This window comes from Saccharibacter sp. EH611, from assembly GCF_009834765.1.
GTDB lineage: Bacteria > Pseudomonadota > Alphaproteobacteria > Acetobacterales > Acetobacteraceae > Saccharibacter.
The window spans coordinates 1-92,464 of sequence record NZ_WVHP01000018.1 but is presented as its reverse complement, the minus strand read 5'-3'; the positions used below and the strand labels follow the sequence as shown (position 1 = coordinate 92,464).

At 50.8% G+C, this 92,464-nt stretch carries 110 protein-coding genes and 2 tRNA genes; 45 read left to right on the top strand and 67 right to left on the bottom strand.

Translation table 11 applies throughout. The features are described 5' to 3' along the window. Positions 1-1,202, bottom strand: a 1,202-nt coding sequence (locus tag GS535_RS05215) for an anti-CBASS protein Acb1 family protein (protein WP_160799169.1), incomplete at its 3' end; no start/stop codon positions are given. Positions 1,203-1,240: 38 nt separating this feature from the next. Between GS535_RS05215 and GS535_RS11135 the strand changes: the two genes are divergently transcribed. Next, entirely contained in the window at positions 1,241-1,441 is a 201-nt protein-coding gene (locus GS535_RS11135) for a hypothetical protein (RefSeq protein WP_160792579.1), read from the top strand. A gap of 381 nt (positions 1,442-1,822) precedes the next feature. Next, positions 1,823-2,083, top strand: a complete 261-nt coding sequence (locus tag GS535_RS05210; RefSeq protein ID WP_160792580.1) for a transcriptional regulator — start codon at positions 1,823-1,825, stop codon at positions 2,081-2,083. Here the strand turns inward: GS535_RS05210 and GS535_RS05205 are convergent. The 16 genes from GS535_RS05205 to GS535_RS05130 all read right to left on the bottom strand — a co-directional run bounded on the left by GS535_RS05205 (position 2,080) and on the right by GS535_RS05130 (position 9,485). Next, on the bottom strand, positions 2,080-3,336 hold the full coding sequence (locus GS535_RS05205) for a PBSX family phage terminase large subunit (protein WP_160792581.1): 1,257 nt from the start codon (positions 3,334-3,336) through the stop codon (positions 2,080-2,082). The genes GS535_RS05210 and GS535_RS05205 overlap by 4 nt on opposite strands. Next, a complete protein-coding gene (locus GS535_RS05200) occupies positions 3,314-3,628 on the bottom strand; it encodes a hypothetical protein (protein WP_160792582.1) in 315 nt (104 codons plus the stop codon). The genes GS535_RS05205 and GS535_RS05200 overlap by 23 nt, the downstream gene beginning before the upstream one ends. A 32-nt stretch (positions 3,629-3,660) precedes the next feature. After that, positions 3,661-4,023, bottom strand: coding sequence for a hypothetical protein (locus tag GS535_RS05195; protein ID WP_160792583.1), 363 nt, complete (start codon positions 4,021-4,023; stop codon positions 3,661-3,663). A 77-nt stretch (positions 4,024-4,100) separates the two neighbouring features. Beyond that, the gene (locus GS535_RS05190) at positions 4,101-4,652 is read right to left on the bottom strand and encodes a hypothetical protein (RefSeq protein WP_160792584.1); all 552 of its coding nucleotides are present in this window, start codon (positions 4,650-4,652) and stop codon (positions 4,101-4,103) included. Beyond that, positions 4,649-5,731, bottom strand: a complete 1,083-nt coding sequence (locus GS535_RS05185; protein ID WP_160792585.1) for a helix-turn-helix transcriptional regulator — start codon at positions 5,729-5,731, stop codon at positions 4,649-4,651. The genes GS535_RS05190 and GS535_RS05185 overlap by 4 nt, the downstream gene beginning before the upstream one ends. Continuing rightward, entirely contained in the window at positions 5,731-5,868 is a 138-nt protein-coding gene (locus tag GS535_RS05180) for a hypothetical protein (RefSeq protein WP_160792586.1), read from the bottom strand. Before GS535_RS05180 ends, GS535_RS05185 begins: the two co-directional genes overlap by 1 nt. Next, a complete protein-coding gene (locus tag GS535_RS05175) occupies positions 5,861-6,454 on the bottom strand; it encodes a hypothetical protein (RefSeq protein ID WP_160792587.1) in 594 nt (197 codons plus the stop codon). The genes GS535_RS05180 and GS535_RS05175 overlap by 8 nt, the downstream gene beginning before the upstream one ends. Then, positions 6,451-6,783, bottom strand: coding sequence for a hypothetical protein (locus GS535_RS05170; protein WP_160792575.1), 333 nt, complete (start codon positions 6,781-6,783; stop codon positions 6,451-6,453). Before GS535_RS05170 ends, GS535_RS05175 begins: the two co-directional genes overlap by 4 nt. A gap of 49 nt (positions 6,784-6,832) precedes the next feature. After that, positions 6,833-7,273 (bottom strand): helix-turn-helix domain-containing protein, encoded by a 441-nt coding sequence (locus GS535_RS05165; protein WP_160792574.1) that lies wholly within the window; start codon positions 7,271-7,273, stop codon positions 6,833-6,835. Beyond that, positions 7,270-7,701 (bottom strand): hypothetical protein, encoded by a 432-nt coding sequence (locus GS535_RS05160; RefSeq protein ID WP_237442202.1) that lies wholly within the window; start codon positions 7,699-7,701, stop codon positions 7,270-7,272. The genes GS535_RS05165 and GS535_RS05160 overlap by 4 nt, the downstream gene beginning before the upstream one ends. Further along, positions 7,698-7,973, bottom strand: coding sequence for a hypothetical protein (locus GS535_RS05155; RefSeq protein ID WP_160792573.1), 276 nt, complete (start codon positions 7,971-7,973; stop codon positions 7,698-7,700). The genes GS535_RS05160 and GS535_RS05155 overlap by 4 nt, the downstream gene beginning before the upstream one ends. A gap of 1 nt (position 7,974) precedes the next feature. Further along, positions 7,975-8,226, bottom strand: a complete 252-nt coding sequence (locus GS535_RS05150; protein ID WP_160792572.1) for a DUF2312 domain-containing protein — start codon at positions 8,224-8,226, stop codon at positions 7,975-7,977. Between the two features lie 11 nt (positions 8,227-8,237). Beyond that, on the bottom strand, positions 8,238-8,708 hold the full coding sequence (gene ssb / locus GS535_RS05145; RefSeq protein ID WP_160792571.1) for a single-stranded DNA-binding protein: 471 nt from the start codon (positions 8,706-8,708) through the stop codon (positions 8,238-8,240). Next, positions 8,708-9,115, bottom strand: coding sequence for a hypothetical protein (locus GS535_RS05140; protein ID WP_160792570.1), 408 nt, complete (start codon positions 9,113-9,115; stop codon positions 8,708-8,710). The genes ssb and GS535_RS05140 overlap by 1 nt, the downstream gene beginning before the upstream one ends. Next, positions 9,115-9,297: a hypothetical protein gene (locus GS535_RS05135; protein WP_160792569.1), complete on the bottom strand. Its 183-nt coding sequence runs from the start codon at positions 9,295-9,297 to the stop codon at positions 9,115-9,117. Before GS535_RS05135 ends, GS535_RS05140 begins: the two co-directional genes overlap by 1 nt. Beyond that, complete coding sequence (locus GS535_RS05130) at positions 9,294-9,485, bottom strand: hypothetical protein (RefSeq protein ID WP_160792568.1); 192 nt, start codon at positions 9,483-9,485, stop codon at positions 9,294-9,296. Before GS535_RS05130 ends, GS535_RS05135 begins: the two co-directional genes overlap by 4 nt. 321 nt (positions 9,486-9,806) lie before the next feature. On the opposite strand from GS535_RS05130, the gene GS535_RS05125 reads away from it, so the two are divergent. The 12 genes from GS535_RS05125 to GS535_RS05070 all read left to right on the top strand — a co-directional run bounded on the left by GS535_RS05125 (position 9,807) and on the right by GS535_RS05070 (position 14,849). Beyond that, on the top strand, positions 9,807-10,175 hold the full coding sequence (locus GS535_RS05125) for a helix-turn-helix domain-containing protein (protein WP_160792567.1): 369 nt from the start codon (positions 9,807-9,809) through the stop codon (positions 10,173-10,175). 239 nt (positions 10,176-10,414) lie between these two features. Beyond that, positions 10,415-10,621 carry a hypothetical protein gene (locus GS535_RS05120; RefSeq protein WP_160792109.1) on the top strand — a complete coding sequence of 69 codons (207 nt, stop codon included), beginning with the start codon at positions 10,415-10,417 and terminating at the stop codon, positions 10,619-10,621. After that, positions 10,618-11,007 carry a hypothetical protein gene (locus GS535_RS05115; RefSeq protein ID WP_160792566.1) on the top strand — a complete coding sequence of 130 codons (390 nt, stop codon included), beginning with the start codon at positions 10,618-10,620 and terminating at the stop codon, positions 11,005-11,007. The genes GS535_RS05120 and GS535_RS05115 overlap by 4 nt, the downstream gene beginning before the upstream one ends. After that, complete coding sequence (locus GS535_RS05110; protein WP_160792565.1) at positions 11,004-11,168, top strand: hypothetical protein; 165 nt, start codon at positions 11,004-11,006, stop codon at positions 11,166-11,168. The genes GS535_RS05115 and GS535_RS05110 overlap by 4 nt, the downstream gene beginning before the upstream one ends. After that, on the top strand, positions 11,165-11,509 hold the full coding sequence (locus tag GS535_RS05105) for a hypothetical protein (protein ID WP_160792564.1): 345 nt from the start codon (positions 11,165-11,167) through the stop codon (positions 11,507-11,509). The genes GS535_RS05110 and GS535_RS05105 overlap by 4 nt, the downstream gene beginning before the upstream one ends. Positions 11,510-11,540: 31 nt before the next feature. Beyond that, a complete protein-coding gene (locus GS535_RS05100; protein WP_160792563.1) occupies positions 11,541-11,717 on the top strand; it encodes a hypothetical protein in 177 nt (58 codons plus the stop codon). Beyond that, positions 11,717-12,175, top strand: a complete 459-nt coding sequence (locus GS535_RS05095) for a hypothetical protein (RefSeq protein WP_160792562.1) — start codon at positions 11,717-11,719, stop codon at positions 12,173-12,175. Before GS535_RS05100 ends, GS535_RS05095 begins: the two co-directional genes overlap by 1 nt. Then, positions 12,172-12,621 (top strand): hypothetical protein, encoded by a 450-nt coding sequence (locus GS535_RS05090; protein ID WP_160792240.1) that lies wholly within the window; start codon positions 12,172-12,174, stop codon positions 12,619-12,621. The genes GS535_RS05095 and GS535_RS05090 overlap by 4 nt, the downstream gene beginning before the upstream one ends. Continuing rightward, the gene (locus GS535_RS05085; protein WP_237442201.1) at positions 12,618-13,496 is read left to right on the top strand and encodes a recombinase RecT; all 879 of its coding nucleotides are present in this window, start codon (positions 12,618-12,620) and stop codon (positions 13,494-13,496) included. The genes GS535_RS05090 and GS535_RS05085 overlap by 4 nt, the downstream gene beginning before the upstream one ends. A 196-nt stretch (positions 13,497-13,692) precedes the next feature. Beyond that, positions 13,693-13,881, top strand: coding sequence for a hypothetical protein (locus GS535_RS05080; protein WP_160792238.1), 189 nt, complete (start codon positions 13,693-13,695; stop codon positions 13,879-13,881). Between the two features lie 174 nt (positions 13,882-14,055). Beyond that, complete coding sequence (locus tag GS535_RS11130) at positions 14,056-14,622, top strand: hypothetical protein (RefSeq protein WP_237442200.1); 567 nt, start codon at positions 14,056-14,058, stop codon at positions 14,620-14,622. Beyond that, positions 14,619-14,849, top strand: coding sequence for an AlpA family transcriptional regulator (locus GS535_RS05070; RefSeq protein ID WP_160792237.1), 231 nt, complete (start codon positions 14,619-14,621; stop codon positions 14,847-14,849). The genes GS535_RS11130 and GS535_RS05070 overlap by 4 nt, the downstream gene beginning before the upstream one ends. Here the strand turns inward: GS535_RS05070 and GS535_RS05065 are convergent. The 5 genes from GS535_RS05065 to GS535_RS05045 all read right to left on the bottom strand — a co-directional run bounded on the left by GS535_RS05065 (position 14,824) and on the right by GS535_RS05045 (position 18,002). After that, positions 14,824-16,026: a phage integrase central domain-containing protein gene (locus tag GS535_RS05065; protein WP_160792236.1), complete on the bottom strand. Its 1,203-nt coding sequence runs from the start codon at positions 16,024-16,026 to the stop codon at positions 14,824-14,826. The two genes, GS535_RS05070 and GS535_RS05065, sit on opposite strands and share 26 nt — an antisense overlap. A gap of 154 nt (positions 16,027-16,180) precedes the next feature. After that, a tRNA-Ser gene (locus GS535_RS05060) sits at positions 16,181-16,271 on the bottom strand. A gap of 32 nt (positions 16,272-16,303) precedes the next feature. Further along, complete coding sequence (locus tag GS535_RS05055; RefSeq protein WP_160792235.1) at positions 16,304-16,951, bottom strand: phosphoribosylanthranilate isomerase; 648 nt, start codon at positions 16,949-16,951, stop codon at positions 16,304-16,306. Continuing rightward, the gene (gene pyrF, locus GS535_RS05050; RefSeq protein ID WP_160792234.1) at positions 16,948-17,661 is read right to left on the bottom strand and encodes an orotidine-5'-phosphate decarboxylase; all 714 of its coding nucleotides are present in this window, start codon (positions 17,659-17,661) and stop codon (positions 16,948-16,950) included. Before pyrF ends, GS535_RS05055 begins: the two co-directional genes overlap by 4 nt. A gap of 8 nt (positions 17,662-17,669) precedes the next feature. Continuing rightward, positions 17,670-18,002, bottom strand: coding sequence for a LapA family protein (locus GS535_RS05045; protein ID WP_160792233.1), 333 nt, complete (start codon positions 18,000-18,002; stop codon positions 17,670-17,672). Positions 18,003-18,287: 285 nt separating this feature from the next. Between GS535_RS05045 and GS535_RS05040 the strand changes: the two genes are divergently transcribed. From GS535_RS05040 to GS535_RS05020, 5 genes are read left to right on the top strand one after another with little or no spacing between them, the layout of a single operon-like run. After that, positions 18,288-18,791 (top strand): protein-export chaperone SecB, encoded by a 504-nt coding sequence (locus GS535_RS05040; protein WP_160792232.1) that lies wholly within the window; start codon positions 18,288-18,290, stop codon positions 18,789-18,791. 27 nt (positions 18,792-18,818) lie between these two features. Next, positions 18,819-21,980 carry a glycosyltransferase gene (locus GS535_RS05035; RefSeq protein ID WP_160792231.1) on the top strand — a complete coding sequence of 1,054 codons (3,162 nt, stop codon included), beginning with the start codon at positions 18,819-18,821 and terminating at the stop codon, positions 21,978-21,980. Between the two features lie 24 nt (positions 21,981-22,004). Then, positions 22,005-23,423: a M20/M25/M40 family metallo-hydrolase gene (locus GS535_RS05030; protein WP_202401612.1), complete on the top strand. Its 1,419-nt coding sequence runs from the start codon at positions 22,005-22,007 to the stop codon at positions 23,421-23,423. 10 nt (positions 23,424-23,433) lie between these two features. Continuing rightward, a complete protein-coding gene (gene pdxA, locus GS535_RS05025) occupies positions 23,434-24,426 on the top strand; it encodes a 4-hydroxythreonine-4-phosphate dehydrogenase PdxA (RefSeq protein WP_160792265.1) in 993 nt (330 codons plus the stop codon). A gap of 9 nt (positions 24,427-24,435) precedes the next feature. Beyond that, the gene (locus GS535_RS05020) at positions 24,436-25,134 is read left to right on the top strand and encodes a pyridoxine 5'-phosphate synthase (RefSeq protein ID WP_160792230.1); all 699 of its coding nucleotides are present in this window, start codon (positions 24,436-24,438) and stop codon (positions 25,132-25,134) included. 32 nt (positions 25,135-25,166) lie between these two features. On the opposite strand, the gene GS535_RS05015 is transcribed toward GS535_RS05020, so the two are convergent. Then, positions 25,167-25,775, bottom strand: coding sequence for a hypothetical protein (locus tag GS535_RS05015; RefSeq protein ID WP_160792229.1), 609 nt, complete (start codon positions 25,773-25,775; stop codon positions 25,167-25,169). Between the two features lie 185 nt (positions 25,776-25,960). Here GS535_RS05015 and GS535_RS05010 point away from each other — a divergent pair, with 185 nt between their 5' ends. From GS535_RS05010 to GS535_RS05000, 3 genes are read left to right on the top strand one after another with little or no spacing between them, the layout of a single operon-like run. Next, a complete protein-coding gene (locus GS535_RS05010; protein ID WP_018980381.1) occupies positions 25,961-26,185 on the top strand; it encodes a DUF3126 family protein in 225 nt (74 codons plus the stop codon). A gap of 14 nt (positions 26,186-26,199) precedes the next feature. Beyond that, positions 26,200-26,958, top strand: coding sequence for a HesA/MoeB/ThiF family protein (locus tag GS535_RS05005; protein WP_160792228.1), 759 nt, complete (start codon positions 26,200-26,202; stop codon positions 26,956-26,958). 6 nt (positions 26,959-26,964) lie between these two features. Continuing rightward, positions 26,965-27,351 (top strand): DsrE/DsrF/DrsH-like family protein, encoded by a 387-nt coding sequence (locus GS535_RS05000; RefSeq protein WP_160792227.1) that lies wholly within the window; start codon positions 26,965-26,967, stop codon positions 27,349-27,351. 2 nt (positions 27,352-27,353) lie between these two features. Here GS535_RS05000 and GS535_RS04995 read toward each other — a convergent pair whose 3' ends face one another. From GS535_RS04995 to GS535_RS04985, 3 genes are read right to left on the bottom strand one after another with little or no spacing between them, the layout of a single operon-like run. Beyond that, positions 27,354-29,120, bottom strand: a complete 1,767-nt coding sequence (locus GS535_RS04995) for an aminopeptidase P family protein (protein WP_160792226.1) — start codon at positions 29,118-29,120, stop codon at positions 27,354-27,356. A 34-nt stretch (positions 29,121-29,154) separates the two neighbouring features. Next, positions 29,155-30,060 carry a 50S ribosomal protein L11 methyltransferase gene (locus GS535_RS04990; protein ID WP_160792264.1) on the bottom strand — a complete coding sequence of 302 codons (906 nt, stop codon included), beginning with the start codon at positions 30,058-30,060 and terminating at the stop codon, positions 29,155-29,157. 17 nt (positions 30,061-30,077) lie between these two features. Then, the gene (locus GS535_RS04985) at positions 30,078-32,312 is read right to left on the bottom strand and encodes a UvrD-helicase domain-containing protein (protein WP_160792225.1); all 2,235 of its coding nucleotides are present in this window, start codon (positions 32,310-32,312) and stop codon (positions 30,078-30,080) included. Positions 32,313-32,403: 91 nt separating this feature from the next. On the opposite strand from GS535_RS04985, the gene GS535_RS04980 reads away from it, so the two are divergent. Together GS535_RS04980 and GS535_RS04975 are read left to right on the top strand one after the other, a co-directional pair. Next, the gene (locus tag GS535_RS04980) at positions 32,404-33,030 is read left to right on the top strand and encodes a JAB domain-containing protein (protein WP_160792224.1); all 627 of its coding nucleotides are present in this window, start codon (positions 32,404-32,406) and stop codon (positions 33,028-33,030) included. Next, positions 33,030-33,698: a RadC family protein gene (locus GS535_RS04975; RefSeq protein ID WP_160792223.1), complete on the top strand. Its 669-nt coding sequence runs from the start codon at positions 33,030-33,032 to the stop codon at positions 33,696-33,698. Before GS535_RS04980 ends, GS535_RS04975 begins: the two co-directional genes overlap by 1 nt. Before the next feature lie 8 nt (positions 33,699-33,706). On the opposite strand, the gene GS535_RS04970 is transcribed toward GS535_RS04975, so the two are convergent. The 5 genes from GS535_RS04970 to rpmE all read right to left on the bottom strand — a co-directional run bounded on the left by GS535_RS04970 (position 33,707) and on the right by rpmE (position 37,066). Further along, a complete protein-coding gene (locus GS535_RS04970) occupies positions 33,707-34,843 on the bottom strand; it encodes a 5-(carboxyamino)imidazole ribonucleotide synthase (RefSeq protein WP_160792222.1) in 1,137 nt (378 codons plus the stop codon). Further along, positions 34,840-35,334, bottom strand: coding sequence for a 5-(carboxyamino)imidazole ribonucleotide mutase (gene purE, locus GS535_RS04965; RefSeq protein ID WP_160792221.1), 495 nt, complete (start codon positions 35,332-35,334; stop codon positions 34,840-34,842). The genes GS535_RS04970 and purE overlap by 4 nt, the downstream gene beginning before the upstream one ends. Positions 35,335-35,356: 22 nt before the next feature. Beyond that, positions 35,357-35,947 (bottom strand): DUF1013 domain-containing protein, encoded by a 591-nt coding sequence (locus GS535_RS04960; RefSeq protein ID WP_160792220.1) that lies wholly within the window; start codon positions 35,945-35,947, stop codon positions 35,357-35,359. A 261-nt stretch (positions 35,948-36,208) separates the two neighbouring features. Next, positions 36,209-36,643, bottom strand: a complete 435-nt coding sequence (locus GS535_RS04955) for an Hsp20 family protein (protein ID WP_160792219.1) — start codon at positions 36,641-36,643, stop codon at positions 36,209-36,211. 195 nt (positions 36,644-36,838) lie between these two features. Continuing rightward, the gene (gene rpmE, locus GS535_RS04950; protein WP_018980393.1) at positions 36,839-37,066 is read right to left on the bottom strand and encodes a 50S ribosomal protein L31; all 228 of its coding nucleotides are present in this window, start codon (positions 37,064-37,066) and stop codon (positions 36,839-36,841) included. A gap of 297 nt (positions 37,067-37,363) precedes the next feature. On the opposite strand from rpmE, the gene mscL reads away from it, so the two are divergent. Both mscL and GS535_RS04940 read left to right on the top strand, forming a co-directional pair. Beyond that, positions 37,364-37,825, top strand: coding sequence for a large conductance mechanosensitive channel protein MscL (gene mscL, locus GS535_RS04945; RefSeq protein ID WP_160792218.1), 462 nt, complete (start codon positions 37,364-37,366; stop codon positions 37,823-37,825). Next, on the top strand, positions 37,818-38,156 hold the full coding sequence (locus GS535_RS04940) for a hypothetical protein (protein WP_160799168.1): 339 nt from the start codon (positions 37,818-37,820) through the stop codon (positions 38,154-38,156). Before mscL ends, GS535_RS04940 begins: the two co-directional genes overlap by 8 nt. A gap of 55 nt (positions 38,157-38,211) precedes the next feature. On the opposite strand, the gene secF is transcribed toward GS535_RS04940, so the two are convergent. Both secF and secD read right to left on the bottom strand, forming a co-directional pair. Then, positions 38,212-39,141, bottom strand: coding sequence for a protein translocase subunit SecF (secF, locus tag GS535_RS04935; protein ID WP_160792217.1), 930 nt, complete (start codon positions 39,139-39,141; stop codon positions 38,212-38,214). Between the two features lie 5 nt (positions 39,142-39,146). Beyond that, the gene (gene secD / locus GS535_RS04930; protein WP_160792263.1) at positions 39,147-40,682 is read right to left on the bottom strand and encodes a protein translocase subunit SecD; all 1,536 of its coding nucleotides are present in this window, start codon (positions 40,680-40,682) and stop codon (positions 39,147-39,149) included. Between the two features lie 176 nt (positions 40,683-40,858). Between secD and GS535_RS04925 the strand changes: the two genes are divergently transcribed. The 3 genes from GS535_RS04925 (at position 40,859) to GS535_RS11280 (ending at position 42,620) form a co-directional block, all read left to right on the top strand. Then, the gene (locus tag GS535_RS04925) at positions 40,859-41,839 is read left to right on the top strand and encodes a Gfo/Idh/MocA family protein (protein ID WP_160792262.1); all 981 of its coding nucleotides are present in this window, start codon (positions 40,859-40,861) and stop codon (positions 41,837-41,839) included. Between the two features lie 71 nt (positions 41,840-41,910). Beyond that, on the top strand, positions 41,911-42,510 hold the full coding sequence (locus GS535_RS04920; protein WP_160792216.1) for a superinfection immunity protein: 600 nt from the start codon (positions 41,911-41,913) through the stop codon (positions 42,508-42,510). 11 nt (positions 42,511-42,521) lie between these two features. Beyond that, on the top strand, positions 42,522-42,620 hold the full coding sequence (locus GS535_RS11280; RefSeq protein WP_160792215.1) for an SHOCT domain-containing protein: 99 nt from the start codon (positions 42,522-42,524) through the stop codon (positions 42,618-42,620). Positions 42,621-42,666: 46 nt separating this feature from the next. Here the strand turns inward: GS535_RS11280 and GS535_RS04910 are convergent, their stop codons facing one another. Next, on the bottom strand, positions 42,667-44,478 hold the full coding sequence (locus GS535_RS04910) for an ABC-F family ATP-binding cassette domain-containing protein (protein WP_160792214.1): 1,812 nt from the start codon (positions 44,476-44,478) through the stop codon (positions 42,667-42,669). Positions 44,479-44,634: 156 nt separating this feature from the next. Here GS535_RS04910 and cydD point away from each other — a divergent pair, with 156 nt between their 5' ends. The 4 genes from cydD to recQ all read left to right on the top strand — a co-directional run bounded on the left by cydD (position 44,635) and on the right by recQ (position 50,311). Next, a complete protein-coding gene (gene cydD, locus GS535_RS04905; protein WP_160792213.1) occupies positions 44,635-46,329 on the top strand; it encodes a thiol reductant ABC exporter subunit CydD in 1,695 nt (564 codons plus the stop codon). Next, positions 46,326-47,960 (top strand): thiol reductant ABC exporter subunit CydC, encoded by a 1,635-nt coding sequence (gene cydC / locus GS535_RS04900; RefSeq protein ID WP_160792212.1) that lies wholly within the window; start codon positions 46,326-46,328, stop codon positions 47,958-47,960. The genes cydD and cydC overlap by 4 nt, the downstream gene beginning before the upstream one ends. Before the next feature lie 90 nt (positions 47,961-48,050). Then, positions 48,051-48,467, top strand: coding sequence for an OmpA family protein (locus tag GS535_RS04895; protein WP_160792211.1), 417 nt, complete (start codon positions 48,051-48,053; stop codon positions 48,465-48,467). Positions 48,468-48,487: 20 nt separating this feature from the next. Beyond that, positions 48,488-50,311: a DNA helicase RecQ gene (gene recQ / locus GS535_RS04890; RefSeq protein ID WP_160792210.1), complete on the top strand. Its 1,824-nt coding sequence runs from the start codon at positions 48,488-48,490 to the stop codon at positions 50,309-50,311. 24 nt (positions 50,312-50,335) lie between these two features. On the opposite strand, the gene GS535_RS04885 is transcribed toward recQ, so the two are convergent. Further along, positions 50,336-50,839 carry a copper chaperone PCu(A)C gene (locus GS535_RS04885; RefSeq protein WP_237442199.1) on the bottom strand — a complete coding sequence of 168 codons (504 nt, stop codon included), beginning with the start codon at positions 50,837-50,839 and terminating at the stop codon, positions 50,336-50,338. A gap of 211 nt (positions 50,840-51,050) precedes the next feature. Here GS535_RS04885 and nrdR point away from each other — a divergent pair, with 211 nt between their 5' ends. The 3 genes from nrdR to thiL are packed head-to-tail and all read left to right on the top strand — an operon-like array spanning position 51,051 to position 52,967. Further along, on the top strand, positions 51,051-51,539 hold the full coding sequence (gene nrdR / locus GS535_RS04880) for a transcriptional regulator NrdR (RefSeq protein ID WP_160792209.1): 489 nt from the start codon (positions 51,051-51,053) through the stop codon (positions 51,537-51,539). Beyond that, positions 51,536-52,018 carry a transcription antitermination factor NusB gene (gene nusB / locus GS535_RS04875; RefSeq protein ID WP_160792208.1) on the top strand — a complete coding sequence of 161 codons (483 nt, stop codon included), beginning with the start codon at positions 51,536-51,538 and terminating at the stop codon, positions 52,016-52,018. Before nrdR ends, nusB begins: the two co-directional genes overlap by 4 nt. 4 nt (positions 52,019-52,022) lie before the next feature. Continuing rightward, positions 52,023-52,967, top strand: a complete 945-nt coding sequence (gene thiL / locus GS535_RS04870) for a thiamine-phosphate kinase (protein ID WP_202401611.1) — start codon at positions 52,023-52,025, stop codon at positions 52,965-52,967. On the opposite strand, the gene GS535_RS04865 is transcribed toward thiL, so the two are convergent. Next, positions 52,964-54,160, bottom strand: a complete 1,197-nt coding sequence (locus GS535_RS04865; RefSeq protein ID WP_160792207.1) for a hypothetical protein — start codon at positions 54,158-54,160, stop codon at positions 52,964-52,966. The two genes, thiL and GS535_RS04865, sit on opposite strands and share 4 nt — an antisense overlap. Positions 54,161-54,247: 87 nt before the next feature. Here GS535_RS04865 and GS535_RS04860 point away from each other — a divergent pair, with 87 nt between their 5' ends. Further along, positions 54,248-55,054: an SDR family oxidoreductase gene (locus tag GS535_RS04860; RefSeq protein WP_160792206.1), complete on the top strand. Its 807-nt coding sequence runs from the start codon at positions 54,248-54,250 to the stop codon at positions 55,052-55,054. Positions 55,055-55,136: 82 nt separating this feature from the next. Further along, on the top strand, positions 55,137-56,105 hold the full coding sequence (gene glk / locus GS535_RS04855) for a glucokinase (protein ID WP_018980412.1): 969 nt from the start codon (positions 55,137-55,139) through the stop codon (positions 56,103-56,105). 369 nt (positions 56,106-56,474) lie between these two features. On the opposite strand, the gene GS535_RS04850 is transcribed toward glk, so the two are convergent. Continuing rightward, on the bottom strand, positions 56,475-57,611 hold the full coding sequence (locus GS535_RS04850; RefSeq protein WP_160792205.1) for a glycosyltransferase family 2 protein: 1,137 nt from the start codon (positions 57,609-57,611) through the stop codon (positions 56,475-56,477). Positions 57,612-57,755: 144 nt separating this feature from the next. Between GS535_RS04850 and GS535_RS04845 the strand changes: the two genes are divergently transcribed. Further along, entirely contained in the window at positions 57,756-58,139 is a 384-nt protein-coding gene (locus GS535_RS04845; RefSeq protein WP_160792204.1) for a VOC family protein, read from the top strand. A gap of 296 nt (positions 58,140-58,435) precedes the next feature. After that, positions 58,436-59,686, top strand: coding sequence for a Gfo/Idh/MocA family protein (locus tag GS535_RS04840; RefSeq protein WP_160792203.1), 1,251 nt, complete (start codon positions 58,436-58,438; stop codon positions 59,684-59,686). A 69-nt stretch (positions 59,687-59,755) separates the two neighbouring features. Here GS535_RS04840 and ruvX read toward each other — a convergent pair whose 3' ends face one another. After that, positions 59,756-60,220, bottom strand: a complete 465-nt coding sequence (ruvX, locus tag GS535_RS04835; RefSeq protein WP_160792202.1) for a Holliday junction resolvase RuvX — start codon at positions 60,218-60,220, stop codon at positions 59,756-59,758. Between the two features lie 71 nt (positions 60,221-60,291). Between ruvX and gatC the strand changes: the two genes are divergently transcribed. The 4 genes from gatC to GS535_RS04815 all read left to right on the top strand — a co-directional run bounded on the left by gatC (position 60,292) and on the right by GS535_RS04815 (position 63,704). After that, positions 60,292-60,579: an Asp-tRNA(Asn)/Glu-tRNA(Gln) amidotransferase subunit GatC gene (gene gatC, locus GS535_RS04830; RefSeq protein ID WP_160792201.1), complete on the top strand. Its 288-nt coding sequence runs from the start codon at positions 60,292-60,294 to the stop codon at positions 60,577-60,579. Then, positions 60,579-62,060: an Asp-tRNA(Asn)/Glu-tRNA(Gln) amidotransferase subunit GatA gene (gene gatA, locus GS535_RS04825; RefSeq protein ID WP_160792200.1), complete on the top strand. Its 1,482-nt coding sequence runs from the start codon at positions 60,579-60,581 to the stop codon at positions 62,058-62,060. The genes gatC and gatA overlap by 1 nt, the downstream gene beginning before the upstream one ends. Next, positions 62,057-63,517, top strand: coding sequence for an Asp-tRNA(Asn)/Glu-tRNA(Gln) amidotransferase subunit GatB (gatB, locus tag GS535_RS04820; protein ID WP_160792199.1), 1,461 nt, complete (start codon positions 62,057-62,059; stop codon positions 63,515-63,517). The genes gatA and gatB overlap by 4 nt, the downstream gene beginning before the upstream one ends. A 94-nt stretch (positions 63,518-63,611) precedes the next feature. Continuing rightward, a tRNA-Ser gene (locus GS535_RS04815) sits at positions 63,612-63,704 on the top strand. A gap of 104 nt (positions 63,705-63,808) precedes the next feature. Here the strand turns inward: GS535_RS04815 and GS535_RS04810 are convergent. The 23 genes from GS535_RS04810 to GS535_RS04700 all read right to left on the bottom strand — a co-directional run bounded on the left by GS535_RS04810 (position 63,809) and on the right by GS535_RS04700 (position 86,340). After that, complete coding sequence (locus tag GS535_RS04810) at positions 63,809-64,033, bottom strand: hypothetical protein (protein WP_160792198.1); 225 nt, start codon at positions 64,031-64,033, stop codon at positions 63,809-63,811. After that, positions 64,033-64,266 carry a hypothetical protein gene (locus tag GS535_RS04805; protein WP_160792197.1) on the bottom strand — a complete coding sequence of 78 codons (234 nt, stop codon included), beginning with the start codon at positions 64,264-64,266 and terminating at the stop codon, positions 64,033-64,035. Before GS535_RS04805 ends, GS535_RS04810 begins: the two co-directional genes overlap by 1 nt. A 249-nt stretch (positions 64,267-64,515) precedes the next feature. Beyond that, a complete protein-coding gene (locus GS535_RS04800; protein WP_160792196.1) occupies positions 64,516-64,821 on the bottom strand; it encodes a hypothetical protein in 306 nt (101 codons plus the stop codon). Between the two features lie 42 nt (positions 64,822-64,863). Further along, positions 64,864-65,121 carry a hypothetical protein gene (locus GS535_RS04795; RefSeq protein ID WP_160792195.1) on the bottom strand — a complete coding sequence of 86 codons (258 nt, stop codon included), beginning with the start codon at positions 65,119-65,121 and terminating at the stop codon, positions 64,864-64,866. Beyond that, positions 65,118-65,531 (bottom strand): structural protein P5, encoded by a 414-nt coding sequence (locus GS535_RS04790; protein WP_160792194.1) that lies wholly within the window; start codon positions 65,529-65,531, stop codon positions 65,118-65,120. Before GS535_RS04790 ends, GS535_RS04795 begins: the two co-directional genes overlap by 4 nt. A 1-nt stretch (position 65,532) precedes the next feature. Continuing rightward, a complete protein-coding gene (locus GS535_RS04785; protein ID WP_160792193.1) occupies positions 65,533-65,772 on the bottom strand; it encodes a hypothetical protein in 240 nt (79 codons plus the stop codon). A gap of 157 nt (positions 65,773-65,929) precedes the next feature. Continuing rightward, positions 65,930-68,446, bottom strand: coding sequence for a hypothetical protein (locus GS535_RS04780; RefSeq protein ID WP_160792192.1), 2,517 nt, complete (start codon positions 68,444-68,446; stop codon positions 65,930-65,932). Then, a complete protein-coding gene (locus GS535_RS04775; protein WP_160792191.1) occupies positions 68,443-71,259 on the bottom strand; it encodes a hypothetical protein in 2,817 nt (938 codons plus the stop codon). Before GS535_RS04775 ends, GS535_RS04780 begins: the two co-directional genes overlap by 4 nt. Positions 71,260-71,344: 85 nt before the next feature. Then, positions 71,345-74,179, bottom strand: a complete 2,835-nt coding sequence (locus tag GS535_RS04770; RefSeq protein WP_160799167.1) for a transglycosylase SLT domain-containing protein — start codon at positions 74,177-74,179, stop codon at positions 71,345-71,347. Positions 74,180-74,181: 2 nt separating this feature from the next. Next, positions 74,182-74,805, bottom strand: coding sequence for a hypothetical protein (locus tag GS535_RS04765; protein ID WP_160792189.1), 624 nt, complete (start codon positions 74,803-74,805; stop codon positions 74,182-74,184). Continuing rightward, positions 74,796-75,263, bottom strand: coding sequence for a hypothetical protein (locus GS535_RS04760; protein WP_160792188.1), 468 nt, complete (start codon positions 75,261-75,263; stop codon positions 74,796-74,798). The genes GS535_RS04765 and GS535_RS04760 overlap by 10 nt, the downstream gene beginning before the upstream one ends. Positions 75,264-75,323: 60 nt before the next feature. Beyond that, positions 75,324-75,629, bottom strand: coding sequence for a hypothetical protein (locus GS535_RS04755; protein WP_160792187.1), 306 nt, complete (start codon positions 75,627-75,629; stop codon positions 75,324-75,326). 69 nt (positions 75,630-75,698) lie between these two features. Next, complete coding sequence (locus GS535_RS04750; RefSeq protein WP_160792186.1) at positions 75,699-77,975, bottom strand: hypothetical protein; 2,277 nt, start codon at positions 77,973-77,975, stop codon at positions 75,699-75,701. A 3-nt stretch (positions 77,976-77,978) separates the two neighbouring features. Continuing rightward, positions 77,979-78,458: a hypothetical protein gene (locus GS535_RS04745; RefSeq protein ID WP_237442198.1), complete on the bottom strand. Its 480-nt coding sequence runs from the start codon at positions 78,456-78,458 to the stop codon at positions 77,979-77,981. Continuing rightward, positions 78,455-80,455 (bottom strand): right-handed parallel beta-helix repeat-containing protein, encoded by a 2,001-nt coding sequence (locus tag GS535_RS04740; RefSeq protein WP_160792184.1) that lies wholly within the window; start codon positions 80,453-80,455, stop codon positions 78,455-78,457. Before GS535_RS04740 ends, GS535_RS04745 begins: the two co-directional genes overlap by 4 nt. Next, entirely contained in the window at positions 80,452-81,420 is a 969-nt protein-coding gene (locus GS535_RS04735; protein WP_160792183.1) for a hypothetical protein, read from the bottom strand. The genes GS535_RS04740 and GS535_RS04735 overlap by 4 nt, the downstream gene beginning before the upstream one ends. Positions 81,421-81,423: 3 nt before the next feature. After that, positions 81,424-81,816 (bottom strand): hypothetical protein, encoded by a 393-nt coding sequence (locus GS535_RS04730; RefSeq protein ID WP_160792182.1) that lies wholly within the window; start codon positions 81,814-81,816, stop codon positions 81,424-81,426. Between the two features lie 9 nt (positions 81,817-81,825). Then, positions 81,826-82,266 carry a Bbp16 family capsid cement protein gene (locus GS535_RS04725; protein WP_160792181.1) on the bottom strand — a complete coding sequence of 147 codons (441 nt, stop codon included), beginning with the start codon at positions 82,264-82,266 and terminating at the stop codon, positions 81,826-81,828. 29 nt (positions 82,267-82,295) lie between these two features. Further along, entirely contained in the window at positions 82,296-83,348 is a 1,053-nt protein-coding gene (locus tag GS535_RS04720) for a major capsid protein (protein ID WP_160792180.1), read from the bottom strand. An 11-nt stretch (positions 83,349-83,359) separates the two neighbouring features. After that, positions 83,360-84,052, bottom strand: coding sequence for a hypothetical protein (locus tag GS535_RS04715; protein WP_160792179.1), 693 nt, complete (start codon positions 84,050-84,052; stop codon positions 83,360-83,362). Between the two features lie 57 nt (positions 84,053-84,109). After that, positions 84,110-84,385, bottom strand: a complete 276-nt coding sequence (locus tag GS535_RS04710; RefSeq protein WP_160792178.1) for a hypothetical protein — start codon at positions 84,383-84,385, stop codon at positions 84,110-84,112. A 2-nt stretch (positions 84,386-84,387) separates the two neighbouring features. Continuing rightward, positions 84,388-86,133, bottom strand: coding sequence for a portal protein (locus GS535_RS04705; protein ID WP_160792177.1), 1,746 nt, complete (start codon positions 86,131-86,133; stop codon positions 84,388-84,390). A gap of 3 nt (positions 86,134-86,136) precedes the next feature. Then, a complete protein-coding gene (locus GS535_RS04700; RefSeq protein ID WP_160792176.1) occupies positions 86,137-86,340 on the bottom strand; it encodes a hypothetical protein in 204 nt (67 codons plus the stop codon). Positions 86,341-86,434: 94 nt separating this feature from the next. Here GS535_RS04700 and GS535_RS04695 point away from each other — a divergent pair, with 94 nt between their 5' ends. Continuing rightward, positions 86,435-87,142, top strand: a complete 708-nt coding sequence (locus GS535_RS04695; RefSeq protein WP_160792175.1) for a hypothetical protein — start codon at positions 86,435-86,437, stop codon at positions 87,140-87,142. On the opposite strand, the gene GS535_RS04690 is transcribed toward GS535_RS04695, so the two are convergent. The 6 genes from GS535_RS04690 to GS535_RS04665 form a co-directional block, all read right to left on the bottom strand. Then, positions 87,048-88,556, bottom strand: a complete 1,509-nt coding sequence (locus GS535_RS04690; RefSeq protein ID WP_160792174.1) for a terminase — start codon at positions 88,554-88,556, stop codon at positions 87,048-87,050. The genes GS535_RS04695 and GS535_RS04690 overlap by 95 nt on opposite strands. A gap of 348 nt (positions 88,557-88,904) precedes the next feature. Continuing rightward, the gene (locus GS535_RS04685) at positions 88,905-89,282 is read right to left on the bottom strand and encodes a hypothetical protein (RefSeq protein WP_160792173.1); all 378 of its coding nucleotides are present in this window, start codon (positions 89,280-89,282) and stop codon (positions 88,905-88,907) included. Between the two features lie 71 nt (positions 89,283-89,353). After that, positions 89,354-89,599: a DNA adenine methylase gene (locus tag GS535_RS04680; RefSeq protein WP_160792172.1), complete on the bottom strand. Its 246-nt coding sequence runs from the start codon at positions 89,597-89,599 to the stop codon at positions 89,354-89,356. Continuing rightward, positions 89,496-90,035, bottom strand: a complete 540-nt coding sequence (locus tag GS535_RS04675) for a hypothetical protein (protein ID WP_160792171.1) — start codon at positions 90,033-90,035, stop codon at positions 89,496-89,498. Before GS535_RS04675 ends, GS535_RS04680 begins: the two co-directional genes overlap by 104 nt. A 2-nt stretch (positions 90,036-90,037) precedes the next feature. After that, positions 90,038-90,472, bottom strand: a complete 435-nt coding sequence (locus GS535_RS11030) for a hypothetical protein (protein WP_202401609.1) — start codon at positions 90,470-90,472, stop codon at positions 90,038-90,040. Next, a partial coding sequence (locus GS535_RS04665) for a hypothetical protein (protein WP_160799166.1) occupies positions 90,469-92,464 on the bottom strand: 1,996 nt, incomplete at its 5' end. The genes GS535_RS11030 and GS535_RS04665, both read right to left, overlap by 4 nt.

The following is a 92,464-nucleotide window of genomic DNA, read 5'->3' as shown; positions in this document are numbered from 1 at the left end:
CCGGGGATAGAGGCCATCGCCTCCATAGATTGCGCTTGCAGATCAGACAGGCCGCCAAGAGGAGTGGCGACGATAGAGACCTCTTCATTCTCTTTATCGGCCACAATCGTGCTTTGCCCTTCAGAGACTTGCTGCATGAAAGACGCGCGGCCCATAATCGTGCTGGTGCCATTGTGATCCATCACGCCACCTTGCATGGCCGCAGTCATGTCTGTCTTGAGCACCAACTTGGAGAAATTGGCCGTGATGTCGCTCACGCTATTGCGGGTTCGGAGGAAGTTATGAACGTAAGGGCGGAGCTGTTGGGTGAGTGACAGGCCACCAAAGTTAAAGGCAGGCTTGAAGATGTCGGGCACCTCGTAAGGCACCATCTTCAGCAGGCGGTCTTTATGGGTCAGGCAGCCTTGCACCCAGTAATTGTCAGGGTCGTAAAAGCCTGCGCGGTAGGGACTGTCAGCGTTAAAATAGTTGGGCGATGTCCAGACCGGATCAATAATCTTGAACCCGTTGAGGCTTCCCTTCTTAACGCCGTGCTCATTGATCTTGAGCGGAACATTTTGTCCCGTCGCATCAGCCGATAGGCCTACGATGTCGATCCAAAGATAACCAACGCCGTTTAGAAGGCTACTGAGCACTTGGCGATAGAGCAGAGCCCGCACATCAAGGCGCTTAAACTCAGCCTCAATCGCGCTGATCTTCTCAGCCGTCTCGCGTGATTGCCGTTCACGGGCGGCGTTAGCTTCTTCGTCCGTATCGTAATCGGTGATGTTGATGTTCTTGGTTGATTTAAATCGTATCCATTCCCGTGTTGCTTCACGGGCGATAATGTCGCATGGCTTACGGAACTCAGCACGCATGGCCATTTGGGAGAGGTAAGGATAGCCCATAAAGCCCAAACCATCCGCCAGCCATGACTGGATTGCGCCCGCATTGCCGGCGGCATAGGCGCTGATCTGTCCCTGCACGGCATCAAGGGCGCTGTCATTGGCCAATCTCTGCCTTTCTGGCACGACACCCGGCGCAGGCTTGCAAGGAGCAAGGCGCACGTCCAAGGGCGGCGCTCCATCTCCCCTCGCATCCTCAGCCGTGTAATGCCCAAACATAGCCGACAGCCACGAGCGCGACTTCTCGTCAGCCGTTGGATGCACGACAGGTTCGCGCCGTTGGGGCAGCGGCGTGGTTTTTTTGCGGAATAGGGACATGGGGTAGAGCTTTAAGAAGGTAAGAAGAAGCTTGATGAATGTGCCATAATGGCATATGCTTATCTGGAGATAAGGGAGAAAACGCGGTGGAGAAGAAAGAACAGCTTGAAGTTCAGAACTTGGAAGAGGAAATCCTATATAGAAGGCTTCACTTTAAACTGGCGGTTCTGAAAGCTGCTTTTACCGTTGTTTCAGTTCTGGCTGGTGTTATTGCTTTATTTTCGCGGTTACATAAATAAGAGGGGCAGAGGATGGCGTTAGGCCTTCCCTATCTGTAGAGGGCTACAATATGTCTAACGAACGATTAACCTTTTTAGAGCGGCACCTAACGCATAAGCTTTATTTTAGCTTAGGCGGGGCTGTTATGGTGGGTATTGTTTTGGGCCTTGCCTTAACATTTTTATTATGAAGCCCCCCCGTTCTCCTTCTCCTCAAGAGATAAAAGCAATGCGTCTTTCTCTTGGGCTAACGCAGACAGAGGCTGCGGCTGTCCTGTATCGTTCTACGTTCCGAGCATGGGCTAAGTGGGAAAGCGGAGAGGCGAGATTGAGTTATGCTCTTTGGGAGCTTTTCCTCCTCAAGACGCGTGTTCTCCCCTTAGACAAGGCCCTAATATCACAATGAGCGAGTGGCGCTTAACGGCTGACCAACTTGCAGAAGCGGGCCGGGTTGCCTTTGGGCAGCGTTGGCAGAGCGACCTTGCTGATTACCTTGGGGTGGACTCAAGTCGAATCAGGGGCGTTCTGTCTGGGAAGCGACGTTCTCCTCCGGGGTGGACTGACGAGGTATTGCGGCTCCTTCGCGAACGGTCGCAGCAATGCCACGCTATGGAAACGACCTTGCGAGACGATATAGAGGCAAAACAGGCCCTTCTTGGCTAAACAAAAGACCGCCGCACGATCTGCTGTCCTGCAAAGGCGGAGAAATCCGGCATCTTGCGGCGGTTCTGAATGAGGCCATCGAGGGCATAGCGGACGGCGTCGATCCAGTGATTGTTGGCGTCCTCAATCTTGGGTAAGATGGCTTCTGTCTGGCGATCCACCTTGTAAGAATAGGTGCGAAATTCCCGCGCGATCTTCTCCGCTCGTTTATGCACACGAATGCCACGGAAACCCTTGAGGCGCTCAATGCCGTCCTCGACGCTGCCTTTCCATTTCTTCGCTCCCGTAATGCGGTAGCCATATTTGTTCGCCATGAAGGAGATGGTCTCTGGACGGGCACAATCAGCGAGGATGGGCCATGAGCGCGAACCCGGCACCTTGTCGAACAGGGCAGGCAAAGCGTCCATCTCAACGCCGACACCGCCTTCTGCATAGTCGATATGGAGCACATCGTCGGTGATAAAGCAGCGCACAATGGCCGTAGGGTCTTTGGCAAAGCCCCAATCCACACCGTAATAGAGGCGGGCGTCTTCAGGCGCTTCAAAGTCGCAGCCATACTCGACACGATGACGGAAGATCAGCGCTTCAGTAACCTGCTGATAGCCGCCTTCCCAGATATGGTCGTATTCGTCAGGCCGCGCTCTCTGGTCACGTTCGCGCTCGTCATTGAGAACAGCAGGGAACCACGGATTGTCAGACCAGTTCGCGCACACCACGACAATCTTGGGATCAGCCTCGGCCTCTGTTGTGCGGAGGAACGCATCTACTGGGTCTTCAGCGTGCGAGGGGTTCCAGCTAAACCAGATTTCAGAACCGCGTTTACGGATGGTCGGACGCAACAGCTTGAGCGAATGAGCCGAGAGGGACTGAGCTTCTTCCACCCACGCAACGTCAAAGCCTTCCAGCGACTTGATCGAGTCCGCCGTATGGTTCTGCATCCCTTGGAAGATAATCACGCCGTCGCCCGGTGTGCGAATTTCCTTATCGAGCAACTCGAACTTGTCAGCTAAACCGTGCGCCATGATCTTGTCTGTCACGAGCTGCTTGACCGACATATTCAGTGACTTCTGGATTTCACGAATGCACACAGCCCGCAGGCCGGGGCGCATCATCGCTTGCGCTACGAGGTATTCAGCAAAGAAGTGAGACTTCCCAGAGCCTCGACCACCCCATACGCCCTTATAACGCGCAGGCTGGAGCAACGGCGCAAAAACACGCGGTGTCTGAATATCAAGGGGCGCTGTTTCTGTCATTTTTTGGGTCAACTATGGTGTGACGTATTTCAGTAATCGGGCCGCCATCCGGGCCGCTATGTTCGAGATGAGCGGTCGCCTTACCGTATGCGCGGTCTAGGATTTCCTTAGCGGCAGAGATGCGGGCCGTTTCGTTTTCGCCTGTTTTGGCGATTTTGACTAAAATCTCTAAGGCGTCCTTGCCGTGTTCTTGGGCAAGTGCGCGAATGTTGGCAGTAACTTTATTGACCGCCCCTTTAGGCCTACCAGCTCCGGGCCGCTTGCCTCCTACTGTTTTTTTTTGATTTTTCATAATTTTTTATCAAAGTCCGGTCTGCTTCTTACTCATCGCCACACCCGCTGATCGTGCCCATCTTCCCAATGTTGAGATTGCAGCTCTTTACATGTTGCGTGCCAAACGCGGGTCATGAGGGTAGAGGGGACAATGGAGGACATGGGATAGACAACGTGGTGAGGCAGCGTGAACGGAGCGCATCGGATCACGTCACACGTTTTGAGACCGAGCATCGCCGCATCCATCCACGATGGGTGGACATCAGCCCGGTGGGTATTTTCTGGGCCTTTACGGATCGGCACGAGTGCCACGCGGTCTTTCTGGCGTTTTAGCACGATACAAAGGCCGCCCCGTGTAGATACAATACGACCACGCCTAATCCGTGGGTCTGGAGTAGGGGCGAAGTTCGGCATGATATTTTCGAGAGAGAAAGCTTAAAACAAAAAAGCCGCGCACCTCATTAGATGCACGACTTCCGACTATGCCAATATCATGCCACGTTTGTGACACACGTACAAGTCCTTTTTTCACGGGCTTCTTTTTTATGCTTTTCAACGTAAAAATTGGCGAGCTGCTCAAGAAGAAGGGAACACTGTGAGCGGGCTGCTTTTGCCTGTGTCGCACGTTCTTTTGCTGGCCATAATTTCTTCCCAATCGCCGAAAAGCTCATGCCCTCGACCAGCAGCATTTCCAACCGAACATGCGAGCACAATCCAAGTGCTTCTCTTACCTCAGCAATGCGGGCCGCAGCCTTGCCGCGTGCCACGGCGAAGGTGTGGATGTTGCCGGGGATATAATCCCGATCCAGCGGGTCTTTAAGGTAATCGGCATAGGCCCCTTTGAAGAAGATATAATCCTCCAGCCAGCGATTGGCGGCAGTGACGGCCTCGCCGCTGATGTCGCCGCTTTCGTGTAGCGTCTGCACCGTGCGGGCTTTCACGCGACGTTTACGCTTCCCCATGCCGACCGTTTCGTAGTCTGGCTTGAGTGTGCGTTCTGTGGTGGGGCCGTCTGAGAGAAGGGCTGTAGCGGTTTTGCTCATGATGCGCTCCGTTCTTTTGTCTTTTCAGGTAGCCAGTAGCCAGCGTATGGCCCGCAATGACCGCGTTCCCACACCACCCACGCATAGGCTGTGGTGCCGTTATGTTTTTGCTTTTGACCGAGTAAATGTCCTGGAACGCAACTAATCCGGTCGGGGAAATGCCATACGCGAGCAGGCGGGGTTTCCCTGAGCCATGCCGACCGCTTGATTCCTTCAAGGAAAGCAGCGCGGAGAAAGAGACACACACGGTCTTGCGTATGGTCTATGGCAATCTTTACGAAAGTTTCCGCCTGATTGAAGGGCGGGTTGGAGATGATCGAGGCTGGCTTGAAGGCGGGAATGGCCGCTCTGAAATCCTCAATGTGTGCGTCGATACCGCGATCAACGATATCACTGCCAACCGTTTCTATCCCAGCGCGATCACATGCCCGGAGGACATTCCCTTGCCCACAGCAGGGATCTAAGACCGCGCCAGAGAAGGGCTTTTCCACAGCAAGAAGACGATCCGTTGCATGTTCTGGCTCTACATACCAATCATGAGCCACGCGGCTATAAGAGGCTTTTTGGGAGGATGTAGACTCAGGATCATGCTTGAGGATGTCTTGGTAAATCTGTCGGCATGTGCCTTTGTTGTGCACTGACAGCAGCCTAAGAAGTTCCAATGAGATGCGCGGATAATCTGCGACGGTATGGTCGGCTGGCGCGATAATCATACCTTTTTCAGGATGCTCATAACGAAGGCTGTGCTTGCTATCAAAACCTTGATTCTGCCATCCATTGGCTGCCAGATACTGTTGAATAGCTGCTGGGGTTAGGATCATCAGCTCTTGGAGTGTAGGGTAGTTCTTTCTCACCTCATCGTTATGCTCAGATGCAGCGTCTCTAATCTTCACGGCGTTGTTTTCAAGCCCATAAGCGGCAATGAACCTCTCAACTATCTTATCAGAGACTTCATACCCACCATGCTCCATACGGGAGATCACGGCGGCCTTCGTATCCATCTTACGAGCCGTATCTAGCAGCCTGTCGCCGTGGGCGATGCGGATGTCGCGTGCCATCTTTGCGAATTCAGAGCGCATCACACATCTCCCCCAAAGCAGCGATGCAGAGCAGCGCTTTCTGCGTTCCGATTTGTTTTGCCCTCAGCAGCGTCTGAATTCTTCGGTTCGTCGCTATAGTGCTCCAGTGCGCTTGAAAATTCCGTTGAGTTACGCATGGCGCTTCTCCCGGTGTGTAGGGAAGAGGCTCGCAACCATCGCGTTCACATGGCGCTTCTGTTCTTCGGTTGGTGGCGTGCGGGGCTTTGCGGGCTCATGGATAGGCTCATTGACGAACAGCCAGAGAGTTGCGCGTTTGTTGCGCAGCGCTTGAACGTGCTTGTCGAGAAGCTCATAGAACTCAGCAGGCGTGGGCATGAACTTGAACGACCGTAGCGCGTCCCGCCGGAACTCAGCCGTCCACGCCCCAGCGGGCACGTCCTCGGTGATGGCCTCCACAGCCAGACGCCATGCTTCGCGCTTCTCTGGATCGCGTGGGTTGGCCACCAGAGCCCCGAGTGTTTGGTCAAATTGCGCGATCAGCTTTTGACGCGCCTCAAGAGGCGGCGCGGTGAACGCTTCAGCATCCAAACCCGCTAGAAGGCGCGCGGCTTCCTCGTGCAGCGCTGGCGTTTTAGCGGTGCGTTTGCCGCGAATGGTCATATCGCCAAAACGCTCCCAGCGTCGGGAATGCAGGGCTTCGCTGAGGGCCACGCTGATGGTGCGCCGTGGGAGGGTGATGTGGGTGAGGCTGGCAGTGCTCATTGGAAGATAATCCTGTCGCTGTTGGCGTGGTCTTGGCTGCGGTATTGAGCGCGCATCTCCTCAAAAATGATGTTGCGGTTGCGTTCGCTTTCGCTCATTCGAGGGGCAGCCTGCTGGCTATGAGGGCGGCTGTTTTTGAGCGGGTAAATCCCCTGCCAGCCCTGAAGCGTGCAGTTGTCCAGCACCTGTCCGGGGTCTTGGCCTTGAGCCCTAAGCTCATCCAGCCGCTTGATGGCGATCTCCATCGCTCGGGTTGTGGCGGGTTTCTTCATCGACCGCCGCATCTCCAGCCAGCCGTTCCATGCTTCGGAAGGAACCCAGTCGGGCAAAGCAAATTCCTGTTTCGGCTTTGAACGAGGCTTTGAAGCCTTGGGGGGACTATAGGGGGGTATGATGGTTAATGGTGGTTAATTGGTGGTTATATGGAGCGGAACCTCGTTCCTTTTTGTGGTCTTTATATTCCGGTTGGGCGGAACGTGGTTCCGGTTTGGACTGAGCGGAATATGGTTCCGGTTTATCGGAACGAGGTTCCGGTTTTGTGGAATGTTGTTCCGTTTTCTTAGGAGCAGTATATTCGAGGCGAAGGCGAACAGACATGCGGCCATAGGCCTCTGACCTTTCAAGAATACCTGCCTCAATAAGTGCTTTTTTAGCGTTCCGAACCGCACGGTCTGTAAGCCCCGTTTGAGCGGCTAAAAGAACATTAGAAGGAAAGGCAATGCCGCTCTCATTGGCGTAATTAGCCAACACAAGGAGGACGTGCTTTTGGGTTGGGCTGCCCGGCTGTTCGAGCGCCCAGTTGATGGCTTTGATGCTCATGTGGGCTCTCCCATAATTTCAGTGATGGTCACGACCGTCTTCTGTTCGCACAGACGGCATTCAATGGCGCTGTATTCAGTTGTGATGTGGGCGGGGGAATCATCAACAATGATCCCGAGGCCGTATTTGTTGCGCACATGTCCACGCGCCAATAAGCGCGGCGTGGTAAGGCAATCAATCAGTTGCTTCGCGCCTCCACCTGAGAGGTTGTCATAATCAGGCGTTCCAACACTCCAGCGCTCAATGCGGATATGTGCTTGTTGGAACGGTTCCTTTGGTAACGCTTGGGGGCCTCCTAATGAGGCAATAATCTGCCCACGCATCGCCTTCTTCATTTTTATGGGCGCTCCGAAGTGCATACGGAGCGTTTTGTTGAGCAATGGATAAGGCGCTGGCAGGGAGAAGGTGAGTGTACGCGGGTGCGTCATACAAACCTCCCATGCTCATCGCGTTTGCGTTGTGGTGATGCGGCGCCCATTGAGGCGAGCTGCTTTCTGAGGTTCGTAACGAGAGCGAAGGCACGGTTGTTCTTGCCCTCAAGGTGCCAAATCTGTTCCCGTAAATGGCGCAGATCAGAACATGAGCGCTCCTGATGGTTGCGCAGGTCGGCGCAGGTTTCTTGCAGTGCCTTGTTGTGTCGGCGCTCTTGAGTAAGCTCACGGTGCAGTTTACGGACGTATGGGAAGAAAAGACGCAGCATGTCACACCCCCAACGCACGGCGGTAGATGTCGAGAAGCTGTTCTTGCTCTTCCACCTCAGCGGGCTCTTGCTTGCGAATTTTGATGATTTCCTTAATGACTTTTACGTCAAAGCCTGCTGACTTTGCTTCTGTGAAGATGTCGCGAATGTCAGAGCCAAGGGCTTTACGTTCTTCTTCCAAACGCTCCACGCGTTCAACAATGGAGCGTAGACGATCAGCAGCAATGCCGCCTGTTGTGTGTGTATCGGTCATGATGTGTGCTTTCAGAATGGGATGTCGTCGTTGAGTGAGTCTTGGCTTGCGTCCACGTCAGACATGGAACGCTGCGAGCTGTAGGACTGGCTTTGAGCGGTTTGTTTCTGCTGGGAAGGCTCGCGGTCAGACTTGCTGTCGAGCATCACCAGATCACCACGGAACGCCTTTAGAACGACCTCTGTCGTGTAGCGTTCCATGCCCTGTTGATCTGTCCATTTGCGTGTCTGAAGTTCGCCTTCGAGATAGACCTTGCTTCCTTTTCGTAAGAAGCGTTCGGCCACATCCGCCGTGCGCTCGTTGAAGATCACGACACGATGCCATTCGGTGCGTTCACGACGTTCGCCGGTGTGCTTATCCGTCCAGCTCTCGCTGGTAGCGACAGAGAGGTTGGCAATTTTCGCGCCGGATTGCGTGTGACGGATCTCTGGGTCACGGCCCAAATGACCGACCAGAATGACCTTGTTAACGGAGCCTGCCATTAGATCGCTCCCTCTCGGATATGGCTGATCTCCTTAAGGAGAGCGCGGCCAGCGGGAAGGGTAGACACAGTCCTTTCCTTCGAGCCGACATCGGGGCTGACGGAAATAAGGCCGTCTTTTTCTAAGCGCTTAACGACGGGACGTAGCCACCGAGGTGTTTTCCCCGTGATCTGGAGGAGGGCGTTGTACTGACAGCCAGTAAGAGCAGCCGTTAAAATGTCCTCTTCAATAGGCAGGACGGCGCGTTTAGCGACAAAACAGCCAAGGCGTATTTTGTTGCGTTCTTGCCACCGAGTGACATCAGTCCAGTTTTCGAAATTCTCAATAGACGTTTGTATCCCGCTAGAGATAAGCGTCCCGATTTGAAGTAGCCCTGATGGCAAAGGAATAATGACCATAGGTTCCATCACCCACGCTCCTTCACTTGCACGACCTCACGGCCAGAGCTTGCAACGGTGCGCGTTCTGATGGCCGGGCTGCTCTCGGCATGTTCGATTGTGCAAACGGCATTAGGAAGCGCGACAAAGCGGTTCTCAGCGGGGCTATAAAACGCGATGGCCGTCCATGTGCGAGGGATAGTGCGGGTCATGCTGACACCTCACCTTCACCACAGCGGCGCTTGATCTCTTCACGCGCAACAACTTTGATGAGCTCAAGCCGCGTTTGTTCAGATAGCGTGTCAGGCTGCGTATCCATCTTGAGCGCTTGATGTGTTTCGCCATCTATAGATCGGAGCGTGTCGTAGCGGGGATGCTGCATTTGGGTGCTGTCGCTCATACCCGTGTCTCCTTCTGGTGTTGTGTGGGGGTGGGGTTAGAGCGAGAATTATGAGCGATGTATTCCAGCACTCTTTCTTCCGTGTCGCGGTACATTCTTCTGCCTTGTCGAAGGCGCTTTACGAATTTACCGTCGTTCACCGCTCTAAAACCGAACGTGCTTTCTGATATTCCCGCCTCAATGACAAACTGCTCGATGCGGGATAAGAGTTCCGATTTGTAAGTCATAGATTGACAGTAATGGGATTTATCCCACCATTCAAGATAAATTTGGGATTTGTCTCAATTGTTTTGCTTTTATTTTAGTGGGATATTTCCCACTATGACTAATGAACATCTGATACGCGAAATTACCCGCCGCATGGAAGAAAAGGGCATAGGACAAAAAAGATTAGCCTTAGAAGCTGATCTAAAAGAGACCTATGTTCGAGACATCCTTAAAGGTAAATCTAAACGCCCAGATGTGTTTAGCATCGGGCGTTTAGCTCAAGTCTTAGGATGCTCAATAGAAGAGCTAGTCGGTCTTTCCACCGTCAATGCTTCCTCTGTTGATAGCTTTAAACCGCCTAGTCAATCTTTGTATACGGAAGAGGAGATTGCTATCGTTGACCTCTGGCGCTCCCTCGTTCCTAATCAGAGAGAGCATTTGATCGGTCTTTTTGAAGCCATTGCTGATCGTAGAGCTGTCTGACTTCTTACTGTTATTTTCGCACATCAAATGCTTCCTTTCTATGTTTGAGGAAGCAAGGCATGTATACTTAAAACGACCATAAGTTATTGATTTATAGCATTTTAAGAAGATAGGTAAGGGGATAAATCTCACAAAATGTGATAAATCCCAAATTTTTGCTTGCGATGTTGTGGGATGTGTCCCATTATACCCTCATACCGAACGAAACGCCCCACGTCGGGGCGTAGGAGGAGGGTAAGATGAGAGACACGAATGCTCTTACAATGCAGCAAGAAGAAGAGCTGCAAGAATATGGCAGTCTTCTCGCCAAGCAGGGGAAAGACCTGCTGCACAAAGGGCTATCCCTTGGCCATTTGACACCGGATCAACAAACTCTGCTCTCGGAGCACTGCATCGGCCTCGTTGAGCTTGGCACGATCCTGTTCCATCAGGAGGCGGCGCAATGATCCACCTACACGCAGTAGCGCAGCCACAGCAGGGCGCAGTCCTCGTTCCCATCACACCAGACGAACAGGCCCTTGAGCTAGGGCGTATGATCTTTGGGATTGGCCATAAGAGCCATGATCTCTGGTCTCAGATCAAGGTGCTAACAGCGGTTCAGGCATATTTTGAGAACCTTAGCCGGATCATAGGCCGAGTGAGCCGCAATACGGACGACATAGCCAAAGCAGCGCATTTCGAACTTGCGGCCACCATTCTGGATGAAGACGCGATCCCCGGCCTTCAAAGCTTTCTGGACGACCAATTAGAAGCGGGCAATGCCGCAGACCTATACTGGCAAGGCCAAGACGTCGCCCGCAAGCTCAATCAAGACGAGAGGGTGCTGGGATGATGAGTGATCTAGCAGCCTTAAAGGAACGGATAGCTCATACACATCTTCTTCTTGATCTGATTGAACAGCGCGATGTCCTAACCCCTGAAGAAGTAGAAGAGCGTTTGGTTCTCAAGGAGAGATTAAGGCACCAACAACGGGCTTTGGAGGAAATACGATGAGCTACAGGCAAGAGCATGAAGGAAAGATTGTCCGCCCCCATTGCTTGTATGAGAACGAGGGAGATGGCGAGCTCAATGAGGCGTATGAGGGGGCTAAATGGCACTGCACGTCGTGCAATAAGAGCTTCATCATCGAAACAGTCGTTCGAACCATAACGGTCACAACGCTCAAGGAAAGCGATAGTATTCTTAATGAAATCTCTCTTGTAGACATGAAGATAAATAGAAAAGAGAAAAGCGGTCTTTGTGTGAGTGGTTTTAGAAAGAAAAGAGAAGAACTGAGCATGAAGCTTGCCGAACTTTTGCTTAAAGAGCGCCAGATAGAAGAAAATAGTTACTAACCACCCCAAGTAAAAACCAAGGACAGAAACAATGCTGAAACACGCAAACAGGAAAGCTGTGTCTAAAGCACGCCCAGAGACGCCGCAAATGAGGCGGACAGAATACCTAAAGGCAGCGATGGACTGCCTCAAGAAAGGGCAGAAAACAGCAGCCGAAGCGTTCTTCTCCTGCGCTGTTTTTGAAAATGTGAAAGCACGGGGCTTCTAATGAGTAAGAAATACGAACTACTAACCGACGATACCGTTGCAAGTTGTGATGGCACTCTGTATCGCATCCGCTCCCTAAGAGACATTCCTGAATTAGGTGTATCTATCGGCGATATGGGCGGATACATCGAAAGCGAAAAAAACCTAACTCATAGCGGCAATGCGTGGGTATCTGGCAATGCGTGGGTATCTGGCAATGCGAAGGTTTTTGGCAATGCGTTGATAGCTAACTTGCGTCACATTCTAGCGCTCGGCCCAATCGGATCAGAAGATGGGACATTTACACTATTCCGAACGGACAGTGACCCATGCGTAACGCGTGGTTGCTTTATCGGCACGCTTGATGAGTTCGAAAAGGCTGTCAACGAGACACACGGCGACAATCAGCACGGCCAAGAATACCGCGCTGTCATAGCGCTTGCCCGCGTGCGTGTCAGGGAATGGGAGGCACGGTCATGAAGCCTCTGATTGAAACGATCAACGATCACCATGCGGCTCTGAAGGATTGTATCGACCAGTATATTCCGCTGCTGCATTCCGCGCGTAAGTCGAACGACCCGCTATCAGAAGCTGTGCAAATACATGAGGGGCTGCGTCATCTTGAGGCGGTGGTTAAATCCTATAGAACCGATCTCAAAGCGGGCATCACAGAGCAGATGGCCACAGACGGTGAAGTCAAAGCCGAGTGCGGCCCCTATGTCGTGTCTCTTCGCAAAGGCAACACGCGTGCCGTTGTAACGGACGTAGAGGCTCTACAAGGTGCAGCTCCTGAGCTTTTCAAACCACAGCCACTCAAAGTGAGCACAGCAGAATTGGCACGAGTTCTTGAATTGAGGGGCCCCGTATCAGGAGCGGAACTCGTTGAGGGCGAACCGACGATTATGGTGAAGGGGAAAGCGAAATGAGTAACGCTGTAATGACACATGAGACGATGAATACTCCGACACTGCATGCGTCTCCATTAAACCCACGCTCATTCCAAGAGCTGATGCGTTTTGCAGAGATTGCTGCAGGATCAGGCATGGTGCCTCGTGAATACGCAGGGAAAGCCGCAGCGATTGTTATTGCCTGTCAGATGGGAGCAGAGCTTGGCTTGGCCCCAATGCAAAGTTTGCAAAATATTGCGGTCATTAACGGGAGACCGAGCGTTTGGGGGGATACGCTACTTGCGCTTGTCCGGTCATCTCCCGTCTGTGATGATGTTGTAGAACACATTGAGGGAGATGGTGACGCACTAACGGCAGTCTGCGTTGCGACACGCAAAGGGAAAAAGCCGGTTGAAGCACGTTTCTCTTACGCTGATGCGCGAACAGCAGGTCTGCTTAATAAAACGGGGCCGTGGAAGACTTATCCCCGCCGTATGCTGCAAATGCGTGCCCGTGGTTTTGCGCTGCGTGATGCGTTCCCAGACGTGCTACGAGGCCTGATTACGGCTGAAGAAGCGCAAGATATTCCAGTCGACGATGCAACACCAACTCAACCTATTTCACACAAGGAACGCACTCCATCGCTGTCAGAAGCAGGGAAAAAGCGCGTTGAAGATGGAGCTAATGCCCTCATAGAGCGTGTCATGGGAGTTTCTACGCGTGGAGAATTGGAAGCGATTACGTCAGAGGATGCGGTAAAGAAGCAACGTGTTTTCTTGCGTCAGCGCATGCCTGAACTCGCAGACCGCGTTGATCAAGTTGTGAGTGAAACATTGGATGGTATCGAACGACACGCACAGAATGAGAGGCAGGACGAACCTCCCGCTGCGACAATGGAGGAGATGCCAGCATGAGCGGTCTTCTGATCCTATTCCTAGCGATAGCATCCTATTGCGTGATCGGTGCGTTCACAGGCTTGGCCCTCACGATCCAGCGGAGAGGCATACGATATATTCCTGATAGTGTTTTGATCGCCACTATGGTGGTTTGGCCCGTTCTATGGATTGCGTTTGTGATAGCCTATTTTAGGCGTTTCTTTGGGGAGCTGTGATGATGGACAGTTTCCATGCCGTTTTGGTCGCAATCCTCCTGTATCTCGCCCTCGGTCTCTACGTCAGACATCGAGAGCGCCGTTTCCGCCCTAACTGTCCACGAGGGGACATCCCAACACTGACAACAATGCTGTTCTGGCCGTGGAAGATCGCGGTCGTGTTCTGGAAGAAATGGAGGCGGGGATGAGAGTAGATATTGATAGCTGTGAGGTAATGGGATGCGATGGGACAAGATATTTCCTAGTGTCTGAGCATTGTTCCTGTCATGTTTGTGCCCCTTGTTCTTATTGCGAAGAGAAACCGTTGATTTGCGATACATGCGGTGCACGCTCTGATGATTTGCAAGAACAGGAGACCGGCCATGACTAACATGCTAAAGCCGTGCCCGTTCTGTGCGTCAAGAAATTTAGATATTTATGCGCAGATGCATGAAGGGAACGATGTGGGATGCAAAGTCGTTTGTGAACGGTGCTGGTCATCCGGGCCGTTGATGAATGGAGCAACAGAAGAGCAAGCGTGTTCTTTGTGGAACGCGCGGAGAAACAAAACCGTTCAGCTTCAGAAGCATTGTGATCTTCTTTTCGCATTTGGTGCCGAGGGCCCGCGTGGTCGTGATTCCCAAGAGTGTGAGGAGCGTTGGAATCAGCGTCGCGAATGGGTTCCGTTCCGTGAGGCGGTGGATATGCCAGAATTCAGATACGGCATTCGCTACCCCGCCAAGTTCCCAACTGCTTCGGAACCACATCGTTATGGGTGGGTCGAAGCCAACAAGAAAGACGATGGGCGTATGTTTTACTACGTCAACGGCTGGCATAAGCAAACGCTAGACACTCGGGCAGATAACTTGTGGGGCGAGCCAATAGTCGGCGACGTGCTCGTTCTTGTCTCGGCTTTGGAGGAATACGCAGATCAGGAGGATGAGAGATGACGCAGGTTGAGGGTACTCCTAAAACGTTATTTGATAGCGGAGAGCTCTTAACGTTGGAGGAGATTTTGAACAAAACAAAATTCAGTAAAACGTATCTTTACAAGTTAATGAAAGAAGGCGGGTTTCCTCGTTCTATCAAATTTAGCGTGCAGACAGTACGCTGGCCTTCGGACGAGGTTAATAGTTGGTTTGAGAATTTTTCTAATGACGGCGAACCTGAAGAATAGAAGAAGTTGGCTTCGCATCACGTAGCAGGAGGTCTGCCCACTCTTGGGCAATCTCCTGCCTTTTTTCTAAGTGTTGGGCACGGTTATAGGCTGCTTCAACAGAGTTTTTAGGCACATGAGCAAGCATCATATCAATGGTAGATCGATCTTCTGGTCTCTTTTCGTTCATAATCGTTGAGAATGAAGAGCGGAAGCCGTGGGGAACGTGCTGTCCTTCGTAGCCTGCTCGTTTGATGAGGGCGCTTAACGTATTCTCTGACATTGGCTTATGGGGCCAACGAACGCTTGGGAATACAAAAGGGGATTTTCCCGTTAGAGGCCTTATAACTTCCAGAATAGCGCGGGCTTGGCTAGAAAGAGGAACAACATGGTCTCTTCGCATTTTCATGCGGCCTTCTGGAATTGTCCAAACATTGTCTTTCACTTCCTCCCAACGCATTCCTCTGACCTCATTTGACCTTACGGCTGTCAAGGCAAGAAAGCGCATGGCTAATAATGTAACAGGATGCGCTGGGAAGTTCTCTATCGCATTGAGCATATGTCGTAGGCGCGACAGATCCGTTATGGCTGGCTGCTTTCCTTTTCTTACAGGAGAAAGGAGTGATTTTAATTGAGGGGCTGGATTTGATACGGCCAGACCATTGGCAATACCATAATCAAAAATAGCACTGATACGCTGACGAACACGATGAGCAGTTTCGTTTGCGCTTGTTTTCTCGATGGTGCGTAAAACCTCAAGGAGCATTGGAGGGGTGATGGAGTTGAGAGGGATGGCTCCAAGGCTTGGCCATACGTGACGCTCTAAGCTGCCGTGTACATCTGCGCAGTGTTTCTTCACCCAACGAGATTTGTTGTGCTCAAGCCATTCTTCACTCACGCGACGGAAATGATCGTCCGTTTTGTAAGCCTTCGCTCGTCGCTGTTTGCGGGTTAGGGAAGGGTCTCGTCCTTCTCGTAATTCTGCTCGTGCATCATCACGTGCCTGCCGTGCTGAGGATAGGCTAACTTCTGGGTATTTCCCAAACGACAGAAGGCGTTCCTTACCACCGAAGCGATATTTCATGCGCCACAAACGAGAACCGTTGGGCTGAACATAAAGAAATAGACCTTGGGAATCGCTTAGTTTATAAGGCTTTTCAGCACCTTTTGCTTTTCGTGCTGCAACGTCTGTTAGCATGATACCCCCGCCCCAAAAAATATACCCCCAATAATACCCCCTTTTTCTGCGGCTTCAACAGCACATGTGCGAACGTGTGGGGACTGGTTTGTGTTCTTAAATGGCCGTAAAGTGCCATTTTTCGGACGTATTGGAACTAGTGGGGAATGGTTCATGGCGGAGAGAGTGGGATTCGAACCCACGGTACGCTATTAACGTACACACGCTTTCCAAGCGTGCGCCTTAAGCCGCTCGGCCATCTCTCCAGCGAGCGTGTGTGTACAATACCAATATTATTTTAAAGAGCAACCCTATTATGAGAATTTTTGACAAATTTTTCTAAAAGTAGGGCTGATTTCTGCCCGGGAGCACTTTCTACACCTGAGGACACATCCACCGCAGGAGCATTGCTTGTGACAATTGCTTCATGGACATTATCTGGTGTTAGTCCTCCAGCAAGTAACCATGGACGAGGAGAATGCCACTCTTGGGTGAGCGTCCAGTCGAAGCGTTTGCCAAGACCTCCAGGACGGGTATCGTTCTTATCTGCTGGAGCTTCTATGATAAACCCATCAGGGAGATTGTTGAACGAAGTGGGCAAATCGCTTTTATGCCGAATGCCGTGAGCCTGCCACACAGGGAGATTGAAATGTTTTCTAAAGGAAAGAGCTTCTTCAACGGATGTATAAAGTTGTAAAATATCAAGAGGAACAACGTTGAGGATGTGAGCGATTTCATCAAACGTTGGATGTACAAAGAGGCCAACGCGTAGTGGCCCCCCTTCAGCAGGTGAAGGAACAGATTCATGCAAAGATTGAGCGTTCTGAGCCGAAAGTGAGCGAGGGGACGGAGGGTAAAAAACAAACCCGACCCATTTTACACCGAGCTGGGCGCAGAGCTGGATATCCTCCGTTCGCGTTATGCCACAGATCTTTACATCACTCATCGTGCGTTAAGTTCGTCTTGAATGTTTCGAGCTGCGCGTGCGGGGTCTTCAGCACGGGTAATAGGGCGCCCGACAACAATCCAATCAGCACCAGCTTCGGCAGCTTGGCGAGGGGTCATAATGCGCTTCTGGTCATCTGCTTGACTGCCAGCAGGCCGAATGCCTGGGACAACAAGTTCGGGAGTGTCTCCAAGAGCATCGCGTAATGCAACAATTTCGTGTGCTGAGCAGACAAGTCCATCTGCGCCTGCCTGCATAGCAAGGCGACCAAGCCTTACAACTTGCTGAAGGGGGGTTGCGTTGACACCAATTTCAGCAAGCGTTTGGGTGTTCATACTCGTCAACACTGTTACAGCAAGGAGTTTGGGGCGCTCGAGGTCGTTAGGAAAAGATTCTTCTAAAACTTCGCGAGAGCGTTGGATCATTTCTGTTCCGCCACTTGCATGAATAGTGGTCAGAAGTGGCTTAATAGGAGTTAATGCTTTAAGACCTGAGGCAACAGTGTTGGGAATATCATGAAGCTTCAGGTCAAGAAATAGCTTTTGGTGCTGGCTTATGTCACTCACAGCCTTCAGACCACATGAGTAAGTGAATTCTAACCCAAGCTTAACGGCATCTACGGCTCCTTCTAAAGAAGAAGCCCATTGTTGAGCAGTTGCGAGGTTTGGTGTGTCTAATGCAGCAATAAGGCGAGTGCGACGGTGGGCCATTATGAGTGTCAGTTCCGAGGTGGCTGAGAAGAAGTCTCAGAGGATGTTGAGGATGGTTCCGTTTGAAGTTGCGTAATGCGTTTATGCAGTTCGACAGCTTCTTTTTCAAGAGAGCGGACGCTCCCCTCTGCGCGGCGCGCGCGGTGGCGTTGGCGGAGCTCTCCAATCCATCCAAGAAAAAATCCCATTAACAGGGAAAGGACTGTAACGGCGAGGATAAACTCACCGGTAATGACGTGCCAATCAAACGAAACAAACCAGACCGTCATGGGGGCAGGATTGCTCACAGCTAGTAGAACAAAGGGTGTAAGAAACAGAACGCCGATGAGAAGTCTTATCATGGATTAACTCCTAATCCTGTTAAAGAGAAACAATGAGAGCACATAGTGGGGGATGTATATTAAGACTTTGTTAGAGCATTGCAAAGGAATCTCATGACATGGGATAGGTTATAATAGCATATTTATGTTAATAATAAGAGAATTGTGATGAAATTTACTATTCTTATGCATGAAATGCTTTAAAAGGCTTGACGCTGCTCGTTCTTTCTTTTGTGATTACACGTGGCAGGTGTAGATGTAAGGTTTAACTGCCACTCTTTTCTACATTGGGATAATGACTGCAAAATGACGAAAAATCCGCAAAGCTCAGATTCTAAGGCTGCAACCGCATTGAAGCTCGATTTGGGCTCGCAATATCTTTGCCATGCAACCATTGATGTGCCGAATACACCGGAAGTGTTGCGCACGTTGAAGGCACCGCCTCACTTGCATCTTGTTGTTGATAAAAGCATGCGCGAAGCTTCTGATGTTGAGGGTGCTTATGAGCTGCGTCTTATCGTGCGTGCTTTTGGATATCCTCATGCGCCTAAAGAAGGTGAAAATCTTCAGCCGCTTTATCAGGCTGCGGTCGTTTACGCAGGTTTGTTTGGTGTTGTGGGAAAAGCTCCTTCAGAAGAGCGTGAGAAATTTATCGCACAAGAGGCTGCAGGGTATCTTTTCCCGACAGCTCGGAATATCCTGCTTGATCTCATTCGTGAAAGTGGTTTCTCCGTAAACAACCCTCAGCCGATTGATTTCCGCACATTTTGGGAGAAAAGTGACGAAGCGGGAAAGGCTGAGAAGAAATAAGGTAACAAAGACGTGTCAGAGACGGTAATGAACAAATTTTCCTCTGCTCAAATTGCGGAACAAGCCTCCGCACCGGTTAGATGGAAGTTGTTCGATGCCGCTTGGTATCGTCGACGCTATCGGGCTGTACTGTCTGATCAGGAGCGTTCCGCTGATGATCAGACGCTGTACAACCTATGGCAACAGGAGAGCGTTAAAAATGGACGCTCTCCTAACAGATTTTTTGATGAAAAATGGTATTTGCGCCACAATGGCGATGTTCTAAAAAGCATTCAAAACAAAGGCATTTTTGAAACTGGTTTCCAGCATTATGTAGATATTGGCAGCCGAAGTTGTTCTGCTCATTGGTTATTTGATATAGATACATATTTAAGGAATAATTCACATATTAGTCTAAGATTTATTTATAAAACAGGTTTTGTAAATGGATACGATTATTTTTTAAAGGTTGGTGATTTAGAACGACAAAATCCGCATCGTTTTTTCCAGCAAGAGCTATTTATTCGTGAATGCTTAAAAGATGGTGTAGATTTTGATTGTGAGAAAGGAGGGTTTGATCAATATCTCGCTCTTGAGCACCCGAAGATGGGGAGAGTTCGGACATCGTGGTATTTTGATCCCAAATGGTATTTGGAGCGTTACCCTAATGTGGAGACAATGATTGAAGAAGGACAATTTGAAACCCCTCTTCATCATTATTTAGCCAGTGACAATATTGAGAGTTTTGATCCTAATCCTTTCTTTAGTGAAGACTATTATCGTGAGCGCTATCCAGACGTACGAGAGGCAATTGAAAAGGGTGTGTTTCGGAACGGTTATGCGCATTTCATTGCTTCAGGGGTATATGAGCATAGGCAGCCGCATGAGCATGTAGATCTTGTGGGGTTTGCGCACTCTTGCGACGTTAAGCGTTTATGTGCGTTAGAAAAAGTTGATGATATTTTTGCACTATGGGTAAAAAAACAGGAAGGAGAAGTAACGCAGACCTCTGAGGATGCTGCGTTAGCGACTTATCAGAAGCTTGCCATTGGTCATGTGGGGACGGCGTTGCCGTCTATCTTTCGATCTCCATTGTCGTTCGACCACGATGAACATCCTTCGCTCAGTGTTATTGTCCTTTCAGAGGGAGACTATGTCTCTGTTGCGGCGTCGTTGTTGGCTTTACATCAACAAAATGAAGTCTCTTATAATGTCATTCTTGTTAGCAATGGGAATACTGAAGAAAAAAGACGAATATCTCAATTCACTCAAGGTGTTCAATTAATTTACCCTGATACGCTGATATCTGAAGCGGAGCAGTTTAAACGGGGGCTTGAACATGCACAAAGTCCGTATGTTGTTGTTATGCGGGCGGGTATGCAGCCGACTGCGGGAGCTTTAAACGCCATTAAACGGGCTATGTTCTATCGGCATATTAAAGGCGGATCAGGCCCGGTTATGCGAGCAGATGGGCGTTTATGTGAAGCAGGATCTCGTTTGTGGCGAGATGGAAGCATAACTCTCAAAGGGGAAGGACGTGCTGTAACGGAGACTGACCTTAGCTATGAAGCCCCTCTGGAGGCGGCGCAGGCAGGCTTCTTTTTTGGTTTACGGTCGGCTTTTTTAAAGGCGTTACCTTCTATTGAAGCTTGTGGTTTAGAGGCAGGCTTTGTTCCATTAGCTTTATCATTACGTGCACAAGGGCTGGGGTGCACATACTTGCCAGATGTTCTTGTGCGCGATTTAACTGCGAAAATTCCGTCAATAGAGAGTAAAGAACGGCAGGCACAAAACATACGTCGTTCTTTTGCTTCTGTATTGATGCATCATCCACTTCCTCAAGGAGGGATGTGGCGTGAGGGGGCGATGGTTTCGCATGTGGTGATGGTTTTTCCTCATCTTCCGCGTAAATGTGAAGGAGGAGCGTCACGGCGGATTTTTCACCAAATAGACGCATTCCTACAAAATAATTGGTTCGTTACCATTGTGGGATTAGAAAACGGAGAAGAAGACCATCTAACAGTTGCTCTTGATTATCCGCCAACGGTTGAGTGTTTATTAGGCGACGATGCTGTTGCACCGCTCTTGACGCAACGTCGAGGAGCCGTGCAACTTCTATGGCTTAATGGAGCACAAACGCTAACCAAGATAGCCCCCATCCTTCGTCAGGATCCGAGCGTGGTAGAGAGCGTTGTTTTGGATACTGTAACGCAAGAAGGCGGTGGGTTGCGTGCTATGGAAGCGCACTTACGGCGTTTAGTGGGCGCAAATGACGATCAGGAACGTTTAAAGAGAGAGACTGCTAGCGAGCTGTCTGATGCTTGGATGTGCCAATACATCATCGCAGGAGATGTAGCCGAAGAGCAGCTTATGCGACGCCTTGGTTTTGAGAATGTTTGGTTGCTTCCTCCTGTTGGAATGCCGTTGAGACGAGATGTTCAACAACGGGGGTTCCATGAGCGTAGTGGGCTTCTCTTTCCACTCTGTATCATGCGTTCAGGTGACGCCGTACATGATGGATTTGATTGGTTTTGTCTGCATGTCGCATCTTATTTAAAACGACATCTTTCTGAAGATGTGCCGTTATGGATTGGCGGTTATCATCATCCTTCTGTCGATGTAAGATTTTACGAACGGTTTGTCGCTCTAGAAGGACTCTCTCAACCTGTCCCAGATCATGTGCTGATGGAGCATTGTCGTGTGTTGGTGGCGCCTACGCGTGTGCTGGCCACACAATCTAGCGAAATTGTCGAAGGAGCTGCCTATGGTATTCCTTCCGTCATGAATAGTTCGCAGCTAGAGGCTCTGCAGTGGGAAGACCGGCAAGAGGGGCTTAATGGTGGCTTTAATGACCCGCAGCGTTTCGCGCAGGCTGTTATTGACGTATATCAGAACGAGGATTTGTGGCTTTCAGTGCAAAACCACGCGTATCAGAAGGTATCGTCTGAAAATAGACTTGCCGATTTCCGACAATCTTTTGACGATTTGTTGGCGTGTGTCTTAGGTGAACGGACAGAGGAAAAAATGGTTTCTTCTTGTGTAAGGAGATCAGAGACACGACGTTTCTCTCCTGCTCCTTTAAGATTACGACCAGAGCCTATATCTGAAGGAGAGGAACATCCCGTTAGCAGCCATGATGCGGAGGAGAGTGAGGATGGAGAACCAGACGCTCCTTTGCAGACCCGTCTTGGTGTTGAGCTTAGTCAATGAACATAATGAGAAAGCTATAAGATTATGAGTTTTGAAAAAAATATGACCTCTGTTCTGGATCATGTTGATGGGAGGATGGAACAAGCGCAGGAACGTTTGTTTGAGCTTTTGCGCATTCCAAGCATCTCGACACAACCTCAGCATGCTGAATCCTGTCGTCAAGCTGCCCAGTGGCTGTGTGATGATTTGAAAAGCTTGAATATGCGCGCAGATATTCGTGAGGTAAGCTGGGCTAAGCCGGGCAATCCGATGGTTGTAGGGCATAGCGAGGAACCGGCGGGTTCTGTGCCTCATGTTCTTTTTTATGGCCATTATGACGTTCAACCGACTGATCCTGATGAACTATGGAAGACTCCTCCTTTTGAGCCTCGTATTGTAAAGGATGAAACGGGGCGTTCGGTCATTGTTGCGCGAGGAGCGAGTGACGATAAAGGCCAGGTCATGACATTCCTCGAAGCTTGCCGTGCTTGGAAAGACGTTCATGGGGCTTTGCCTGTTCAAGTGAGTGTTTTGCTGGAAGGGGAAGAAGAGTCAGGGGGTGAAAATCTCTTACCGTTCCTCAAAGAACATGCGGATGAATTAAAAGCTGATGTTGCCTTAGTGTGTGATACGGCTATGCCAGACCGCGTTACCCCTGCTGTGACAACATCGCTACGTGGGACGGTTGCTGAAGAGGTTGAAATCGTGGCTGCATCGCAGGATCTGCATTCTGGGATGTACGGCAATGCGGCGGCTAATCCGATCGCACTGTTGTGTCAGGCGCTGTCAGGTCTGCGTGATGATGAGGGCCGCGTGACATTGCCGGGGTTCTATGATGGTGTCACCGTACCGGATGACGCAACAAGGGAGCAATGGAAGCGTCTCTTTCCCGATGACGCAGCCTTATTAGCGGGGACAGGGCTTTCAATCGCTGCGGGAGAAAAAGGGTTTAGCGCGGTTGAGCAAACCTGGTGCCGTCCAAGCTGTGAAATCAATGGTATTTCTGGAGGGTATGAAGGAGAAGGCTTTAAGACTGTCCTTCCAGCAGCAGCAAAAGCTAAGGTGTCGTTCCGTTTGGTTCCTGGGCAAAACCCAGACCACGTGCGTGAACAGTTCCGTGATTATATGAAGCGTTCTGTCCCTGCTGATGTGCAGGTGCGTTTTACGTCTTACGGTGGCTCCTCGGGGTTTGCCGTTTCACGACAAAGTGCTTTCCTCCCGGCGACACTCAAAGCATTGAGTGAGGAATGGAAGACAGAGGCTGTAACGATTGGGTGTGGTGGTTCTATCCCGGTGGCGGAGGAGGTGCGTCAGGCATTAGGGATGGATGCACTTATGGTCGGTTTTGCTCAAGCTGATGACCGAATTCATTCACCTAATGAGCAATATGGCCTTGATTCTTTCCGTCATGGTATTCGCTCTTGGGTACGTATTTTAGCAGAGCTCTCCACACTATCGGTCTAAAGGGGTCATGATGTTGCGACCATTAGCATTGACGATGGGGGATCCGGCCGGCATTGGCCCTGAGCTGACTGTCAAAGCGTGGAGGGAGCTGAAGGATAAAGAGACGCCGTTCTTTTGGATCGGTGATGTTACACTTATCGAAAAGGTCGTTCCGGTTAAGCGGATCAGTTATCCAGAAGAGGCATTGTCTTGTTTTGGAGAAGCTGTTCCGGTTCTTCATATTCCCTGTTCTGTGCCAGTGACACCCGGCCAGCCGGACATACGCAATGCAAGTGCGACGATTGCCAGTATAGAGGAAGCGGTGCGGAGCGTGCTGGCAGGGCATGCGAGTGCTGTGGTAACGAACCCGATTGCGAAGCATATTTTAGCGAAAGCAGGCTTTCCTCACCCAGGGCATACAGAGTTTTTGGCTGCCTTATGTGATGTCACGGGCAAAGAAGTTATGATGCTGGCTTGCCCACAGCTCAAGGTTGTATTGAGCAGCATTCATATGCCGTTGCGCCGCGCTATTGAGACGTTAAGCACAGATCGGATTGTAGAGGTCGCACTTCTGACTGTTCACGCCTTAAAGCGTGATTTTGGTCTTGAGTGTCCCCGTCTTGCTATAGCGGGGTTAAACCCTCATGCGGGTGAAGATGGCATGATGGGAACGGAAGAAAAAACCATTATTGCCCCTGCTGTTGAGCAGATTCGTGCTGCTGGTGTGACGGTGAAAGGGCCAATGCCACCTGATACGATGTTTAGCGCAGCGGCGCGGCCTCATTATGATGCGGCAATTTGTTTATATCATGATCAAGGGCTTATCCCGGTCAAAACCTTGGATATGGCAGGTGGCGTCAATGTAACATTGGGTTTACCTATTATTCGGACATCTCCTGATCATGGAACGGCTTTTGATATTGCGTGTTCGGTAGAGCAGGGGCATGCTGATGCCTCAAGCTTGGTTGCTGCTTTGTTGTTAGCGGCAGAGATGGCACACCAACGCTTTGAAGTGAGAAAATAGGAGGAAAGCATGATTCGTCTCGGGTTGAATGTCGATCATGTCGCGACTCTACGTAATGCGCGTGGAGAAGCTTATCCTGATCCAGTCGATGCAGCGCGTATTGCTTTGGACCATGGAGCTGATGGGATTACAGCACATTTACGCGAAGATCGGCGTCATATACGTGATGCTGATATTGAGCGTTTGCGCAAGCTGCCTGCACCACTTAATTTTGAGATGGCTGCGACAGATGAAATGGTTGATATCGCCTGTCGTGTGAAGCCTCATGCATGTTGTTTGGTACCAGAACGCCGACAAGAAGTAACAACTGAAGGTGGTCTTGCGGTTGTTGCTCAGGAGGTGGAACTTCAAGCGAAAGTGGCACGACTTTTGGATGCCGGTATTCGCGTATCGCTTTTTATTGACCCAGAACCAGCCGCGATTGAAGCAGCCCAGCGCTTAGGGGCGCCTGTCGTAGAGCTTCATACAGGCGCCTATGCGCTGGGAGGAAGCGAAGAGCTTGCACGTTTACAAAAAGCGGCTGAATGTGTGGCTCAATGTGGCATTGAGCTCCATGCTGGGCATGGCCTTACTTATGACAACGTTGGCCCGATTACGCGTCTGCCGCATTTGGCAGAGCTTAATATTGGTCATTTCCTTATCAGTGAAGCAGTGTTCTCCGGGATTGGGCCCGCAGTGCGCAGTATGAAGAATCTGCTTTCTCGCTAGGTAGTACATTCCCCCTTCAAGGGGGGGTATCCTTATTTCGTTGGGGACGCAGGGCGTATCAGTGGTTTAGTTGGATCGCCGTCAAAATTAGGAACATATTTACTCGATTGATCAGAATATGTCGCTGTGGTCGATTGAGGCGGTGTTGGCGCTGAGTGGAACGCTGATATTGGGCCGAATGGGAAGATGCCAGGCGCACGGTGCATAGTAGATTCTCGTTGCCGCGCACAACCGCGTGTGATCATAGAACAAACACCATCCACGCCAATATACCCGTCATCGTCTCCTGCATAATGGACTTCTGACACACGGTCATGATCCATGCGAACAAACATTTTACAAGAAGACCCAGCCCCCCCAAAGAAAGATTGGTAGATTTTGATAGCAGACCCAACGGGGAAGAAGCCATTATCCTGCATAGCTGGGAAAGAACGGCTGATATTATACTGCCAGACCTGTGTTGTATCATTCAGCTTACTCGTAGAAGAGGGAGCACCTGCGCAGGACTGAAGGTCAAAGCTAGACATGCCGGCCATCTCATATTGTGCTCGGTGAGCTTCACGTGCGTCCCAGTAGCCACAACCGTTAAGGAACGCTGGAAGGGCAAGCACAAGGCTATGCTTCAGGATTCGGGTGTTCATTCTATCTCCCAAGGGAAGGTAATTATAGCAGTATACATTTGAGTGATACGTTACAACGGCGTGTAAATGCGGCAGAACCTATATCATAATGACCTCTTTCTGTGGAGAGACTTTCAGTCTTGTAGGGGATGGGCTATCAGGGGGCGTCCATTTTACGATGATCATGTTTAAGGAGCGTTTACGCTATGGCTGATATTTCTGCCGCCGAAATTCCTCGTCTTCAACAAAGCCTACGCCGCTTGCTGGGTTCCCCTCAACTGACTGTTGAGCCACCTGCTCGTAAGGGTTTAACCGTAGAAATTGCTGTTGCAGGGGAAGTTATCGGCACGGTGTGCCGTGATGAAGATGAAGGGGAAGTCTCCTACGCTGTTAATCTAACTGTGTTAGAAGAAGACTTGCCTCCTGCATAAAGGCGGTACTGCTTATGCAGTTTTCTGAAGAAGAGCTGGAGCGATACTCGCGGCATATTTTAGTGCCGGATATAGGAGCCAGCGGCCAAGATACATTGCGGCAAGCAAAAGTTCTTGTCGTTGGAGCCGGTGGTTTAGGGGCCCCATTGCTTCAGCAGCTTGTGTCTTCTGGAATAGGCCATGTCGGGGTCATAGACCCTGACATTATTGAATTAAGCAACTTACAGCGACAGGCCCTATACGTAACAGCTGATGTTGGTCGTAGAAAAGTTGATGTCGCTATTGAGCGGCTCACACAGCTTAATCCAACCGTTTCTCTGTCTTCTTGGCCCTGCAAAGCAACTCCCTCGTTTTTAGAGCACCTCGTGCGAGATTATGACTATGTATGTGATGCGACGGATAATAGCGCGGCGCGTCTAGCTGTGTCTGATGCTTGTGTAAAAGGGAAGCGGACGCTTATTTCCGGGGCTGTCCAAGGGCTTGTAGGGCAGTATGTGGTCTTTCGTCCTCATAACGGTGGGCCCTGTTACCGTTGTCTTTACCCGCATTTAGAAGCGGATAGCTCTGCTGGATGTTCACAACTGGGTGTTATAGGCCCAGCAACGACCATCATTGCAGGGTTTATGGCGCTTTCTGTGTTAAAAGAATGCCTCGGCCTTGAAGAAACAGATCCAGAGGTTAGTAAACTGTTTCTATGGGATGGACTGACAGGGAAGCAGCGTGTTCTTCCCATTAAGCGATTTGACGATTGTCTTCTGCATCAAGACGATTAGGGGAAGATGAGCGTTCTTATGTATGACGTTGGTATTACATTAAGCGATTGCTCTTGGGAGCGTCACCATCACGCATTTACGTTGGCATGTAGCTTTTTGGCTCTTAATCGCTCAGTCTTAATCTTTGCTGGGGGGCGTTCAGTATTAACGCTTTCAGAAAAAATGGAAGGTTTGGACGGGGCGCTGTCAGACGACCTCTTGAAGGCTCGTCAAATTCCGTCGTTGCGTGAGTTACGTGATGCGATCATCAGTTTAGGGGGTGCGTTTATGGCTTGCGAAACGGGAATGAAGATGGCTGGATTATCTTCAGATGATTTAATGGCAGGTATTCGCGTTCGAGGGATGGTGAGCTTCCTAACAGAAGTTGGCTCCCATCCCATCATGACGCTTTAGAATTAGAGCGGAGCGCAGGCGTTCTTCACCCAAGGATGAAGTTCTTCTTCCAAACGAGTAAGAAGATGTGTCTCAACTTTTTTATGATACTGGTTAAGCCATTGGCGCTCTGTCTCACTGAGCAGGGAGCAGTCGATTAAAGTGCGATCAATCGGCGTATAGGTGAGCACCTCAAACTCAAGGAAGGGACCGCGAGGACTTTTTAGCTCACTCTCTTTAACAAGCATGAGGTTTTCGATACGGATCCCATAATCACCCTGTTTGTAATAACCTGGCTCATTGGACAAAATCATACCCGCCTGCAAACCAGTTGGACGGGGGTATGAGGAAATAGATTGTGGCCCTTCATGGACAGACAAATAACTGCCGATCCCGTGACCAGTCCCATGATCAAAATCAAGCCCTGCATTCCATAAGGACGCACGTGCTAAACTATCCAGACGATGGCCCGGTGTTTTGTTTGGAAAGCGTTGGGAGGAAAGTGTAATATTACCCTTTAAAACGCGTGTGAAGGCCTCTTTAAGTTCTGCCGGTGGCGTTTGAGGGCCAATCCAGAGCGTTCGCGTAATGTCTGTGGTTCCAAAAGGATATTGTGCGCCACTATCGACGAGATAGACCGTATTCTCTTCTAAAACACGATCTTGCCCAGGAATGGCACGGTAATGAGGGTAAGCCCCGTTCGGGCCGGCAGCAGAAATCGTTTCAAAGCTTGGCCCGCGATAATCGTCTGAACGAGCGCGGAAAGCTTCAAGCGTGTCCGCAAGTTCTGTTTCATGCTTACCAACGCCATTGTTTTCAATCCAATGAAGGAAACGCGCAAGCGCTAAGCTATCAAGCTCATGTGCACGGCGGTTCCCTTCTTGTTCTGTGGGGTTTTTAATGGCTTTCGGGAGACTGCATAGATCTGGCGCACTCTTAATATGCGCACCGATTTTATCAAGCGTCATCCGAAACCAAACTGGCGTAGATGTTGGGTCTATACGGACAACAGCCTGTGCAAGAGCTGCCAAACGGTCTTTAAGCTGGTTGGGCGAATAGAGAACAATGCCATCCTCAACTGGTGCTTTAAGACGCGCTTCATCTACGAAAAGTTCGGCATGTCCGTCATCATAGAGCAAGCCGTAACCATGAGCGACGGGAGTCATGGCGATGTCAGACCCACGTAAATTCAACAGCCATGCAAGGGATGTGCAGTCAGCAATCACCATTGCTTTTTGATGCTGTTTACGGAGCTCCTCTGCAAGTCGTGTGCGTTTATCAACGCTTGTTTCTCCAGCGTAGCTCAATGGATGAGGCTCAATTGGTGCGGCAGGAGAAGCGGGCTGATCTGTCCAGGCAGCATCAACGGGATTGGACGTGACAGGCACGAGAGTGACGTTCTCGACCTGCCAAGAGGATAACTCCTGCTCGCTTGTTAGATGAGGGTCATAGCCAATACGCAGTCCATGAGCATGTTGGGCAAGCCAAGCGTGTGGTGGCTCGTGTAGAATATGTTGGCGATCCCATAAGGCATGATCAATTTGCTCATCCATTTGCACGGTATAACGTCCATCAGAGAAGACGCAGGCTTTCTCGCGGAGTACGATGGCAAGCCCCGCACTTCCTGTAAAGCCACTTACCCATGCCAAGCGCTCCGAATGAGGGGCGACATATTCCCCAAGATACTGATCGCCACGCGTAATGATCATTCCGTCGATAGAGAGGCGGTCAAAATGATCACGCACGCGCGCTGGGCGAGAGGCTAAAGGAATGGATGATAAGCCGGTCATAAACGTTTTTGATCCTGTACCGTAACGGGGGAAATTAGTAAGGCTTACGTAGAATAAGGGTGCTCCATGCACCTTCTTTCAGTTGACGTTCTAAAAGAAGCCCTTGGCGCTGATGAGCCACCGTCACCATGCGTGCTTGCGTGTTGAGAAGTCCAGCTAAAATAGCCGTGCCCCCAGGAGCTAAAGACTGCGCTAAAGAAGGGGCCATCCGGCAGAGAGGACGTGCAAGAATATTAGCAAAGACGAGGTCATAAGGCGCCTTGCTGCGCACAGCTGGCGTTAGCCATCCATTACCAAAGCGGCAATCGAGAAGGGGAGAGAGCTTATTGAGCCGTGCATTAGACGCTGCAACGCGAACAGACCAAGGTTCAATATCGACGGCCAGAACAGGGCGGTGCAGCAAGCGTGCCGCAGCCATCGCAAGGATGCCCGAGCCGCAGCCCATATCTAAAATACGGTGTGGCTTGCGATAAGCGATCAACTCAAGGGCACGCAGGCAGCCACGTGTTGAACCATGTTCACCTGAGCCGAAAGCGATACCGGCATCAAGAGTAATGGAGAGGCGGTTAGAAGGCGCTTTGTCGTTAAGATGTGTGCCACGAATGCAAAAGCGTCTTCCGACATTTTGTGGCGGAAACGCTTCTTGCGTGCGTGCGAGCCAGCCTTCTGCTTCTGTTGTGTGCCGGACAAGCTCTGCCTCAACCCCTGTGATCGCGCGTGCTACAGCGATGGACGATTGTAGAGCCTCTTCTTGAGCGCCAACTTCCTTTACGCCTTCAAGGCGCCAGTATTTTTGCTCGTCATCTTCCTCAAACATACCGACAGTGTCGCAAGCGGTCATAAGGGCTTGCTCGAACAGAGGAACGAAGGCTTCTTCCACGATAATGGTGACCGTTTCCAATGCACGTGCATGACGAGAGCCAATGTGGCGGGGAGCTATTGGGCTTTGTGTTGCTTTCACGAGAGTACCTCTACAAAACCGGCCATCAGGGTCTTTTGTCCGGCATCTTCAAAATTGATCGTAAGATGTTCGCCATTGCTGTTCATAACAACGCCTATGCCAAAACGTTTATGTTTAACAGTGGCCCCAATAGCAATAGGGGTGCGTGATGCTTTGGGGCGAGGTCGAGAAAGGCTCGGGGAGCGCGGCAAGGAGGTCTCTTGAGTAGCAGGGCGTCGCCAGAAATTGCGCCCAAAAGAGGAGCGCTCGCGCTGTTTAGGACGATGAAGAGACACGTGCTCATCAGGGAGCTCATCAATAAAGCGGCTCGGGATGGAATCTTGCCAGTTCGCGTAAATACGGCGGCTATCTGCATGTGAAATAATAGCGCGCTCACGGGCACGTGTTAGGCCGACATAGGCAAGGCGGCGCTCTTCTTCAAGCGATGCAAGTCCGCCTTCATCCATTGAGCGTTGGGAGGGGAAGATCCCTTCCTCCCAACCCGGAAGAAAGACAGTGCGGAACTCAAGCCCCTTAGCGGCATGCAGGGTCATGAGGCTGACACGTTGCGTATCATTTTGGACGCTATCGGCATCCATGACGAGGGCGATATGCTCAAGAAACGCTTCAAGATCTGGAAAGTCTCCAATGGCGCGTAATAGCTCACCAAGGTTATCAAGACGGCCTGCGGCTTCCACCGTGCGTTGGTCTTGCCGCCACATATCAAGATAGCCTGTTTCTTCTAAAAGCTGCTGAGTAGCGACAACATGTCCTTCTTTGGCAAGGGTCTCACGAGCACGAGAAAAACACGCCATAAAGTCGGAAAGGGTTGTGGCGGCTTTTCCTTTAATCTCTTTATGAGCGAGACGTTCTTCCAATGTTCGTTGAAGGGAAAGTCCGCGTTCTCGTGCGTGCTCTCTTAAACGCGTAAGCGCAACTTGTCCGACCCCGCGCTTAGGGACATTGATAATGCGTTCAAAGGCAAGATCATCGCTGGGATGGGCAAGAGCCCGCATATAGGCTGTGCCATCGCGAATTTCAGCACGTTCGTAAAAACGCAATCCGCCGACCACTTGGTAGGGAATGCCAGAACGCATCAATGTCTCTTCAAAAGCGCGCGTTAGGAAACCTGCGCGCATGAGGATGGCCATATCGCCAAAATTATGCCCTGTATCATGTAGCTCACGAATTTTGACGGCGACAATGCGTGCTTCTTCATCAGAGTCTGGGGCATTAATGACGTCAATTTGTTCGCCTGTTTTACCGTCCAAACCGGAATGGAGCGTTTTCCCTAAACGGCTTTCATTATGGGCAATCACGCCAGAGGCCGCTCCAAGAATACGAGGTGTTGAGCGATAATTTTTTTCCAAACGGACAATTGTTGCTCCGGGAAAGTCCTGCTCAAAACGTAGAATATTGGTTACATCGGCACCACGCCATGAGTAGATAGATTGGTCATCATCCCCAACGCAGGCAATATTAGCTGGCTGATCGCCACGTTTGGCTAAAAGGCGCAACCAAAGATATTGAATGGTGTTGGTGTCTTGATATTCATCGACAAGAATATAGCGGAAGCGATGCTGATACTGTTTTAACACCTCAGGATGAGTACGAAATATCGTGACCATATGGAGCATGAGGTCTCCAAAATCACAGGCGTTCAGTTCTTTGAGGCGTGTTTGATAGGTTTCATAAAGGGAACGAGCTTTTCCGTTAGCAAAATCAATATCATGGGCTGATGTTATTTGCTCCGGCAAAAGGGCACGATCTTTCCATAGTTGAATATGGTGCATAAGCTGGGCAGGTGGCCAGCGTTTCAAATCAATTGAACTGCCCGTCATAATTTGCTTAAGCAAACGAATCTGATCATCGGCATCAAGGATGGTGAAATTGCGTTCCAATCCAACGCTCGGTGCATGTTGGCGAAGCATCCGTGCGCAGAGAGAGTGAAATGTTCCTAACCACAACCCTTCAACGGGTTTGCCGAGGAGATGACTGACGCGCTCGCGCATCTCGCGCGCAGCTTTATTGGTAAAGGTGACGGCCAAAATCTGCTCAGGCCAAGCAAGATGATGGAGCAGAATATGAGCAAAGCGTGTTGTCAGAACACGTGTCTTTCCAGTGCCAGCGCCTGCCAGAATCAGCAACGGGCCTTCCGTTGTGGTAACGGCAAGGTGCTGTTCTTCATTCAGGCCTGCAAGATGGTCACAAGTAGGCGAAAGCGGACGTGGGGAAAAAAGATCATCAGACACCTCTCTGATATACTGCGAGAGATGGCCTATGGCTAGGAAAGAACCTACAGGTTTGAGAAGAAAATCACATAGCCATGGGCATCGCCAACGTATGCGACAGCGTATTATGGAGCATGGAACAGCCAATCTAGCAGATTATGAGTTGCTGGAGATGCTTTTATTTTACGTTATCCCACGACGCGATACGAAGCCACTGGCGAAAGAACTTTTGAAAAAGTTTGGCTCTCTAGCGGCATTGTCTCAAGCATCGGATACGATGTTGCATGATGCTGGATTAACACAACGTGTCGCTGCAGTGTTGAAAATACCGTATTTAGCTGCACGAGCATTAGCAGAAGAGCACGCGGAGCTGGGTCAGGTTCAGCTTAAAAATATGACGATGCTCAAACGCTATTTTGGTTCGCGTCTGCATGAGCCAATAGAGGAAGGAACAAGTCTGCTTTATCTTGATGGGCGAAATAATTTATTGAAGGAAGAGCGACTGGCGCGTCATCAGAAAATTTCTGCTTCTCATCGTCTGATCGCCACTCAGCTTTTAGATGTGCAAGCAACGGCTTTTATCGTCGTGCATATTGCCCCTAGCCATTCGGCAGCCGTGCTTGCGCAAGAAGCACGAGGGTTAGCAATGGCGCTAAAGCCTCTCTCAATAACGATGCATGATGTGATTTTGTTTGGAGCGGGTTGGGTGTCGAGCTTGAACAAAGAGAGATTGCTGTGATGGCTGAGGGTGATGAGGCACAACAAGCAGTGAGAGAGGCGCTGCTAAGCGAACGGCCAATTAAAAAAGAAGATTTATTTTCATTTTTAGTAGCGCTTTCCACAACGTCTAAAAAAGATCAGAAAACGCTCCTAAATTACGTACTTCAGACGAGTGATTCGTTAGGAGAGCTTGTGTCGCTGCCGGTGCAGAAATGGCAGGACTACGCACAAAAGAACAGCTCTTTTCTCGTTCTCTTACAGCTCCTGCGTGAAATGGGATTACGGTGCAATCGAGCCGCTCTTCCGCAGGGAGACCTTTTACAGGAAGAGCGGAGACTGCTTGATTATCTCATTACGCAAATGGCGCGAGAATCAGTGGAACAGTTTCGAATTATTTTTCTCAACAAGAAAAATCAGCTTATTTGCGATGAAGTTCAGGGTGTGGGAACGGTTAATCACACACCAGTTTACCCAAGGGAGGTGGCGCGTCGTTGTTTAGAGCTCAACGCTTCATCTATCATCATGGCGCATAATCACCCGAGTGGGCATACAAGCCCATCAGAGGGGGATGTGATTGTGACACAAAATGTGCAGGCAGCGCTTAAGGTTTTAAAGATACGTGTTATTGACCACTATATCATTACGCGTACAGCCCAAGTCAGCTTTCGTGCGCTTGGGCTGTTATAGAGCGCCGTCTATTCTGGGGAGTGGACAGGTTGAAACTGGGCAAGAGCAAGCTCTCCAGGCAAGCCACCACGTGGGAAGATGCGGTTAATATGACCCATTTTTCGACCCGGCCTAGCTTCTGCTTTTCCGTAAAGATGAAGGGCTGCATTATCCTCTTTCATCATAGCAGGCACGAGAGCCATATCATCAGGGCCGATGAGATTATGCATAAACCCGTCAGAATGCCGACGCGTTGATGGCAGAGGAAGGCCTACAACGGCACGAATGTGCATCTCAAACTGGTCTATAATGCAGGCATTCTGCGTCCAGTGGCCTGAGTTATGTGGTCGAGGGGCAATTTCGTTGATGATCAGCTGGCCATCAGCATTTTGGAACAGCTCCACTCCTAAAATACCAACAAGCTTAATATCTTTCGCTAAGCGGATAGCAATACGTTGAGCTTCGTCAATAGTTTCTGGAGCAACCGGAGCCGGCACCATAGACAGACGTAAAATACCGTCTCGGTGGCGATTTTCGCTTGGATCGAAGCAGCGTATGTCACCGTGATGGTTGCGAGCTACCATGACGCTGAGCTCACGCGCGAAATCAATCTGCTTTTCTGCGACTAAAGGATAGGGCAAATTCTGGCGATCATTCCAGAGCTTCTGAAAGGCAGTTTCGTCAGGAACGCGAAATTGACCTTTTCCATCATAGCCGAAGCGTGTTGTTTTGAGGATAAGGGGAAAGCCAAAATCCTCTAATGTGGCGAGATCATCTTCATTCTGTACAGAGCGCCATGGTGCGACAGGGAGCCCCATCGAGCTTAAGGCTGTTTTCTCGGCAATTCGATCTTGGCTAATTTCTAAAATACGCCCAGCCGGGTGAACGGGGCGCAATGCTTCGAGCTGCCGTAGTCCTTCTGCACTGATATTTTCAAACTCGAATGTGATGACATCACATTCACGCGCAAAGGCTTCCAACACAGCAGGATCATCGTAAGAACCGACGGTCAGTTTTGCTGCAGTTTCGGCCGCTGGTGCGGGGGTGGAAGCGCTCAGGATATGGACATGATAGCCGAGACGCGATGCCGCAACAGCGGACATACGCCCTAATTGGCCACCGCCGATAATCCCGATAGTAGAACCAGGAGGAAGAGCAGGTGTCACGATACGGGTTTCTCAGCAACAGAATGAGTTTGTTGGGCACGGAAGCTATCAAGACGCTCAGCTATAGCGTCATCCGACAGGGCTAGCACGGAAGCAGCCATGAGAGCGGCATTAATAGCGCCAGAACGTCCAATCGCAAGTGTCCCAACAGGAACACCAGCCGGCATTTGAACAATGGACAGGAGGCTATCTTGCCCCTTGAGAGCACGACTTTCAACAGGGACACCGAAAACCGGTAGAGCCGTCCAAGCCGCACACATGCCAGGAAGATGAGCAGCACCTCCTGCTCCTGCGATGATGGTGCGCAATCCGCGCTCCTTTGCTGTCTTTGCATATTGGGCAAGACGGTCAGGAGTGCGGTGAGCTGAGACTATACGCGCCTCGTAGGGAACGCCAAGTTTCTCAAGCGTTTCGCATCCATGACGCATGGTTTCCCAATCAGATTGGCTGCCCATAATCACACCGACAACTGGGGCAGGAGAGTTACTCATGATAGGCGGTATCCCTTGCTACTTATTCGTGTTCGTCTTCCTGATGGAGAACAGGGCCATCACCTTCTTGGGGGAGAGACTGACCATCACGGACGAGCCGTTCATTAGCTGCTTGAACAGCAGCATTGAGGTCTGTCTGTGTGCAAAGCCCTAAAATGACGGGATCACGCGGTTTAATGTTAGGGCTGTTCCAATGTTGGCGATTCCGAATTTTAGAAATCGTATCTTTCGTCGTGCCGAGCAAACGTACGATTTGCGTATCAGAAAGCTGAGGGAACTGCCGTAAAACAAAAGCAATCGCATCAGGACGATCATGGCGCTTAGCGACAGGCGTATAACGCGCCCCTTTTGCGCGACGTGATACGGGGTTTGCTGTCGCAATCAACTTCAGTCGTGCTGAAGAGTTTGCTTCGCAGCGTTTAATTTCGTTTTCAGTCAGCTGATTGTTCTTAATAGGATCATAACCATTGATCCCAGCGCCGACTTCCCCATCAGCAATGGCCTGAACTTCTAGCGGATGCATTCCACAAAATTCAGCAATTTGGGTAAAAGTCAGGGCAGTTTTATCAATCAGCCAGACAGCGGTGGCCTTGGGCATCAACGGCAGATTCATGTCAACTCATTCCTTCGCAGCGGTGCGGTCGGGCCGGCAGAGTGCAGGCACCAACAAGGCTACTCTGGAAGATTGACCTGCCCAACAGAAAACTGAGCACGGCACCTGCTAAACGCACGGCGGTGCTGCGTAAGATGCGTCAGAGAGAAGGGCGGGTCAAGATGCTAACCAGTCTTCTCTCAAAGCATTGAGAATTTTTATGGAAGTTTCTTATAGTTAAACATGCTAAAAGCAGCATTCTGCCCCAATAGCTGCTACAGTTTAATGTGGTGGATGGGTCGCTATTGAGATAGAACGAGGCTCATTCTTACGAGAGAACACATATTGAAGAAATATTTTTAGAAGGCCATTGTCAAAACATGCTTCTTTAATGGCTAAAGGGGCTGCTAGAACGAAAGAGCGTTCAAAGGCACGCGTGGCAATTCCGTGATGAAGCCATTTTCTCTGGTGATTATGTGTATCACGACGCGGAGAGCGACCGCGAATAATCAACATGTGGTCTTCGATAGTAATCGTAATATCTTCCGGTTGAAAGCCGGCGACAGCGATTGTCAGCGTATAGTCTGTATCTGTTGTTTTCTCAACATTATGAGATGGATAAGAATAGCGACAATTTTTGCTATCATGAAGCGCATGGTGTACGAGGTGTTCGAAACCGATCGTACTGCGCAATAAATTGGCAGTATCATATCCCATCTGATGTCCTCCTTAATATACGGCAGGACCTCATACACATCCTCATATTAAGCGATATGCACAAAGGTATTTAAAAGCAGCGAACCCATTATGTGGCATCGCACTACTCAATACCCTAGATATGGGAAACCCTCCCCATTCTTCAAGGAACGGGAAGGGTTGCACGCATCGTAGAAAAACCTACGAGAAACAATATTACTTTTTGATATTGCCGATGCCGGAGAAGCGTTTGTTAAATTTAGCAACCTGGCCTCCGGTATCGAGGATACGTTGCACACCTGTCCAAGCTGGATGCGTCTTAGGGTCAACGTCAAGGCGCAATGTTGCGCCAGGCTCGCCATAGCATGACTTGGTTTTATATTCCGTGCCATCAGCCATGATGACGTTGATTTCATGATAATCAGGATGGATGCCGGATTTCATAGTATTTCCTAAACCTTACAAGGGGCGCCCCGATACCGACCGGGGCAGACCGCTGCCATATAACGAACTTTTCCCTAAGATGGAAGAACGAATAAGTCTTTGCTGTTCAGATTATCTGATGGCTTTTGCTCCTCAGAGAAAAGCTGTTAATGAAGTTTTACGCAATGATGAGATAGCATTGGCATGATCACGGTATTACATCATTTTTAAAGACAAAGCCGACCGCCTGACGGCAGAGTATCATTGCAGTCTTGGGCTTGATCACTAGTTTTAACCTGTATGACGGAAGGATAAGCGATGAAAGCACCTAGAACTCCCGGCTGGATTATTGATTTCCAAAAATTTATCTCGCGTGGCAATGTTGCAGGGCTTGCTGTTGCTGTGGTGATCGGTGCTGCTTTTAGCGGGATTGTGAACAGTGCGGTGAAAGATATTCTCACCCCTATCATTGGTGCGCTCACAGGGGGTGTCGATTTCTCGAACATTTTTGTCACTCTAAAGGGGCCTGTTAAAGCAACATTAGCAGAGGCCCAGAAAGCAGGCGCTGTAACGGTTAACATCGGTCTGTTTTTAAATGCCGTATTCCAGTTCTTGGTTGTCTCTTTCTTTATTTTCTGGGTGTCGCGTATAGCTGCGAAGCTGTATCGTAAAGAAGAAAAAATTGAAGAAGCCAAGCCAGAACCAGCACCAACACGCGAAGAAGTGCTCTTGTCTGAAATTCGTGACTTGTTGGCTGCTCGAGGTGTGTCCCATGAGTGACTGGCGTCATTCTTCTCTTCATACCCTGTGTAAGAAAGGGTGTGTTTTCACATTGACGGCCATATTGGCTGGGTGCGCTTTTATGAGCGCACCTGTCCGAGCAGCCCCTGTTTCTCCGAATGCACCAGTGTACGTTTACTTTATTCTTAACGGTATTGTACGCGGCTCTATGATGACGGGGAAACTTCACCCTAAGGATGTCCATGCTCTCATGGCCGTTGATGAGCAAGCGCGGCATATCATTACCCAAGATGTGCAACATCAAACGATGAAAAATGATCATCAAGCGGATGTGATTCTTGAGCATTATCTCAGTTTGATCCCTCGCTAATAAAAAACCCGCCTTTGAGGCGGGTTTTTTTTTGAAGTCTCAGCTAAGAAGAGCACTAAGCTCCTTTGCGAAGTCGTTTTTGTCCCATGAGAAGCAATAAAGGGGCAGCGATGAAGATGGAGGACGACGTCCCCACAACAATCCCAAAGAGCATGACGGTTGCAAAGCCCGTCAGGGTGCTTCCGCCGAAAAGAGCGAGGGGAAGCGCTGCAAGGAAAACTGTCATCGAGGTACCCAGCGTACGGTTTAGGGTCTCATTAATGGAGAGATCCAGCAGCTCTTTAAGGGGCATAGTGCGATATTTGCGAAGGTTTTCGCGCACACGGTCATACACCACCACTTTATCATTGGTTGAATATCCAAGAATAGTGAGTAGCGCAGCCACCATCACAAGATCGAATTCAAAGCCCGTAACAACCAAGAAACCAATTGTTTTAGTCAGATCTAAGATCAGCGTAATGACAGCGCTGAGGGCAAACTCGCGCTCAAAACGGAACCAGATATAGATTAAAATCATCCCGAGACTGAACGCTAAGGCAAGCACACCATCACGGAAGAGTTCAGATGAAACAGATCCCCCGACAGCATCGGCACGCTGGATTTGTGTGCCGGGCAAGGCTTGCGCAATAGCTTGTTTAACATGGTCAACAAGCTGCTGCGTTTGGTGCTCCGCATTGTCACCTTGAGGAAGATTGATAGCAATACGCACATCATGAGGAGAGCCGAAAGCTTGTACAGAGGCTGCCTTAATCCGCGCTTGCTCCAAAATATGGCGCATGTGGGCGGGTTCTTCAGGGGCAGGAGAATGGGTCTCAACGATAATCCCACCGCGAAAATCCAACCCTAGATTAAGACCAGGCGTGCAAAACAAGATCACAGAAGCGATAGACAGAAGCGCCGAAACGAGCAAGCCGGCATAGCGACCACGCATAAAGCGGATCTGCCGGTCATCACGTACAAAGCGGAGTAAAGGACGGGAGAGCATAACGATCAGACCGGAAGTTTTTTGGGACGAGTATGGGCGTACCAGCGCACGATAAGCATACGCGAGAGGACAAGCGTGGTGAACAACGTTGTGACGATACCAATCGTAATCGTCAAAGCAAAGTTCCGCACAGCGCCTGTCCCGAAGACAAAGAGCATCACATGCGCAAGGAATGCCGTGGCGTTACTATCAACAATGGTGCTTGTTGCGCGTTCAAAGCCAGTTTGCAGAGCCTGTAGAGGTTTGCGTCCACGTTTAATTTCTTCGCGGATGCGCTCGTTAATCAAGATATTGGCATCCACGGCCATACCAAGCGTTAGCAGGATACCGGCCATCCCAGGAAGGGTAAGCGTTGCTCCAAATAAAGACAAGATCGCTAAGATCATGACTAAGTTTGCGAAGAGCGCAATGTCAGCATAAAGGCCAAAACGAGCGTAGAAAAGCAGCATAAAGGCGACAACGAAAATGAAACCCGCAGCCAAGCTCATAACGCCAGCATGAATGGAGGCTGCCCCAAGACTTGGCCCGATGCTACGTTGCTCCACGACACTCAACGGGGCCGGTAGGGCGCCAGCGCGAAGAAGGAGGGCGAGGTCAGAGGCTGAACGAGCCGAGAAGTTGCCTGAAATTTCGCCTTGTCCAGCGGTGATAGGAGTATTGATAACGGGTGCTGTTAGAATGCGGTTATCAAGGACAATAGCGAAGCGTTTGCCAACATGCTCTGTGGTGATGCGTGCGAAGTCTTCAGCCCCTCGGTTATCAAATTTCAATGAAACAGCCCAGCGGCCTTCGCTCATTGTGGCAGCGGCATCGGAAAGATCTGCTCCATCAACATCTACTTGATCCTGTACGGCCAAAGAGCCGCCCCCATCCTGCATAGCCATGAGGGTAGTGCCAGGAGTTGCTGTCTCAGGGTTGGGCCCAACGAGATGAAACGTCATGCGCGCTGTAGTGCCGAGTAGATTTTTAATCCGCTCAGGGTCACTAATGCCCGGAAGCTCTAGAACGATGCGATTATCGCCTTCACGTGCAATGCTTGGGTCGATTGCGCCTGTGCTATCAATACGGCGGCGCACAATTTCGATAGAACGATCAACGGCCTCCTTCGCACGAACACGCATGGCATCGCGCTGAAGAGTGACGGTCAATCGTCCATGTCGCTCCGACACGGAAAGCTCACCGGGTACAGCAGGGGATATACCTTCAAGAACTTTTCGTGCGGCAGAGCGCTCCGATTCAGCTCTGGGAAGGAAGCTAAGTGTCGCTTCTTTGTCATCACGCTGTATATCAATAAAACCAAGATGAGCAGCGAGAAGACCTTGTCTTACTTGCCCTTCAAGAGATTGAAGACGATCATGTTGCAAAGACTGCGTATCAAGTTGCAACAAGAGGTATGAGCCTCCTCGGAGATCAAGCCCCAGATGAACTTGATGCCAGGGAAGGGGAACGGAAGGTTTGGTGATAAAGTTGGGCAGACAGAGCAGAGCACTGACCAAACAGATGCCCACAACACCTAACATTCTGAGGCGGCTGTAATACATCATAGGGGGCTGAGGAACCTCAAAAGAGCATGAAAGAAAGAGGTCAGACCGAAGCGATCTTAAAGGAGGGTTGAGAACATGCCCTGTCCTGGCAGGATATGCAACCGTTACGATATCATTATACCGTCTCTTTTCCTGACTTTGCCTGGCGATGTAGGAATGCTAGTTTGCCCTTTATGAACGTTCAGTCAGTCTTTCGGGTTGGTATTGTAGGGGTGGGGCATTTTGGCCGCCTTCATGCAATCAAGGTAGCGCAGCACCCAAAGGAAACGCTTATTGGCGTGCATGACCCCGACATAAAACGGGCCCGTGCCGTAGCGCGTGATGTGAGCTGTCGTGTTTTTGAGAGTTATGAAGCGCTCCTTGAGCACGTAGATGCTGTTGTTATCGCGACACCGGCTGAAAGTCATTATGCCCTTGGCCTTACCGCCTTAGAAGCAGGGAGGCATGTTTTGGTTGAAAAACCGATTGCCGCTAGTGTGGAAGAGGGGCGTGCTCTTGCTGAGAAGGCGGCACAACGTGGTTGTGTCCTACAGGTCGGGCATTTGTTGCGTTATTCTGCTGAGCATCGTGCGATTACGAAGCGTATTACCCAACCTGTTTATATTGAGGCGACGCGTATCGCGCCGTTTAAGATACGTGGAACAGATGTTTCTGTTGTCTTAGACTTGATGATTCATGATCTTGATCTTGTGCTTGCTATTGTTGATAGCCCAATTGCGAGCATTGATGCTTTAGGCGTGGCTGTTTCGAGTCCTCATGATGATATTGCCAATGCGCGTGTAAGGTTTGAGAATGGTTGTGTAGCAACGATCACAGCCAGCCGTGTTTCGTTAAAAACAGAACGCCGTATGCGTCTTTTTGGGAAAGAGGGCTATTTATCAGCTGATTTTATGGCGCGTGAGTTGAGCTTTATTAACCGCTCTCATGGCTTGCCATTACCGGGAACGGGAGGGTTCTCGCGTGAAGCCGTTAAGTGGAAAGATCACGATAATCTCGTAGCGGAACATGATGCTTTCGTCGCTTCTTGCATGCATGGTGCACCTGTTCTGGTGGATGCAAAAGCGGGGTTGCGCGCTTTAGAAGCGGCTTTAAGGGTTGCCGAAGAGATTCGTTTATCACAAGCTCTTATGAAATCTTCTGGGCTAATGGACTGATGGTTATGGCCAGAGGAAGAGTAGTGTGCTTGTGCATTATGCCCAGCCTATAGGATAAAAAGGACACAGTTATGCCGGGGAGAGGTCATCACGAAAGAGGGTGTGGAGCGTTCCTAGTAGGTATTGTCGCTGCTTTTATGTTGTTCATGGGGCATAGTTCTATTGTGCAGGCAGCATTTCCTTCAGCTCGTGCTGTTGTACAGCATTCTGAGGTCAGCCTAACGAGCGGGGTGAATCACCCCTTGGATGCTATCGCGTATGAGGGAAATATCTTCCATGCCGATACATCCGATGATGACAGTGCGATAGCTGCGTTTGGAATTGGTATTATTTTACTGTGCGTGCTTGGTGGCGTAGGCCTACTTGCCCTGTATCTTCTTCCTTCGATTATTGCTTTATCGCGTGATCATGAAAATAAAGCCGCCATCATTCTCGTTAATGTTTTTGGTGCTTGGACAGGGCTCGCTTGGTTTATCGCACTAATTTGGGCACTTTGGCCGCGGACGCCGCGAGGTTATGCCCCTTTTACGTCGAACGGTTTTGATCATCAATGGCAAACACCGTCCTATGGGCCTAAACCTCCACCATTTCCTTCTTCACCATCCTCTGCTGCCTATTCCTCTGGAACACCATCACATGAAGGAGGTCTGACGAATGAGCAATTGGTCTGACGAATGAGCAATTGGAAGGCTTAGAGAAAATTGGTCGCCTTAGGAGTGAGGGCATTTTAAGTGAGGAAGAGTTTGAGAAGGCAAAAAAACGGATTTTAAATACGATCTAATAAAGAAGCCCCGTTCCAGATCAAGATTAGAAGCAGGGCTTTTAGCTTACTCTTCAAGTTCTAGGCGTTTTGTTTCAAGCTCTAACCAACGCTCTTCGCTGTCGGTGAGACGCTGCTCCACCTCTTGTAAGACAGCAGTTACCTTTTCAAAGCGTGCAGGGTCACGACTATAAAGCTCGGGGTCGCTAAGAGCTTTGCGGCAAACGGCGACATCTTTCCCGAGTTTTTCCATTGTCTCAGGGAGCTCCTTAAGCTCAAGCTGCTCTTTGTAGCTGAGTTTGGCAGCAGGCTTGCTGGAGACGCTGCGCGGTTTAGAACTCGGTGGCTCTGACGTATTGCTTTCGGAAAGACGACGTTCTTTAGGAGCATTGCCCTTTCTTTGAGCAAGCATGTCAGAATAACCGCCTGCATAGTCGATCCACTGACCATCCCCCTCGGCAACGAGAATGGAGGTGGTAAGACGATCAAGGAAGTCACGATCGTGGCTTACGAGCAGAACGGTGCCTGCGTAATCTGCCAACATATCTTGGAGGAGATCCAACGTCTCAAGGTCAAGGTCATTGGTGGGCTCATCCAAAACGAGCAGGTTTGAAGGGCGGGCTAACGCACAGGCTAGGGCAAGGCGACCACGTTCCCCACCGGAAAGATGGTTCACGGGTGTTCGTGCCTGCTCTGGGCGAAAGAGAAAGTCCTTCATATAGCCCATAACGTGACGACGTTCAGTTCCGACCTCGACGATTTCCCCTTGTCCATTCGTTAGGACATCAACAACAGTACGATTCCCCTCTAAAGCCGTGCGCTGTTGGTCAAGCGTGACCATTTTAAGCGATGGGCTAAGGCGCACCTCTCCCTGCTGAGGGGTAAGCTGTCCTGTCAGGAGGCGTAATAAGGTGGTTTTCCCCGTTCCATTAGCGCCACAGAGACCAAGGCGGTCGCCACGAGTGATTTTTAATGAGAGGTCGTTAATCAGCGTACGATCTGGGAAAGCCCATGAAATATGGTCTGCTGCGATAACAATCTTACTGGTATTGTCCGCTTCATTGGCGACCATATTGAGGGAGCCACGCTGCCGAGACGCAATGTCACGGCGTTTTGCCCGCAAATCCGCGAGCTCTGCAACGCGCCGCACATTACGTTTGCGTCGTGCTGTCACACCATAGCGCATCCAATCTTCTTCACGGGCAATCTGTCGATCCAATTTATGGGCTGCCCGTTCAGCGAGTTCAATTTGTTCGTCACGCCATGTCTCGAAATGGGAAAAATTTGCGTCTAGTCGTTGCGTTTTCCCTTGCTCAAGCCAGATCACGGCGCGACATAGGGTTTCCAAAAAGCGGCGATCATGGCTGATGACGACCATAGCCGCATGAGACGCTTGAAGTTCACGCTCCAGCCAAGCGATGCATGGCAGATCGAGATGGTTCGTCGGTTCGTCGAGAAGCAGTAAGTCTGGTTCTGCTGCTAGAGCTTGAGCCAAGGCGCACCGGCGGGCCTCCCCGCCAGAAAGGCTGCTGCACGTTTCATCCCCTGTTAAACCAAGTTCGGCAAGCATGGAGCGTGCACGATATTTTGATAAATCATCAAGAACGGACGCTACATAGTCATACGTCGTTGGCCATGCAGAGAGATCAGGCTCTTGCGGAAGGTAATGAACTTTCAACCCTGGCTGAACAAAGCGAAGGCCGTCATCAGGCTGTATCTCTCCAGCAGCAATACGCAAAAGCGTGGACTTGCCGCTTCCATTCCGCCCGACGAGGCAGAGGCGCTCACCGGGCAAAAGCGAAAAGGAGGCGCCATCAAGAAGAGGGCGTCCCCCTAGTGTGTACGTGATATCTTGGAGATTAAAAATTGGTGCTGCCATAACTGTTGCATGTGGCGCATTTATGAGGAGGAATGCAAGGGTGAAAAATAAATTCTCTTTTATAAGAGGCGCTTTAACAAGGTACTTCTGAGAAAAGCGAAACTTCTTACGAATTACCTCTGTCTATCTGTGTCACTTCCTTTTATATGAGGGGGTATGAAAGCTGACAAGAAGATCTTGAAACGGTGGATCAAGCAGCAAAACCGCGCTAACCGATCCTCGACTCTCAGTAGTGCCCTTCTAGGCCTCATCAATGTTGGGGCTGGTGTTGTGCAGGCATGGGCTTTGGCGCATATGCTCGCCGATTTTCTGCTGCACCAGCATTATGAGCTGGGACGCTTTTTCGCTGTCTTTGTTGCAGCCTGCCTTGTTCGTGTTCTACTCGGGGCTGGGCAAGATATGGTCGCCTTGGTAGCAGGGCAGAAGGCACGTCGAACCCTGCGGCGTATGACCTTAGATCGTGTTTTTGCGTATGGGCCAAGCCTCTTACGCCATCAGCACAGTGCGGCTATCGCTACATTGTTGGTGGAGCGTGTTGAAGCGTTGGATGGATATTTTTCTCGTTGGCTCCCTGCATCGACATTATGGCCGATTGCACAATGGGGTGTCGTCGCTGTGGTTCTTTGGGAGAATCTTCATGCTGGGCTAATATTAGCTGGTTGTTGTTTGATGCTTCCCGTCTTTCAGGCTGTTTTCGGAATCGCGACGGCGATTGCCTCACGTCGTCAGTTTTTGGCAATGGGGCGGCTACAAACACGCTTTCTTGACCGTATCCGTGGTATTGCGACCATTGTTCTTTCCGGTAATGCTGAGCGTGATGCGCAGGCTCTAGGAAATGCAGCAGAAGAACTTCGCAAACGCACGATGAAGGTACTGCGGGTTGCTTTCCTAACATCCGCGACGACCGATATTATGATGATCGTTGCGTTAGTGTGGATCGTGATTAGTCAGAGTCATTCTTTGCTTCACTCTCATTCTGTTGAGCAGGCAGGGGCGGCCCTTTTTGCCGTGCTGATGGTGCCAGAAGCATTTGCACCTTTTCGTGCATTTTCGGCAGTGTATCAAGATCGTGCTCAAGCAACAGCGACAGCAGAGGCAATGCAGGCCGTCCCTCAAGCCGATAAACGTGCCCCAGCTAAAAGTGGTGAGTTGTCCCCTTATCATGATGAGCGTGGTATTGCGTTAGTCGCTCAAGATGTGAGCTATTCATGGTCGTCGGATCGTGCACCCGCTTTGACAGATGTCAGCTTCTCTCTTCAATCGGGGGAGACATTGCTTGTTGAAGGGCCGTCAGGTGCAGGGAAATCAACTTTATTAGAGCTCCTTTTGGGCTTTATCACGCCTCAAGAAGGGAAGCTGCTCTTGGGCGGCTGTGATATGGCAGCGCTAGCTGCTTCTGATATTTCACGCCATGTCAGCTGGATTGGTCAGAAACCTGTTCTTTTTGCGGGTACGTTGCGAGAAAATATCCTTTTTGCACGGCCCGATGCGCAAGAAAATGAGCTTAAGCGTGCTTTGGAAGCTTCCCAGGTGGGGCGCTATCTCGCTCAGCTTCCAGACGGTTTGGATACCATGATTGGGGAAGGTGGGTTTGGCCTTTCAGGGGGGCAAGCGCAACGTATCGCTATTGCGCGTGCTTTCTTAAAAGACACACCTTTGTTGGTGATGGATGAACCAACAGCTCATCTGGATCCAGCCACAGAAGATGAGCTTTGCAAGGCTTTTGAAGACCTGCTCCATGGGCGAACCACGATCATCGCGACTCATTCAGAAAAGATTGCATCATTACGTCGTGCGCAGCGTATTCGGTTAGAGGGCGGACATATCGTCTCTCAGGAGAGCGTATCATGAAGGCAATGGCAGTAATTTTTGGTGTGTGGCGCTCCCGTCTCGGATATTTGCTGTTAGGGCTCATTATCGCAGAGCTTTCTATCTGCTCAGTCTTGTTATTGATGGGGCAGACGGGTAACCGGCTTGCCGCAGCAATTATTGGTACGGGGCTGGGGTATGGTGTGCTACAGGCTGTGGGAAGCAGTCGTATCGTCCTGCGTTATCTGGAGCGTTTAATCACTCATGATGCGATGTTCCGTGCGTTAACGGATCTTCGCGTCTGGTTTTATCGGCGCTTATCCAAAGGAGCGGCTGCTGGGTTGGGGTTTCGCCGTTCGGGAGATCTCTTGTCTCGTCTTGTCTCTGATGTGCAAAGCCTGGATAATCTTTACCTACGGATCATCATTCCATTAGCGACAGCCGTTATCACTCTTCCTATTGTATTTTGGGTCTGCTTGCAGGATAGCTTCGCGTTAGCCTGCTGTGTGTCGATTTTGTTTGCTGTCATTGCTTTTGGGTTGCCTGCTCTTATGGCGTTGGTATCGTACCGGCAGGGGCCAGCTCTTCAGAAGGCACAAGCTTCTCTACAGAATCAGGCGCTTGATCTTGCTTCAGGACTACGTGAGACACGTATCTTTGACGCAGACGGGCGTATGCAGGAACGCCTGATTTGTGAGCAGGATGCGCTATATGCGTTACAGGAGAAGCAAGGTCACGCCATGGTGTTTGCCCATGCGGTGGCTGCCTTTCTGGCACGCCTTGGTATTGCCGTGGTTCTGTGTGCCTGCATGGGGGCCTTCTTCACGCGGCCAGAAGCTCTTGTGGGGGTGACAATCCTTTTTGTCATAACAACGGCTCTAGAGAGCGTAACCGACCTCCCACGGGCAGGGTTCCTTGCTGGGCAAACCTTGCATGCTGCGGAGCGTGTTGTTGCTGTGTCGGATGAAAGCGGCCCTACGTCACATGGAACAGCAACATTGCCAGCTCAATTCGATGTTCAATGTGAGCAAGTGACTTTTGGCTGGCATGCAGAGGCCCCTGTTCTAACCGATGTTTCCCTGCATCTGCGGAAAGGGGAGCGCGCGGTTCTCCTTGGGCCATCAGGTTCTGGAAAGTCAACACTTGCGGCTTTATTGCTCAAGGTAGCAACCCCACAAAAAGGACGCATTCTCTTCGGTGGTGTCGATAGTGCCGATGTGAATGATGGTGCTTTGCGAGAGAAAGTCGCATGGCTCTCACAGTCGAGCCACCTTTTTGATGACACAGTGCGTCATAATTTGCTTTTGGGGAGAGAAAATTTCTCTGATAGTCAGCTATGGCAGGCATTGGAGCAAGCGCAAGTTGCTGACTTTGTCAGGTCTCTTCCTGAGGGATTGGATAGCTGGATTGGAGAAAACGGATCGCGCCTTTCCGGTGGGCAAGGCCGCCGTATTGCCCTTGCGCGAGTTCTTCTTTCTTCAGCACCGCTGCTTATTCTTGATGAACCAGCTGCGGGATTGGATATAGAGACAGAGCGCGCCTTCTTGGAGACATTGAATGGGCTTAACTCTCAGCAGACTATTCTCTTAATCACACACAGACTGACAGGCGTTGAACGGCTTGATCATATCTGGCGTTGCGAGAATGGACGTGTGTTCGCTCAGCCACTGTGATTGAGAGAAAGAAGAGCAGTGATTGACCCGCTCCGTAGAGTAGAGCAATCATATCTCTTGGTATTTGGATAACGATAAAGGTGTTGTGTCATGTTGAGGATTGCTGCTGCGTTGCGTTCTATTCTTCCAATCGGCTTGTGCGCGACGGTCGCAGCAGGAGCATTAGGGGGATGTGCAACACACACACCACGTAATAACTACGTCGTTTTTTTTGATCGTGATTCTGTGCAGCTTAATCCAACTGCGCAGGCCGTCGTGGCAGATGCCGCGTTGACTGTCCACGAACGTCATGCGTCACACATAACCGTTTCAGGATCTGCCGGACATTATGGTGATCCAGATATTTTAAAGCAGCTCGCTAATGCACGCGCCTCAGAAGTGACCAAGGTTCTAGAGCGTGACGGTGTAGATGCTAAAACAATCACTCAGGCCCCTTATGCGCTGAGTGATTTTGAAGATTCTCATGTTGCGCTGCGTCGCGTCTCTATCACGATTTCCTCTCATTGATAGAGAGTGTGAGGTAACCATTGGAAGGGCGATTAACAACGGCCGCTGAACCGCTTGATATTTTACAAAAAATATTTGGCTTTTCGTCCTTTCGAGGTTTGCAAGAAGAGGCTGTTTCCGCCGTTATGCGGGGCGAAGACGCGCTTGTCCTTATGCCAACGGGAGGTGGGAAAAGCCTGTGCTATCAGGTTCCTGCTTTATGCCGTTTTGGTATGGGGGTGGTCATTTCTCCTCTCATCGCCTTGATGGACGATCAAGTCGCAGGGTTAAAGCAGCTTGGCGTCAAAGCTGCTGCTCTTCACTCTGAGTTAGAAGCTGATGAGAGGGTTAGGTTGTGGGAGCAATTGCGTAGTAACCAGCTCGACCTCTTATACGTGTCTCCAGAACGACTTCTAACACCAAGCTTATTGGATGTATTAAAAAGCCGTCAGCTTTCCCTTATTGCCATTGACGAGGCCCATTGTGTCTCTGCTTGGGGGCATGAATTTCGCCCAGAATATCGAGAACTCGCAACAATAAAGAAGCATTTCCCTGAGGTGCCGCGTATCGCGCTAACGGCAACGGCTGATACGCGTACGCGTGATGATGTTCTCAGTGTTTTGCATATGGAAAAAGCACGGGTTTTCGTCGCTAGCTTCCATCGTACTAATCTATTTTTACAGGCACAACCAAAGCTTTCTGAAACCCGGCAGGTTATTGACGCACTAGAACGTCATATGGGGCAGGGAGCAGCGATCGTTTATTGCGGTAGCCGTCGTCGGACTGAGCGTGTTGCAGCTTTGTTGCGAGAGAAGGGATTCACAGCACTCGCCTTTCATGCAGGTTTGTCACCGATTGAAAAGAGAGCGTTGTTGCTACGCTTTCGGTCTGGAGAGCCGATCGTTGTTGTCGCAACGATTGCTTTTGGAATGGGAATTGATCGACCTGATGTACGCACGGTTATCCATCTTGATATGCCAGCATCGCCAGAAGGTTATTATCAGCAAATAGGTCGTGCCGGACGTGATGGTGAGCTTTCGCATACACTTTTGTTATATGGCGGCGAAGCTATGGCAAGAGCGCGTTATTGGCTTGAGCAATCGCAAGCTCCTGAAAGTGAGAAGCGCGTTATGCAGGGTCGTTTGGAGAGCATGATTGCTCTTACCGAAACAACAGGGTGTCGCACTCAAGCTATTTTAGCGTGTTTTGGTGAAATGCTGCCGTCTCCTTGTGGACATTGCGATAACTGCCTTCATCCTCCTGCAACATTTGACGGGAAAGAGGCGGCTCAGAAGGTGCTTTCTGCTGTTTATCGTACGGGAGAACGCTTCGGCGCCCCCGTATTAACAGCAGTATTGCGTGGACGGATGATTGAACCTGTCGAGCGTCATGCACTGCATAAACTCTCAGTGTTTGGTATTGGGCGTGACCGCGGAGAGAGCTGGTGGCGAATGGTGATACGTCAGCTTATCGCACGTGGCGCTATCCGCCTCTCCGGTGAACATGGAAGTTTAGGTTTGCACAGAGAGACAGCTCGTCCTCTGCTTAGAGGAGAAGTGCCTGTACCCCTTATGGAAGACGCTTCTTTCAAAACGCTATCAGCACTTAATCGCGCAGGAGAAGAGAAAGAGTCCCCATTATCAGAGGAGGAGCATGATCGTTTCCTTGCTCTGAAAGAATGGCGTCTGGGTGAGGCACGCGAGCAAGAAATCCCGCCTTACGTTATTTTCCATGACTCCGTTTTGCGTGATGTCGCACGCTACACTCCAAAAACAATTGATGCGCTCGGAGCTATTAAAGGTGTGGGACGGAGCAAGCTGGAGAGGTATGGTCAGATCGTTTTGGATGTTCTTAAAAATTCTTAACGAAGGAAGGGAGTAAAAACGCCCTCATTTGCCCGTTGTGCTCTGAACTGTAAAGTTCGTCGAGACATGTCCGACATCAAGAAAATGGAACGTAAAGGGAATTGACTCACCATTTTGAAGGCTTCGGTGCAGCCCACGGCAAGAGAGGTGATACCCAGCGGCGGGAAAGACCATCGTAGATTTGTGTGGGATGGCGAGATGCTGAAAAATGTCATCACTATCGCCCGTCGTTTCAATCATTTCTTGATTGCTGTGGTTTGATGTGACGCTCGTGCATAGTGGTGATGTAATGCCTTTTAGAAGAAGATCAGCCGCTCCAGCATTGTGAATCGTGAAATATCCGGCTGCGCGGTCTGGGAAATGTCGTGAAGGATGAAGGACACCCCCATGAACCGTAACCTCTGTGATCTCCGTATCGTTTGAAGAGGACGCTTCATGATTTTGTGGCTCTGCGGCTGCCTGATACCCCACTCCAAGCGTGCTTACAGCAAGAGCGACTAACGACATGCGACGAAAAAAGAAGATCATAACCCCTCCAAACTGATCGAAGAGAGCCTACAGCATATCTGAAAATGAAGGAAGCTCTTCACCACGAAAGGAATTGACGGTATAATACGCTCGGCAAAGGAGACAGGCTCCTCATGATAAAGCTTCTTGTTTCCATGGGCTCTATGTTTGGTCGTTTCCTTTTGTTGGGTCAGCACGCTGTCCAATCATTTGACGTTTTGTGGGATCAACCATGTACTGCCCCTTTTGCGGACATCAAGAAACTCAGGTTAAAGATAGCCGCCCTGGTGAAGAAGGGGCTGCTATTAGGCGACGGCGCGTGTGCTGTGCGTGTCATCAGCGTTTTACGACGGTTGAACGTGTCCAGCTTCGTGATTTGACCGTTATTAAAGCTGATGGTCGGCGTACACCCTTCGATCGAGATAAATTGGCACGCTCCATTCGTATTGCCTTAAGGAAGCGGCCTGTCGATGACGTTCGGCAAGAGAGGCTTCTTAACGGCCTTGTCCGTAAGCTTGAGGCTTCTGGAGACCATGAAATTGCTGCGCGTTACATTGGGGAACTTGCCATGGATGCACTGCGAGAGGTTGATGGGGTGGCCTATGTCCGCTTTGCCAGTGTATACCGTAATTTTCGTGAGATTGAGGCTTTTTCAAAAATCTTAGATGATATGAACCATCCTTCAGTCGCCCTTAATGATCCCTCTCAGGAGACCCCATGACCTCATCAGTGTCCAGCTCGGCTGTTCCCCAACGCAAACGAAGCCGTACGATCGCGCGCGTTGCTGCTGTTCAAGCTCTTTTCCAATGTGAGCAAAATGGGGACAGCGCTGAGACTGTCTTGAAAGAATTTGTGAATTTCCGTCGGATTGCTCCCCAAGAACATTTTGATGACGGTCATATTCCTGATGCAGATTTAAATTTACTCGCTACCATCGTGCGCGATACCGTCCGTCAACAAGATGAGATTGATAAATCGCTTCATGATTTATTGCCAGAAAGCTGGCCGATGAATCGCCTAGACCCTGTGCTACGAGCTTTGTTGCGTGCGGCTTTGAGTGAAATGATAGCCGACGTGCCTACTCAAATCGTGATTAATGAGTATCTTGACGTTGCACATGGTTTTTTCAGTGGTGATGAGCCGAAAATGGTTAACGGTATTTTAGACCGGTTTGCTCAGAAAAACCGCAACGCGGAGTAAGATTATGGGAGAGTTCGACTTCATCGCGCGTTATTTCCGTCCATTGGCTGGAAAGGGCTCTTTTGAGCTTCGTAATGATGGAGCCGTTCTTTCGCCTCCCATTGGGGAGGAACTCGTTATCTCCAGTGATACTATGGTGGAGAATCTTCATTTTCTTCCAGATGATCCTGCAGATACGGTGGCTAAAAAGCTTTTGCGCTGCAATCTGTCTGATCTTGCAGCGATGGGCGCACGTCCTGCCGCGTATATGTTGAATGTTAGCGTTCCCTCTGGTGCCCATTACGGAGAAGCGTGGTTTGCTCTGTTTTCAAAAGGATTGGCAGAAGACCAAGAGCAGTACCAGCTTTCCTTGCTAGGCGGCGATACGACAGGCAGTACTGGCCCTTTAGTATTGAGCTTAACAATTTTTGGTTATGCTCCTATTGGGAAAGCGTTGCGCCGCGATACAGCGCAGCCAGGCGACGAAATCTGGGTAACGGGCACTCTGGGTGATGCAGTCTTAGGGCTTTATGCTCGGAAAGGAAAATTAGAAGATCCAACAGGTGCTTTAGTGGAGGCTTACCGCCTTCCGACACCCCGCACGGGCCTTAAACTCCATGGTATCGTGCATGCTGCCTTAGATATTTCTGATGGGCTTTTGCAAGATTGTGGTCATATAGCGCGTGAGTCAGGTGTCGCTGTTGAGTTAGAAGCGGCTTCTATACCTTTTTCTCAACCTGTAAAAACGCATCTCCCGCAATGGCAGGAAGAATGTTTGATTGGTGGGGATGATTACGAACTTCTGATTGCCTGCTCACCCACCCAGAGCTTGGCGTTAAAGAAGCAATGTGACCAAGCCCATATCCCCCTGACACGGATTGGTCATGTCGTAGAGGGTGTTGGGGTCAATATGCGCGATGAAAATGGCCATCTGATGCAATTTCCTCGCACCGGATGGCAGCATTTTTAAGGCTTCTGGGTCGCATTCTCTGATGGAGTCGATGTAGTCGCGTCTTGCGTCACGTCTTTCTCATAAAGCCGGTGCTTTTTATGGGGTGCTGAAACGAGGGATTCCGCAAGGTTACGCATACCTGTGTTGCTTTCCAAAATCCAACCAAGCTCAACCCATTTATAGGGAAGAGTGTGCCGGCGCTTGAAGAGTTCTACAATAGCGAGTGAGGGAAGGAGAGCGCCCATCATTGTCCCACGGAGCTTGCGTGTTACTCCCAGCAAAATGACACGCGCAGAGTGGAAGCGGTGGAAAAGGAGGCGATAAGCAAACTTCACCCATCCCGTGATGGAAGGGGATCCTCCTAGATCGCTTGTAATATCATAAATATTGGGCAAAACCATTGCCATAGCAACAGGTTCGCCATTTTGGTCAATTTGTACGTAATGTTCAGGGCGCAAAAGAGGTTTAATCTGCGCAATCAGAGCCTGCATTTCGTAATCTTGCATAGGAACAAAGTTATACTGTTCCGACCATGCATCATTATAAAGTTGCCGCAGAATTTCACCTTGCGAGACAATTTCTTTTTTAGAAAGAGATCGTACAGTGATGGCTTGGAGGCGTCCTTTCCCTGGCTTCATATCGTTAGGAACTTTAAAACGCTTCTCTGTCTCATCGGTAAGATCTAGCCGATAGCTAAAGAGATCTTCCGTCTTATGGTATCCTGCCTGACGAATGAATGCATCAAGCTCGGGCGGGTGCCAAGGCATGGCGATCATCGGTTCAGATGTCTGCCCTTCGATCATTGTTCCTGTTTCAGCGTTACCGCTCAACGTTACAGGCCCTCTGATACGGGTAACATGCTGTTTTTTCAACCAATCTTCGGCTGCTGCGAGCAATGCATCAACAATGTCAGCCTCTGGAAGTGCGTCCAACGCTCCGAACTGCCCGATTCGTTCTTGCCATTGCTCAATAGCGCGATGATCCATGATGGCCGCAATCCTGCCAACTGGAGTATTGTTGCGCCAGGCAATAAAATATTGAACGTCCGCATGGCGGAACACGGCAGACTGACGAGGGTGCAGTAAACTTACCTGTTCCATATCAAATGGCGGAACAAACCCCGCCATTCCTTGGTAGAGTTGCCGAGGCAGTTTGATAAAACAGTTAAGTTCTCGCCGTGTATGAACAGGGCGAACATCGATATCAGCCATATGGGGTTTGGACACTTCGCATTGCATAAGGTTGGCTATACGCGTACAGGATCATTCAGACCAGAGGGTGAACAAGAAAGGATCTCCATGCCTAAACAGGATCATGGTGCACCTCGCAAGGGACGGCACATTCTTATCACTGGCGCTTCAAGTGGTATTGGAGCTGCTTTAGCGCAGTATTATGCGCGTCCAGGTGTCCATCTATCGCTATGGGCACGGAACCAGGAACGGCTGGAGAAAACGGCGGAAGATGCACGTTCAAAGGGTGCTTCTGTTGAGACGCGTTCTATTGATTTAAGTGACGCAGAGGCTTCTCTGAAGGCTTTCGGTGAAACGGATGATCAGCATCCTATTGATATCCTTATTTTATCTGCAGGAATGGCTGATATTCGTCCTGAGGGAGCGGTTGCCGAATCGGCCGATGTAGCTCTGAAAATGTCGATGGTGAACTTTGCGACGCCTGTTGCTCTCGCGACCGAGGCTGCGAATCGTATGGCCAAACGGCGTCGGGGGCGGATCGGATTAATGGGATCGGTTGCCTCCTTCCACGATCTTCCGCTTGCAACCGTTTATAGTGGTTCTAAAGCTGGCATTGGGCGTTTCAGCACAGCTTTGCATGCGGCCATGGTTCCTTATAACGTGAGAGTTACCTTAATCGCTCCCGGTTTTATTGACACACCGATGAGCCAGCGCCTGGAAGGGGATCAAGCTTTCCTTGTTCCTGTTGATAAGGCGGCTCGGAAAATTGCGCGTGCGATTAATGCGGGCAAAGCTGTTTTGGTATTCCCATGGGCATTCCAGCTAACGCGTGCTTTAGAAGCTGTTTTGCCACGTCCGATCGCTCATCGTATTCTGCGTGGATTAGAGATTATGCAGCACCCGTCGTCTTCCTGAGGAAAGAAAACTGTGGAATGATGGCGTGCATGTTGATGTCGAAACTGCAGGTGCCACGATATAAGAGAGGACTGAACGCACCATGAAAGAAATTGTTGCCGTTGATATTGGCGGAACTCATGCGCGCTTTGCGATTGCCAAAGTGGACGAGGGAAGAGTCGTTGAGCTTGGTGAAGCGACAACGTTAAAATGTGCTGAGCATGCCTCTCTTGCTTTAGCGTGGGAAGCGTTTGGTCGCGAGATTGGTAAACCAATCCCTCGTGAGGCGGGCATTGCAGTAGCTTGCCCTATCACAGGTGATATCCTCAAGATGACGAATAATCCGTGGATTATTCAACCATCTCAGCTGGGTAGTCGTTTGGGGTTGGATGATTTCACGCTTGTGAATGATTTCGGTGCAATTGGACATGCTGTGGCTCAGGTTGGGCCTGAGCATATGCAGCATCTCTGTGGGCCAGATACCCACCTGCCTACAGAAGGAACTGTCAGCATTGTCGGCCCGGGGACAGGGCTTGGTGTTGCAAATCTTTTACGACGTGATGGGCAGTATTTTGTCATCGAGACGGAAGGGGGGCATATGGATTTCTCCCCACTAGATGCTGTCGAAGATCGTATCTTAGCGGCATTGAGAGACCGTTTTCGTCGCGTGTCAGTAGAGCGGATCGTTTCTGGGCCAGGGCTTACGAACCTGTATGAAGTGATTGGTGAGCTTCAAGATCGTCCCGTAGCATTAAAAGATAACCGCACCTTGTGGACTATGGCGATGGAAGGCACAGATACCATCGCTTCTGCGGCGTTAGAGCGTTTTTGCTTAAGCCTTGGTGCTGTTGCTGGTGATATTGCACTCGCTCATGGTGCGCATGGCGTGGTGATTGCTGGTGGGCTTGGGCAGCGTTTAGCGCATATCATCCCTCATTCTGGCTTTGCAGAACGCTTTGTTGCGAAGGGGCGTTTTGAAAATATGATGAGTGAGATGCCGGTGAAAATTATTACCCATCCACAGCCTGGTCTCTACGGTGCAGCAGCTTCTTACGCGAGTAAGAATAGCTAATCGAAGAGGCGATCTCATAGGCAATAGGCGGGATTGCAGCCAGCGCACCCGCCTATTGTAGGCTGAAGCTATTGCCAGATAAAATTTCCAAAGACCTCAGCATATCTACGAGAGTGTACCTATCCCTTAATAGTCTCTGAACGACCCCGCTGCTTCCAACAGAATGGGAGGGTCATTTGTCTTTTAGAGCGTCTGCATAGGCTAGGGATTGGCACATCAGTGGCAATGTTTCTCTCTGCAATGCCGACGAATAGCTTTTGCTAACAGCAACTTGGCTCTTTATGGATACTCCGCTCGTTTCCTTCCTCACAACGGAACCACATTTCGTTGCAAGAGGAGCTACGAAGGGCCAGGCAGCTATTGTAAAGGCTATGTTTCTTTGATGAGGGCCATGTCATCTCGCAGCTGACGGATGGATAAATCTTCAGGAAGCCACGGAGAGCGATAGGCCACGTCATGTTTAATATCGTCAAAGATTTTTGAAGCTTTTTCAACTTCTTGTGGGTCGCTATGGCTAGGGGTTTCAATAGGTAAAAGGTTGCTTCTCAAGAGGTAAAAAGCGTCCCCAATTTGATTCTTTCGTGGACGACCTCCATATCCCATCCGGATAAAGCGTAATGTATGTTCAACATGTTCATGGCCATAACGTCCAAAACGCGGGTCTAAAAAGCCGACATAAGAGAGGGCTTCACGTGCAAATGCAGAACATTGACCCGATAAGCTGTAACTAATGACAGGATCGTGCCAAAAGCCAACACCGCCTTCATCAGCATGCTGGTGTGGGTGAGCAAGGTTAATATGACCAAGCCTCAACGCCGCGAAGATCCAGTCTATCTCCCACGCGAATGAATCAGGAAACATATCGTCTTCTAATATAATAATAACGTCACATTTCAGAATTTCTTTGAGGTAGAAAAGAATTCTATTTTTATTCCAAGCGATGCCTCTATTACGAAAATTTCCATACGATATATCTGAAAAATCTCTCAGAATGGAACATGTTGTATCATTTGACCCATCATTCGAAATAAAAAGTTTAAATGGAAGCGATGTATTCTTTTTTACCTGTTCAATAACGTGAGGAAGCGTTCCTGATCGATTATAAGTAGGGATTCCAATACCAATCTTGAGCTGATGGAGAGGTGTGGAGGCCACATGAGACCATGTCTCCCCGAAAGTAAGAATGGGAGCGTCATTTTCTTCTCTATCGTCAAATCTCAGTAAGATAAGGCCGATGTCTTTGGGGGCGATGTCTTTAGGAAAGGGCGTTATAATTTCAAAACGTACCGAGCTGTATTGAGCACCATAGATGTTCTCAATATCCGGGCTTGAGCGCCGCCAATGTTCTTCAGGGATAGATGATGTTTGGTGATTAGGAAAAACGATCGTTAGCTGTGTGGTGTCTCTACATTGTAAAGACCAACCATCAATGTGGATGTCGTTGCCCATAACGGTAACTCGGTCAATATGGCGCGCCGTTATGTTGCTTTGCACAATAGACTCCAAAGAGTGATCACCTATCCGTTAAGAGGGGAGAATAGGAGAAAAAGGTTTTGTCAGAAAGGAGAAGATTCATTTTTATCTTCCTCTTATAACTCCATTCCTTCCTTATTATGTAACGCGAGACAGTTAGATGAAAAGGTGAGATAAATGTTTAGTCATGTTGTGGTTGGCTCGAACGATCTTGAGGCATCGAGATCTTTTTATGATGCTCTCTTCGATATTCTTGGTGGATCATCCTTGCCGTCAGACACGGGAAAGCGTCTTATCTATCAGAAAGACCACATGCTCTTCCTTGTGACACGGCCTATTGATGGAGAGAAAGCCACATATGCCAATGGTGGCACTGTTGGGTTTGCTCTTTCATCACCCGAGCAGGTCGTTAAATGGCAAGAAGCCGGAATAGCTCACGGCGGCACTGCTATCGAGGATCCAGCAGGGGTACGCGTTGTTATGGGAATGCGGCTTTTCCTTGCTTACTTACGTGATCCAGATGGCAATAAGCTCTGTGGTTTTCATAAGATGGCAGACTGAAACACGAGCATAATGAGCAGCAGCGGTATTTTATGACCCTGCTGCATATCAGGCCTGAGAAAGAGCAAGAGAGGTTTTTTTGAGCAAATAGGACAGGGAAACCGTCATTTTCTTTAAGTTCACGATACCGTGATCTCCAAAAGCAACATTTAAAAACATTTCCTGTCTTGATATTCGGATTTAGTTATCAATAAAATAATTTTAATTTGATGCGGGGTTAGGAATTTCCTCAATGCCGCATCGCGCATGATTCTTCGTATGGTACGAAGAAACATTGAGTGAAAGGATGTCGTATCGTGAACGCTCGCTCACCTAAAGATGCTCCCAAAAATGCTACTCGCCGTGGGGTCGTAGGTGCCCTTGGTGCGTCTCTCCTAGCTGGGAGTGCTACTAAAGCTATGGCTCAACCGTCTATGGGCTTTGCTCCTCCTCCATCCGGTCTGGGTGGGCGTCCTTTCCCAAATCTCCTTCGTCCCCTCGCGAATGGCCCTCGCAAGTTTGGTTATGCCGTGGTTGGGCTTGGCAAATACGCTATCAACCAGATTTTGCCAGCATTTGCTGAGTGCCAACATGCTCGCTTGACCGCTCTCGTTAGTGGCGATGCTACGAAAGCTCGTCGTATTGGGAAGCAATATGGCATCAGCGAGTCCAACCTGTACTCCTACAGCGACTTCGATAAAATTGCACAGAACCCTGATGTGGATGCTGTGTATATTATTCTGCCTAATGCTCTGCACGCAGACTTTGCTGTACGCGCTTTCCGTGCTGGTAAGCATGTGATGTGTGAGAAGCCAATGGCAACCAGCGTTGAAGATTGTCAACGTATGATTGATGCTGGTAAGCGGGCCAATAAAGAGCTGATGATTGGCTATCGTTGTCACTTTGATCCAATCACCAATAAAGCTATTTCCTTGGCACGCAGTGGTGCTATTGGGAAGCCTCAGATCATCACCACGGACAATAATGACTTAGGAGCTGACACAACAGATCCAACAACGCATTGGCGTCTGACGCGCGCTCTGTCCGGCGGTGGTTCTTTGATGGATCTCGGTATTTATGGTGTTAACGGCTCCCGTTACATGATGAATGATGATCCGATTGAAGTTCGGGCTATGATTGCACCAAACTCAAGCCCTGTTTTCAGTCAGGTTGAAGACATTATCACATGGCAGTTCCGCTATCGTTCCGGTGCGATTGCTCATGGGAGCTCTTCCTTTACGACATACTCGACAACCCGCTTCTGCTTGCAGGGTGATAAGGGCACATTGTTGATGGATCCTGCTACCAGCTATTGGAGCAACCGTGTCAGCCTGTGCAAATCTGGGGATATTGAGACATGGTCAACTCCGATGTTCACCATTGATGCGCTGAACCAATTTTCAGCACAGCTTGACCACCTGCCAATCTCCATTGCCAAGGGCACACGCGTGCTGGCAACTGGGGAAGAAGGAATGCAGGATGTTCGTTTGCTGCAGGCCATCTATAAGGCTGCTCATACAGGCCGCCCCGTTGCGACAGATTGGTCTGACTGGCGCAAAAAAGTCTAAGTCATCACACGATGAATGCGCAGTGGATACCCGGCTTATAGCCGGGTATTTGCTTTTGTGGATCGTGCGTTATGGAGCCGTTGCATCCAACCAAGCTTGTAAGGTATATGAAGCAGCCATTTTATCAACGACTTCGCCCCTACGTTTGCGTGTCATGTCGGCTTCGTTGATGAGAAAGCGGTTCACAGCGCTGGAAGAAAGTCGCTCATCCCAAAGGGCAGCGGGGAGGCTGAGGCGTTCAGCGATGGCTTGCGTCCAGTCAGAAGCAGCACGTGCGGCAGGGCCAAAAGATCCATCCAAAGAAATAGGCAGGCCAACGACAAGCGCGCCTACATTGTGTGTTTGGCATAATGTGTTGATCTCCTTGGCATTATTCGCCATTTTCCCTCTTTTAATGGTGATGAGGGGTGAGGCGAGCATGAGGGAAATATCAGACAAGGCAATGCCAAGTTGACGACTTCCCGGGTCGATCCCCAGCACAGTTTGGGACGATTTAAGCTGAGCTCGAAGCTCATGTGGATTGAACAGCGGCATGTCTCGAGGTTATGATCCTATTTATGGCTGTAAGGCTACCCTGATCCTTTCATATTTTTTCAGGAAACAACATGTCGCTTGATGCGAAAAAAGTCGCGCGAATTGCCCGATTGGCTCGAATTGGTCTCTCCGATGATGAGGTACAAACCTATCAGAAGGATATGGAGGGCATTATTGGTTGGGTTGAACAACTCAACGAGGTGGACATCACTGATGTGCCCCCTATGGTCGGGACGGGACTGGCAACAGCTCGTCTAAGAGACGATATCGTCACAGACGGTGAACGTCGTGATGATGTTCTCTCCAACGCGCCAGAACGCGAAGGGCTTTTCTTTACCGTGCCGAAGGTGGTGGAATAATGGTTTTTGATTATACGCTCGCATCGGCGCGCGATGCTTTAAGAAAGCGTGAAATTTCAGCGGTTGAACTTGTAAATACTCACCTAGAGGCGATTGAACGCCTTGATGGGCGGCTCAACAGCTTCATTACACGGACACCTGACCAAGCACGTGAGGCCGCTAAGGCCGCTGATGATCTTCTTGCTAAAGGCGAGGGTGGTGCACTGTGTGGCATTCCATTGGGCATTAAAGACCTTTTTGCCACGGAAGGCGTTCGCACAACAGCAGCTAGTCATATTTTGGAGAACTTTGTTCCTCCTTACGAGAGCACTGTTACAGCCAACTTAAAGCGTGATGGAGCTATCTCTCTCGGGAAGCTTAATCTCGACGAGTTTGCTATGGGGTCTACGAACCTCACCTCTGCTTTTGGTGGGGTTGAGAATCCGTGGAAGCGTCAGGGTTCTGATGCACGCTTAGTGCCTGGTGGTTCTTCTGGTGGTTCTGCCGCCGCTGTAGCGGCTGGTCTGGTATTGGGGGCAACGGGAACCGATACAGGCGGCTCCATCCGTCAGCCAGCGTCTTTCTGCGGTATTGCAGGGGTTAAACCAACCTACGGTCGTTGTTCGCGCTTTGGGACGATTGCTTTTGCCAGCTCACTTGATCAAGCGGGCCCGATGGCTAAAAATCTTCGCGATTGCGCCATTATGCTCGAATCTATGGCTGGTTTTGATGCTAAGGATTCGACGAGTGTTGATAAAGCCGTGCCTAATTATGAGGCTGCGTTAGATCGTGGTGTGAAGGGCATGCGCGTGGGTATCCCTAAAGAATACCGCACCGACAATCTTCCAGAAGAAATTGCAGCTTTGTGGGATCAGGGAATTGCTTGGCTGAAAGATGCAGGCGCAGAGATTGTTGATGTCTCTCTTCCTCATACGAAATATGGTCTGCCAACATATTATATCGCTGCACTGGCAGAAGCATCGTCGAATTTGGCTCGTTATGACGGCGTGCGTTACGGCAAGCGCGTCACAGGCCCTTCGCTTGATGCACTGTATGAAGCCACACGTGCAGCAGGCTTTGGTGATGAGGTGAAGCGTCGTATTCTGTTGGGCACTCATGTGCTGTCTTCAGGCTATTACGATGCCTATTATCTTCGCGCTCAGAAGGTCCGTACGCTGTTACAACGTGACTTCTTACAGGCTTATGAGAAGGTAGATATGTTGCTCACACCAACAGCACCTTCTGGAGCCTTTGCGTGGGATGAAAAACCAACTGATCCTGTGCAAGTGTATCTCAACGATGTCTTTACCGTCCCAGCAAGCTTAGCAGGCGTTCCTGCGGTCTCTGTTCCTGCAGGGCTGGATAGCACAGGCGTCCCACTTGGCTTGCAGCTTATTGGTCGTTTCTTTGATGAAGAGACCTTGTTTGCTGCAGGGCACGTTCTTGAGAAATCCGCTTCCTTCTCCCATCGTCCCACCCTTCATGCAGGAGTTTCAGCATGAGCAGTTATCGCATTACCGGTGAAACAGGTGAGTGGGAAATCGTCGTTGGGATGGAAGTCCATGCTCAGGTTGTCAGCCAGTCGAAACTTTTTTCTGGTGCGGCAACTGAATATGGTGGAGAGCCCAACACACAGGTAAGCCTCGTTGATGCAGGCTTTCCCGGTATGTTGCCCGTTCTAAATAAAGAATGTGTTGCTCAGGCTATTCGAACCGGCCTCGGTCTTCGCGCTCAAGTCAATAAATATAGTCGCTTCGATCGGAAAAACTATTTTTATGCTGACTTGCCCACAGGCTATCAAATCAGTCAGTTTGAGCACCCGATTATCGGAGAGGGCAAAGTTGAGATTGAGCTTTCCGAAGGTGAAAAGCGCATTATTGGCGTAACGCGCTTACACTTAGAGCAAGATGCCGGGAAATCTATTCACGACCAAGACCCAACACGATCTTTTATCGACCTCAACCGTGCAGGCGTAGCGTTGATGGAAATCGTGAGCGAGCCGGATATTCGTTCTCCTGAGGAGGCGGGGGCTTACCTTCGTAAGCTGCGCCAGATTCTACGCTATTTGGGTACGTGTGACGGCAACATGGAGGAAGGTTCCATGCGTGCCGACGTCAACGTATCTGTTCGTCCTGTTGGGGAAGAGGGGTATCGTACGCGTTGCGAGATTAAGAATCTCAACTCTGTTCGGTACGTCATGCAGGCTATTGAGGTTGAAGCTGAACGCCAAATCACGATTTGGGAAGAAGGTGGCACCGTTGACCAAGAAACGCGCTTGTTTGACCATGTGAAAGGTGAGACACGCACGATGCGCAGCAAAGATGATGCGCATGACTATCGTTATTTCCCAGATCCAGATCTGTTACCTCTCGAGTTGGAGCAAAGCTGGATTGATGAGCTTAAAGCGGCACTGCCTGAACTTCCAGAAGACAAAAGAGCCCGTCTGGAAAAAGACTACGGCGTTTCTCAGTATGAATCCGGTGTTTTAACGGCTGAGCAGTCCGTTGCTGACTTCTATGAAGAAGTTGCGCGTGGTGCAGATGCGCGTTTGGCAACGAATTGGATGCTGGGCGATTTCTTCGCTGCGCTAAATCGCACAGGGCGCTCTATTGAAGATAGCCCTGTGAGTGCGCAGGGATTACGCGAGCTTCTTGGGCTCATTAGTGATTCGACGATTAACGGAAAGATCGCCAAAGAAGTTCTCGAAGATATGGTTGAAACAGGTGATTCTGCTTCCGCCATTGTCGATCGTAAGGGCTTGCGTCAGGTAACAGATAGCAGCGCAATTGAAGCGACTGTCCAAGGTATTTTAGATGCCAATGCGGACAAAGTTGCGGAGTATAAGAGCGGGAAAGACAAACTTTTCGGCTTCTTCGTTGGCCAAACGATGAAGGCCATGAAGGGGAAAGCGAACCCTGCCATGGTAAATGACGTCCTGAAAAAACTTCTTTCTGCATAAAAGCTGAAAAAATGTTTCTAGGGGGGTTTACCCCAGCGTTTATTCCTCCTAGAAACACTCCTGCAAACGCCGTGCAAAGAACCGCACAAACAGCGGAGGGGTGGCCGAGTGGCTGAAGGCGGCGGTTTGCTAAACCGTTATACGGGTAACTCCCGTATCGTGGGTTCGAATCCCATCCCCTCCGCCAGCGGATCGCATAATACTCCCAAAAATTGAACATAGATGTAACGGTTTTCATGCCGTTTTCTATCTCTTATTTTTCCGTACTGTGGGGGATTTTGTGGGGAATCTTCATTGTGTGGGGAAACAGTCCCCACGCATCTCCCTCCTTTCATTCCCATAATCCCGCATCATAGCGGGCAGTTCGTGCAACTCAGGGTGAGTACGTAGCTCTTCCGCCGCCTGCCGTTCTTCCTGCGCTGTGTAATGCACCAAGGGAGGGCAGAGGGGCTTGTAGCGAGTGGGCGTACAAGCTGTCAGAGCAAGTATGGCAGCGACCAGATAAAAGCGCTTCATCAGAATGTCCCCTTATCCAGATCACCGATAAGCATATTGTCAGAGCGTATGCCGTTCGTGCGGGCTTCGAGCATCCGTTGCGCGGCTTCTGCTGATTGGGTGGCGTCGCTTGCGTCTTGGCGTTCGGAGCCCACGCGGGCGCTGTTTCGTCCGGATCGGTTGCTATAGACGATCAGGCCCGTAAGGAAACCGAGCACCGTAAGGATGAAGGTTCCTGCGAAATAGGGGTTCATGGTTCTTCTCCGAACCAACCTTCTTTGTTGGGGGAATCAATCCAGCCTTCTTTGTTGGTCATTTAGCCTTCCTTTACGAGTGATTCACTTTGAGTGTTAAGAGGGTGTTTTTGGTAGTTTTCCAAGGGGAAAGGGTATGATTCCCTTTTCAGTATTTTTCGTTCGTTTTTGGCGGATAATTACCAGTTTTAACTGATTTTCTTATCAGGGCTGGGAGGGCCAGGCCCTCCCTTTGCACGTGCCTGTGACTTATACTGCTGATCCCACCTGAGCCGCGGTTGGCTTTTTCTCTTTGAGGGCGGCCATAACATCCTTGACGCCGTCTTCAACGTCGGTCAGGCCGTTTTCAACGCGTAGGATGCCAGCAAGTAGGGCGTTTGTGTCGAACTTATCGGAAAGAAGCGTCTCACCTTCTTCAGCGATACTTCCCAGAACGGTCGCAACGAGGTGCAGAAGCATTTTAGTTTTGCTGCTCTCAGAATTGCCCATGACGCTTTCAATAAGCGTGACAAGCTTGGTCATCACTGTTGTGGCGTTGTTCGTGTTGGGTTCCATGATCGTGTCCTTATAGAGTAAGTGAGGAGAAAGCGCGTTTAGTCACGTATGGGGTGGCTGAGTGTCTGCGCGTTTTTCAAGAGCTGCCACCGTAGGTGGAATAAGCGCGGAGGCCGTAGCGCGTGCCGTGCTATTATCCGGCAACAGCGAAGGCAGCGATGAAAGCAGAAGGGTGGTGGCCATATCGCCACTCAGTGCTCCAGTGGCCGCACCTGCGATCCCACCAATGACGAGAGAAAGGCCGATGAGTGTCGTGGGTTGCTGGATCCAATGACGAAGGCGCGAAAGACGAGACATCATGTGATGGTCTCTTTATTAGACAGGCCAGCCACCGTGTTAATTAACGTTCCGTAAGGGTTCTTGCCATTTTCCATCATAATAATCGCCTGCATAAGACCGGCGATAAGATGGGGTGAGAAGTTACCTAACGGCGCTTGGGGAGACACGCCGAGAGCATGGGAAACGCCGTCAATATAGTCGGTCGTATTGTTCTCAGTCGGGGGTGCCCATTTGCCAATAATGGCTGAAACCGTGTCTAGTCCATCCCGCTGATGGTAGCGTAGAAGCTGCCCACGTAGAGCGATCAGACCGGCTTCGGGTGTCGCAAAGACGGCAAAACGCCCATGATCGCCTAACTCTTTATGAGCCCCAGCTTGGCCGACATAGTTGAGGTTGCCGGGGTTGTTGTTGCGGATACCGCGCGGCTCCATGTCATACTCCAATATGATAGATTTTAAGAAGAACGGCGACGATGGCTTCGGCCCCAGCAATGCCCCCGGCAATAAACATGGAGCGCCATGAATTGCCTCGTTGTACTTGGGAGAGGATTTGCTCTAGCGTTTGTTGCTGGGCGGCTTGGTGGGACTTAACAACGGCCATATCGGCCTCAACGGCTTTAATGTCAGCCTTGATTTCAATGCCTTCAGCACGGGTCAGATACTGGTCATTCATGAGCGCGAACCTCCCTTCCATCATGAAAGGGAAGAGGGGTGCCGCAGCCTAAAGTAGACCCGACCAAAGACAGAGAAAAAGCACGCATAGATCCGTTCCGTTGTTGCCAGAACGGGTATGACAGACGTTTCTAAGTTCTACTTAGGAGTGGAGGCGACTAATTCCCCCCATAAGGACTCCATTGAGGGGAGAGCCAGAATTCTTGCCCTTGATTGCGTTTCATGAGTTTTTCATAGCGCTGCGTGTAGCCGGGGTTAATCATGTCTTGGAGGCGGTAGATCACGCAATATTTCAAGGCAATGTTGATAAAGGGAAGATTACCGCCTGGGATTTGCCCACTCACTACACGAACAAGATTAGCGAGATAAGCGCTGGTTTTTTGTGCATCAGGGCTATCGGTGGCTTCATCGCGCGTGGCGGTAAAGACCCCGGCAAGTTTGGCCATATCGGACAATGTAGGCCCCGCCGCTGTTTCGAGGAAGCTATTGCCCATGCGGCTTTGTTGTCCAAAGAGGAAGTCACCATAGATCCCAGCACCGCCCCCTTGTTGGAGGGCGGCCATCCATGTGCGCACATCGGAAGGGTCGTGGGGCTCTTTTCCAGCTAGAAGTGCTTTGGTGTTCATGGCGACATAGCCCAGCAGAGTGGTCCCAGCGATCATATGAACAATACCGGGCAAGTCTACCCCAAAGCGCTGCACCTCACGGGCATAAGCACGGCGGATATGGGTAATGGGGAAGCTCTTAAATTGCAGCATGAGACGGGCCGCTTGGCCAAGGATTGGGCTAACCTCATCGAGACGGCTACTAATCCCTCGGAATGTGGCTTGCGTGCGGACATCGGGTTCGGTCATGCCTTCGCGCGTTTGGTCGGTTATGTAGGTGTAGAGCTTATTGGTGAGGCTTTCCCTTACGTCGTCAGCGCTTTGTCCGGCCTCGATAAGCGGCGCTACGGCCTCATCGGATAGCTTGGCGATTTCGGTAGGGAGGAGATATGCATTCCCGCCCGCTTCTTTAGTGGCATGGCGGATAACCTGCCATTCTGGCTCTTCCACCCCAAAGCGCTTGAGGCTGCGTTGTAGCTTGCTGTCCAATGCGGTAAAGGGCGTCTCTGCATTGCGCCCAAGATTATGGGACAGCATAAGCCCCATGCCTTCAGAATGGCTATCGGTCCAATATTCCAACAGGTTGAGGCGGTAGAATTTATTGATGAGATCGCTAGCCCGACCCAAGGGGGCATCATTGGCCGCAAAACGGTTCATGACGGCCCCAAGATGGCCTTGGATACCCACACCGAGGAGCTGCGCAATCTCCTTACGTTCAGCCTCATTTCGGCTGCCTAAGCTTGGGCAAATGGCCTTACAACTGTTCCAATAGCTCTCAAAAAGCGGAATACCATTATGACGAAGGACAGAGGCATTCACGGCCAAGTCAGGCAGGGAAGAGATCATCACGCCGCCAAGTTTGGTGAACTGGTTCCATGTTCTGGCGTACGCCCCAATCTGCTCAATGGTTTTATTGGCCGGTAAACGCGCCCGACCTGTGATGGTATCTAGGAGCGCTCCCTTTTGAAGGCGTTCCAGCTTCCCATGCATCTTAAAGTCCCCACGGGCTCGTGCGGCTTGCTTGGCCTCATCAGTCAGGCGGTTAAACAGGGCTTCCGGGTTTGTGCCAAGATCGCTCATCACAGCGGCATTGCGTGCGCCTTTTTGTAGGCCTTTGATGACGCTATCAATGACACGGTCCTGACCGTAGGCTTTGTTATAGGTCAGCCAACTATCGGCATCTTTGAAGAGTAGTACACGGTTTTGACTCACACGCTTGGCAAGGTTCCCCGGCCCCTTAAAGCCAGAGAGCCAGTCTTTGCCATTGGCATTGTCATGATCGCCTGATGCGAGACTGAGCCATGTCTGGTGGAGGAATTCGTCACGTGATTGCCGGGCGTCCATGGTGTCAAAGGTGCGGTCATCCAGAAGAGGGGCCAAGGTGTCGCGCCATTTCTGGTAATCTGCTTCTGTTTCATTGCCACGAATTTTCCACATGTCATGGCTTTGCCGAGTGACATAATGGTCTGTCTTGCCAATCCACGCGCCTTGTTTGTTCTGCATGAGACGCACGGTCTCTTGAGCATCGGAGAGAATGCGGGCCGCTTTTTCGGCTTGCTTATTGCCGGTAGCGGGGAAATCCTCCGGCGCATCTAAGCGCCACATTTCCCGGCCTACATCGGCGTCGAACTGCTCATCACGGGCCAGAAGCGGCTTGAGTAAACCGGCTTGTTCCAGATCATGCATAAGGGGGCCAAGCACCTGCTGCTCTTGCCCATGAGCATTAGCGGCGATGGAGAGCGCCGCGCCACGTTCTCCATTTTCCCGCCCCGCAAGGATACCCTCTAGGGAGGCGGCTTCATCCCCTTCAATGATCCGTTTTTGCATGGCCGCGTGGGCAATGAGATTGCGTTTGTCTGAATTGGCTTTAATGATCCCAGCCAGCCGTTCATCATCGGCCATCTTCAGCCCCGCTTTTTGGAGGGCTTCTTGCGGGGAAAGTCCTTGGCGCATGTAACGGCCCGCTTCTTTGTCCAGCCGTCCAAACATCTCATCAAGTTCGGCCTTGGACATTTCCCGTCCAGCGGCTTTCTGAGCTTCATTATAGCAAGGGTTGTCATGTTGGGTCATCGTACGGTCCTTGTCAGGCAAGCGGCGGCGGAAGAAAGAGCATCGGCATTCCCGTCAGAGAGGGCCTGGGCTCGCTTCACCTCTTCAAGTTCTTCAGGGGAAATAGTTTTATCGCCATAGAGGGCGATTTGCTGGTCGAGTTGTGCCCCGTAGGCTTGGGCCTCGTGGAGTGAATTGTCTTGACTTTTGGGGGATTGTGAATCACTATTCTTGGAACTGCTTGTGGCTTCGACAGTCGCTCCGCGCCTCGGAACATCGGGCATATGTTCGCGAGGATCAAAGAGAGGATGGTCATGCCCGTTGAGACCTGAAGGGGTAGTGCGACGCCCTTCCCACAGCAGCTCTTTTTTAGTGAGAGAATTTGTTTTGAAGGTAGATGCTGTGGCTACACGATAATAGCCGTCTTCCCTTTTGACATGAAGAATAGCGGTGTCATGCTTCGCATTAGCGGTTTGTCGCTCTCCCATAATGACGGAGAAGAGGGAGCCGTTGTTATTATCTTTGCGAAGCTGGTTTATATTTTGGATGACATGGCGAATATAATCATCAGCCCCTTCAAAACCACGTTTCTTAATCTCATCGCCATGCCGCGCCATGATATGGGCGCGACCGTGCCCACCACCAATATCGCGACCTTTCGCATCTAGTTTTACTGTATGCTCTCCATCCCCCAGCACAACAGGCCAAGGAGGCACGCCTTCAATTCCCTCGGGCATATGGCCCATCAGAGCAGGGTGGCCACCAACTTCTGAGAGATTGAGATGGTCAATGCCTGTGGTAGGTAAGGGAGAAAAACGAGTGCTTCTTTCAGGTGTGGGGGCGCCTTCCTTTTTGGCGACCAGGCCCGCGCGGTTGTCGGCAACCTCACGACTTTCTGGGTTGGTCAGGGCACGGAGAATGTCAGAGCCGACGCCTTCTTGCAGGTCTGAGAGTTTTTGCAAAGCCTGTTGGTAGCTGTCATGGAGGGTGTCTTCCCATCGTGGGTCAAATCCTTTTCCTTGGTTGGATTCCAGATGGCTTAATGCGTGCTCTATGACCTCTTCGGGGTTCGTGCTATTGAGTAGCGCATCCGTCATAGAGGTGAGATCATCAGACGTGACACCCGCATCAAGGCGTTGGCCATATCGGCCTAAATGATGCTCTGTCAGGGCTTGTAACGCGTGTTTCTTCGCGTTGCGGCGCTCTTGTTGAACAGCACGGCTTTTGTCAAAGCTCTCCTGATACTGCTGCCAATCCGTATAAGAAGAATGTTTGAGAGCATCTTCTAACGCGTCATGCGGGTCGGCCCCACCAAGGGTCGCTTCTGCTGCTTGAGCGTGCAGATCGGGTGTGAGGGGAATGTCATGGTCGTAGGCAGCCAGCTCAACGTCATCATGAGCGGCAGAGCGTGCGTGCTCTTCACGGTCAGGGTCGTCAAGATGGGTGGACTGTTCTGGACCAAGGCCATCAGCATAGGCTTTGCGCCCATGCCCTTCTTCTGTCATGGCATTGAGCAGGTCGTTAATATCCGCGCCCGGTTTGAGATAGCCGGCTTCTTCAGCGAGTTCTCGCGCTCGGTCGAGGGGAAGCCCTCCATTGCGGCGCACCAGCCCTACACGCTGTTTATGCAGGTCATTCGCTTTCAGCTCGCCGCCTTCATCACGCACCCCGCCATGTTTGGTCAGGAAGGTAAAGAGGGATGGTGAAGCCGCTTGGTTACTTCGTGCAGGGCGCCTATTGTCTGTGGATGTATCGGGTGAAGCTTGCGGTTCTGGCGTATTTTCTTCTTGTAAGAGGGCGCTGTGCTTTTTGTGCAGATCGGCTAGGTCTTGTTCCAGCGTGCCGCGTCCTGGGGGCGCTGGTGTGTCGTTGTTCCCGCCATCGTTCCCACCATGGGTGTCCATCCAGCTTTGCAGGTCACGCCGCGTCTGGTCGAGTTCATGAAGATGAAGAAGACTGTCCGCATTGCTGGGGCGGTCATTACTGAGGGAAACGAGGCTTTCAGCGAGAACTTGCCCGCGTACATCAGGGTTAATCCCGTTTAAGCGTTCTTGTGTGGTATTGGGTGGGGCTTCTTCTGGCTGAAAGCGATCAGTGACGGCATGACTGATCCCATGCATGGCCCCGCCCATAAGTCCACCAAAGGCGATGTTGGTCAGCGCTTGGCCCATCGTCCAATCATTATGTTCGTCACGATCAAGATAGAGGTTCAGCGGCTCTAGGGCTGTTTGCCCCGCCATGCCTTGGCTCGCCCCTTGAACCACGCGCCCGATGGGGGACGCCTCAAGGGCGTTAACGACAGAACGATGAGCACCCTCAGCACTAAGGAGCCCATCAGCGGCCCCTTCCATGCCCCAGCCTTCAGCACGGGCAGCAGCCATGCCTAGCCCTGTGCTGACGCGGGTTTCCCCAAGGCCGGGAACGAGCATAGACGCCGCATTGACGGGGTCTAGAAAACTCGGCAATGCGCCCGCTGCCATGTTCGCGACCGCACTGACAACACCGCTGGGACCATTACGTATGGTTGTCTCACGCATCAGCTCGCTTTGTTTTTCGCGGTGCAGCGTGTCGGCATATTTGGAGGAAACAGGCTTATCAAAGCTCAACGCGCCCTTAATGCCATATTGGGCGTTCGCGTCTTCTGGGTTGAGCTGGTCGCCTTCTGTATTTTCGATCCCGTGATAAAGGGCTCGGTTGATCCTGACGATCGGTATCGCCTGAACGCCCGACATGAAGGAGGCCTTCAGTGAATCTCCTAAAGAGCTTTGTTGACCAGCGGCTCCTTCATTCTGAACCGAGCTTAGAACGTCCGGCCCTTTGGTATAAAATGGCATGTTCCCCCCCCTGTAAGTGGGGGGAGCATGGCTCTTGTTTATAAGTTCTACTGGGTGTGCTCTCTAAACACGTATGAGAACATGCTCACCAATCCCCGCCGATATGGCGGGGTTTTCCCTCATGGGCCAGGCGGGCGTCACGTTGGGCGGTCGTGTCGTACGGGCTGAACCATTTGCCAGAATGGATGTCCTTGATGGAGAGCGTGATAGGTTGCCCTTTTTTGTCTTGGAGCATTTGATATTCCCCCGGTGTCGTGCTGCTTGGGATGAGAAGATTATAGCCGTCTTCTTTGTCGTTCATGACCCATTGGCCATTGTCGCGGGCATTGGTCAGAGTTGTACCATTAGAATCCGCATTGTAGCGTTCTCTTTCTTGGGGTGGCATCTTGGCAATAGCATCGGGTAACACCTCACGTATATCGCCATTACGGAGCGAAGAAAGCATAGCGGCCCCTGTTTGTTTAGTAACAGACATCTCCCCTTTAGGGGTGCGCAGGAAGCCGGATGTATCATATTTCATATCGAACAGATCAGCACGGGCGTTCGTCATGGCTTGGGAGAGAGGAAGCCCTTTTGCCATATAGCCGAGTGTCTGGAGCTTCATGGTCTGCGCCAGGTTTTGATAGGGAATATCTCCACCCGCTTGGAGGAGGAAGGTTTTTCTGGCATCTCCCAGGCTGTTATAGAGCGGGTTATCCGCCGTTGTATTATCAAGTTTAGCTGCATCGGGGCCAGCCATCACTTTCAGTTTGTCTTCCCCAATTTTGATATCACGCTGGAGCATTTGGCGGCGCGTTTGTTGAGCCGGCGTATCCATATTGGCCATGGTGGCATAGTCGGCAGGGAGTTTATGGGCGACCATTTCCGAAAGGACTTGAGGCCAGTAATCATCGCCATAATGGTGACGAAGATTATCTAGGGCAGGGCCGACCTCTTGCTTTTGTGGATCTGCCTGCGTGAATTGCGTGACCAGATGATCGGCTTCATCACTGGTTAAAACATGAGGGGAAGAAACCCCCATCGTCTGTTGCAACGCTTGGGAAGCCTTGGCGTAGGTTTTGAACGTCTCAGGCGTTTCGTTCTGCTGATAGTCCTGCCATGCTTGTTGCACTTGTGGGTTATCCTGCACATAAGAAGCCGGGTCTTTTTTGAGAGCGTCTTGGCGCTTGTTCAGGCTTGCTAACAGTAGGTCCGCTGCTTTTTGTCGTGTCCTGAAATGGTCAATATCTTCGCCTTGAAGCGGTGTGGTTGCGCCTTTTAGCACGTTTGCGGCCTGTTGAGGAGACGCCCATTTGATCGCGTTAAAGCTTAAACCTGCCCGACGGCGATCATTGAGGTCATCAATTTTGTTCTGGGCCTCTTCGGGTGGGTAAAGTGTGCGGATGTCACGTTCTGGAATGTCAGTCTGGGTGTTCCCGGCCATATAGGACGCGCTGAGATCGTCCAGATGCTGGCCAAGCTGGTTTCGGCTGCCCTGTGTGCTCGCATTCCAGATGCTATAATTATGCTCCACGCGGCTATTCGCGTCCGCAATGGCTTCTGGTGAGGCACCGATGGCCCGCCCTCGTGCTGCAATGGAGGCAAGCTGCTTCTCCCGATCAGGAGCCTCATAGCTGGGTGCTGGTTGGGACTTTGTGAGGGCTGCTCCTGCGCGACTGACATAATCGCGCGTTTCCTTAAACGGAATATTCTGTGCAAACTGTTGATCGGTGATCGCACCGCTGCGTGGGTCTCCAATATCCTTCAGCCATTGGTTCACATGGCCGGGGCCTGCATTGTAAGCCGCACAGGCGAGGGTCAGGTTGCCGCCGTATTTTTGGCAAAGCTGGCTATAATAGGCAGCCCCTAAAGCGCGATTATACGCACTATCATGTTTAAACCGGTCTTCATCCCATCCGAGCCCTGATGATTGTGCGACGGAACGTGCTGTATCGGGCATAAGCTGAGCAATGCCGGTAGCGCCCTTGGGTGAGGTGAGGGGGTTTCCGTTCTTGTCCGTTTGTTGGCCGCCACTTTCCAGATGCGTCATGGTCGTAAAAACCGCGTCTTGCGTGCTCTGGGCAGGAATGGCCATACCGTCATCGCGGTGATTGATGGCCGCATCCGCCAGCATGCCACCGACTTGATGGTCTATATGCGGCTTGAGCATCGCCATCGACTGCTCAAAAACAGGCTCTGAAAGGTTCCGACGGTTGGACATAAGCAGGTTCTGTGCCTTAATGGCATCGCCACTATCCGTCGCTGCTTGTGCCGAGGTGGTGAAGTAATCGTCGTTAAATTTTTGCAGCTCTTGTTGGGCAATCGGGCTATCAGAGGGGACGCCCCGCAAAGCGAGATTTTGCGCAATCGCGTTTCTGCCTTGGAGAAGGGTTCCCGAAAAAACAGACGGGTTATCGTGATTGGCTGCACCCTGGTTGACCAGGTTTTCAAGTGTGGCTTTCTGTGTTTGCTGCTGATAGCTTTTGCGCTGCTGTGCCGTATGGCTCGACATGCTATCAAGGGCACTGTTGAGGAAAGGCTCGCTTTCTTGTTGAAAGAGCCGTTGCTGGTCGGAGGTGAGCCCGTCCATGAGAGAGCGGCGCGTCTGGTCCAGCCCCTGTGCCGTTGGCTTCCATGCATCCAGCGTTGCCTTATTTTGAAGACCGAAAAAGCCCGTATCGTTGGGATTATTGGGATCACCATATTGCACATTGCGCACATGGGTCCGGAAGTCGTTCATCGCCCCTTGCACAGCGGTGATGTCGTCTTGTCGTTGCAGTCGTTCAGCAACGTCATTGGCGGCTGCTATGCCAGAACCGAAACGGTCTAAACCACGACCGACCATCTCCCCATAATTGGGCACATTGAGAAGTTCCGTCCCACCAGCGCTGACGCGTTCAGGGAGTTTGTAGGTGTCATCGGTGTAGGGCACTTGGGGCATGATTAGACTTTCTGGAAATAGGATTCTGGCATCAGAGAGGCGTTGCTATTATTGACGGAGACTTGCGGTCCGCTTGATCCCCCTGATCCGCTCGAAAAGAGATCATTCCATTTGGACGAAAAAGACGAGTTCCCCGCTAAGGAGGAGACACCACCCGCAACAGCCCCGGTTGCGCCTAACGCTCCACCAGCCCAAGCTGACGCATTCCCTGCACGGGCAATCCGGGCCTGATTATTGTAAGAAATGGCCTGATTGCTGGAGCTGGTGGACTGAACGCCAGCCTCATATTGGTCGGTCCCGACCGAAAGCCCGGTATTACGCGCGGTTGATTGCTGCACATCCAGAGCTGAACCCGACGATGTATCGACACCATTCGCGGCCATAAAGGCCCGTTGTGCGGCAAGATGCTGATCGCCTGCCTGATAATCGCGTTGAGCGTTGAGATAGCCTTGGTCGATGGAGTTTTTAGACGCTTGGGAAGCAATTTGAGCTTGCTGCTGGCTTTGCTGCTCTTGTGCTTTGTTAGAAGCCGCCTGTCCTTGAGCGCTGATCAGAGCGGAGGAAGCGCTGGCAGCCGCCGCCACACCAGCGCCAATAGCGGCTAAGGTTCCGGTAATTACGCACATGATGGGCCTCGCTCCATCGTGAAGCGGCAAAAGAGCGCCCCGTTAAGCCCGGTAGGTTGGGGAGGCTCAATCTGAAAGCCAAGCCATGACAGCCAGCGAATGGCCTGACAGTAGGACGCATCTACATGGTTCATCAAAAGCGGGTAGCGCTGCTGCCAGTGTCGCACCCAAAAGCGCGTTTCCCGAAGGAAGGCTTTCTGGTGGCGCTCTAGGGCAGGCGTGCCCACAAGCCACGGAATGCCCACATCAAGGCGAGGGGCCACCCCAAAAAGCGCAACCGGGCCGCTCTCGTCATAAAAGAGCCCCGCCATCCCGTGGGCAGACTGCTCAACCGAGCGACGTAACGCCCCGGCTACATCCCCCTGACCCGAGCGCAGCACCTCCAGATGGTCCGACCGCCGCAGAAGTGGGGCGATCAGGGCCGCGTCTTGGGGGACGACAGAACGATATGACAGCATGAGGCCTCCTCCTTAAAGAAGGCATCACTCTAGCGGGGGTTTATAAGTTCTAGTGGGGGTTTAAGTGTTAGTGTAATGGAATATATACATCTCTGCAGCTTGCCCTTTGGAAATAATTTTGAGGTCTATAAGTTCCTTTAAAATAGGGGCTATTCCCTTTCCTTGTTTAGTTGCTGAGAGAAGCCAACTTGTACCTGAAAGCTTGGACACATCGGTGGTAGGATTGTCAGCGTATAAACGAGCACAAACATTGCGCAACTCAAATGGATAATCTCCTGCTTTCAGAGCTACTTTCTTACCGCCAGTGAAAAACGCGTAAAGTGCACTTATAACTTGTTCCTTAGTGAAGTTTTCTGTGTCTATCATGGCCTAATCCTTTCAAAAGATAGGCAACTAAGTAGTGATATCGAATTGGTTTTTGTCAAGGTCATTCTTCTAACTCCCCACCTCAACATCCACACTCACCGTTGAGAGCGTGACAGGAAGCGGGTTGGTTGTCTGGAACGTGATCTGCCCGCTTTGTGTCCAGTTAGGGGTCGGGATACGCATCGCAAGCCCCGTGGTGAGAGCGGGCTTTTGCGCCGTGTTTCGGTAAGGGTTGGGCGCAGCGTTTCCAGCGGCGGCTCCTTGATTGTTGAGGCTATGGGTGGTTTTGCCCCCGTTGGTGGAGACGCTGAGGCCCGCGCTGTTGTAGAGCGTTGCGTACACCTTGCTGACACGTTTGCGGCGGGCAAATTGCGGAGGCTGCCCGAGATCCAGCGGAAGGGTTTTGGCTGTGGCTGTGATGGGCAAGCCCACTGTGATGACGCGTCCTGATTGGGGCACGGTGAGCGATCCATCGGAGCGGACAGTCAAGGCAGTGTAAGCCGTGCCATCCACGCAAGCAGATACCGTTTCTCCCGCTAGATGGGTAAGGCCAGAAAGCGTGGCTACCGGTGCGCCTTCATAGCGGAGGCCGCAATCAACAAACCATGAACGCGTGATGTCGTTATTTTCAGCGCCAAGCTGGCGGGTTTCCAGACGTTCAATCATGTAGCGCTCTGTGCCGTTTAACAGGCGTTTGACCACAACATACGTCGTGTCTTCAATCGCGCCATAACCGTTTTCTTCTGGAACCACAGCGACGGATTGGAAGGAACCCTTATGGGTCGTGTGTTGGTGCCAGGCCGTGACATTTTGTTCTTTGAGATAGGTCATCCCCAGCAACGTTCCATCGGAGCGCACCGCCCAGATGAGATTGAAGGGGAATTGGGCAAAGGACCAATCAGCGATCGTATAACCATAGAAGAGATGGTCAGAGAGCACGGATAAATCATTGCCCTGATAAATCTGGGCATACCAGTCATATTGCAGGTCGCGGATATGGCTGCCTTTGTTTTCGATAAAGAGCACATCGGTATTAATGGCCAAAGGCTGCACGTCAGAGCAGCCCACAAACATTTGCGGAACAGCGGTGAAGTTAGAAGGAGTGATGGCCGTGCCCGTTTGGCCGCCACTGATTTTCCAGATTCCTGTGCCGGTAAAGGCGAGAAGGTCGGCCATCGGCACAAGATGCTTGATCGTGTTGACCTGCTGGCTGGCAATGGTGGCGGTGATAGCATCGTCAGAGACAACAGGGGTATGGATGTCAAAATTGGTATAATTGGCTGAACGGCTCATCCACACCGTTTGGGGATAGGTGAAAGCCCCTGCGAAGACACGGCGTTGCTGGAAATAGGTAACAGAAACCGGATTATTGCCACTCTCAAACGGATTACGGTGAGCGGGTGGCCCATTCTCTGTATCAGGGGCGTAATTGACATCATCAAAGCTTAGAGACGCTGTATTGCCAATGAGCCCCCATTGGCCGGCAAAGCGGCGATAGACGTTATAATAATCAGCTCCATCGACGCTCGGCCATGTGAGCGTATTGTAATTGCCGTAATTAGTATAATAGCCGATATTATAATTCTCAACAAAACGGCCAACCTCCACGGGCGTGTCCTTCTGAACAGTCGAGGTTTTCCCTGTCGTTGCGTCCGTTACCGTCTGGATCGTGGTGGTCATTTCGGTTTGAGAAGGAGCGAGCGTTGCGTTGCTTTCCGTGTTCTTCTCGTTAGATACAGACGTAACGGCATATTCGTATGTTGCCTTAGACACCCCAGGTGTCGTGCCGGTGTTTGCCGCTGTTCCTTCTACCGCTGAGGCAATGAGCGAGGAGGGTGCTGTAATACCAGCATCATACGAAATGACGTCTAGGGTCCAGTCGAGCTCTCCACGACGCGCGAGGTTCATGGCCGGGTAGCGGGCATGGGTGAGGGTGAGCACGTCGGCGGATTGGGCATGGCGCAGCCAGAAGGCGTCCTCAATCCGATAAGGCGTTGTCAGCTCGTAGAGGCTGCCATCATCATGCGTGAGATAAGCACCATTGCTGATAAAGCGGACATACTGGTCCCCAAATTCCAGCACATAGGACTGCGTATTGTTGTAGATAAACGCGATAAGCTTAGGCGGGGCGCTGGTGGCTTTTGTGCGAGAGGTGCCAATATAGCGCGTGCCAGGTCGGTTGCTGATCCCTCCTTGCACATGAACAAAGAAGTTGGTGAGATCAGCCGCGCCGGACTGCCATTTCTCCATATCGGCCCGGTAGCCAAGCAGGGGCGACATAATGCCGCCACCAAAGGAGCTGCGCCATGTGAGACCGACATGAGGGCCGAAGGGGGATTGAGACATTGCTTAATCCGTTACCTGAGTAGGCGGCGTTGGAAGCGCTGTGCTCGTCGTATCTGCCCCGCTGATGATAGCTCGGAGTTTTTGGACATAAAGGCGTGTTTGCGATCCAAAAGTTTCACGCATGGCTGTCAGCATGGGAGCTTGTCTTTGTATGTCTTGGAGGGCGACGTTTGCTTGCTCTTTGAGAGGAAGGGAGGGGCGGTTTATTTGGACAATAGAGCCGTTAGAAAGGGCTGGATTAGATGTAGGGCGGCTGTCCCATTGGTCTTGTGTAAGATGTAAACGAATGGCTTTGCCACCTGGGGGAACATTCGGAGCCACTCCTTGTAGGAGTTCAGTATCAGAGAGAGAATAAATAGAGGTTTCTCCTCCCATTTCTCCCTCTTCTCGCGTTATTGGCAAAGTTGACCATCCCCAGATTGGAGTAGGATTATTGTCGCTACGGTTGTCGATAATAGCAAAGTAAGCCATGTCATTTTTCATAATGACAGTTCTCCAATAGCAATAATGGTGATGGTATCTGCAATATCTGTATTGGCCCCGCCTACACCTAACCAGAACTTCCCAACGACAAAGCCACTACGGTTTGCGGGGGTGTTTGTGGATGGACCACCGATAATCATATTTGTTCCATTGAAAAATGGAGGAATGACGACCGATACAGTATCGCTTGTAAAAGATTGTGGGAAAGGAACCCAATCTCCGTGAGCGACGTTAGCTGTAAACGTTTGTAGAAGGAGCGGAGCCCCAGAGGGGCTTCTGGCATTTAAAAGAACGCCACCAGACGGTGTGGATATGGCTCCATTAAGAGCGAGAGAGAACTCCCGAAAGATCCCATTCTGGTTTAAAACAATATTGCCAGCGATCGCACCCGTTGATTGGTTTTGTGCTGTTTGTAGATAGATACTTGTGCCATCTGTGGTTGCTCCCACTTGTCGGCTTAGGTTGCGTCCATTGTAGTTATATTTTCCTGACGCAATGACATCACTATTGCGTGTGAGATTATCGAACATTCCTCCCAACCCGTCGGGCTGAGAGAGAAAAACAGTATCATTGGGCCAGGAAATAGAAAGGAGAGCCCCAGCTAATGCATTTGTTGCAATATTCCCACTAATAAGAGAGAGAGGTCCAACGGTTCCGCCTATTCCTGTATGGAAAGGACCATTCGTCCCTAGACTATTTGTAAATGTATTATGGCGCACCACGGTTCTTGTCGGGTGGTTAAGATAAATAGCCGTTCCCAAATTGGTTGGTGAACCAATATCACTAATCGTATTATTGCTTACGTCAATATCTTGGCAGCTATCTGATACATAGATTGCATAAACAGGCTGACCGGATGTTGTCGTTGAACCATCTTGACTTATGCTGTTTCCACGAACCTGTACGTTATATGCACCGACAATACCTATAGAACCACCGCCATTTCTTCCTCTTGTATTATTATTAGAGAGTATATTCCCAGATATGATTATATTTTTTTGTTTTAGTGAGCTTGTCTCTGCACCATTTTGGTTAAGAGTTGTTATCCCTATACCGCTATCTTTATTATTATAAACATGGTTATCACAGATTATAATGCTGTTATCTTCTGGATTGCTAGATAGGTCGCTGTAGACACCAATCCCATCATGGTTATCATGAACGATATTTCCAATGGCACCGCATTTTCTACTCCCCATGTAAAAAACGAACCCACCATCTGTATGGCCGCTTGATATATTGCCATTGAACCAACAATTATCAGATGACCAAATAAACTGAGGGCTGTTCCCACTGTTTAAGAGGGAGGTATCTTTTATTAAACTATTTTTGATATATCCAAGAGATATTGGCCAATTAAATACATTCGTTATGGTTATCCCGTTAATGCTTAGATTTCTTATTAAGGCAGGATAAGCGGGATTATCAGGGATATTATCAGTATGGCTGAGCGTATTGGCACATAAGCCGCCGCAGACGGCACGTTCTCCTCCTTCTTGCTGCAACATGTTTCCATTGAAAGTTCCTCTACCTGTGATTGAAATTCCACTAATCGTATTTCCAGGGCTCCCAATATCAACGATATTTTTATTTTCATGAGCAGCAAGTGTAATGACGCCATCAAGAACCCAATAGGTATCAGAGCGCGTTATGGTTAGATTATGTAAAACAACGGACAGGTTAGCTGGATGACATAGTCGATATTTGCCAGCAGAATTGTCTAATGCGCTTTGATAGGCTTCTGTGTTTTCATTAATATATTTTCCAGAAGGATCATCTATGACCCCTAAATTTGTGAGAGAGACGCTTGGAAGAGAAGCGACATAGTTCTCCATGTGCTGGAGAGAGTCTGATAATTCATTAACGACATCACCGTCGGCTTTGTTAGACCAGCAATTGTTCCACTCTATGGCAGTAGGAATATAGTCTTGATGCCAGTTTGGGGTGGTGCATGCACCACGAAATGAGCTGATATTAGAGATTTTTGAGACGGTCACAGATCATATTCCCCTGTGTGCTCTGGTGCATTGGCATTGATCGTTTCTGTATGGTAGGGGCGACGCCAACCAACAGGACTTCGACCTATGGTAAGAATGCCTGCTCTACTGTCTGGTGTATCAGCTGGAATATAAAGATCTTGCTTGTTGGCAATGTCGCGTGTCTCTAGCCCTGTTGGAATGACGCCATGAGGCCCGATAGGGGGTGTGCTGGGGATTGGAGCAGGCGCAGGGGGATGGGAGTTTCCTGCAATAAAACCGCTCTCAAAGGTAGTGTCCGTTTGGTGTATGGCGCGTTGCGTTTCCCCATATCCACAACGAACAGAGAGCCAATCAGGCACGATTTCAGTATCGACGACCTCAACGCGCTGATCGGCAAGACAAGCGCGGGCAACTTCACGTTCGGCTTCTTGAGCAACAGCAGCGGCTGTGCTTCCGTCAATGCCCAATGTTGTGGCGATAGCAGCGGCTAAAGAGAGCCAGAACGCCCGCCTGAACGCAGGCGGCCAATGGTCGATATCCACCGATTGTGTGATGTAGGTGACGCTGACCTGTTGATGATCAGTGAAGAGGACGGGCACGAGTGCCACACCGCCTGCTTTGCCCATCCCTTCGCCAAAGCTTTCACGTGGCTCAAAAAGCACCTTGCGGTGGTCTTGGGGCTTTTCGGTAAGGGCGTTATCAACGCGCAGCACGCGGACAGAGTCTGAGGGCAGAGCGATCTCGTAGCGCCAGCGTGGATTGCTGCTGGGTGCCGTTAGACCCGTTCCCACACAGCGCGGCCATTGCCACGTATAAACGGGGCCGCCCATACTGGCAGGATGGGCCAGCATGGATTGCAAGACATCGCCGTAGAAGGACGCACACACACTGGCCTCTACAGAGCCATCATCAAATGAGGTGATCGCGCTTTGTGTGCCAAGACGCATGAGTGCACGATTGCAGAGGTCAATGTCGGTCGTCATGCCTTAGCTCTTTTTCGCTGATTTAGATGGCGTGTTTGTTGACCGTGCAGAAGCATCTTCTTCCTTACCGGGTTCAGGCGGCGTTTCCGCCTCTTCTTTGGAAAGGAGCTCAGCTTGGGCAGGCTTAGGCTGCTCTTCTAAGGCGTCCTGATCCTTAACCGTTTCTGCGCTGTTCAGCGCAGAAGGCGTGCCATCGGAGCGGGTCAGGTCTTCCTGAAAGGCCCGGCCATTGACGTCTCTTTCCCCGGCTTGTCCTGCTGCTTTCTTTGCGCTGCGTGCCTCTTCATCAAGAGGGTCAAGGTTGAAGCCAGGAATGCCATCATAATCAATGACGGTGTCCTCCTCGACGTAGCGGCCATTGATAAAGCTTGCGGTTGTGACGCGATAACGTGCCATGATTGTTCCTTACGCCACGTAGTTTTTAGGGTAAGCCCGTTGAGCGGGCACATCGAGATTGATCCCAGCCATAACGATACCGGAACTAAGAGCCTGACTAGGGCTATAGGTCAGGCGCATATAGCGATAGGCTGTGTTGGAGAAGGCCGGTTTGGCGCGGACGGCAAAAGGATGTGCTTGCGTTAATGTTGTTACGTCAATGGACGGGAAATCTTCCAGCGTTGTCCAAGTCTGATTGTCCGTTGACACCTGCACAGCAATGGACAGTGTGGTGCCTGACGGCCCAACGGGGAGGGACGCGAACTCTACAAAGACTTTAAAGCCTTCTGTTGGCCCAAAATCCCGTGCTTGGGAAAAGTCCACTACGTTTGTGGAAGGAGTTGGAGAGCCCGCTTGGGCTTGGGTGAGGTCTTGCTTATTTGAGAAAAGAAGCAGTTTATCAACGATCATGGGGTGTTCCTTATCAAGGTGCGCGAGGATTACTGAACGGTGTCTTCAGTGTTCATGATCGCATCCACGACCCGGATCGGAATGCCACGGAAGCGCAGCACCGGCTTCCCGTCGAACTCATCTTGGGTAAGCAGAACGTTGGTCTTGTTCATCGCTTGAATAGATAGAGCTGAGGCAATGGTGCGGTTGACGTAGAAAACCGGACGACCAAAGGAGAGCGGCGTTCCCCCCGTTGCGCGTGTCGCTGACTGCACATTGGAAGCCGTGGATGGCATGGTTGGAGGTTTAAAGCAGGCTGCAGCCATCAGGGCGATCAGGTTAGCCGCGCCTTCTCCTGTCAAGGCGTTTACGTCAATATTGGCAATACGCACAAAATAGCGCCAATCACGGATCGTTAGGCCGCAATCCCATTTGTAATGCATCTGGTAGGCTTGGAAGGGATTCCCCTGGTCATCCATAACGGGAGCATCCGTTGTGACATCCTTTTGTTGCAATCCAGCAACAGAACCTTTAGGGAAAATCCCAAACCCTGCCGTTGGCCCCCAGCAGCACAGCCAGATAGAGGTATTCGTGCTGCCGCGCCCTTTGCCGTCCATCACATTTGCAGCCGAGGCGGCTTTGTTGGTATCCAGCGTGTTATAACGCGGGGAAAGCCCGGTAAACGCCCCCACATCGCTTTGCTCATTGCCATAGATAAGCGTGCGGGCCATCTGCTGGTTCATGCCTTCAAGAAACGCCATATCTTCTGACAGACGGAACGCCCCGACATCTCCTTCAAGGTTCGCAAGGTCTTTATCGACAAGCGAGTACGTCTCTAACATTCCGCACGTGTCTGTCACTTGGGCGGTGGTGGATTTTCCGCGTGGCACACCATAGTTGAGCAAGCGCCATGTTGCGGCAGGGAGACCCGTCCTTACCGTTGTTTTATTCCCGGTTGGGAGGTTGCCTTCTTTGAAAATGAGATCATTGAGAATCTCATTCGTTTGAGAAAGCAGGTTAACCGTGTCAGCAATGCCGCCATTGGGATCACGACGGGTTGCCCAGTCAGTAAGGGTGAGGAACGTGCTATTGTTAAGAGCCATGAGAGGGAACCTTAGCTGTTAGAGCCATAACGGCGGCGGGCGATGTCTTCAAAGCTGTTGCCTTTGAGTTCGCTTGCGGGTTTGCCTTTATCGGGTGTGTGGGCGGCACCTAACGCTTTGCCGATCGCGTTAAAGGCGCGGATAATCTGTGGATGGTTGCCAGCCCCGGTTTCGGTGAGAGCATGGCGGAGGTCATTGCCGCCAAATTGTTCGAACACATGACCGACATTGGCCATAACTTCAGGTTTGAGGGCTTGCCCATCGGAGAGCTCCGTGTCGCTGAGGGCGTCTTTACGCCAGCCTTGCTCTCGGGCGGCATGGGCTTCGGACAGTTTGCCAAGCTGTTGCTGGAAAAACTCAAGGCCATGCTGAGTAACGGCGTTAAATTGTTCCTGAGACAGACCATGTTCTCGTGCCATTTCCTCGTAGGAGGACAAGGCGTCTTTATCGACGTCCATGCCCTCTGGCGCTGTGAAGTCATATTTTTCTGGGGGACCGTCTTTTTTAGGCGCGTCTTCCTTGCCCTGATCGTCATCAGCTTTAGAGGGGGCATCGGTCTGCTCAGAAGGGGACGCGTGTTTGCTGTCCTCTTCTGAAGGGCTCGGGGCGTCGCCCGTTAGGCTGGCGTTGGTCTCGTTTGTTGCCTCTGTGCTGGCTTCATTACTTGGGGCGGCTGCATCTGTTTGTGTTTGGGCATCACTCATGCCTGAAAGCTCTCCTATCCATCAGATAAAGAAGAGCATGACGGGCATTTATAAGTTCTATGGGGTGTTCTCAGATTTTTTTAGCGCGTCATTGAGCCATGAGGTGAGTCTGATCCCAATACTGCGCTGCCCTTCACGATAGGCGGTCGCGAGGGCATCATTGGGCACAAAAGAGGCGGCATCTTGTCCTGTTAAGGTGATGATGCGCTGTAAGAGGCGGTTTCCTTCTGGCAAAGCCGCGATGATCTGTAGGTCGTGCTGTTCTTGTGTCGCGCGGGCTTTGCGGCGCTTGCGATGGTCGTTGATCTGTTGAGCATCATGAGGGTCTTGCATGATTACTGTCCTTGTTGCGTGTTGAGGCCGCTCATAATGGCTTGCAGGGCGTTGGAGCCCCCGCCGACATCGGCTTGCGAGAGGTTCTTGGCCCCGGCGGCCATTTGCTGAGCTTGTTCGGCCATCTGTTGCTGCTGTTGCTGGTAGGCCCGTTGCTGGCGGAGTTGTGCGACGGATTGTGGGTCTTTGAGCATGGATGGGTCCACACCCAGAAGATCGCCATAACGGTCAAGGGCGGCATCAAGGTCTAGATTGTCCATAATCGACGGATCAGCCCCCGCCATACTGCCCGCAAAGCGTACAAGCTGCTCAATCCCCGTGGTTTCAGTCGCGCGCTGTGCTTGAGCTAGAATAGAGCTGTAAGCAATCTTGAGAGAACGACCACCGAGCCCGGGAGGGCGCGGCTTGAGCAGGCCGCCACGCTCCATAATCTCCAGCGTGGTTGTAATGATCGGGTCAAGCGCTTCATTGTGGAAACGTTCTAAAACAGGCCCAAGGGTCAACATCTTTTCTTGCTGACGCACATTGATTTCTGCTGCTGTGACGGGCTGTGTCGTGCCCATATCCTGCGAGACCATCAAAATCAGGTCATTGCGAAGTGTTTTGCGCACTTGATCCTGAAACTCCGCAATACGCTCCTGCAAAGGTGAGATATTGGGATTGACCTGATAGACGGGACGAATACCTGCCCCATTCCCAGCAGCATTCAGCCCGGGAATGAAGTTCAGTCCGCCGGGGAGAAGGTTCACCATACTCTCTTGCAGCGATGAATCCGCCATTGTTGGTGGTCGTGCATATTTATCAACGGCCTCTGCAAGGCGGAGCTGTGCAACTTGGAGGGACTTAATGTCAGGCAGCGCGTCTTCACCGGGGCCATGACCGTAAGCATCATTGCTCACTGTGGCCCATCGTGGCGCAATAAAGGGCTTACGTGGGTAGGACTCAATCAGCAGGGCTGGCTCGGTATCGTTTCCATATTCGTAATAAATGCCAATATAGGGCGCACCCTTCCATCCAAACGCCCCAGCAATACGGGAACTGTTCGGCATGATGGCATGGACGATGGGAAGCTCTTGGGTGAGTTGGCGGCTTTCCCAAAGGGAGCGGACGGTGGGGGAGACGTTATCAAGGCCAAAACGCTGCACGATTTGGGCGACATTCTGCACATATTCCCGAAAGAGCGTATCGACCTCACCGCGTGCATTTTGGGCAAGGTAATATTCCCCAGCAGTCAGCGGGTAAAAGCGGACAACATCTTCATAATCTTGCAGGATGATACAAGCCGCCGTGCCAAAGCCTGCCAGCTCTTCGTACGTCTGGCTCATAGACGCATAGAAGTTCCCGGTCGCAAAAACACGCTGTAGACGGCTTTTCGTATCAGACAGCCAGAGCTTCACCTGTGGATCATCATTAAGCTGGTCATTGTTTGTTTCTAAACGAAACCAATCACGCGCCGGTGACGTAATACCCGCCATGAGAAACGCTGAGAGATTGCCTAGGGCGATAGAACCGGTTTTATCGACAATCTGCGGGCCTTTTACACGGCCCCGGCTGCCTTGGTTCGGCACATGAAAATAGCGCCCGCGCGTGGGGAGAATGAAATGGCTGATCTCACGCCACGTATCGCGCCATGACAAACGATCAGAGCGCATCATAACTAACCGACGGTCGGCTTCATCGCGTAATGATTGCTGACCGTCACGGTTATTGATGTCGAGCTTGGGAGAGGGCTTACGCTTTTGTGCCATAGCTCACCCGCCAAGAAGCGTCTTGGGGGCTGTATTGGCCGTCTGGTTCAGCCCTTGCGGTCCCGTCAGCAACGTAGAGCCAAAACCTCCTGCCAATTTAGCAGAGTTGGTGGCTGATTGCGCCTGTGTCTTCCCGGCATTCGTGACGGGAGTAGCAGGAGAGGGCGTAGGAAGCGGATTAGCGAGATGAGGAGTTGATGTGCACATAATGGCCGATGATGCGCGGCGTTTATAAGTTCTATACGGTAATGGGGTTTTGTATATTACATTGTGAGTTGTATTTTTTCAGTGAGGAGACGTTATGTCCATGGGATTGTTTTTATATGTTTCTTGGGTTCTTTTTAATATTGCTAATGCAGTGTTATTGTGTATTGTCTATTTTGTTGTCGTAACTTCTTGTAATTATCCAAAAATTAAAAAAAAGGTTATTTCTAAATATATCCCTTATAAAGAAGATATAGAATATGAATGTTTTAGTTTTTTCTGTTTTTTTCTGTTTTTTTCTGTTTTATTTTTTGGTTTAAGCTTAAGTAATTCGATTGGAAAAGAAATTAATGGTTTTTCTTCATTGCTAATTAATGGTTTCTCCCTAAAGGAATCTCTTCTTATATTCATACTTCCTCTATTTTCGGTCATGGGTAATTTGATCGTTTTTTTGTGTGGAAAAAAATATAAAAAATATGCTGAGAAGAAATTTCTTCAGCAGGTAGCGGTTATGTACTCATTCGCTGTTAAATCTTATCTAATGGCATCAGAAGTTATTATTATGCAAGAGATTATAGGGTTAAAAAAGGATCTGTCATATACTTATGGTTGGCTGTTTATGGCATCTCCAGTATTATTATTTACTGTGTTTTTTACCACTAACTCGTTAATGAGGTTGTATTTTCAAAAAGAATTGCATCAAAGCGAATCTACTCCCAAGGATCATACTCCTGCGCCTGCGGGCGAGCCGCTCCATAAGGACCGCCAGAAAAGCGAGAGTTCATCACAGGATACGCAAAAGTAAGGGCGAGAGCGTCGGCCATGTCAGGAGAGGCAAGGCCGCGCTTCTTCATATCTTCCTTGCGCTCTAAGAGAATTTCATTGCGGGGATTGAAGAAATACCACGGCCCAGCAAGGTCTGTCTGAAGGTCTTGGCTGTCGGGGATGCCGCCGGTCTTGAGCCATTCACGTAATGAGCCCCACATTTCAGCGCGTTTGTTTGCATAGCGTTCGGCATTAGTGGCGTAGTTGGCCCGGTCGGATTTGCCGCCAAACTGAACGCCACGCGCCCCACGAACGCGCATCTGCTGGCAGCGATCAACCACACCGCCGCCAACGCCTCCATCGTCGATAAAGACCGCATCCGCCCCGTAGCGTTGCGCTTCATCAGCAACACGCGCGGCAAGCTGCATGGTATCAACCTTACGAAGCAGAATAGGGGGGATCATGCGGGCGTCCCGGCCTTTACGAAAGAAGATCACGCTTTGATCATCGCCATAACGGGCCACATCAACGCCGATAATGAGCGCATCGGAGATGATGGCGGATACCTCGCGCGTTGAGGCCTCTGAGATGATATCTGAACCAATAAACTGCATAGAGCCAGAGCGTGGAAACTGCCCTTTCACACGGACACGCATAAAGTCGCTGTCTTCCCCGTAAGCCTCAGCCCATTGCTCAAACAGGGCTTTATTCGTGCCCTCAACGGTCCGGCTGTCAATCTGCTGACCACTCCACCGGTTGCGCTGACGGTTGAAGCACTCAAAGAAACGCCCTGAAGGTTGCGTCGGGTTCCCAAAGGCACACCAGACAATCTCAGTGCCTTCGTCAGTCAGCGCTCCTTCAGCAACTTCCCAGACCCGATCAATAATACCCGAGGCTTCATCAAAGATAAGCAGAATACGCCGCCCGACATTATGCAGCCCCGCGAAGGCTTCAAGGTTCGTCTCTGACCATGTGACGGCATCAGCGCGCCATGTCTTGGAGTGACCGGGAACGGTGCTGTGAATGCTCATACCGTGCACTTTGAACCAATGGGCGCAAATGAGAAGCCGGAACCATTTGGAAATCTCAGGAAAGGTTTTTGTGCGAAGCTGGGGCTCTGTATTGGCGGTAATGACAGCCTTTGTATCAGGGCAGGTGCACAACGCCCATGCAACCAGCATGGACACCAGGGCAGACTTCCCGACACCATGCCCAGAAGCGACCGCTTGCAGGGCAGGCATTAAGACAGCATCAGGCTCATACCCTGCACGGAGCTTATCACCGATTGAGCGCAGAATATCACGCTGCCACGCTCTCGGTCCGTTAGATTGGGCAAGGTCTGTTCCTTCTTGCCCCCACGGGAAGGCAAACAACACAAAACCAAGCGGATCAAGGCAATAACGGCTTATCTCGTCGGCAAGCTGGTCTTCAAGCGTTTTTGCCTGAGCGTTCACGTCTCTTCTTCCAACGTTTATAGTAGTCTAGGCCCTCTGCAATTATCCAGACGAAAAAAACGGGGCCAAAAACACTTGCAACGTAAAAGAGTATACCATCCATAAAGAATATAACAAACAGCAAGACCGCGATAGCTGATGCTATTTGAAGTATTTTTCTCCATAAATTAGTCATGGTCGTTCTCTTGGTTTTGTAAGCTATTCTCCGCTTCCAGTCCGCGCTGGAGCGATTATGCACGTCTTGGCGTGGAGCAAGATCATCACGAAAGTTGACGGCAAGACGTGCGTTTCTGGGTTAAATAAAGTACTTATTACGGGAGAGGGGGAACTATTCCCACTCTCCCTTTTTTATTCTTTCCCACTCTGGGTCTGCACGCGCTTCCGGGCCTCATCTAGACGCTCCGCTAGGCTCCCCGTAACATTCATCTCCACCGTGGAGCGTTCCCGATACCGCTCAGGCCTATGAGCCTTCAGAAGCGTTGTTAGCAAGCTATCAGAATAGCGGTTCTGCATGATGGGATTGCCTTCTTTATCCAGCACGAGCCCTTTCCCCGTCACGAGATATTCAGGCACACCATCACGCGCCCGCCGCCACGCTTCTTCTTCAAGGGTGTCAATGGCCGTGCTGATTGCCTCATCCCATTCTTGAGCGAATTCCGCATCTCTTTCGCGGCGGGCATACAGTCCAGGGCGTGAGAGACCGGCAGCCTTAGTGTAGCGCGACAAAATTTTTCGCACTTTGAGACAAAATAGATAGCACTGGAACGAGCCTAATTTGAACGCGTTTCAACCTGCTTTCACACGTTGATAAAACGCTTCTCAAACTCGAATGAAATCATAGGCACATTCTCTCCGGCAGAGCCCCCATGGCTATTGTGACATCCCCGTCGCAAGAAAACGCCACCCATGCCGACGAAAGGCTCTACGTAACAGCAATGGTCAATCTTCTTTTGCAGAGCGATGATCTTCTTGGCGAGAAGGCGCTTGCCGCCCACCCAAGGGGCTGCTGGATGTGCGGGGCGTGTGAGGGTCAGTGTTGTCATGATGGTCATCTCTGTTTTGAGGGGATGGCGGGCACTGGGCGGCCCATTGTGCGGGATCTTCAGGCGGGAACTCTGGGAGCTCTTCAAACATCGTCACAGAAGCGCCTAAACGTATTTCGAGTTCGTTAACCCTTCGCTGTGCAGATAAAGCGGCTGAGTGGTAGTCTTTAATGACACTTTCACGGTCATACAGCCGCTCCCACAGCATCGTATAACTAGCGCCCCAGAGGTTTAGCTTGTCGGTAAGGAAGCGCTCCCGTTCGAGAGCCAGCTTGAGCTGCTCGTTCTCTAGATTGTTGGCGTCAATCTCGTTGCGCTGGCGCTGAAGGCGGTTTTTGGCGATCTGCCCCCACCAGCCCAGCACGGCACCGCCAATGGTCATGAAGGCGCCTTCGTAGTCTTTGACGATGTTGAGGAGGTCGAGCAGGTTAAACATGGTTACGCTGTCACATCATCAGGTGCGGCTGGCAGTGTCGTGCTGGTCGTGTCCGAGCCATCGAGAATGGCGCGTAACGCCTTCACGTAATCGCGCATTTTAGGCCCAAAGACCTCTCCCATAGCCGAAACCATACTCGCTTGCTGCTGCACCTTCTGCATGGCCTCTTGAGCTTGCGGTTTCAGAGGGGGTGCTGGTGGTATGTATTCTTCCAGCGCCCCATCTGAACCAACACGGCAATGGCGGCCATACCAATAGTCATATTGCTCTTTGGTAAGCGCGACAAAATGCGTCATATCGTTAGGCTTGCCAAAGAACGACATGAGCGGCCCAACAATCTTCGTTGTGGGATTAACATAGCCATAATACCCAAACACAGCGTTTTGAGCTTGAGTTTGCGCCTGTTCGTTCTGCTTGTTTTCTGCGTCATTTGTCATGCTGGTGCTCCCATAGGCCCAGTGACCGCCACGTCAAAAGCGGCGTCTTGAAAGCCACTTGCGCTCCGATCAATCCAAAAGCCGCTATTGGTTGTTTTTTGTTTGTAGATGTAAAGAACAGAACTCTCACCCATCCCTCCGTTACTGTTATATCCGTATCCATAGGTGATGAATATTTCATTCACCGGGTCAGATGCTGCAAACGCCACAGGAAACGGAATGTAGTTCACATTGGCAAGGTTCGTGATACGGAAATATTGTGTGACAACGCGCCCCGGAACCCCGCGCACTTCAGGTAGGGTATTGCCAGAGGGTGTCACAATCGCGCCATTAGCTTGCAGCTTCCATTGCCGGTCGCCTGTTTCATCCGCAACGCCGAGAACGCCTTGAGTTAAGCCGCCCTTGGGACGATAGACTTGCTGATAGAAACGTTCGGGACCATCGCCCATCGCCAGCGATGACAGGCCGCCACCACGTCCAAAGCCCCAGTTATTGGCCTCCGTTATGGTGAGCCCCCCCGTGAGGTTCCCACCTGACAGCGGCAAATAAGCGGCCTGCGCTTCAGGTTTGGTGAGGAAGTCGCGCCCTTGCGCGTCCGTAACATGCCCATGATTGTCGATTTGAAGCGCGACGAAGTAATTGCCGCCATTGTCTTTTAAAACAAGACGCCCGGTGGTGGTGCCCGTTTTGGCATTATTGGCAAGCTGGAGGAAGAACTGCATGTCCCAAAAGCCAGCGCCAATAGGCATCGTCATTTGCAGATCGCCTTGCTGGAACGTGCCTTGGGACAAGACAGAGCTTTGAAACCCGGCCTGTCCTGTGACGTTCAACGTCCCATTGACGGTCGTATTGTCATGGTTATCGACTTGGATGGGCACATGGAAATTTCCACCACCATCACGCAGGACAAGCCGTCCCCAGGTTGTTCCGTTTTTCGTTTCATTGACGAGTTGAAGGAAGAACTGTTCGTCCGCTAAAGCCGCTCCGACCGGCTGGGTCAGCTCAAGGCTTCCCTGTTGGAATGTGCCTGTTGAATAAAGCGCCCCCGTGAGGTTCCCACCTGACAGCGGCAAATAAGCGGCCTGCGCTTCAGGTTTGGTGAGGAAGTCGCGCCCTTGCGCGTCCGTAACATGCCCATGATTGTCGATTTGAAGCGCGACGAAGTAATTGCCGCCATTGTCTTTTAAAACAAGACGCCCGGTGGTGGTGCCCGTTTTGGCATTATTGGCAAGCTGGAGGAAGAACTGCATGTCCCAAAAGCCAGCGCCAATAGGCATCGTCATTTGCAGATCGCCTTGCTGGAACGTGCCTTGGGACAAGACAGAGCTTTGAAACCCGGCCTGTCCTGTGACGTTCAACGTCCCATTGACGGTCGTATTGTCATGGTTATCGACTTGGATGGGCACATGGAAATTTCCACCACCATCACGCAGGACAAGCCGTCCCCAGGTTGTTCCGTTTTTCGTTTCATTGACGAGTTGAAGGAAGAACTGTTCGTCCGCTAAAGCCGCTCCGACCGGCTGGGTCAGCTCAAGGCTTCCCTGTTGGAATGTGCCTGTTGAATAAAGCGCCCCCGTGAGGTTCCCACCTGACAGCGGCAAATAAGCGGCCTGCGCTTCAGGTTTGGTGAGGAAGTCGCGCCCTTGCGCGTCCGTAACATGCCCATGATTGTCGATTTGAAGCGCGACGAAGTAATTGCCGCCATTGTCTTTTAAAACAAGACGCCCGGTGGTGGTGCCCGTTTTGGCATTATTGGCAAGCTGGAGGAAGAACTGCATGTCCCAAAAGCCAGCGCCAATAGGCATCGTCATTTGCAGATCGCCTTGCTGGAACGTGCCTTGGGACAAGACAGAGCTTTGAAACCCGGCCTGTCCTGTGACGTTCAACGTCCCATTGACGGTCGTATTGTCATGGTTATCGACTTGGATGGGCACATGGAAATTTCCACCACCATCACGCAGGACAAGCCGTCCCCAGGTTGTTCCGTTTTTC

Bases quoted from the DNA above. Each gene is read 5' to 3' on its own strand.
- GS535_RS11135 (WP_160792579.1), top strand. From the start codon at position 1,241: ATGTGCCATAATGGCATATGCTTATCTGGAGATAAGGGAGAAAACGCG.
- GS535_RS05210 (WP_160792580.1), top strand. From the start codon at position 1,823: ATGAGCGAGTGGCGCTTAACGGCTGACCAACTTGCAGAAGCGGGCCGG.
- GS535_RS05205 (WP_160792581.1), bottom strand. From the start codon at position 3,336: ATGACAGAAACAGCGCCCCTTGATATTCAGACACCGCGTGTTTTTGCG.
- GS535_RS05200 (WP_160792582.1), bottom strand. From the start codon at position 3,628: ATGAAAAATCAAAAAAAAACAGTAGGAGGCAAGCGGCCCGGAGCTGGT.
- GS535_RS05195 (WP_160792583.1), bottom strand. From the start codon at position 4,023: ATGCCGAACTTCGCCCCTACTCCAGACCCACGGATTAGGCGTGGTCGT.
- GS535_RS05190 (WP_160792584.1), bottom strand. From the start codon at position 4,652: ATGAGCAAAACCGCTACAGCCCTTCTCTCAGACGGCCCCACCACAGAA.
- GS535_RS05185 (WP_160792585.1), bottom strand. From the start codon at position 5,731: ATGCGCTCTGAATTCGCAAAGATGGCACGCGACATCCGCATCGCCCAC.
- GS535_RS05180 (WP_160792586.1), bottom strand. From the start codon at position 5,868: ATGCGTAACTCAACGGAATTTTCAAGCGCACTGGAGCACTATAGCGAC.
- GS535_RS05175 (WP_160792587.1), bottom strand. From the start codon at position 6,454: ATGAGCACTGCCAGCCTCACCCACATCACCCTCCCACGGCGCACCATC.
- GS535_RS05165 (WP_160792574.1), bottom strand. From the start codon at position 7,273: ATGAGCATCAAAGCCATCAACTGGGCGCTCGAACAGCCGGGCAGCCCA.
- GS535_RS05160 (WP_237442202.1), bottom strand. From the start codon at position 7,701: ATGACGCACCCGCGTACACTCACCTTCTCCCTGCCAGCGCCTTATCCA.
- GS535_RS05155 (WP_160792573.1), bottom strand. From the start codon at position 7,973: ATGCTGCGTCTTTTCTTCCCATACGTCCGTAAACTGCACCGTGAGCTT.
- GS535_RS05150 (WP_160792572.1), bottom strand. From the start codon at position 8,226: ATGACCGATACACACACAACAGGCGGCATTGCTGCTGATCGTCTACGC.
- ssb (WP_160792571.1), bottom strand. From the start codon at position 8,708: ATGGCAGGCTCCGTTAACAAGGTCATTCTGGTCGGTCATTTGGGCCGT.
- GS535_RS05140 (WP_160792570.1), bottom strand. From the start codon at position 9,115: ATGGAACCTATGGTCATTATTCCTTTGCCATCAGGGCTACTTCAAATC.
- GS535_RS05135 (WP_160792569.1), bottom strand. From the start codon at position 9,297: ATGACCCGCACTATCCCTCGCACATGGACGGCCATCGCGTTTTATAGC.
- GS535_RS05130 (WP_160792568.1), bottom strand. From the start codon at position 9,485: ATGAGCGACAGCACCCAAATGCAGCATCCCCGCTACGACACGCTCCGA.
- GS535_RS05125 (WP_160792567.1), top strand. From the start codon at position 9,807: ATGACTAATGAACATCTGATACGCGAAATTACCCGCCGCATGGAAGAA.
- GS535_RS05120 (WP_160792109.1), top strand. From the start codon at position 10,415: ATGAGAGACACGAATGCTCTTACAATGCAGCAAGAAGAAGAGCTGCAA.
- GS535_RS05115 (WP_160792566.1), top strand. From the start codon at position 10,618: ATGATCCACCTACACGCAGTAGCGCAGCCACAGCAGGGCGCAGTCCTC.
- GS535_RS05110 (WP_160792565.1), top strand. From the start codon at position 11,004: ATGATGAGTGATCTAGCAGCCTTAAAGGAACGGATAGCTCATACACAT.
- GS535_RS05105 (WP_160792564.1), top strand. From the start codon at position 11,165: ATGAGCTACAGGCAAGAGCATGAAGGAAAGATTGTCCGCCCCCATTGC.
- GS535_RS05100 (WP_160792563.1), top strand. From the start codon at position 11,541: ATGCTGAAACACGCAAACAGGAAAGCTGTGTCTAAAGCACGCCCAGAG.
- GS535_RS05095 (WP_160792562.1), top strand. From the start codon at position 11,717: ATGAGTAAGAAATACGAACTACTAACCGACGATACCGTTGCAAGTTGT.
- GS535_RS05090 (WP_160792240.1), top strand. From the start codon at position 12,172: ATGAAGCCTCTGATTGAAACGATCAACGATCACCATGCGGCTCTGAAG.
- GS535_RS05085 (WP_237442201.1), top strand. From the start codon at position 12,618: ATGAGTAACGCTGTAATGACACATGAGACGATGAATACTCCGACACTG.
- GS535_RS05080 (WP_160792238.1), top strand. From the start codon at position 13,693: ATGATGGACAGTTTCCATGCCGTTTTGGTCGCAATCCTCCTGTATCTC.
- GS535_RS11130 (WP_237442200.1), top strand. From the start codon at position 14,056: ATGACTAACATGCTAAAGCCGTGCCCGTTCTGTGCGTCAAGAAATTTA.
- GS535_RS05070 (WP_160792237.1), top strand. From the start codon at position 14,619: ATGACGCAGGTTGAGGGTACTCCTAAAACGTTATTTGATAGCGGAGAG.
- GS535_RS05065 (WP_160792236.1), bottom strand. From the start codon at position 16,026: ATGCTAACAGACGTTGCAGCACGAAAAGCAAAAGGTGCTGAAAAGCCT.
- GS535_RS05055 (WP_160792235.1), bottom strand. From the start codon at position 16,951: ATGAGTGATGTAAAGATCTGTGGCATAACGCGAACGGAGGATATCCAG.
- pyrF (WP_160792234.1), bottom strand. From the start codon at position 17,661: ATGGCCCACCGTCGCACTCGCCTTATTGCTGCATTAGACACACCAAAC.
- GS535_RS05045 (WP_160792233.1), bottom strand. From the start codon at position 18,002: ATGATAAGACTTCTCATCGGCGTTCTGTTTCTTACACCCTTTGTTCTA.
- GS535_RS05040 (WP_160792232.1), top strand. From the start codon at position 18,288: ATGACGAAAAATCCGCAAAGCTCAGATTCTAAGGCTGCAACCGCATTG.
- GS535_RS05035 (WP_160792231.1), top strand. From the start codon at position 18,819: ATGAACAAATTTTCCTCTGCTCAAATTGCGGAACAAGCCTCCGCACCG.
- GS535_RS05030 (WP_202401612.1), top strand. From the start codon at position 22,005: ATGAGTTTTGAAAAAAATATGACCTCTGTTCTGGATCATGTTGATGGG.
- pdxA (WP_160792265.1), top strand. From the start codon at position 23,434: ATGTTGCGACCATTAGCATTGACGATGGGGGATCCGGCCGGCATTGGC.
- GS535_RS05020 (WP_160792230.1), top strand. From the start codon at position 24,436: ATGATTCGTCTCGGGTTGAATGTCGATCATGTCGCGACTCTACGTAAT.
- GS535_RS05015 (WP_160792229.1), bottom strand. From the start codon at position 25,775: ATGAACACCCGAATCCTGAAGCATAGCCTTGTGCTTGCCCTTCCAGCG.
- GS535_RS05010 (WP_018980381.1), top strand. From the start codon at position 25,961: ATGGCTGATATTTCTGCCGCCGAAATTCCTCGTCTTCAACAAAGCCTA.
- GS535_RS05005 (WP_160792228.1), top strand. From the start codon at position 26,200: ATGCAGTTTTCTGAAGAAGAGCTGGAGCGATACTCGCGGCATATTTTA.
- GS535_RS05000 (WP_160792227.1), top strand. From the start codon at position 26,965: ATGAGCGTTCTTATGTATGACGTTGGTATTACATTAAGCGATTGCTCT.
- GS535_RS04995 (WP_160792226.1), bottom strand. From the start codon at position 29,120: ATGACCGGCTTATCATCCATTCCTTTAGCCTCTCGCCCAGCGCGCGTG.
- GS535_RS04980 (WP_160792224.1), top strand. From the start codon at position 32,404: ATGCGACAGCGTATTATGGAGCATGGAACAGCCAATCTAGCAGATTAT.
- GS535_RS04975 (WP_160792223.1), top strand. From the start codon at position 33,030: ATGGCTGAGGGTGATGAGGCACAACAAGCAGTGAGAGAGGCGCTGCTA.
- purE (WP_160792221.1), bottom strand. From the start codon at position 35,334: ATGAGTAACTCTCCTGCCCCAGTTGTCGGTGTGATTATGGGCAGCCAA.
- GS535_RS04960 (WP_160792220.1), bottom strand. From the start codon at position 35,947: ATGAATCTGCCGTTGATGCCCAAGGCCACCGCTGTCTGGCTGATTGAT.
- GS535_RS04955 (WP_160792219.1), bottom strand. From the start codon at position 36,643: ATGGGATATGATACTGCCAATTTATTGCGCAGTACGATCGGTTTCGAA.
- rpmE (WP_018980393.1), bottom strand. From the start codon at position 37,066: ATGAAATCCGGCATCCATCCTGATTATCATGAAATCAACGTCATCATG.
- mscL (WP_160792218.1), top strand. From the start codon at position 37,364: ATGAAAGCACCTAGAACTCCCGGCTGGATTATTGATTTCCAAAAATTT.
- GS535_RS04940 (WP_160799168.1), top strand. From the start codon at position 37,818: ATGAGTGACTGGCGTCATTCTTCTCTTCATACCCTGTGTAAGAAAGGG.
- secF (WP_160792217.1), bottom strand. From the start codon at position 39,141: ATGCTCTCCCGTCCTTTACTCCGCTTTGTACGTGATGACCGGCAGATC.
- secD (WP_160792263.1), bottom strand. From the start codon at position 40,682: ATGTATTACAGCCGCCTCAGAATGTTAGGTGTTGTGGGCATCTGTTTG.
- GS535_RS04925 (WP_160792262.1), top strand. From the start codon at position 40,859: ATGAACGTTCAGTCAGTCTTTCGGGTTGGTATTGTAGGGGTGGGGCAT.
- GS535_RS04920 (WP_160792216.1), top strand. From the start codon at position 41,911: ATGCCGGGGAGAGGTCATCACGAAAGAGGGTGTGGAGCGTTCCTAGTA.
- GS535_RS04910 (WP_160792214.1), bottom strand. From the start codon at position 44,478: ATGGCAGCACCAATTTTTAATCTCCAAGATATCACGTACACACTAGGG.
- cydD (WP_160792213.1), top strand. From the start codon at position 44,635: ATGAAAGCTGACAAGAAGATCTTGAAACGGTGGATCAAGCAGCAAAAC.
- cydC (WP_160792212.1), top strand. From the start codon at position 46,326: ATGAAGGCAATGGCAGTAATTTTTGGTGTGTGGCGCTCCCGTCTCGGA.
- GS535_RS04895 (WP_160792211.1), top strand. From the start codon at position 48,051: ATGTTGAGGATTGCTGCTGCGTTGCGTTCTATTCTTCCAATCGGCTTG.
- GS535_RS04885 (WP_237442199.1), bottom strand. From the start codon at position 50,839: ATGATCTTCTTTTTTCGTCGCATGTCGTTAGTCGCTCTTGCTGTAAGC.
- nrdR (WP_160792209.1), top strand. From the start codon at position 51,051: ATGTACTGCCCCTTTTGCGGACATCAAGAAACTCAGGTTAAAGATAGC.
- nusB (WP_160792208.1), top strand. From the start codon at position 51,536: ATGACCTCATCAGTGTCCAGCTCGGCTGTTCCCCAACGCAAACGAAGC.
- thiL (WP_202401611.1), top strand. From the start codon at position 52,023: ATGGGAGAGTTCGACTTCATCGCGCGTTATTTCCGTCCATTGGCTGGA.
- GS535_RS04865 (WP_160792207.1), bottom strand. From the start codon at position 54,160: ATGGCTGATATCGATGTTCGCCCTGTTCATACACGGCGAGAACTTAAC.
- GS535_RS04860 (WP_160792206.1), top strand. From the start codon at position 54,248: ATGCCTAAACAGGATCATGGTGCACCTCGCAAGGGACGGCACATTCTT.
- glk (WP_018980412.1), top strand. From the start codon at position 55,137: ATGAAAGAAATTGTTGCCGTTGATATTGGCGGAACTCATGCGCGCTTT.
- GS535_RS04845 (WP_160792204.1), top strand. From the start codon at position 57,756: ATGTTTAGTCATGTTGTGGTTGGCTCGAACGATCTTGAGGCATCGAGA.
- ruvX (WP_160792202.1), bottom strand. From the start codon at position 60,220: ATGCCGCTGTTCAATCCACATGAGCTTCGAGCTCAGCTTAAATCGTCC.
- gatC (WP_160792201.1), top strand. From the start codon at position 60,292: ATGTCGCTTGATGCGAAAAAAGTCGCGCGAATTGCCCGATTGGCTCGA.
- gatA (WP_160792200.1), top strand. From the start codon at position 60,579: ATGGTTTTTGATTATACGCTCGCATCGGCGCGCGATGCTTTAAGAAAG.
- gatB (WP_160792199.1), top strand. From the start codon at position 62,057: ATGAGCAGTTATCGCATTACCGGTGAAACAGGTGAGTGGGAAATCGTC.
- GS535_RS04810 (WP_160792198.1), bottom strand. From the start codon at position 64,033: ATGAAGCGCTTTTATCTGGTCGCTGCCATACTTGCTCTGACAGCTTGT.
- GS535_RS04805 (WP_160792197.1), bottom strand. From the start codon at position 64,266: ATGAACCCCTATTTCGCAGGAACCTTCATCCTTACGGTGCTCGGTTTC.
- GS535_RS04800 (WP_160792196.1), bottom strand. From the start codon at position 64,821: ATGGAACCCAACACGAACAACGCCACAACAGTGATGACCAAGCTTGTC.
- GS535_RS04795 (WP_160792195.1), bottom strand. From the start codon at position 65,121: ATGATGTCTCGTCTTTCGCGCCTTCGTCATTGGATCCAGCAACCCACG.
- GS535_RS04790 (WP_160792194.1), bottom strand. From the start codon at position 65,531: ATGGAGCCGCGCGGTATCCGCAACAACAACCCCGGCAACCTCAACTAT.
- GS535_RS04785 (WP_160792193.1), bottom strand. From the start codon at position 65,772: ATGAATGACCAGTATCTGACCCGTGCTGAAGGCATTGAAATCAAGGCT.
- GS535_RS04780 (WP_160792192.1), bottom strand. From the start codon at position 68,446: ATGACCCAACATGACAACCCTTGCTATAATGAAGCTCAGAAAGCCGCT.
- GS535_RS04775 (WP_160792191.1), bottom strand. From the start codon at position 71,259: ATGCCATTTTATACCAAAGGGCCGGACGTTCTAAGCTCGGTTCAGAAT.
- GS535_RS04770 (WP_160799167.1), bottom strand. From the start codon at position 74,179: ATGCCCCAAGTGCCCTACACCGATGACACCTACAAACTCCCTGAACGC.
- GS535_RS04765 (WP_160792189.1), bottom strand. From the start codon at position 74,805: ATGTGCGTAATTACCGGAACCTTAGCCGCTATTGGCGCTGGTGTGGCG.
- GS535_RS04760 (WP_160792188.1), bottom strand. From the start codon at position 75,263: ATGCTGTCATATCGTTCTGTCGTCCCCCAAGACGCGGCCCTGATCGCC.
- GS535_RS04755 (WP_160792187.1), bottom strand. From the start codon at position 75,629: ATGATAGACACAGAAAACTTCACTAAGGAACAAGTTATAAGTGCACTT.
- GS535_RS04750 (WP_160792186.1), bottom strand. From the start codon at position 77,975: ATGTCTCAATCCCCCTTCGGCCCTCATGTCGGTCTCACATGGCGCAGC.
- GS535_RS04745 (WP_237442198.1), bottom strand. From the start codon at position 78,458: ATGAAAAATGACATGGCTTACTTTGCTATTATCGACAACCGTAGCGAC.
- GS535_RS04735 (WP_160792183.1), bottom strand. From the start codon at position 81,420: ATGACGACCGACATTGACCTCTGCAATCGTGCACTCATGCGTCTTGGC.
- GS535_RS04730 (WP_160792182.1), bottom strand. From the start codon at position 81,816: ATGGCACGTTATCGCGTCACAACCGCAAGCTTTATCAATGGCCGCTAC.
- GS535_RS04725 (WP_160792181.1), bottom strand. From the start codon at position 82,266: ATGATCGTTGATAAACTGCTTCTTTTCTCAAATAAGCAAGACCTCACC.
- GS535_RS04720 (WP_160792180.1), bottom strand. From the start codon at position 83,348: ATGGCTCTTAACAATAGCACGTTCCTCACCCTTACTGACTGGGCAACC.
- GS535_RS04715 (WP_160792179.1), bottom strand. From the start codon at position 84,052: ATGAGTGATGCCCAAACACAAACAGATGCAGCCGCCCCAAGTAATGAA.
- GS535_RS04710 (WP_160792178.1), bottom strand. From the start codon at position 84,385: ATGCAAGACCCTCATGATGCTCAACAGATCAACGACCATCGCAAGCGC.
- GS535_RS04705 (WP_160792177.1), bottom strand. From the start codon at position 86,133: ATGGCACAAAAGCGTAAGCCCTCTCCCAAGCTCGACATCAATAACCGT.
- GS535_RS04700 (WP_160792176.1), bottom strand. From the start codon at position 86,340: ATGTGCACATCAACTCCTCATCTCGCTAATCCGCTTCCTACGCCCTCT.
- GS535_RS04695 (WP_160792175.1), top strand. From the start codon at position 86,435: ATGTCCATGGGATTGTTTTTATATGTTTCTTGGGTTCTTTTTAATATT.
- GS535_RS04680 (WP_160792172.1), bottom strand. From the start codon at position 89,599: ATGACAACACTGACCCTCACACGCCCCGCACATCCAGCAGCCCCTTGG.
- GS535_RS04675 (WP_160792171.1), bottom strand. From the start codon at position 90,035: ATGTTTAACCTGCTCGACCTCCTCAACATCGTCAAAGACTACGAAGGC.
- GS535_RS11030 (WP_202401609.1), bottom strand. From the start codon at position 90,472: ATGACAAATGACGCAGAAAACAAGCAGAACGAACAGGCGCAAACTCAA.